This is a genomic window from Gottschalkia acidurici 9a, assembly GCF_000299355.1.
Lineage (GTDB): Bacteria > Bacillota > Clostridia > Tissierellales > Gottschalkiaceae > Gottschalkia > Gottschalkia acidurici.
This window is the reverse complement of record NC_018664.1, coordinates 1,095,758-1,211,100: the sequence shown is the minus strand read 5'-3', so window position 1 is coordinate 1,211,100 and position 115,343 is coordinate 1,095,758. Positions and strand designations below refer to the sequence as shown.

Genomic DNA, 115,343 nt, shown 5'->3' with positions numbered 1-115,343 from the left:
AGAAAATTATGTACTGTCTTTAAATGATGAAGATAATTACACTTTCCTTGGTCTAATATCTATGATTGATCCACCAAGAGAAGAGTCTGCAAAAGCTGTTAGCGACTGTATAGGTGCTGGTATCAAACCTGTAATGATAACAGGTGACCATAAAATAACAGCTTCTGCTATAGCTACTCAAATAGGTATATTAAAGCCTGGAGATGAAGCTCTTAATGGTGTTGATTTAGATAAATTAAGCGATGAAGAACTAAAGGAAAAAGTTGATAAAGTTTCTGTTTATGCAAGAGTTTCACCAGAGCATAAAATAAGAATAGTAAAGGCTTGGCAAGAAAAAGGAAATATAGTTGCTATGACAGGTGACGGTGTAAATGATGCTCCTGCACTTAAACAAGCTGATATAGGAATTGCTATGGGTATAACTGGTACAGAAGTTTCTAAGGATGCTGCTTCTATGATTTTAACTGATGATAATTTTGCTACAATAGTTAAATCAGTTGCTAATGGTAGAAATGTATATACTAATATTAAAAACTCTATCAAATTCCTACTTTCAGGAAATACTGCTGGTATATTTTCAGTTTTATATACTTCATTATTAGCACTACCAATGCCTTTTGCACCAGTTCATTTACTATTTATAAACTTGCTTACAGACAGCTTACCTGCTATTGCCATAGGTGTTGAAAGTCCAAAAGGAGATTTATTAAAGCAAAAACCAAGAAACAGTAAAGCTCCTATTGTTTCAAAAGACTTTTTAGGTGAAATAGTTTTTGAAGGTATTTTAATAACAATATTTACTTTGATAGCTTATCATATAGGATTGAGAAGTGGTGGAGATGCTGTAGCTAGCACAATGGCCTTTGCTACACTATGTCTAGCTAGACTGTTTCACGGTTTCAACTGTAGGGGAGATAAATCTTTATTCCAAATAGGTCTATTCTCTAATAAATTCAGTTGGATTGCATTCTTTTTAGGCTTAGGACTTCTTACTCTTGTTCTGACTGTAGGACCATTAAAAGAGCTATTTGAAGTTAGCAACCTTAATAGTGCACAACTTGAATCGATATATTTACTAGCATTTTTACCTACTGTTCTAATTCAGTTATCTAAAGTTATACTTGTAGATAGGGTAAAAAAATAGTTGTTCAAATACAAATAAAGCTGTTTAAAAGATATTCTATCTTTTAAACAGCTTTTATTTTTCTACAAACAAGTTCTTTATATATCTACTTATATTCATTAAAAATCCTTAGTCTGTACGAGTTAATAGCTATCTCTCCAAGCTTATCCATAAGCTGATAGTTTGCATATGCACCTACTACACTTCCTATACCCGGTAGCAACTGTAACATTTTTGCTAGATCTATATAGTCCCTGTACTCTTGTTGAAACTCTCTCCAATCAAATAAATTAATATCTTCCGGAAAGTTTTTTGAATAATTGTCCCAGTCTAACATCTGGCTATATACTTCTACACGCTTCTTTTGACTAGAAAAAGCTAGTTCAAATATGTGTATTATATATATTCTTTCTTTGTAGTCTTTTACATCGAATCCATAAATACTAGCAACATCAAATAAAAACTTCATCTTCAAACTTAATAAAATAGGAAAATCCGCTAGTCCCAACAATATACCTCCAGCACCCGTTCCTGCACCACTAACACTTGCTGTTTTTTTATAAAAACTTAATTTTTCATTTACCAACTTTTCTCTCTCTTCTAAGGAAGCAATCTTTAGAGGCTCTTTTGTAATGTATTTGGACCCTACTAATACTGCCTTTATCATATTTTTAATCGTTTCTGTAATAACAATATGAACTTTTTCAGGTATTAAGTTGTTTCCCTTTGTTTGTATTCCCTTAGCTAAACGGTTCATTATAGATGGCTTTCTACTCATTTCTTTCTGCCATTTTCTTAATTCATATATTGCCTGCTTTTCATATTCTATCATTCGTATACCTCTCATCTTAGATAATTATATTAATATGCTTATAGTGTATCTAATTTAAGTACAAAAAATGTTCCTAGTAATACTTTATTATAATTTAATCTAAAAATCTAATAAAATATATCACCAGAAACATTTTATTTATATTGCTTATTTTCTTCTGATACTTATATCTACCATATTTTACACTATTCTATTACTTATCTAGGTATTAAAAATAACATAGTAAAGAAGTGACAAACACTTCCTCCAAGTACAAACATATGCCATATAGCATGATTGTATTTTAATTTAGCCCAACTATAAAATATAGTTCCTATAGTGTATAATACTCCCCCCACTACTAAAAAAACTATACTTTTTGTATTTAATGCTAGGAATAAAGGCTTAATTGCAACTACAACTAACCATCCCATAAGTATATAAAGTATTGTTGAAAGTGTCTTGAACTTCTTTACGAAAAACACCTTAAATACTATACCTGCGATAGCTATAAACCATACTATACCAAATAAACTCCATCCTAATTTCCCTCTTAACGTAATCAACGTTAATGGCGTATAGCTTCCCGCTATTAGTAGAAATATAGCTGAATGGTCAAATATCTTCAGTATACTTTTAGCTTTGCCTTCAGGAGCACTGTGATATAGTGTAGAAGCTAGATATAGCATTATTGAAGTAGCACCATATATGCTAAAACTTACTACATACCATGCATCTCCAAACATACTAGCTAGAACCACTAAAACTACAAGTCCAGCTATTGATAGTCCAATTCCAATACCATGAGATACAGCATTTGTAATTTCTTCTGTGTTTATAGATTTTTTTATACTCTCCAAGTGTACCACCCCTTACATTATAGTTTTTTTATATAAGTATTTACGTTTATGTTTATATATATTATATACTTATTTTGCCCTAAATTGCTAATAATAATCTAAAAAAATAAAAGCATAAGTTTTACATCATATTTTATAGTAAACCTATGCCTTAATTTAATAATTATTTTATTTCCATTGTTCCAGCTCTTTTTTACTATATTTTTTTAGCATATTTGTATAGTCTTCTTTGTCACTTTCACTTGCAAATGCTTCTTTAGGTACAACATATGCTGAATTTTCTGTATTATAAACGAATAGGTATTCTTGTGTTTCTACTAACTTTTCTATATTTTTCCACTTCGTTTCATTTACTCTAGTATTTGATTCTTCTATAACTCCGCTCTCTTCCAATCTCAATGTACAATTGCCTACTACTTCTTGATCACTAGCCTTATTCATATCTTTTTGTATATTTTTTTTAACAGCTTTCATATACCACATAGGATAAATTATTACCCATGAGATGTATAGTGCTCCAAATACAATTAACCATTTTGTCAGCTCATTTGAGCTTTTTCCTATAATAAAACAAATTATAAAAAATATAAGTGGAGTAAGAAATCTTTGTATATTTATTATACGTTTAATTTCCTTCGAGTTTTTTATATTGTACATACTGAAGTCTACGAGATGAGTTTTTCTTACTTCATAACTTGCTTCCATCCTATCCATTTCCCCTTTCTCTAATTTTTTATCACTTTATGTTTAAATAGTAAATAGTACTTCATTAGTTTCTTCTACAGTTTCATCCGTTAAGTCTCTTAGCAGTATCTGAGTATCATTAATTTGATTTAGAGCTGCTTCTATTTTATCTGAAACATTTACAGCAATCATTCTAAATTGTTTTTCCTCTTTTTGATTATTAAAATACGCTATAAATTCTTCATCTAAAGGAGCCTCTCCGTCAGTAATAAATACAATATCAGCATACTTATATTTAGAATTATTTATTAATTTAAGAGATTCAGTTAATGGTTCTATAAAGTTAGTACCACTACCGTAAAAAGATGTAGCCAAACTATATATCTTACTTGGTTCAACCTTATTTTTATTAAATTCTATTATTTCTCCAACTTTATATGAAAAAAGTATGGCAACAAAATCTCTTTTTTGCTTATAAGCTATATCTAAAAGTGCCATAGCTACAGATTTTGACCATATTTCAAGTTCACCTTCCATAGAACTTGAGGTATCTATACAGCATATGATAGGACCTTTAGATCTTATTCTATTATTTTTATATTTATATGAAAGTAGTTCTTTTTGATAGTATTTTTTATAAAAACTTTTTTTAGTTTTCTCATTAGCTAAAAGTAGTTTTTCAGAAGGAAGTACTTTATGAATTTCATTTCCTAACTGAACTCCACAAATTTCTTGACCTTCTTCTTTAGTTTTTCTTTTTTGGAGATTACTAGCTGAGGCTCTAAATCTACCAACCATTTCAGATAGCTGTTTAATCTTCTTAAAAGTTCTTAGCTTCGATGCTACTGCTACCTTCTCATCATAAGAAGTTGGATTCAATTTACCATCATCAAGTCCCCAAAATTTTACTGTATTAAATATAGTCAAAAATTCTTTATATGAAAAAGAAACACTTTTATAAATTAAGTTACTATTTGACATCATCTTTTCTAAATTTTCTATATTCGTATCTATATTATTTTCTATTTCTTTTAGTTTATCAGATGACTTCTCTAACGATATATATGTTTTAATATTCTCTCTATATTTTTTTATTTCAGCAATAAAGTCTTTGTCTGTGTCTAATAGCTTCTTATAGTTATTTATTATTTCTTGACCCAGTATTTCTGTAGCTAATATAGAGTTGAAATAGTTTACCGAACTATTTTTTCTTAGAGGCTCAAGTTCATCTGTATCAAGTAAATTTTTTATTATCATATTATTAAATCTATATTTTACATTCATCAATTGTCTATCTTTAATTATCGGTTCTGCCTTGAATAGAGATAAATATATATCTTCACTTAATTTATCAAAAGTACTAAGAAGTTCTTTATTTTCTTGTACACTTTTTTTAAGTCGAGGAGACTTTTTAAATATATTGTTGTAAATATCTAAATCTAATTCAAAGCATTCTATATTATTAAATTCACTACTAACTGACCATTCATTGAATATTAGATTTTCCACAACTACACTCCTTCTTTAAAAAAACATATCTTCGTCATCGTCTCCTACTTGTTTTGAGATTACTTCTAAATATTCTGATATTTCTTTTTCAAGAGATATAAATTTATTTTTAATCTTTTCTTCCATTAGCTCAGATTCTTTTAGAATTCTCTTAGTTTTATCATGAATGTACTCTATAGATCCTTTTATCTCTACTAACATTCTAGTATCTGTTATATTTTCTGTAGTTGTAACTATTTCTTTATAACGCTTTTTAGTAAGAGCATACTCTTTTTCATAAGACGTAAGTGAAGATTCTTTTAATATCTCTTCTATCTTTTCAATTTCTTCTAGATCATTCCAAAGTACATCTTTAAGACATGTAAAGTCTGTTTCATCAACTCTATCTCTATTATTTAATAATGCATTAACTCTTAAAACTTTTAAACATTCATTTTGTCTTCTGTCAGATACTACTATTCCTTCTCTTAATAGTGCATTCATTAGAGCTATATACTCTTTTAACATAGAGTCATCTATTTTAATCTGATTTAACGCTTTTCTTAATATTTTTAATTCATCTAAAGTTACAGTTGTAACTTCATTATTATTATTGTTATCTAAAAATCCTCTAAACATTTTTAATTTATTTTGAACATCACCTATATAGTCAACATACATTCTAAATATCATTCTATCATATAGCGCAACTAAAGAGTCTTCCTCTGGAAACTCATTTGATGCAGCAAATAAAGTTATCAGTGGAACATTTATTGGCTGTCCATCATTGTAGAATATCTTTTCATTTATTATAGGTAAAAGTACATTTAAAGTAGGTTCGTTACACTTAAAAATCTCATCTAAAAATACTATTTCAGCTTCTGGTAATTTATTTGTAGTAACTCTTAAGAATTTATCTTTTTCCATTCCTTTGATACTAAACGGTCCTAATATTTCTGATGGATCTGAAGTTCTATTTAATAACCAAGAAAAGTATCTTCCATTATCTATTCTTTTGCATAATTCATTAGTTAGTGCACTTTTTGCAGTTCCTGGTGGTCCTATCAGTAGAACAGTTTGTCCCGTTATTAGCGCCTTTATACTATTATCTATAACTTCTTCTCTCTCAACAAATATCTCTTTTAATTCTTCAGATATATTTTGCAATTTTTTAACTATTGATTCAACTTCTTTTGAATTTATTTCTAATATTTCATCATTAATGTTTATATTGTTTTCTCCCATGTCCATACCTCCTAGTACATAAATTATATTATACCTTATTTGTTATTTTATCAATAGCTTTTAAGGCAAGAAATATCTCATAATATCCTTCTTAAATAAATTAATAAATTTTTTCTTCTTGCATTACATATGTATTTTCTGGTAGAATGATATTGATAATCCTTATCATTATTGTTCTATATATTCTATTTTATGGAGGTGATTAATATATACTTGAAAAAACGTTCTAGTGTTCAATTATTTTTCTTTGTTTTACTTGCTATAGTAGCTGTATCTAAAAACTTTAACCTAAACATTTTACCTAACATGCTAAATGTATTAAATACTATATCCCCTATTGGAGGAGTAGTTAATACTGTTGACTTCTTTACAGGTGGAGCTAGTTTAGTTAAAGAAGATGGACTAATAGTACTAGGAAGCTTGTTTTTTGCTCTTATTATAGGTCCTATATTTTGTGGATGGCTGTGTCCTTTTGGTGCTTTTCAAGAATTTATACATAAACTATCAGAGAAAAGATTTTTGAAGTTGAGAAAAAAACTTAATGCAAATAAGAGTCTATTACAAAAGTTATCTGTATTAAGGTATATATCTCTTTTATTTGTGATTATTCTAACTTTAAATGGTTTTCATCTGATACTTTCTAACATTGATCCTACATACTCATTGTTCTACATTCCACTAGGAAACTTTAATATATTAGGAGCACTAATACTTATTTTATTAATATTTATAGGATTGTTTATAGAAAGGTTTTGGTGTAGATACCTGTGTCCATATGGTGCTTTACTAGGTATTCTAAATAAAGTAAAGATATTTAAAATAACTAGAAAGGATCAAATCTGTACGGAATGTAAAAGGTGTACCAAAAGTTGTCCTATGGGAATTGAGATTACATCATATGAAGGAGTTAATAACTTAAGCTGTATTTCATGCATGGACTGTATAGATACTAATGTTTGTCCACGTGAAAACACACTATTATTACAATCATCTATAAAAGGAAAAGAAGCCTATAAGTTTATAGTAAGTGAGTTTTTAGTAATATGGTTTGCTATAGTATTTATTATTCCTTTTTACTATAAGGTCTCTAGTTTTACTTATGCGCAAGAAGTGGGTTCAACAGTTGTTAATAGTAGCAGCATTAGCTTAGACTCTGGCAATTTTAAGGATGGTATATATGTAGGAGAGGGAACGGGATATAAAAGTATAATCCAGGTCGAATTAAAAATTAAAAATGGAAAAATGGAATATGTAAAAGTTATTTCACATGATGAAACAAATTCATATGCTAAAATACCAACTGAAGTTATTCCAAGCAGAATCTTAGATAATCAGTCCACGAATGTAGATGTAATAACAGGGGCAACTTGGACTAGTAATGGAATAATAGATTCAGTTAATAATGCTTTAAGTAAATCTAGATATTAAAATTTTAATATCTATTAGATTTAAAATTTATATACTTTCAAAAGGGGATGAAAATTATGAAAAATAATTTAAGAAATATTTTAAGTTTTATTGTAATTGTAATTTTAATTGGTAACCTTTATTTTATTTACAATCTAAAAAGCTATATAGTTTCTCTTGATTTAAAAGAAGTTAAAAATAAAGTTGAGAATCTTGAAAAAGAGAATAAACAATTATATGAAACGGTAGTATCTCTAGAATCATATATTAATCCTAACAATAAGACATATGATGATGGTGAATATGTTGGAGAGGCAAAGGGTTATAAAAGTAATATTAAGGTTAGTGTAAGCGTCAAAGATAATAAGATAAGTGATGTAAAAGTTATATCTCATGATGATACTCCATCTTTCACTGATAAGACTATCGAAGTTATTCCAAAGGAAATAGTAAATAAGCAATCTACCGACATAGATGTTGTATCAGGTGCAACATTAACAAGTAAAGGGATTTTGGATGCAGTAAATAATGCACTTAAGTAAAATTATAAAATAAAGAGTCTGTCCAAAGAGTATATATTTACCTTTATCTCTAGGACAGACTCTCATTCTTTACAATAGCTCTAACATCACAGGGCAATGATCACTTCCCATTATATTAGAGTGGATTTGAGCATCTTTTATTTTATCTTTCATTTTTTCAGATACTATAAAGTAGTCAATTCTCCAACCAGAATTATTTTCTCTTGCTTTTCTCATATACGACCACCAACTATATGAACCTTCTTTTTCTGGATATAAGTATCTAAAGGAATCTGTAAATCCTGATTCTAATAATTCCGTCATTTTATTTCTCTCTTCATCTGTAAAACCTGCATTTTTTCTATTAGTCTTTGGATTCTTTAAGTCTATTTCCTTATGAGCTACATTTAAGTCTCCACAAAGTATAACAGGCTTTATATTATCTAAATCTTTTAAATATTCTCTAAAAATATCTTCCCACTTCATTCTATAGTCAAGTCTTGCTAACTCACTTTGAGAGTTTGGAGTATAAACATTTACTAGATAAAAATCTTCAAACTCTAAAGTAATTACTCGACCCTCTTGATCATGTTCTTCTATTCCTAGTCCATATTTAACTTCTATAGGCTTTTGTTTTGTAAATATAGCTGTTCCAGAGTAGCCCTTTTTAACAGCATAATTCCAGTATTGCTCATATCCTTCTAGTTCTAGGTTTATTTGCCCTTCCTGTAACTTTGTTTCTTGAAGACAAAATATATCTGCATCGATATCTGTAAAGTAGTCTAAAAATCCTTTCTTTACACAGGCTCTAATACCATTTACGTTCCAAGAAATTAGTTTCATAATTAATTACCTCCATTCCATGTTCATTACAATGATAAGTTACTAAATTTAAATAGTTATTATAAGTTCACTACTTAGCCATATATGTTCATAACAACAGTATATCATAAATATATATTTACTTAAGATATTCGTTTATTATCTACTTTCATATTTTTATAGATATATATCTGAGAACTCAATATTTACTTTCTCTACATATTTATTTAAACTGTCATTTAATTGACTCAAACGTTTTTCTTGTTTCAGTAAATTTTCTTCTTTAATAACTTTAACAGGTAACCTTATTATAAATTTACTTCCTTGTCCATTTTCGCTTTTAGCTTCTATATTACCTTCATGCATCTCTACAAAGGATTTTACTAGAGATAGTCCTATACCACTACCTTCACGATTTCTTACAAAAGACTTATTTACTTGTCCAAAACGTTCAAATATAAATTTTAACTTTTCCCTCTCAATACCAACTCCGTCATCTTGAACGGAAATTTCTATGTATTTTACTTTATCCTTTATAGATACTTTAATGTTTCCATCTTGCTCTGTAAATTTAACTGCATTAGAAATTAAATTTAAAATAATTCTTTCAATTTTATCTGGGTCACATGCCATTATTTTCTCTTCTATATCTGTGTCAAATATTAAGTTTATTCCTTTTCCCTCTATATATTCTGCAACTGATAGTGTGATATCTTCTATAATCTGTACTATATTATAATTTTGTAGACTCAAATTATAAAAATTAGAATCTATCGTAGTTGTATCTATAAAGTTATTAATTAGTCTTATTGTTCTATAGCAATTCTGTCTCATTGTATCTAAGTGATTTCCTATATTACTTAAATTGCCTGATGATTGATCCTTTTTTAAGTACATGTTTAAAAGCTGTATTGTACTTAAAATTATATTTATAGGTGTTCTAACTTCATGAGATATATTAGCAAAGAACTCTGTTTTCAGCTTATCGTATTTTAGAGCTTCTTTTGCCTGCTTTACATTAGTCACGTCTTGTATCTGAGCTATAAAGTATAAAGGATTTCCGCTCTGATCTCTTACTAATGAAATACTTATAATAACCCATATAATATATCCTTGCTTATGAATATATCGCTTTTCTATATCATAAGACTGTATTTTATTAGCTATTAGATCATTAGACTTTTCCATATCTGTGCTTACATCCTCATGATGAGTTATATCTTGATATTTCTTTTTAAGCAGTTCTGCTTCTGAATATCCTGTCATTTTACACATAGACTTATTAACTTTTATCAATTTACCATCAAGGCTTGTAAGTGACATCCCTATAGCAGCATTTTCGAAAGCACCCCTAAAGCATTCTTCACTTTCTTTAAGACTTTGTTTCATATGCACTCTTTTCGTCACATCGTGTATAACAACTATTCTATTCATCACACCATCATCCATAAATGATATACCAGCAGCCTCACCATATACTATCGTTCCATCTTTTCTTATAAACTTTTGCTCCATATAGGGTAACTTTGTTTCTTTACTACGAAGTAGGTTTATTCTCTCTTTTATTATATCTATATAATCAGGATGAGACATTGCTACTGGATTCATTGTTGTTCCTATTATTTCATCAGGTTTCTCTATACCTAGAAACTTAGCTCCTGCCTCATTTACATAAAATAACTTATCTTTTTTATAAAAATATATAGAAACAGGTGATAATTCAACAACTTTTTGAAATAAGTATTCACTTTTTCGCAATTCATTCTCTTTTTTTTCTAGTTTTCTCTCTAGTTCCCTAATGTGCTCTTTTAGATAGTTTACTTCCTCAACGTTTTGCATCGTAGTTGTTTTCTCCTTTCAATGTCAATGTCATAGCAAAACCAAGTCTATTATAAATTATTGTATTATATTTTCCTAATAGTAGCAGACTTGAACAGCTTATAAACTTTTTTCCACATTCCACATATATATATCGTCCTAATTACTTCTTATACTCAGTTTTTTCAATTATTGTAAAAGCACTTTCCCAATTCTCTATTTTTATTGGATCTTCTATATAATTTGAATAAGATGTATTGCCATCATCTAGAAAAGATTTTATTTCAATTGTTTTATAATAAAAGTCTAATTCTTTAAGTATATTTAGAATTTTATAAGCTTCTTTGCTAAAAGATTCTTTAGAGTCATAAAATGAATTTACTCCATTAGGCTTTATTGTAAGTCCAATGGAAATAGGTTCATTACCAGAATAAATATCTGTCTTGGAGTATTTATTCTTAGGAAGATTTATATCTACCCATAAACTAATATCTTGCTCAGAAATACTTGTATTCTTGTTGATAATCATTTTTAACATTGATTCTACCATTTCAGCTTGGTTTCTTTCAATTCTGAAATGATAGTCATCACTTATATTTGCTCCCCTTGAATAATAAATGCTTCCTTTCTCCCTTGAATCATTTTTACTTTTGACGTCAATAATATAGTCCGTCATCTTGGAGTTATGACGAACCCCTGTTATTTCTAGTTTACCGTTATAAGTCTTGTTAATGTAATTCATTACATTAACCTTAGCCTCAAAATAGCCTAAAGACGTCCCATAAATTTGCATGTGAACTATAATTATAAGCACTGTAAATATAATGCTGAATGTGCCTAATATAATATACTTAGCTTGTCTCCAATCACTATTAAGTTTTTTAATATATGTAGCTAGCAAAAAACCTGTACCTATTTCTACAGTACTGTTTATTAGTGTTAATATACTTAACCATGTATCAATTGCAACTCCCAATATAATATGCATAATAAAAGCAGTAGCAAGCATATACCAAATCTTGTAGTTAAAAAAAGACAGACAAAACGCTAATACTATTATAATAGGTAAGGTAGCTAAAAAACCTTTATTTAGCATTGTAATGCTAATACAGATGATAGTTAGTAGTGTTCCAAGTATATCTATCATCTGATTTACCCAATCTTTCAGCTTCATATTTAATCCCCCTGTTTAGTATTTAACTTATTACTAATTTAACCACATATTAGTCCCAAATCTACCCCTTTCTATTCTTAATATAGCAAAACTTAAGCTTTTAAGTATTATTTTTATTAAAAATAAGTTGATAAATTATTTCCCCTCAATAACTTTTGGTTTATTCCAAGTTAATGTCGGAAAATATTTTCGACATTAATTTAAGTATTTTTTCTAAAATATGCGTTATTTCTAACTTTCTCATCAAAATTACCTAATATTAATGTAGTTTTATGGACTTATTATAACATATATTTTCCAATCATTGTGTATAACTTATGTAATAATTACATTTTAGGGATATATGGTAAGTGATTAGTAAAAAAATAGGGTAAATTATAGATAATATCTATAATTTACCCTAAGTATTTAAGAAATTGATATGAAAAGAGTGAAATCGATACCCAAAAATAAATAAAAAAAGGCACTCTATGAAAGAGTGCCTAATACAGGGAGCATATCTCACTATACCTATATAATCCTATCCCTGCAGCTCCATTATATAGCTTATAACATAATTATTACAATGCTAAATTTGTGGACTATTTTCCATCTATATACTTAACTTTAAAATATCACTTAACAAGTATATTTATGCAATAAACGCTAATCATATTATATTTATTTTGATACATATAAATATAAGGAGCTCTTTATAGACTTTCTATGAAGAGCTCCTTAATAAATCATAAACTTTATATAATCTTTTATAACTAATTATTTCTTATAACTTCAACCCTATATCCATCCGGATCAGTTACAAAGTAATATCCAGGTGCTTCCCCTGGCAATCCCATTAGATCTGTAACTGTATAACCCATCTCTATATGTCTTTCTCTAGATCCTTCTAGGTCATCTACTGAAACAGCTGTATGGCTAAATCCATTTCCTATTTCATAAGGAGTTTCTTGATCATAGTTATAAGTTAACTCTAGATCATAACTTCCTACCTCATCACTTAAATAAACTAATGTAAATTTATAATCAGGATGATCTATCCTCTTCTTCTCTATTAAACCTATTGCTTCTTTATAGAATTTCAGTGATTCTTCTAAATCTTTTACCCTTATACATGTATGTAACATTTTGTATTTCATAAGCTAATCGCTCCTTTGTTTATTAATATTCTTTATATAATTCGATTGTATCTTTACCTAAATTATACAGAATATAATTTATTATTTCAAATATGAATCATTATTACTCTATATTATTACCACAGATTAATAACTACTTTATGGTCAATATGTAAGTTACCTATAAAGAATCGAAAAAATTCTATCTTCTTTATAAGGTTTTATATAGCCCTAGAATATGCTAACTTATCTTGACTTCATAGTTTCTATCAGTAATAGGTTAACATAAGTGCTAGAGTTTTATCCATATCAAAGTTAACTTAGATAAAAATGTCTTAATTATTTGATCCCTTAGTATTTTTCTCCATATGATCCCTTCCCCACTTATTCATCGCTTCTAGCACTGATCCTAGTGACTCTCCAAGCTCTGTGAGTGAATATTCAACTTTTGGTGGAACTTCAGGATAAACTTTTCTATTAATAAGTCCATCTGCCTCTAATTGACGAAGTTGTTGTGTTAACATCTTCTGGGTTATACCTTTAATGCCTTTACTAAATTGACTAAATCTTTGTACTCCTTCATTGTGTAAATTCCTTAGTATAAGAACCTTCCATTTATGTCCTATAAGATTTACCGTATGTTCAATAGGACATGATTTATCACATGACATTCTAATCTCTCCCATCTACTTAATACTTACCATTTGGTCAGTATATTACAAAATAGTGCCTTATTGCGAAAAGTTAGTAACGGTTATATAGTAAGTATAAATCAATTTGATTTACAAGTAAAGGAAGTTTCATGTAAGTCTGGTTAACTAGAGTTAATTTTAAAAGAAACTTTTTATAATATTAATCCCAACTATGTATTAAGGAGTGTTATATATGGAACAAATTAAAGTTTTAGATGATTTATATCAATTTACTACAGAGAACAAAATAATTCCTTTAACCTTTAATCAATATTTGTTAATAGGAGATGAGCCGCTGCTTGTTCATACTGGGAGTCTACAACAGACAAAAGAGTTAGTTCCTAAAATAAAAGCTTTGCTTGACGGCAAAGATTTAAAATATGTATTTATTTCTCACTTTGAATATGATGAATGTGGTGGACTTGACTATTTATTAGATCATTTTCCTAATGTTAAGACGATCTGTTCAAACATCACACTAAGACAACTGAGTGGCTTTGGATTCACAAATGAGGTTATCATAAAAAAACCAAATGAAGTTTTAGAAACTAAAAGTTTTAAGTTGAAATTTATTGCGTATCCTTCCGAAGCCCACTTATGGGAAGGTCTATTAGCTATTGATTTGGATCGAAAAATCTTCTTTGGTAGTGATCTTTTCATAAAAGCAAATAATATGTTTGAAAAAGAATCTAGTTCAAGTTGGAAGAATGAAGTTGATAATTTAAATGAACAAAATATACCTTCTGTTTTTGAACTTGAAATATTAAAGAACAACTTAAGAAATCTTGATGTTGAATATATAGCAACAGGACATGGGCCATTTCTAAAACTATACTAATAAATATATTTATAAAATATAAAGAATCAATTTAAGGAGGAAAAACATAATGGAAAAAATTAATATTGAAAGTATACTTGAATTTGCATCTGATAAGAGTACACGCAAAGCTATCTTTAAAGAAAATCAACTTGAAATAGGTCTTCTTCTATATGCGCCTAACCAAACTACACCCGATCATACACACTCTGATATTGACGAAGTTTTTTATGTAATATCAGGTGAGGGTACAATTACAATAAATAATGAAAAAATACTATTAAAAGAAAAAGATATTATATTTTCTCCAAAAGGTGAAACTCATGGATTTTATAATACAAGCTCCTCTAATTGGGTTGTATTACAAGTAAAAATTACTGCAAATAAAGATATATAGTTACTCAATTAAATAATCTTTAAAACATTTTAACTTAAAAAAGGATAAGATTATTATCCTTTTTTAAGGAATAGAGTCTTTTTAATATTTTAATTTGATATTCATATTTTTTATAATAAAAAGACACTTTTGACTTTTGCCAAAGTGTCTTTTTACTATTTAATCCCTTCTGCTATTAAAATCTTATTTCTAAGAAGCTTTATAGAATCATTGATACTTGGTTCTTTGCTATTCATTTCAAAGTAATATTTTTGATATCTTTGAATAGCTTTTAAATCTAAAGAATAATTTATTAAATTATTAAGTGCTTTCTTTAGTGATCCTACTTCTCCATCACCTACACATTCCTCAGTATTTCCCCAACGGTAATACGGCTCTACATCATAAGTTCTATGCCCATCATGGTCATCTGATCCAACAAAATTATAAGTTCCCATGTTTTCCTTATTAGTAACTAAGTTGTTATCTTTATCATAAATACTCTCAAAGTGTCCACCTTTTTTAGATACAAACTTTAAGTTCAATATACCATCTATCCCATGCATATGATAAGCAGATTTGTGGGGTGGTACTAAAATCCAATTTTCTTTTTCTTTCAACAATTCCTCAAGTGTTTTTGGTGCTTTATTTATCTTATTTCTAAAGTAGTGAATTTTCTTAGTCATTACAACTTTTCTAACTAATTCATTTATTTTTTTACAAAACCTATAGAAGTCAGTAAATAAATTATATTTGAGGTCTTCTATTTCATACCTATCGTAAGTATTAAAGTCATCTATTAATTGCTCTAATGCTATTCCAGATCCATATATAGCTTCTATTCTGTTAATTTTATCAATATATGCAGGTGTTCCTAAATTACACTTCCATCCTAATAAATTATGTGGATATTCAAACATGTTTGTTAGATAATTATCTCCATAAGTATAACCACTTCTCCAGTATTGGTAACCATAGCAATTACATATATTCAAGTATGAATCATCTTTACTAAAAGATGTCTGAAACAATAGATTTCACCACCTTTATCGATATATCTTCATTTTTAGAATATAGCCATTATTCCATATATTTCAGATATAAATTTACTTATATTATATTACTCTGAATAGACTTTGATAGTTCATATTTTTGTTATGTACTAGATGGATATAATCTTCTAATTCAATGATATTCTTTATATTATATTTATCATACCAATTAATACTTTATGTAGTTATTATGTAATCAATAAATCTTATAAGTTTATTATAAAATACTCATTTTAATAGACTAATAAGTATATAAAAAACACCTATTTTTAGGTGTTTAAGTATTATTATTATATTTTTTATTGGATATAAACTATATAGTTCGCGGATTAGAATATACATATCAAATTACAAATATGATATATAATTTTTTTCATAACAAATATTGAAAGTATAAACCTGAGTGCTATCTTTAATATAATAATTTACGAAATCTAGTATTTATATATTTTTTAAATCACCCTAGTCTTTTTTAAATTCTATATATTTTCTATCTCTTTTTATCTGATATGATATGATTATTCCAATTATAAATGAAAATATCGCAAAAATATAGTATAGTTCGCTTATATCAATAATTAAAATCAAAGTAATTATAATAGTTTGTATAATAGCTATTTTAAAACGCCTTGCGTACAAATTCAAGGCTACGAAAAATACTATATATTTATGCATATCGTAGATTAAAAAAGAAGTAAAGAAAAAAGTAAGTGTTAAGTAAAATAATAAATTTATATTATGACTATCATATGATCTTGAAAGTATGTTCCAAGTAGCTTTTATAGTGCTTTCATTCTTTTTAGCTGCTTCTGCTTTCCCTATTTGATATAATGCAGTAAATAAGTTAACAATAAAAGTCCCTAAAATTATAAAAAGTAACTTTTCTATTTCTAATAAACTTTTTCCAAGAAATAATTTCAAAGCAATAAATGATAAAATAACCAACATTATAGTCCGAATAAAAAAAATTTTATATAGTTTATTTGTCACCTTATAATTACTATATTCTTTTTCATTATTAGCTAAAAAAACAGCAAACTCACTTATAGCATATACTAGCTGAACTACTACTTTTCCTTTTACATTCATATCTTTATCTATAAACATAATTAAGTAAAGTACAAAGGCCATTCTGATAGCTGCAAAACATGCTTTTTTTATTTTAACACTCTTTGTAAGAGTACTTTCTCTAAAGATTAATAACTCCATGATAAATAATATGCCAGGTATTATTGCCATCTTCACTTATAGCATCCCCCCTTACTTTAAATATTTCTTTGTCATTAAAATTATACTTATATATTAATATTTATCTCATAATTGTGCAATTATTTTATTCATAACAAGTTTCTATAAATCTAAATGTAGTATGTTTAATTTTAATTCTTATTAGGGAAGTTATGATATTAATCTAAATAAAAAATAGGCTATACTATTATATTATAATTCTATGGCCTATACTGTTAATATATCTTCTATTTAAGGAACTACTATATCTAATTTATTTTGTTTATTTCCTAATATCTTTTCCTTGTACACATATACCTAAAGAACATCATCCCTACTAAAACTTTAGACGTGTTTATTAATATTAGTACTGCAGTATAAAGCTTTAAATTATAATACTCATATCCGAATAAAAAATGATCATAATTATTTATAGTGAAAAATTATATTAATGGCTAATTCTAATATTAATTTGTACGATAACATAGCTGATTTCAATAATACACTTAATCTATTTATATATTTAATATATACAACATACTATTCTTAAACAAATATTTTTTCTAAAGCCTTTATCAATATATATCCTGCATATAAAAAATCTTTTTTTATTAGAAAATTGCCTTATATGATCAGTTGAATCTATATATTTTAGAAAAGTCCACATATAAAAAACACCTATACTTTAGGTGTTTTTATCTTATTTTAGGCTAGACTAAAACAAGTTATATAAAGTGAAATAAATAATAAATTATAGCAAGACTATATACTTAGTAAATACTGTTACAAATTTAATCTGTTATTATACTCCTATATCTAAAACCTTAAGTACTTTTAACCAGTTTATATATAATAAGAAATATCCGATTAAGTTAAGATATATTGAGAACAATTTACTTAGCGAATCTTTTCGATCATTTGTAATTTATTTTTCAGTTCCTCTAATTTTATTTGAAATTCTTTTTCTATCCTTTCTATTTCATGCTTAACCCCACCTTTATTATCTTGTTTACATGTTTCAAGTGCTACTATAAACGTTAAAATAGAACCTCCAATCCAAAATAAAGAAGCTAGTATTCTTAAGCTATCTATCCTCAAACTCTAACCCGCACTCGATTGCATCCATCTCCCTCCTTATTAATTTAGTTCATTTTATTATTCTAATTCATTGTGTTTCATCTTATGATTTTGGAAAGCTTCAAGTTACATAATATCGTCTATTTCACAATTTTATATCCTTAAAAAACTCATATTTCTCTTTTTTTATTAAATAAATTCTTTCTCGAAAACATAGAGTTTGCCATTTTCAGGAACCTTGAACTTAGGTCCTTTGAACCCTCTTTTTAGAAGTTCTTTCTTTAGATATATCATTAAAGCACCATGAATCACAATTAGAATATCTTCATTATTATGTAGGAGCTTTTCATCCAAAAGAGTCTCTATCTGTTCTTTTACATCTCTTATATAATTACTAGGTATAAGAAAGCCTAATTTAATTAAAATAGCCCAAAATAAAAATGGAAGTTTTATATCTTTTCTCAAAGGTAAATTTAATTGTATCTCTCTTAATTCTTTCTTTACAATAATGTTTCCGTTATAAATACTCTCTGCAGTTCTTTTAGCTCTTGGTAGATCACTTGAGAAGCATCTTTTCCATCTAATCTCATTAAGATTAACTTCACTCTCCTCTATTTCCGCTACATCATATTCATCAAACCATTTCTTAAGTTCTGTCGATTTTATAAGTATATTTTTTGGTAGTTATTTTTTTACTTTGAAGTGTCTAACTAAGCCAACTTTCATTTTATTCCCTCTCTCATTAAATGCTTTACTATTTATTTTCTACTATATTCATATTGAATGCTAATAAGTTTTTTAAAATATAAACTTACCTTGACATTAATTTTTTTCTTATTTTTCACCATAGGTTTATAAAATTTTTTATGAATTGCATATCTAAATACCCTGAAAGTTCCATATAAATTTTCATGAATACTATAGTCATAAACAAAGCAACTAAAAAGCTAAATATAAAATGAATGTAGTCCATAATTTCATTCCAATATTTTTTCTATATGTATTGTAATTTTAATACGTATTATTTGACTTTTATATCATAAAATCATTTATTAGTGATAAGATTACTAAATATTAAGAATTCTTTTTAATATATATATTTAGTGCTTTTATAACTAATATCATTGTGTATATACCAAGCCCTATTAGAGCTAAATATATTATAATAGGTATTAAAGCTATCCATTGTAATGACATAATATTTAAATCATCCTTTCTTATATATTAGCTTTACATAAATATAGTAACTAAGACATCAGTATAAATATACCTTTAGAATAAAGTATTTAATAAGGTCTAGCTAACTGGATTTATTATACCATATAGCTTTTAATTATTGGATATTATTTATATATAAGTATTAAGTATCTATGTTATATAACTGATATTTAACCATAAAAAATCAGGCTGGAATATAGAATTCTTCTATAACATGGAATTACATTTCTTCAATTCTTTCTTATCTTATATATTAAAAAGAACATGTTACTTTATAAATAGATTGATTCTGTTACAAAGTTGATGTAACAGAATTTTTTATGTTCTTATTCTTATATTTAACCGTTTTTTAAATTTGATTTAGTCTAACCCTTCTAATAATTATTAGGAAGTTAATCTTAATATAATGCAGTTTGCTTATTATTCAGTAATATTTTATTGAATAACGATAATTTATTATTGACTTAAAGTTAATCTAAAGTTATAATATCTTTAGCTAGTTAAAAGGAGGACTTTTTATTATACAGAAATAATCGTCAGTATAATTAAAACCTATAGTTGTTTTTTACAGCATTTTGACTTATTTTCATTTTTTATTTAATCTAAAAACAAACTATTTGCATAAAGGAGAGTATATAATGAAAAATAAATATTTATTAGCTTCTACACCAATATTCTTAGGACTCATTTGCATTATTACTTCTACCATAATTGGTTCAAGATTAGAACCTGATGGTACTTTAGTTGAGCCTTTTTTTCTGATTCCATTAACTTATATTTTTGTTTTTATTGGAATTATCTCATTATCATCTGTAGCCATCTTCTCAGCAGTCAAAAAAAGAAAACATAATTAGTAAATAAACTAAAAAAGCCAACTTCCTTAACATACAGGAAGTTGGCTTTTTTATATCAAGTTTACTCACAAGTTTATGTAATCTTGCTTAAAAGTGACACAAGTTTCACTTAAAATAAATATATAAAGATACAAAGTAAAATCCTGAATGTTTTTTTGATCATTTAGGCTTATGTAACTAAGTTAATCGTACATTATATACATATAATTTCTTTATGGTAGAGGCAGATTATCAGGCAAAATCCACAATAGATATATCGGAGATTCCTGATGCTCCTCTCTTTTAATGCCTTAGCGGGAAAAATGGCGTATGTACTTGCGCCGCAAGGACTGTGACAACGAGATGAATGTTAGGAATTGTCGTGTTATGAGATGTTAATTTTCTTTCTGTTTATGATTATAATCTCCAGTTCAACATTAAGTCATTTTACTTTCATAACTTCTATATATCAAATTCCTCACTTAATGATTTTGCAAAACCATCTATACCAGGAAACAAAGTTTCGTTAGTAATATTCATTAATTTCAAATCTCTTCGTATTTCATTATGAAATTTCTGGGGAATTTTCACCTTGAGCAAAGCACATTCTTCATTCAACATATCAATTAAGTCATTGTAGTCATCAATCTTTTTACTTTTTGGTAACGCTTTCTGATATCTATTTACTGTTAAAGAGAGATTATACTCAAACGACTGCTGTCCCTCAAAAGGTACTGCAAACAAACCTTGTTGTCTAGATAATCGTTCATGTAAATTAAAAGGTTCTATCAACATAACCAGCGGACTTCTGACTTGATCCTTTAAAACTTGATTACAGTATTCCTTAGTGCCGTAGATGTTTTTATTTTTTAAGCCTCTCCATATCTCAGTTTCAAGTCCTTTATCATAAATTAACTCTTTATTAAGACAATAAACAGCAGATTCTTGCAATGCATTATCCGTTGAAAAAAATAATGCTACATAATACGAATATGAAAAATCCAACAACCTCGTTGATCCTCCGTGATGTTGAAGCAATGATAACCATTCAATTACATCATCTTTTTCTGGCACTTTTTCAATATATTGAAAAGCTCTTCTCTGAAACTTAGAAATTATGTTTTTTTCTATTATTGGTATTTTTCTCATATCAGAATTATTGGCTAAAGATCCTCTCTCCAATGTAGTTTGAAGAGACCAAGAGCTATTTGATTGTCCTCTAAAAACCCAATTTTTAATATATTCAAATAAATTTCTACAATCATTCCATGACTTTATCGTATATTCACAAAAAATATTTTCTTGGTGATTTTCAATTTTCATTATTGCATCTCCCTATTTTTATTATCCTTATTTTAAAAATTATTAGAAAATTAATTTCTCATAACGTCTTGTGTTCCTGATGTTTCTCAATCTTAGGTTGAGGAATATTAGGAACACACTGTTAGGTGTAGTTGTCAACTCAATCTTTAATCCATTACAATATTAAATCTTTTAATTAGTTTTAGAAACTCTTCTACATACGTCTGTTGTAAAATTTTACTGTCTTTGTTTACACTATAATCAATACTAAGAATATTTTTATACCCTCATATTTTTCACTATTATACTCTTCATCTTTTAGTGTTGCAGTTAAAATAACTTGCTTATCAAGTTCTATGTAGTTTTCAAGCATTATCTGTTCCTTTTTAGATGATAATTCACCACCTCTAAAGGCATCTATAATTATCGGATATTGATGCTTAAAATAACTGTTTATTGCCATTAACCTTGCATAATAATATTCTTGTTCTTCACTACCTGAATAAGTTTCATCTTTTTTAGTGAAAAGCTCGTCAAAATATAAATTACCATTAGGATCTACCTTGCTATAATAAGAATTCATTTTCTTAATTATCGTTTCTAACATTTTCTTATTTTTATCCTTTGACTTTTTATCCATATCCATCTCATATACCTTACGGTTTTCTAACTCTACCAATTCTCTCTGTATTTCAGATAATCTTATATCATAGTCTTTATCTTCTAATATCTCTTCTGAACACAATAGAATTTCCCATACTTCTGTAGGTAGACTTCTCATTGTTTCCTTCAATCTGTTCTGGTCACTGTTAATATACTCTGAGTATTCATCTATAATCTCACTTTTAATTTTTATCTCTTCAGTAATTGATTGTAATATTTGATTCCGTACTGTTTTATTACTTATTTCAAAATTTATATCTTTATTAGAATAAATAATTTGTTTACTTCCACACTCCCCACAAATAACTTTTCCTTGCTTTATTTCTCTATTTAAAGAATTTAACTCCTTAACTAAATTCTCCAACTTAATTTTTCTGTTAAATTCACGAGCCCTACTATTTTTATATTTTGTTATGCTATCTCTAATATCTTGAATCTTTTTTGCCTGCTTTTTATATTCTTCAAGGTCATTTGTTTTATTTGTAAGCTGAGCTACTCTAGAATTCTTCTTCTTTAACTTCATTAACTTTTTAATATTCTTCATCTCTGTTTTTAAATCATTAATTTTCTCTTTATCTTCTTCTTCTGAAATAGTTCTATCTATTACTTGGCAACCATTTAGGCTATACAGCATATTAATAAAGTCTTCTTTGTTATATCTTCCATTGTTAATAGTATTAGACGTATTTCTTTTGTCTTGTCCAATGAAAAATAGTTGATAAAATAACGACATATCTACTAACTGTTCTTCATCTTTTTTTCGTATTACAGGTAATTCAAATAAATTTCTATTTAAAAAATACTTGAGTTCTGAAATACTTTCACAAATTCTAAATAAAGCTTCTCCCTTCACGATAACTGTATTTCTTTTCCTCAAGAATTCATATCTTTTATCTTTAATTCTTATACTAGTGTAAAAATAATAGTCATTATAATTAAAACCACTTGGGAAAATTGGTGAATTACCTAGTGCAAACATCATTCCTTGCATTAATAAAGTTTTTCCTTTATTATTATCATCACTATAGATTACATTAACTCCTTTTCTTAAGCGATTTTCCACAAAGGCTTCATTTTCATTACCAAAACCAACCTTCTCAATTATCACAATAATCCCTCCTGAACAAGTGAGATGAAATAAATACAACTTATTTCATCTAGTGTATGCACCCGCTTTATTACTTTTCGTGGTATCATATTGAATAACTTTCTACTACTTTTCTTAGGATTATCTTTAACTACCTTAACCACCTTCTCCATAAAAGTCCAAAATTCTTCCTTACTATCCTTATTGAATAGTGTCCGACTCAAAGATTCATTACAATCTTGAATAATATCTTTTACGTCATCTTTATTTAATTCTTTTATTTCACACAAAAACTCAAAAGGTATATTATTTTTATTAAATATATCAATACCGATTAACCTATTTATTGTCACAACCTCTAAATCATTTTTCTTAATTACTCTATTGAAGTTTAAAACATCTTTTACTGATGAAATTGTTATTCCTTCAATGCAATTATTTTTTAAAGCTGTTTGCATATCCCTTATCTCGTCAAAAAGCTCTATAAAGAATTTCTTACTTTTTATATCTTTATTTTTGAAATTCACAATGTTTTTTGTATAATTTTCTTTTTCTGTATCTGCAACAACAAACGTTACTTTACTAAGAAAATCTTCTATTTCAACAATCTTTAAATCATCATCTTTGTTTCTTTTTATAAACTCAGTACATAATCCTTCCTTAATTTTGAATACACATTCATCTTTGAAATTATTTATCGAATATGTTGTTAAGCTTTCATCATTGAGATAACCTTCTCTTAACTTTGGTATAAATAATATGTAATGATTAAATTCTATTTGGGAAAAATAATTTTTAAATAAAGTAACTAGTGCAACCCCAACGGTCTTTGGTCTTAATGATTTTACTCCTTTAGATTGTACATCCCAAAGCGCATCTAATGAATCATTACCTCCAGTAACATCGTTAAAACAATCTATCATTAATACATCAATATCTTTGCTATCTTTACGCATACATAAAAGATACAGTAATGATTTTGTTTCATATTCAGATGCTTTTTGATTGTTTTGTTCTGTATTTTTAAATGTATACATTAATAATACCTCCCTTATATGTTGATATTTATAAGTGAATATTAACTCTGATATGAGTTGACAATTTCAACTAACGTCTTCATATTCCTGATGTTTCTCAAACTTAGATAATTATTATCTTAGTTTGGGAAATGTCAGGAATACTTTGTTAAGTGATATTTCTGAATCAACCTTATACTAACTAAATTATTTTTATCGAATAATTTTTACCATTCTACTACAATATCTTTGAATATGACTTTCTTTCACTATTTTATATTAAACTCTATGTATATTTTTGATAACTCACAAATCATTAAATGTTCATTTACCTACAGCTTATCTTTTCTAACCAAGCTTTTATTTCCAATTTAGCAGTATGCTTCATTTCCATATTTATATAAGTAATACCTTTTAAGTCAGAAGCTATCTTAGGGTTTCCCTTAGTACAAAATATTACTTTGCTTCTATCTAGTGCTCCTGTAAAAAGTCCATACTCTATTAATACATTATCTCGAGCTTGGTTTAGCATATCTCCTCTATACCATACTTCGTCATCTTCATTAAATATAAATATAGCAGCATCAACACTTTTACTGATATCTATCAAACTATCATACAAATAGTTTCCTGCTATAAATGTGCCTGGTTGATTCCAAGGTAAAGCATCATGTTTATACGACTCAATTATTACAGCAATTTCATCCATAACTTCCTCTGCTTCTTTAGAACTTCCTAAAAAAATCTTCATTTTTTTTCCTCTCTTTCTTTCACTTATATTAACTATCTTAGTTTTTTTATCATTCTTCAACGCATCCACTATCAATGTTTTTTCTTGATTACCATTTTTACTATCTTGTCTTATAAAATCTAATGGATTAACCTTTTTAGCCCTGATATTTTTAACATTCATAGTACTTTTATTTTCATATATATTTAAAGAATATATAATATCTTTCCATCTTACATCGTTAATATTGCAATAGAACCCACATTCTGGACACTCAATTTCTTCTTTAGTCTTATCATATATAATACAAATTTCTTCCATACACTGTAGACAATCAATTTTTATTTTAGTTCTTAAAATATTTAATTTACTTAATTCATAAAAAAATGTTACAGAAGTATTTTCATCTTTATCCATACTTTCAGCAAAACCATAAGGTGATAGATTGTCTTTATATTTTGTTGGAAGCTTTTCTATCCACTGTTTGAAGGCTATCCAGTAAGCTGGATTCAAACTCTTTATATCTGTCAAGTGCATAATAAAACTCTCCTTCATCGTATTTAGTATAAAACTGCATTTTTAAAAGTTCTACATCACCAGTGTCATATGTCACCTTCCAAGGTGAGTTACTTATATTCCAAATCAATGTTAGCTTGTTTAAACTTCCTTTATTCTCCATCGACTTTCTCAAACCCATGAATGCATCTGAAATAAATACGGACTTATAAGAATTCTCTCCTTTAACCACCGCATTAACTGTTCCATCGTTAAACTTAATATATGTAACTAATCCATTAAATTTTGAAATCTCTTCATCCAATTTAAAGTGATAAAAAAAATTTGAAACCAATATATGTTGTATCATCTTATTTATGCTACTCTTTATATCAAATATATTGTTTTGTTGTATTTTTACTTTTATATCACTAATGTTAATAGCATCTTCAAGTGTTCTAGAACACTCTTCAATAGCATCATCTACTCTACTTTCTTTATCTCCTGAGATTTTTTCGAATACCTCATCAACTAAACTCTTACACATGAAATAAATAGCTCTTCGGTGGTCTTTTCCGAATATTTCCGTGCTAATATTTAATACATTCTTTATTTTATTAGTAAAATAAAGAATAAGCGAATTATATCTGAACTTTTCATCTAAAACATTATATTTGCGATATGCTTTTGTTATAATCATTTTTTTATCTAAGTTTATTTCTATAGGTATATAACTTTGTGTCTCTAAAGGTGATCCACCAGAAATAGTAATTATCTCTGTAGCAAATATAATTCTCACTTTGACAATTCTCTGTTCCACTTTATATATTTTAATAGCAACCATCTTTTCTTTTTTTTCTTCAGACTTACTGAAGAAAGTAGACGATATCTCATTGTGATTTAAACCAGATATATCATAGTTTTCTTTTAGGATTTGCTCTAAAATCTCTTCATTATCAACAATATTTCCTACATCTGCTATATTCCAGATAAATATTTCTTTATGATATCCATAAAACAATGCATCAAATAAAAAATCATTAAGATTGTTTATATCAAGCGCTCCCTTGTTAAGCATATCTGATATAAAATAACTAATCTCTTGGCCTTGTTCTTCATATTTAGACATAACTCCTTCCTTACGAAAAAAGTCATGAAAAGAAGTATTATGTATGTTACTGCATATGGATTTTGAAAATAAAAATATGAATTCTCCATAAATTACTCTCCCTCTCTATCGTTATAAATTTTATGCTTCAACTTATAATGTTTACTGTAAGTATATTATGATTGTTTTTTTGCTTTTCCAAATCTATATATGTCACTTAACTAAAGTATTCACGACACTAATGTCATAGTATATGCAAATCCTATGGTATTGCCGACATTGGTATCGGGAATACTTGCTATAGACATTAAACTATATCAATCTTGATTTTCTTGTAAATCTTCTGGCTTGTCTACTGAACCTTGTATGTTAGACAATTTTTTTGTAATATGTGTATATATTTCAGTAGTTTTCGAACTTGAATGACCTAAAAGTTCTTGTATATATCTTAAATCTGTTCAACTTTTTAGCATATGTGTTGTGAAAGAACGCGTAAGAGTATGGACTAATATATCCTTATTTATTTTTGCTAGTAAGCAAAGATTCTTGAAAACTCTTTTAACACTTCTTTCAGCAATAAACTCTTCTTTGTTTTGTCCTAGAAACAACCATACTTCTGGTTTATATATACTATAGTATTTTCTTAATTGCTTAAGTTCAGTTTCTTATGAAAGGGTATATCTATACTTTCATCCTTTACCTTGAACTACAAAATAAATATTTTTTGACTATCAACGCCCCTTACATCATCACAAATATATTCCATTTAACCCAATATATCATATATAATTTAAGCCATCAACATAATCTGTGTATTTATTACAAAATCTTCATTTAAGTGCCGCAACATAAAAAAAACCTCTATAGTAAAGTTTTACCTATGAAAAGTTCTCTAGTTTACTATTTATTTATAGAGTTAATTTTTCATAATTACTTTTTAATATTTTAGACATAAAAAACACCTTTATCTAAGGTGTTTGTATTCATATAATTTAATTGTGACTTTTTGGTGGAGGCGGTGGGAGTCGAACCCACGTCCGAAAGCACTTTACTAAGAGCCTCTACGAGCGTATCTGCCGTATTTAAAATTTCGCCTCATAGAACGCCCAACAGAAGGCTCCCTAATCAGCTATTCCCAATTAGTCTACTGTAGGTCGGGAAGTCCCCTATAGTAGTTCCCTGCTATAAGTTGACACTTACTTCTAGTGGGCAGGACCACTAGGGTAAGTGAGCGCCTTAAATTAGGCAGCTAATGCGTAATTATCGTTTGCGTTTATATTTAGTTGCCACTTTTTACGTTGTTTGGCGACAACGACCCGCTACTCTTAGCTCCACACCCCCGTCGAAACCATTTTCGCCCCCAGGATGTTTTTAGTATTTTTCACTTAAATGCTGCTTCATTCTTCTTTCAGCATCTTTTTTAGCTATGTCTTGTCTCTTATCATACAATTTCTTACCAACTGCTATTGCTAGTTCTATCTTAACTTTACCATCTTTTAAATATGCACTTAATGGTATTAGTGAATATCCTTTTTGAGCTATAAATCCAATAAGCTTGGATATTTCTCTTTTATGAAGTAATAATTTTCTCTTTCTTAAAGGGTCAGTGTTGTATATATTTCCTTGTTCATAAGGACTAATATGCATATTCAATACAAAAACTTCTCCATCTTCTACTAAAGCATAACTGTCTTTTAAGTTAATTTTACCTTGTCTTATAGACTTAACTTCTGTTCCAGTTAATACTATTCCCGCTTCTATAGTATCTTCTATGGAATAGTCATGTCTTGCTTTTCTATTAGTTGCTATTATTTTTCCTGTATTTTTTTTCATCTTAATCACCAACCATTTTTTAAGTCCAGAACTAATTGTAACAAATTATAGGTTATATGTCAACTAGCTCAAAATATTTTTTGCATATTTTGTAATTAATGTAATCAGACTTAGCCAACAATTTTGGCTGACTAAGTCTAATATTTTTTACTCTTCTTCTTCTGAAGATTCCCTAACTAATGCAAATTCTACTCTTTTATTTGCAATATTAGCTTTTAATACTTTTATCTTTACTCTATCCCCTAGTTTATATATTTGCTTCGTTCTTTCACCCATGAATCCGTATATCTGTTCATTATAGTTATAATAATCATCTATAAGTGAACTTATATGAACAAATCCTTCTACAGTATTGTCTAATTCAACGAAAAATCCTGAAGGTACTGCTCCAGATACAAATCCTTCATATTCCTCTCCTATTTTATCCATCATGAATTCTACTTTCTTTAAATCATCAGTATCTCTTTCTGCCTCATCTGCTCTTCTTTCCATTTTAGACGTTATATCCGCCACTTCTGGTAAAATCTTTTTCAGTGTAGAAATTCTTTTATCTGTAATTTTACCATTTATAAATTCTTTTATAATTCTGTGTATCTGTAAATCTGGATATCTTCTTATAGGTGCTGTGAAGTGACTATAATACTCAGCTGCAAGTCCAAAGTGCCCATCAATATCAGCACTATATCTTGCCTTTTTAAGAGATCTTAACATTAGAGTACTTATAACAATTTCCTCTGGTTTTCCTTTTATTTTATTAACTAATGATTGAAGTTCCTTAGGATGAACTTCCTGAGTACCTTTTAAGTGATAACCAAAGTTACTAATGAACTTGTTGAACTCATTTATTCTATCCATATCTGGATCCTCATGTACCCTATATAGGAATGGTATCTCTGTCCAGTACATATATTCTGCTATTGTTTCGTTACTTATTAGCATAAATTCTTCTATTATTCTATTTGATATTCTTCTATCATATTTAGTAATATCTATTGGTTTTCCTTTTTCATCTAGTATTATTCTACTCTCCGGAAAATCAAAATCTATACTTCCTCTAGATTTTCTTTTATTAATCAATATTTCACATAGATCTTCCATATGCTTTAAGTCCGTAAGTATATGTTTATACTTTTCTTTAAGCTCAACATCATCCTTTTCTAATATATCTGATACGTCATCGTATATTAGTCTCTCACTACTACTTATAACTGTTTCAGCTATTTTCTGATCTACTACTTTACCTCTGCTATCCACTTCCATAATTACACTTAGTGTAAGTCTATCTTCATTTGGTCTTAAACTACATACCCCATTAGATATTTTTTCGGGAAGCATAGGTATAACTCTATCTACCAGGTATACACTTGTTCCTCTGGTTAATGCTTCTTTATCTAAAGCTGATCTTTCCCTTACATAGTAAGTTACATCCGCTATATGAACTCCTAGCTTATAGTTTCCATTCTCTAGTTTTTCAATAGATACCGCATCATCAAAGTCTTTTGCATCTGGTCCATCTATTGTAAATGTTCTTTCTTTTCTCAAGTCTAATCTTCTTGCTATTTCTTTTTCTGGTATCTCTTCAACTATCTCATCTGATTCCATCATAACTTCGTATGGAAATTCTTCTGGAAGTCCATGTTGCTTTATAATAGTCAATATATCTGTTCCTGCATCATCTTTATGTCCTATTATATTTATTATTCTACCTTCTGGATTACGTCTTTTTTCTGGCCATTTTGTAATTTCTACTTCTACTATTTCACCAGTTTTAGCTCCATTAGTTTCTGTCTTTGATATAAATATATCCATATTGATTCTGTTATCTGAAGGAACCACAAATCCAAAGTTTCTACTGCTCTCATATGTTCCCACAATAGTCTCATTCACTCTTTCCAGAATTCTTATAACTTCTCCTTCTTTACTCTTTGCATCTGGTCCCTGCATAGTTACTCTTACTATTATCTTATCTCCATGAAGTGCCCCATTTAAGTCTTGTGCTGATATAAATACATCATCTATTTCTTTATTATCTGGTATTAAGAATCCATATCCTCTACGATTACCTTGAAGTGTTCCTACTATTAAATTCATTCTTTCAGGTATTCCATATACATTTGTTTTAGTTCTTAATATACTTCCTTCCTTCTCCATTTGCTCAAGAACTTTATAGAAATCTTTACGCTGCTCTCTATCTATATCAAATTTATGTGCTAATTCTTCTCTAGACATAGGTTTATAAGCCACTTCTCTCATAAATTCCAGTATTTTATCTTTTATAATCATTTTATACCTCCAAAGTCTATACTTCTATTATATATTTAATTTTCCTCATTTACACTATTACTATACTATTAATTTCTTCTTCATAAATATATATCCTTCTATTTGCTTTAAAATCATCTTTTTTAAAGTTTTCATAAAAATAAAAATAAGGCTGACTATTATGCCAGCCTATAAAGTACAACAAGTAGTTATATTAAATTTTACTAGTTTTACTTCCTCCACCAAGTTGCACTTTATCAAATAAGTCTACATCATAAGAATACATACTTTCGTTCTTATCTTTTTGAACTACTATAGCTATCTCTATTAATTGATCTAATAATTGGCCAAATGATATTCCCATAGCATCCCATAAATAATATCCTATTGATCCAGGTTGAGTATTTATTTCATTTACATATATATTTTCATCTTTATCCATAAGGAAGTCTATTCTTGCAGTTCCTTTACAGTCTATAGCCATAAATGCTTTTTTAGCTGTTTCTTGTATTTCTTTAGCTTTTTCTTCTGATATATCAGCTGGTATGTTTCTTCCGCCACCTTTAGCACCTTTAGAGTTACTATGAACATACTTATCTTCATAAGTTAAAAGGTCAGTCCATCCTAGAGGTTCTTCACATAGTGAAGCTTTTACATTATCATCATATCCTATTACAGCACAGTTTAATTCTCTTGGATTTTCTACTCCCTCTTCTATTATTATCTTTCTATCGTATCTTATAGCTACCTCTATAGCTTCTTCAAGACTTTTTTTATCTTTTGCCTTAGATATACCTACGCTTGAACCTAAGTTAGCTGGTTTTACAAATAAAGGATATGTCAACTTTTCCTCTACCTCTTTTAATACGCCTTCTTTATCATCATTCCATTTCTTTCTAAAGAACCATGTGTAATTAACTATTGGAAGTCCATAAGACTTGTATACATCTTTCATAAGTATTTTATCCATACCTACTGATGACGCTAATACTCCACCACTAGTATATGGTATGTTCAAAGTTTCGAATAAACCTTGTATAGTTCCATCTTCTCCATAAGTACCATGTAATGCTACAAAAACTGCATCTATTTCTATAGTTTGTTTTTTTCCAAAGAATCCTATATTATCTGGATGAGAATATAACTTTCTATCATTACATTTTGATGTAAGTATAACTTCTTTTAAACTCTTTAAATTATCATTTTTAAAATTTTCAAACTTGAATAACTCATCTCCAGTAAGCCATCTTCCTTCTTTATCTATAAATATAGGTACAACTTCGTATTTTGATTTATCTAAGTTTTCTACGACTTGCATTCCTGTTATAACAGAAACTTCATGTTCAACACTTCTTCCACCGAAAACTACACCTATTCTTTTTTCATAATAAAATACTCCTTCCAAAATAAAAATATTATTCTATAATAAGTACGATAAAATTGTTCAAATCTATTTTATAATCCTGATAAAAGCAAAAGCATATATTTGGTATTATACTGACATTAGAATAAGTGATCTAGTTAACTCTATAGTTAAAACTAGTCACTTGGTTCTTAATCATATAATTAAAATGATAAAACCTTATACTATAATAATATAGGTAATATAATCAAATATTCTATTCATTATAGTTATCAGGTAAATCATTCTCAAATAATACTATGTCTTTAGGTCTTACTATCTTCTGTAGTGTTTGTGTTGCTTCATCTAAACTACCTACTATAAATAAGCTTTCATTTTCAAAACCTTCTTCTTTTATGCCTTCTTGTATTGGTCTTGTTCTATTTTTTCCTACTAGTATTGCATAATCACAAGTTTTAGCTATATTTTTACCAAATTCTTTATTCTCTTTAAATTCATCGTCCCCTAGTTCAATCATCCCAGGTGTTATTATTATTTTTCTACCTTCTTTGAATTGACTTAAAACTTCTAGAGCCGCTTTTGAACTTATTGGATTAGAATTAAATGCATCATCTATTACTATTACTCCAGTAGCAGGATTTACTATAAGTTGAAGTCTATGAGGCACCGGTTCTACTTTACTTATTCCAGCACTTATCTCTTCTAGAGTAAGTCCTAACGCTTTACCTAATGCTGCACCTGCCAAAATATTAGATATATTGTGATGTCCTAATAATTTAGTTGTGCATTTAACTTTATTTCCTTCCTTGTCTCCAAGTATAAACGTAGAACCCAATTCTGAAACTTCTATATCAGTTGCATAAAGATCCAACTTATCGATATCTTCCATACCGTAAAGTATCTTTTCTTTAAAAGTCTTGTCTGCCAATTTTTTTATGTGTTTATTGTCATAGTTGAATATTGCTATACCGTCTGAAGGTAAACCTTCTATAAGCTCATACTTTGTTTTCATTATGTTTTCTATATTCTTAAAAGTTTCTAAATGTGTAGGCCCTATTGATGTAAGTATTCCTATTTTAGGTCCTGCAAGCTCTGCCATTTCTTTTATATCTCCTATATTTCTAGCTCCCATCTCTACAATAAAAACTTCATGTTCACTATTTAGTTCACCATTTGCTACTTTACTTACTCCCATAGGAGTATTATAGCTTTCTGGAGTTTTTAGAACATTAAATTTTTCTTCTAGTATTGTAGATGTAACGAATTTAACACTAGTCTTTCCGTAACTTCCTGTTATTCCTACTACTTTTAAGTCCTTGAAACTTCTTATTTTATCTTTAGCCATATTAAAGTAGTATTCATTTACTTTTTTCTCAACAGGAGCTACTGCTATATTTCCTAGGCAAAGTATATAGGGCTCTAAATAATATATACAAGTTGCTATAAGTAATATAACTGAGTATGCAATCAATGTATCTTTTATTGTAAGTACACATATAGCAACAGCTACTAATAGTAAAATTATATTCACTATTATACTTGATATCATTAATCTTTTAGCTCTTTGAGTATAGTTTAGCTCTATTTTTGCTTTTTCTTTTTTGAAATTAACACTAAGCAACATAAGTAAAGACCAAATTATAGGATAAGTATCTAGTGCACTAGTCAATGTAATACGTGCAGCTGTTATTAAAACTATAATTGCAAATGCAAGATTTATTTTTTTATAAAAAACTCTATGTTTAAATTCTTTTATCCAATTTAAATAATTACTATTTTTATATCCTTCTAACTGCATCATATGTAGGAGAAATCTACTTCTAAAGTAAATAGCAACTCCCCACACTACAGTAGTTAAAATTACCATAGGTATAAAAAGACTTTCCATTATCTTCACTCCTTAATTTAATCTTTTAAAAAACTATCTATTACTAGTTTAAATCTATGGAACTGATCTAAGTACGAGTAGTGTCCTGCATTCTCTAATACCACTAGTCCACTGCCTTTAATTTCCTTCTCCATTATTTCTCCCATATAAACAGGAGTGTCCATATCTTCTCTTCCCCAAACTAAAAGTGTTGAAGCCTTTATATCTTTTAACAGTGGTCTTAAATTTTGATTTACTACTTTCACCAAAACTTTTCTCATAACACCTTGCGCCGCTTGATAGTCTGTTGAACCAAACTTTTTATAGAATTTTTCTAGTCTCTTCTCCTTATCTATCCAGAAAAACAAAGTATTATATACTGTTCTCAATGATTTAAATGTGTAAACTTTTGTATAATATTTTAATGTTCTTTTTGGTATAATTCCAGCACTATCTATTAATATCATCTTCTTAACTAGCTCAGGGTAAGTACTACTTAGTATTATGGAGACTCTTCCGCCATGTGAATGTCCAATCAGAATAACTTCTTCCATACCTAGCTTATCTATAAATTTTTTAACTATATCGGCATACTCATATGTTCCCCATACGTCTTTCGGTTCGTCACTTTCACCAAAACCAGGAAGATCTAGTGTATGAACCCTAAATCTATCTTTTAAATGATTATGTATACATAACATAGTTTGAATATTTGCTCCCCATCCATGAAGTATTACTACGTTTTTTCCTTCACCCTCGCATATATAGTTTATATCTAGCCCATCTATATTTATTTTCATAAAAAATCTCCCCACAAATATTTTATAATTCTTATTCCTATATGATTATATCAAAGTATCTTATTTTATACCATAACTTAATTTTGTTCACTAGTTGTTTAGTTTTCTATATCTTAATATATTATATATTTATGAGATTTGTGATTGTTGAAATTTTAAAAACGACTCTATTTAAGAGTCGTTTTTTCATCCTGTTTAAATAAAGAAACCTCTTCATCATAATTTTGACAAAGAGGTATTTCTATTCATACTACTTTTGTAAAGCTGATAATGCTACCGATGATATTAATACTATTACTCCACCGAATATTATTGCTTTATCTAATAATGCTTCATAACTTCTTCCCTTACCTTGAGACCAAGCACTTTCTGAAGCTCCACCTGATATAGCTCCTGATAGCCCTCCACTTTTACTTTGTTGGGCGCAAACACATGCTATAACAATTATGCTTGATAACAGTATAAGTACCGTAAATAGGGTAGACATATACCCACCTCCTGATATTAATAAACAAGACTATTTTATCATAGAGAGTTCTAAAAATCAAACTATATATTGTAGAATACAGATTTACCGTTATATTTGCTTGAGCCTCTTAACTCATCTTCTATTCTTAATAATTGGTTATACTTAGCAACTCTGTCTGATCTTGAAGGTGCTCCTGTTTTTATTTGTCCTGCGTTTACTGCCACTACTAAGTCTGCTATAGTTGAATCTTCTGTTTCTCCTGATCTATGAGAAACTACAGCAGTATATCCTGCTCTTTTAGCCATCTCTATAGCATCTAATGTTTCTGTGATAGTTCCTATTTGATTAAGCTTTATAAGTATTGAGTTTGCAACTCCTGCTTTTATACCTTTTTCTAAACGCTCAGTATTTGTAACAAATAAGTCATCTCCTACTAATTGAACTTTACTTCCAAGTTCCTCAGTTAGTAGTTTCCAACCTTCCCAGTCCTCTTCATCTAATCCATCTTCTATTGATATAACAGGATATTTCTCTACTAAGTTTTTGTAGAACTCTACAAATTCTTTAGAAGTAAACTCTTTTCCTTCTCCTGATAATTTATATGTCTTTGATTCTTTATCATAAAGTTCTGTTGCAGCAACATCTAGTGCAAGTAGAATATCTTTTCCTGGCTCATATCCAGCTTGTTTTATAGCCTCTACTATAGTAGCTAGAGCTTCTTCATTTGACGATAAGTTTGGAGCGAATCCACCTTCATCACCTACTGCAGTATTTAAGCCTTTTCCTTGTAATACCTTTTTAAGACTATGGAAAACTTCTGCACCCATTCTTAAAGCCTCTTTAAATGAACTAGCACCTACAGGCATAACCATGAATTCTTGGATATCTACGTTATTATCTGCATGTTCTCCACCATTAAGTATATTCATCATAGGCACTGGTAATGTTTTTGCATTTACCCCACCTAAATATTGGTATAATGAAACTCCTATAACATCAGAAGCAGCTCTTGCTACAGCCATAGAAACACCTAGTATAGCATTAGCTCCTAGTTTTCCTTTATTGTCTGTACCATCTAGTTCTATCATAGCTTCATCTATAAGAACTTGATCTAAAGCATCCATACCTATGATTTCTGGTGCTATTATTTCATTTACGTTATCTACTGCTTTCGATACTCCTTTTCCTAAATATCTGTCTTTTTCTCCATCTCTTAATTCAACAGCCTCAAATGCTCCAGTTGATGCTCCAGATGGAACTGCAGCTCTACCATATCCGCCACCTTCTGTCCATACCTCAACCTCTACTGTTGGATTTCCTCTTGAATCAAGTATTTCCCTAGCATAAATATCCATTATCGTTGACATAACTTTCTACCTCCTGTTTTTACCTATACTTCTTATCTAATAATTAATGAGCTACCTGTCATTTCACTAGGAGCTTGTTCTCCCATCATATCTAATAGAGTAGGAGCTATATCTGCTAAATTTCCTTCTCTTAACTTAATATCTCCTTCACCAACTATTATACATGGTACTTTGTTAGTTGTGTGCGCTGTAAAGTTTCCACCAGTATCAACGTCTACCATCTCTTCTGCATTACCATGGTCTGCAGTTATTAACAGTTTTCCGTCTACATTTATTACTTCTTTTACAACCTCACCCAGGCATATATCTACTGCCTCTATTGCTTTTATGGCAGCTTCTAAATCTCCCGTATGACCTACCATATCAGAGTTAGCAAAGTTTATAATTATCAAGTCATATTCTTTGCTTTTAATCCTTTTTATGACCTCATCTTTTACTTCAAAAGCACTCATTTCCGGCTTTAAGTCATAAGTTGCAACTTTAGGCGATGGTATTAGTACCCTATCTTCCTGAGCATTAGGTTCCTCTACCCCACCATTAAAGAAGAAAGTAACATGTGCATACTTTTCAGTTTCTGCTATTCTAAGTTGTTTTAGTCCAAGAGAACTCACATATTCTCCCAATGTGTTTTCATAGCTCTCAGGTTTATAAGCAACCTCTACATTTTCTATGCTTACATCATACATAGTCATACATACAAAGTGAGTTTTTACTTCCTTCTTTCTTTCAAACCCATCAAAACTTTGATCTACGATTGCTCTAGTTATTTCTCTAGCTCTATCTGGTCTAAAGTTAAAGAATATAACAGAGTCGTTATCATCTATAGTAGCAACTGGTTTATTATCATCTACTATTACAGTAGGAATAACAAACTCATCCGTTGTATTTTCAGCATAAGACTTCTCTATACACTCTTGACTACTACTAGCTTTTTGTCCTTCTCCTAGTATTAATGCATTATAGGCTTTTTCTACTCTATCCCATCTTTTGTCTCTATCCATAGAGTAATATCTACCTGATATCGTAGCTATCTTACCTACTCCTATATCTTTTATCTTTTTTTCTAAGTTCTCAAGATAAATCTTAGCACTTTGTGGTGGTGTGTCTCTTCCATCTAAGAAACAGTGAACATAGACTTCTTTTAATCCCTGTTGTTTTGCAAGCTCTAGCAGTGCATATAAATGACTATTATGACTATGAACCCCACCATCTGAAAGTAATCCCATAAGATGTAGCTTCGATTTATTATTTTTACAATTTTCTATAGCTTGTAAAAACTCTACTTTTTCAAAAAACTCTTTTTCCTGTATACTTTTAGTTATTCTAGTAAGTTCTTGATAAACCACTCTTCCTGCACCTATATTTAAGTGACCTACTTCAGAATTTCCCATCTGTCCCGATGGAAGTCCTACTGCAAAACCACTAGCTTCTAACCTTGTATTAGGATATTTCTCTGAGATCATTCTATAATTATCAGCTTTAGCTCTTAAGATAGCATTTCCTTCATAATCTTTTCCGATACCCCAACCATCAAGTATTACGAGAGTTACCAGTTTTCTAGTCATATTTACATCTCCTTTAAAACTGAACAAGTGCTAAGAAATCATCAGACTTTAAGCTAGCTCCACCTACTAATGCACCATCTATATCTGATTGACTCATTATTTCACTTACATTGTCTGGCTTAACACTTCCACCATATTGTATTCTAACTTTTTGAGAAACTTCTGAGTCATATTTTTCTTTTAATGTTTCTCTAATGAATGAAATCATACTATTTGCATCTTCCTTAGACGCTGTTTTTCCTGTTCCTATAGCCCATATTGGCTCATAAGCTATAACTATTCTTTCTAAATCTTCACTAGATATATCTTCTAATCCTTTTATTACTTGGCCTTTAATTATTTCTCTATCAATGCCAGATTCTCTTTGTTCTAGTGTCTCTCCTACACAGAATATAGGATTTATATTATATTCTAGCGCTTTTTTTATTTTCTTATTTACTGTTTCATCTGTTTCTCCGAAATACTGTCTTCTTTCAGAGTGGCCTAGAATAACATAGTCTACACCTATTTCCTTTAACATAGCTCCTGATACTTCTCCTGTAAATGCACCACTTTCTTCCCAATGCATATTTTGAGCACCAAGCTTTATATTTGTCTCTTGTATTTCTTTTTTCACTTCATTTAAAGAAGTAAATGGAACACAAACTGCTACTTCAACATCAGAGTCTTTTATTTTAGCTTTTATTTCTCTAACTAATTCTACAGACTCATTTATTGTCTTGTGCATCTTCCAGTTACCTGCGATAAAAGGCTTTCTCAATGTAATTCCTCCTTACTTTTCGTCGATATCTTCTATTCCTGGTAGTACCTTACCTTCAAAGAACTCTAGTGATGCTCCTCCACCAGTAGATATATGTGTCATTTGCTTATCTAAACCTGTTTGTTCTACTGCAGCAGCACTATCTCCTCCACCTACTATAGTTACTCCTTCTGATTCTGCCATAGCTTTAGCTATTCCTTCTGTTCCTTTAGCAAAGTTAGACATCTCAAATACACCCATAGGTCCATTCCATAATACTGTCTTAGCTTCTTTTATAGTTTTTGAAAATAATTCGATACTTTTTTCTCCTATATCTAGTCCCATATAATCATCTGGTATACCATCTATGTCAACAGTCTTAAATTCCGTATCATTTTTGAATTCTTTACCTACTACTATATCTACTGGTAGTAAAAGATCTACATTTTTTGCTTTTGCTTTTTCAATTAATTCTTTAGCTAAGTCTATTTTATCTTCTTCTAAAAGAGATTTTCCGATTTCTAAACCTTGAGCTTTAAAGAAAGTAAAGACCATTCCTCCACCAACTATTATACTGTCTACTTTTTCTAGAAGATTTTCTATTACGCCTATTTTATCTGAAACTTTTGCTCCACCTAAAATAGCTACAAATGGTTTTTCTGGATCTAACATAGCTTTACCCATTATATCTATTTCTTTTTTCACTAGATATCCAACTGATGAAGGAAGATATTTACTTACTCCTACGTTAGAAGCATGAGCCCTATGTGCAGTACCGAAAGCGTCATTTACATATACATCTCCTAAAGAAGCTAATTCTTTTGCAAAATCGTCTCCGTTTTTTTCTTCTTCTTTTCTATATCTAGTATTTTGAAGTAATACTATGTCTCCATCTTTCATATTTGAAACTATTTCTTTAGTTTTTTCTCCTACTACAGTATCATCATCTGCAAAAACTACTTCTTTTTCTATTAACTTTGAAAGTCTTTCTGCTACTGGTTTTAAGCTGTATTTAGAATTAGGTTCTCCCTTTGGTCTTCCAAAGTGAGACATAACTACTGCTTTTCCACCGTTCTCTATTATGTATTTAATAGTAGGAAGTGCACTGGCTATTCTTATGTCATCAGTAATTTCGCCCTTATCATTCATAGGAACATTAAAGTCACATCTTACTAAAACTCTTTTTCCCTTTATATCTAAATCTTCTATACTCTTTTTATTAAGCATATAAACATAACCCCCTAGATTTTGTGTTTGTCCTTATACATAAGAGAAGGTTTAATAGTAATACTATTAAACCGCTCTTTGTAAATTTAATTTCTTTTACTTTTTTAATCACTTTTTAAATCTATTATAACTTATAAATTAGATTCCTTTACTAGTGATGTATCTTGCAAGGTCTAATACTCTTGATGAGTATCCCCACTCGTTATCATACCATGATACTACTTTAACCATGTTATCTATTACCATAGTTGATAGTCCGTCTACTATTGATGAATGAGGATCTTTTTTATAGTCTATTGATACTAATGGCTCATCTGAAAATCCTAATATTCCTTTTAATTCACCTTCAGCGGCTTCTTTAAGAGCTGCGTTTACTTCTTCAGCTGTAGTAGCTTTTTCTACTTCAAATACAACATCTACTACTGAAACTGTAGGAGTAGGTACTCTCATTGCAAATCCATTTAATTTTCCTTTTAACTCTGGTATAACTAATGCAACTGCTTTAGCAGCTCCTGTTGTTGTAGGTATTATTGACTCTGCTGCTGCTCTTGCTCTTCTAGGGTCTGAGTGAGCATTATCTAATACGTTTTGGTCATTTGTATACGCGTGAACTGTAGTCATAAGACCTTTTTTAACTCCAAACTTTTCTAAAATTATTTTAGTAAATGGAGCTAAACAGTTTGTAGTACATGATGCATTTGAAACTATATTATGTTCATCTTTATTATATTCGTTCTCATTAACTCCCATAACTATAGTTTTAACATCGTCACCTTTAGCTGGTGCTGTTAATATAACTTTCTTAGCTCCACCTTGTAGGTGTCTTTCTAATCCTGCTTTATCTCTGAATGCTCCTGTAGCATCTATAACTATTTCTACTCCTAATTGCTTCCAAGGTATATTTTCTGGACTTCTTTCTCTTATTACTGCTAATTCTTTTCCATTTATTTTGATTTTATCGTCAGACACTACTTCAATGTCTCCATCAAATCTTCCGTATAATGAGTCATATTTAAATAAGTGTGCTAAATCTTTTGCACTACCTGATCCATTATTTATTGCTACTATTTCTACGTCTGTAGCACCACTTTCAAAATAAGCTCTTAATATATCTCTTCCTATTCTACCAAAACCACTAATTCCAATTTTTACAGCCATTAAAAATTCCTCCTCTAATTTTATAGTTTATTTTTATAGTTGTCTGTCTCTAAAAAAACATGTCTTTAAGTGTTTATACCCTTTTTTACAATATCCATTCTATATATTGTAAAATAATTAATATGTATTATTTTCTCAATATATTCATTTCGTTATACGCTCTTTCATTTTTTAGGGCAAACTATCATATTTAAGTATAGTCTAATCACTTGTAAACTTCAAGGTTTTGATAAAAAAAACTTAGATTTATTTATAAAATAAATCTAAGCTTTTTTGTCAATACATTATATCTTTCTCAGTTACCATTCTTTACATAAGTTTTTTCATTCTTAATAAAGTCATATGAATAGAGCTGTCAATACTAAAGATATTGTATCTCTACTTATAGTAATGATATTACTTTTATGAAATATAGCTTATAATTAACTCTCAAATTCATCATGTATATACTTCTCTGCATAAATAGATGCTATGGCACCATCTGCTGAAGCTGTTATAACCTGTCTTAGAGGTGTATTTCTACAATCTCCTGCTGCAAATACTCCTAGAAGACTAGTTTTCATATATTCGTCTGTCTTTATATATCCTCTATCTAATTCTATCTGATCTTTGAATACTTCTGTCTGTGGATCATATCCCACGAATATAAACACTCCGAAAGTTCCAAATTCATCATCTGCTATAATTTCTCTCTTTTCTCCAGTTTTTAAATTCTCCAATACTAGCGAATTTACTATTCCTTCTCCTTTTATTTCTTTAACCTCTGAGTCCCATATATAATCTATCTTTTCATTTTTGAATGCTCTATCTTGTAAAGATTTCGCAGCTTTCAACTCACTTCTTCTGTGAATTATAGTAACTTTTTTTGCAAACTTAGTTAAGTGAAGAGCTTCTTGAACAGCAGAGTCTCCTCCTCCTACAACATATACATCTAGACCAGTAAAAAAGTCCCCGTCACAAGTAGAACAATATGAAACTCCTCTTCCTATAAAGTCTTTCTCACCAGGGCATCCTAATAATTTAGGTTTAGCTCCAGTTGCTATTATAACTGATTTTGATTTATATTCTCCTTTATCGCTCTTTACTACCTTTATCTTATCCTTTAAATTAACTTCTCTTACTTCATCTGTTACTCTTTCTGTACCAAATTGATCTGATTGTTCTACCATTCTTTCTATTAAAGATGGACCTGTCGCATCTTTAATAGAGCCTGGATAGTTTGCAACCTCATTTGTTGAAGCTATCTGTCCTCCTGGCTTTTCTTTTTCTATTATTAATGCTCTTAATTTTGCTCTACCTGAATATAATCCAGCAGAAAGACCAGCCGGTCCTGATCCTATTATGATTAAATCATATATATCATTCATTCTTTATCGCTCCTTTTCTCCATTTCATTCATTGTTATATAAGTATTACAGTTCCTATAGAGTAATAACTCTAATTACATAATTACTATATGTTTTACCCTCCTTTTATATTTCTATTCAATGATTATATATAAAAAAACAGAATGTAGTTTCAATAACTCATTCTGTTTTTTCACTATATATATTAAATTATTCTACCGCATCTAGTACATACTGTGCTATATTTGCTGAATGATCTGCTACTCTTTCTAAGTTGCTTATTATGTCTAGATATACTATTCCTGAACCTAATCTACAACTTTTACCGTTAAGTCTTTCTATATGATTTATTCTATATTTTTTCTCCATAATATCTATTTCATCTTCTTCTATTATAACTTTTCTAGCTATATCTGCATCAGCTGTTTTAAATGCTAGAATAGCATTCTGATAAAGTTCATGAACCCTATCAAACATTATATGAAGTTCCGCAATAGCGTCGTCTGTAAACCAAAGATCATCATCTATTCTGTATTGTGTAAGTTCAGCTACATTTTCTGAGTGATCTGAAATACGTTCAATATCGTTTATAGCATGGAATAAAGTTGTAACCATATTATGTTGTTCATCTGTTAGCGGTGCGTTTGAAAGTTGAACTAAATATTCTGTTATTCCTTGCTCTAGTTCATTTACTTTTTTCTCTCCATCAAATACCTTGTTTATTAGCTTATCATCTTTACTATAAAATGCTTCTGATGCTGTTTTTAAGTTATCTTCAGCCATTTTACTCATTCTTAAAACTTCCTTAGAAACTTGACCTAGTGCTACTGAAGGAGTTTCTATAATTCTGCTGTCTATATATTTTAATAATTGATTTTCATCTTCTTTATCACCTTTTATTACTCTTTCAGCCGCTTTAACTAGTAAACCTGCAAATGGGAATTGTATAATTACATTTGTTAAGTTAAATAGTGTATGTGCATTTGCAATTTGTCTTTGTACATCTGATGGTGAAAAGCTATAAACTATGCTTTGTATAGGCTTTCTAAGTACTATCATAAAGAGTATAGTTCCTGTTACGTTAAATAGGAAGTGAATAAATGCAGCTTTTTTCGCAGTTTTATTAGCCCCTATACTTGATATTAAAGCCGTAGTAGTAGTTCCAATATTATCTCCAAATAGTATTGGTAAAGCCATATCTATATTTATAAAACCTTCCATAGCTAACGCTAATAATAACCCTATAGATGCACTACTACTTTGTAACATAGTAGTTAATCCAAATCCTACTAGTATTCCTATAAAAGGATTGTTAAGGCTCATTAGTAAACCTCTAAAAGTTTCTGATTTACTTAAAGGCTTAAGAGAGCTTGACATTAAGTCCATTCCTACAAAAAGAATACCAAAACCAATTAATATTTCTGCAAATTCTTTATGTTTCTTGTTTGATGAGAATAAAAGGATTGCAACCCCTATACCTATAGCTACTGGAGCAATTTGAGAAAAATTAAATGCTATAAGCTGAGCTGTAACTGTTGTACCTACATTAGCTCCCATTATAACTCCTACAGCTTGGGTCAATGTCATTATGCCTGCATTGACAAAACCAACTACCATTACTGTAGTTGCACTACTACTTTGAATTACCATTGTCACAAGTGCACCAACTAGTACCCCCATGAATCTATTATTAGTTAATATTTCTATAAGTCTTTTTAGTTTCTCTCCTGCTGCTTTTTGTAGTCCCGTTCCCATAATATTCATTCCATATAGAAACATTCCAAGACCACCGATAACACCGAATGCTATTTCCATTTATACCCTCCTAATTTTATATTATTATTTTATATGGCTTGTACCATTAAAATAATAATATATTTAGGTAAAAGTTTTGTTAAATCTATGTTAACTTTGTTAACTAATTTTATATAAGATTTAAGAAGCCTTGTTGTCTAAGTGCCTCATATAGGACTATAGCTACTGAATTTGACAGGTTTAAAGATCTTGCTTTTTCGACATTAACCATAGGAATTCGCATAGTTTTTTCTCTATATTTTTCTAATATTTCTTTTGGTAATCCAGCTGTTTCCTTTCCAAAAATTATAAATGAATTCTCTTCAAATGCAAAATCAGAATAATTCTTAACGCCTTTAGTCGTAGAAAAGTAAAAACTTCCACTAGAGTTTTTTTCAAAGAACTCATCTATATTTTCATACACATGTAAATCTAATAAGCTCCAATAGTCTAGTCCTGCTCTTTTTAGGTGCTTATCATCTATTGAAAAGCCTAGAGGTTTTATAAGATGAAGAGAAGCTCCTGTAGCTGCACAACTTCTAGCTATGTTTCCTGTGTTCTGTGGTATTTCTGGTTGATATAGTACAATATTTACTGTCATAATTTCATCCTCCTTAGATACTTTTAATCATTAATTAGTCTTATATAATTATACATTTTATTTGCATTTATAAGTTGTTTTTTTCTATAAATAATAATAGACTCTAAGAATAATCTTAAAGTCTATTATTACATAAGAAAGTATTTGTATTTATAAGCATGATTGATATTGAATTATAGTCATAATTATTTTATTATAAGTTTTTTAAATTGACAAACTTAAGTTATCTTTCACCTGTATATTCTTTGTCTTTATAATTCCAGAATTTATATCTCCAGTATATATTAAAATATTACCTTCACAAGATAATGAAGATATGTTAATTTTAATTTTATTTTCTTCCTCACTCTTAATCACAATCCAATATGTATCTTCAAACAGTTTTTTTATTATCACTTCATTTGATTTATAGTCTCTACAACTACTTATGCTTTTTTCTTTACCATCTATGTTTATCTTTATGTCTTTTACATCATTAGCTAATATACTATGTATTTTTTTATAAACCTTACGCCTACTTGTGCTTATCTTTTGTGGAATAGGAATTTGTAAAATTGAAGATAATGCGTATTTGCTATCAGCTAGTATATCTGTATGATTGCTATCTATATATATTGATCTTCCTTCTATTACAGCAGAGCTATCACATATAACTGTTCCATCTCCTAATTTTGTTTTTATATTATCCACTGGTCTACCATCTTCCCACTGACCTGTATTTTTGCTATACGCTCTTACAGTTATTTCTTTATTCGTCTCTATATTTGTTCCTATTATCAAGTATACTTTTATTCTGCGTTTCTTTAGTATACCGCTATTTTTATTAAGTTCATTAAGAAGTGTATTTCTGACTTGCATATTTTCTATGGGTATATATTCTCTTTCTTCGCTATCATTTAGTAATAAATAATTTCCATAATCATAATTAGGTAATAGCTCCTGTACTGATGGGAATTTTTTTCTTATGAGATCCATATTCATTTTTTCTTTGTATTTAATTTGAAAGCTCCATAAGAATCCTTTCTTAATTATCTTATAAAGTATGTTGTTCTCTATTTTTTCATATGGAATTTCCCCACCACTCCAGAAATAATATGCTCCTATGGCACCTGCATTTGGTGTTCCTATCATTATAAATTTATCTATATCATTCTGATATAGGTTACTTTGTGCATAAGCTCTACCAACTATTCCTCCCATGCTATGACTTATTATATCAACTTTACGACACCCTGTTACTTCTTTTGCTTTTTGTATAGTAGGTATTAAGTAATTCTTCGCAGAGTATACATTGCTTTTAGTCCAATCATAGTATGCTATAAATAAATTTTTACCTTCCTCATAGCCCATTTCATTAAGCGTATTTATTATTGGTCTATATGCAAATTCTGCTATCCCAAAGTCTAAATCGCCAGTACCAGGTATTATGCTATCTCCTATAGATCCAAATATTCCATGAAGAAAAATTATAGGATTTCTTCTCTTTTTAGATCTTATTTTTTTAAAAATCATCATTTTTTTCACCACCTTTAGTTTTTTATATAAGTATATGTTAGCATCATATATTTTAGTGTTCTTAACACATACTTATGGTCTCTTATTTAGAGAATAGTTTTTTACACTAATTATAGTATATGAATCATTTTTACAAAAAATAAAAGAAAAGATGTAAATATAATTTTATTTACATCTTTCTTTTATACTTATATATTACTTAGCTGATTCTGGAGCGTTCTTTTGTTCTCCTCTTTTTGCTTCATTTATCTTCATAAGAACTTTTTCAGGAGTCATTGGTAATTCAACATCTGACATCCATGCACCTGTAGCATTGTATATAGCATCAAGTATAGATGGTACAGAGCAGTTTATAACAACCTCTCCTATTGACTTAGCTCCATAAGGTCCTGTTGGATCATAAGTTTCAACAAAGTCAACTATTATATTCGTTTTCATATCGTCTCTACTTGGAATCTTATACTCCATTAAAGTATCAGACATTTGTCTACCACGTGAGTCGTATTTTACATCTTCGCATAGTGCAAGACCTATACCTTGAACTATACCACCCTCAGCTTGTATTTTCGCTAATTTAGGATTTATTGGAGTACCACAGTCAAACATACCAACAAAGTTCAATACATCAACTTCACCAGTCTCTGTGTCTACTTCTACTTCTGCAAATCCTGCCATGTATGGAGGAGCTGCTCTTTGAGGTACCCAGTTACCTGTACCAGTAATTATTTGGTTGAATCCAGCATATGTTATTTTAGTTCCAAACTCTTCTAGAGTAACTGTTTGTGAACCATCTTTAGTAGAGAATGCATCTCCATCAAAATCTAATTCATCTACTGATACATTAAAGTATTCAGCTACTTTTTCAAAAAGATTCTTTCTTAGGTTTTCTCCTGCCATTTTTATAGCATTTCCTGAAACATAAGTTGTACTTGAAGCGTACGCTCCAACGTCAAATGGAGTTAAATCCGTATCTGATGAAATTACCTCTATTCTATCCTCGTGAATACCTATAGCATCTGCAGCTATTTGCTTTAATATAGTATCACTTCCCGTACCTATATCAGTTGCTCCTGTTAAAAGAGTAAAGAATCCTTGATCTTGGAATCTAATTTCAGCAGTAGCAGAGTCAACTTTAGGAATACCAGATCCTTGTTGTGCTATACACATTCCCATTCCACGGAATTTATTTGGTCCAACTTGTTTTCCAGGATATTTTTCATCCCATCCTATTAATTCTTTACCTTTAGCTACCATATCATGTAAGCCACAACTTAATATCTTTTGAACTGGAGTATCATGCTCACCTAAAGTTGTTAAGTTAAATAGAATACAATCTTCGCCTTCTCTTGCCATATTTTTGTTTCTTAATTCAGTTGGATCCATTCCTAGTGTATGGGCTAATTTATTCATACCTGTTTCAACAGCATAAACCCCTTGAGTAACACCAAATCCTCTAAAAGCTCCCGCTGTTGGTTTGTTAGTATAAACTACTAGTCCATCAAAGTGTACGGCTTCACATTTATTGTACATAGTTAAAACTTTTGAACATACAGGTCCTACTGTTGTAGTAGTATGCTCACCATAAGCACCTTGATCTGAAAGCGCCCATAGCTTAACACCTTTTATTGTACCGTCTTTGTCCGCTCCTATTTTTACTCCAACCTTCATATTGTGTCTTGAAGTAGCATTGTTAAACGTTTCTACTCTATCATATTCTAGTATGGCTGGCTTCCCTGTTATCTTTGTAACTATAGCTGGATAGTATTCACTTGCACCAGTTTGTTTTCCACCGAAACCTCCACCTATACGAGGCTTGATTACTCTTATTTTGCTAGCAGGCATATCTATTGCTCTTCCCACTGTTCTTCTAATATGGAAAGGTATTTGTGTCGATGATACGATAACAAGTCTATTATGCATATCCATATACGTAAATGTCTTATATGGTTCCATCATAGCATGTGCTTGTGCTTGCATTCTTACTTCATCTTCTACTATTACTTCACATTTACTTAGAACATCATCAATATCACCATATTCATAGTGAGCTGTAGCAGCTATATTTTGTGAAAAGTCTACACCATTAGGAATATTCGCATGATAATTTTCAGTATCTGGATGTATTATAGATGGGTGACCTACAGCTGTTTCTGGATCTAAAACTGGCTCTAAAACTTCATAGTCTACCTTTATTGCCTTCATTGCTTTCATTGCTGATTCTTCATCTGCAGCTGCAACTATAGCAACTTCATCTCCGATATATCTTACATACTCATCAAGTATATATTTATCATAAGTTGACGGCTCTGGGAACGATTGCCCAGCTCTCGTAAAAGCTATTCTCGGAACATCTTTCCAAGTTAGTACACATTCAACGCCAGGAACTTTCATGGCTATAGATGTATTTATATTTTTAATTTTAGCAAACGCATGGGGACTTCTTAGTATCTTTACTACAAGACAATCTTTTGGAGCAAGGTCAGAAGTATATACTGGTTTCCCTGTAACTAAGTTTATTCCATCTATTTTGTTAATTGATTTTCTAACTGATTCAAATTTTTCAATTTCTTCTCTGTACATATCAGATGATTTCATTTAGTCCACCACCTTAAAATATTTTTTAAGTCCTCTCATATGTCCAGCATATCCTGTACATCTGCAAAGGTTGTTTGTTAAATAGTGTCTTATTTCATCTTCTGTAGGATTTGGGTTCTCATTTTCTAGTCCTATTGTTGCCATTACTAATCCTGGAGTACAGTATCCACATTGGTCAGCACCTTCGTCTACTATACATTGTCCTATAGCTTTGGCTCTATCCTGTACACCTTCTATTGTAGTTATTTTATGTCCTTCCGCTCTAGCAGCTAAATATCCACATGAAAGTATAGGACGATCATCTACAAGAATTGTACATACTCCACAGTTACCTGTTTCACATCCTCTTTTTACACCTAAATATCCTAGTTCTCTTAATACTTCTAATAAATAATCATGAGGTTTTATATTTACTTCTTTATTTGTTCCATTTATATTTAATTTTACTAGCATGATTCAACCTCCTTTAAAGCTCTTTTTACTAATACTTTACATATTTCTTTTCTATATTCTTTAGAACCTCTAGTATTAGTTCCGAAAGTAAGCTCTTCAGAAGCTATCTCACCAGCTCTGATAATGTTTTCCTCAGTTGCACCTGATTCATTTAAAAGCTTCATAGCATCATATGCTAAAGCTGCTTTTTGTGGTCTTGCTCCTACTGTTATTCTGTATCCATCTTTATCTTTTAATGCTGAAACTAATAATACTGCATAGTCACCTTTAGATATTCTTAATGATTGGTATGAAGCTTTTACTTCTCTTTTTGGTATTATTATTTTTTCTAATATATCTCTTCTCATGCCTTCTTCTTTTAGATAGTCTTCTAAAGATATTTCTCCTCCGTTAAAGAACACCACTCTTGCATCTAGTGCTAATAACGGAAGTATAAGGTCAGAGAATCCATGTTTTATATAAACTGTACCACCTATTGTTACTATGTTTCTAAACTGTACCCCTATAACGTCTCTTATAGAGTCTTGTATGTGCTCATCAAAGCATCTGTTTAAAATTTCACTTGTTTCCATTTCTCTGAAAGTAGTCATTGCACCTATCTCAACGCTATCTTCAGTTTCGTTAATATAACTTAATCCTGCATCACATAGGTCAACCAGAAGTCCTATTCTTCTAGTTCCCATTTTCATATACATTCCACCACCCATTACTCTGGCAGGCTTCTTAGTACTTATGATTTCGTATGCTTCTTCTATGCTTTTGGGTTTTATATAGTCTCCAAAAGTTATCATTGATTTAGTCACCCCTTGTTTATTATAAAGTATTTATTAATTAAACAAAATTTAAACTAATAATTTAATTTAGATTCTGTTTGAATCATAGATTGAAATAATCTAAAAATTTAAGAGCAGTTATAGATTATAGTGATATAAAATCTATATTCTATATATAAATTCTATATCACTAATTTATATTATACCATAAATTTAATAAATTCAAATTAAAAAACAAAATGGAACATTTTTTTAGCTTTTATTATAAAATTCGTCATTAGTTATTTCTATTTTCTTTTATAATTCCCCACTGCTCCCTAGATAGTTTTTCAATCTTAGGATTACTTTTTATATACGGATTAGATATTACTTTGCCCATCCAGTTAGTAGCTTGATCTATATCACCAATTCTCATATATAGATTTCCTATTAAATATATTAACGTCAATTCGTCCATGTTACTTTCCTCTTCACTGTACGACTTTTCGTAAAGCTCCACTGAAAGCTTAAGAAATCTTTTTTCATTTTCATCATTATTTATCCTATAAAGCCATGCTATTTTTAAGCATATACTTGCTAACTCTACTTTTTTTAATTGAAGTACTTCACCACAGTATAGTGCCAATTTATAGCACATTATAGCATCTTGCATAGTTCTTTCTTTTGTATAGTCTTTCTCTACCCACTTTTTAGTTATTTCATCTTTTATTATTTGCTTTTTTCTAGTATTCATATTATCAAAGCTATTTTCTACAGCTGAATAGCCACACTTAGGACAAACAAATACACTATATTTTAAAGGAATAGTTTCTCCTCTATAATGAGTTAAAAAATCCGAGTCAATTCTTTCCACTCTAAGCTTAGAATCCATCGATTTCATGCTCGTAAATTTGTTTCCACATACTGGGCATGTTAGTTTTTTACTATATATCATTTCTTCCAAAGTAATATGCCTCCTATAGTTGTTCCCAATACAAGCTTATCTATGCCTTATTTTTACCAAATAGTTTTATTATAAGTTGATTTCCAATTACATCTGCTTTTATATATATTGGGGCTTCAGAGCTATTTCTAAATTTTAAATCTAAGTATCCATATGCAACTGTAGCATCTCTTTCTTCTGGAACATATCCCACTGGCAAAGTATGTGGGTGTCTTTCTACTATATCCATCTTTGAATTCAACAAAGTATTGTAAAGTGTACTTGACACTTGACATACCCCTCCACCTTCACCTGGAACAAATTCTCCATTCATTATTACAGTTGCCTCTTTATAACCAGCACTCTTACTTCTAGGTCCTGTTGTTTCATTAAACGAAAAAACTTCTCCTGGTAGAACTACTCTCCCATCTATTGATTTAGCAGAAAGTTGCACATTGTGCACTCGATTTGAGTCTTCCAGACCAAAACTAGTAGAATATGAACCTATCTCACTACTTATTAGGCTAAGTAATTCTTTTGTCATTTTTGGTTTGTCTTCTGTTATAGGAATTTCTATAAATTCTCCAACCATTATGCTATCATTTATATTCTTTGTTAACTTTTTCTTATCTACTGCAATTCCTATAACCTCATCTGTTACTATAAATCTGCCTTCCGAGTACTTTATTGTGGCATCTTTTTTTTCTGATGATATTTCACTGTTTACTGTTTCGACTAAGCTTATAATTTTATTATCATCTTTTTTTATTTTCAACTCAATATTCTTTCCATTTAAGCTTACTGTAAAAATTTCTTTCATTCGAGCTAATATATTTCCTCTTCGGCCTATTTGATAAGCTTCTTCGACTGATTTCTGATACTCATGGTCTATACCTAAATCTTTATATTTTACTTCTTTAGTATAATTCCCATTGCCTAGAGTCATTTTTCTATTCTCTAGTCCATCTTTTAAAATGCTTTCCAGGTAATCTTTTGCTTCCTCTTTTTGAAATCCACCTACTTCAAGATCATCTATACTGACTCCATTATATATGGTATTGTTATTCAGTATATTGTAAGAAAAGCCTCCCACAGCAACTATTAATATAATAAAAACACTTATTAAAGCAATTTTAGCACCATTACTCATATATATGACCTCCTTACATTTATTAAGGCTTAACTTACTTAAGAGCTTATAATTCAACTGAATTCTAAGCTCTTAGATAAATTATAAAAATACTTTAATTATGTTAATTTTGCCAACACACTTTTATAATATCTCCATCTTTTAATTTTTGTTGATATTGTGCTTTGCCTCCATTTACCTCAAGTATTAAATTTCCTTTAGCTTTATTCATATCAAAATCTATATAGTTAAATATATCTATAAACTTAAAACAATCCTTATCATAATTTATTGACTTCGATTCACCATTTATGTTCAGATTTATAACTTTACTAGCCTTATTTGATTCATCCTTATTATTGTATTCTTTATTTGGCTCTGAATTACTATAAGTTATCATATCACCTTTATTTAAGATATAATCTCCATGGATCTCTTTTTTATCTTTATAACACTTAAAATGATTTATATCTAAATCTAAGTAATCAAAAAGTTCATAAAGTGTCTTAACCTCTGAAACGTCTATCTTATCTTCATTCTTTAGTTCGTGATTTTCACTTACTCTTTCTCCATTTAGTGATAAACTTAAAACTAAATCATGGGGCTTTCCATTTAAGTAGATCTTTTTATTTATATCTACTATGTCATAAATATTTGCCCTTCCTGATTTTCCTGATGTTGCCTCATCTAATATTATTATATCTTTATGCTTCAATTTATGTTCTAAATCTGTTAGTTTATTATTTACATATACTTTAGCAGGATCCCCAACTTGTCCTATTATGTTTTTCTCTACACCGTTCAAATAATATTTTAAATCTTCTCCTCTTTTTGCTATAAGTTTTCTAGGATTATAGTTAACTATTAATAATGCATCTGTAATTCTTGAATTTTCAGTGTTAAATAACTTTACTTTTTCTCCATTTATAGTGATTTCCATAAAATCTCTATAGCTATTTTCTGCTGATATCATAGCTATTCCTATTGGTGTTATAGCATCAGGACCCTTTATATGGTCGTTAATTCCAGTTATATTCTCAATTAAGTTTGTATCTTTAATAACCACTCTATCTTCGGGCATGTCCAATTCCTCTGATATGTATTTACTTAGTCTTGGAGTTTGACTACCTCCACCTATTAGAAATACTACACTAGGTGATCTTTCATTTAACTCTATTACTTTACTCGATATCTCTTTTGCTAATTGTCTTATAGATTCATCAATTCTATCTAAGATTTCTTCAGTAGTTAATCTGTGAATAGTCCCTACTATATCTTGAAATTCATGAGTTTTAGGTGTATTTAAATTGACTTTTAAATCTTCAGCGACATCATAGTCTAACAGATATTTAGTTACTAATTTTTCTGTTATTTCATCTCCTGCAGTTGATACCATTGCATAAGCATTTACTGTACCATCCTTAGTTATGGCTATATCTGAAGTTCCTGCTCCAACATCTATTAATGCTATATTTAAAAGTCTTAAGTTTTTCTTAACAGCTACATTTAATGCTGCTATTGGCTCTAATGTCATATTCGTAACTTCTAGACCCAATCTATCGACAACTGTAGTAAGACTATCTATTACTGTATGTGGTAAAAAGGTAGCTATAATCTCTACAGTTATGTTATCTCCTTTATGTCCTTCTAAATTTTCAATTAATATATCATCTAAAAAATAGCTTACTGCAGTATATCCTACACAATAATACTTACTATTTTCTAATTTAAGCTTATTTTTTAGATCATCCTGAGCTTTTTGCACTGCTTCTAATTCTGTACTTTTTATAATTTCATTATTTATTTCTCTAGTGAAGTCTATGTCCCTTTTAACCTTAGCTCTATTGGTTTCTAAAGCTCTTCCGGCAGCAGCTATAGAAACTTCTTTTAAGTTAAATCCTATCTGCGATTCTAAATCTTCTTTCACTTTGTTAGCTACTTTTACAACACTATTTATATCATGTATTTGTCCATCATGCATGGCTCTTTTTTCATGTTCTAAAATACTACTAGCTATGATATTTAACTTATCTTCTTTATATATTCCTACAATTCCTATTACCGTCCTAGTTCCTATATCTAAGGAAAATACTACATCTTCATCATTATTTAAAGAGTCTTTCATTACTCCCACCTCTTTCCTGAAAACAATAAGTGTATGTTTTTATTTTAAAAAGTAGTTTTTTGTCTTTATGTTTATATTATACTGTTTTTTTGTAATAAAAACAAACACCTCTTAATGGACATAATTCACACTGTGGGTTTCTAGCTTTACATATTCTTCGTCCATGAAAAATTAGTAAATGATGTGCTTTTGACCATTCATTCTCAGGAATATTTTTCATTAAATCCTCTTCTGTTTTATCTACATTTGAACTATTAGCAAGACCTATTCTATTAGATACTCTAAATACATGAGTATCTACAGCTATTGCTTCCTTTCCAAAAGCATTACTCATAACAACATTAGCTGTCTTTCTTCCTACTCCTGGTAGCTTCATAAGCTCTTCCCTAGTGTCTGGTACTTGCGAATTATATTTATCAACTAGTATTCTACTAGTACCTAATATGCTCTTGCTTTTATTTCTATAGAATCCAGTACTTTTTATTAATAGCTCCAATTCACCTTCTTTTAATTTTAGAAAATCTTCTGGAGTATTGTAGTCTTTGAATAGTTTCTCAGTAACTATATTAACTCTTTTATCTGTACATTGAGCCGATAATATGGTAGCTACTAATAATTCAAATGGTGTTGTAAAGTTTAATTCACATTCAGCATTAGGATATAGCTTTTCTAGTTCATCTATAACTTCTCTTATCTCTTGTTTTTTTAGTGTTTTCATCGTATCATATCTCCTTTTGGTAATTAAAGTATTTCTATCTCATGATTTGTCATCTCAACCCTAGTATCTCCCCCAATAAATTTTATAACATTGGAAATTATTTTATTAGCATGACTAGTATTATTTGTTACACATGCAAATCCTATTATTGAGCTTCTCCATACATCGTTTAGTCCTACTTCTGCTACAGATATGTTAAATCTAGACTGTAGCTTTCCTATAAGACTTTTTATTACATGCCTTTTGTCTTTTAAAGAATTAGCTTCATATATCATAAGCTCAACCGTACATGATCCTATAATCACTATAATCACCCCAAATTTTTAAAATAGTCTATAAGATTATTTATTTCTGATATTACGTCCCCATCTTTTTCATTCTTAATATGTTCTTCCAATATATTTAGTCCACTATTAAAGTCTATTTTTAATATAGACCATGCAGAATATTTTCTTATCATAGGACTATTATCTTTTAATGCAACCTTAAGTAATTTCATATAATCCTTATTCTTTAAGTTACCCATTTTTATTATAATATTTCTTTTAATTATATTTTTACCTCTCCAACTAAATGCCATATGTCCATATTTTTCTGTAAATTCTTTGTTAGTCATTTTAAACAGTTCCTCTAAATCTATATTCTTATATGCTCCTTCCCATTGAGAGGTTCTTTTTTCTATTATATCTTTATTTTTAGGACAAACTAACTGACAAGTATCACATCCGTATATTTTATTTTCCATCTTATCTCTTAATTCATAGGGAATTGTTTCTTTAGTTTGAGTTAAATATGATATGCAACGCTTAGCATTTAATTCATAATTTGGTTTGATTGCACCTACAGGACATGATCTTATACATAAATCACAGTCTTTACATTTAGATTCTACTTCTCTATCTTCTTCTAACTTTAAATTAGTAATTATATATCCGATAAAAATAAAAGATCCATATTCATCATTTATAATAGAGCAGTTTCGTCCAAACCACCCTATTCCTGACTTTTTAGCTAAATATCTATCTATCAGAGGTGTAGTATCTACACCTGAAAAATACTTGAAGTCTTTTTGGACTTTCTTTATTTCATCAATCAGTTTATTCATTTTCTCATTTAAAACTATATGATAATCTGTACCTACTGAAGATTTAGATATTCCTTCATACATAACACCGCTCTTATCATAGCTTACTCCTATTACTATAATTGTTTCTCCTTCCCCCATTATCTTTCTAGGAGATATTCTTTTTTCTATATCTTTTTCTTCAAATTCAGTCTCATAGTTCTTTTCTTTTCTATTTTTCAAAAATTCACTTAGTTCTGTAAATTCATTGGAGTTTGTAAATCCTATTATGTCTATACCTACCTCTTTACACTTATCTATAATATATTTTTTTATGTTCATATTAGCTCTTCCTTATAATCTAATATTTCTTAGTATTTCTATTTCTTCTTTATGTCCTTCTACTTCATTTGGAGTTTCTAATAAAAATGGTATCTCTTTTAGTTGCGGATGATTTATTATATTTTTAATAGCTTCAAGTCCTATAGTTCCTTCTCCTATTTTCGCATGTCTATCTTTTTTAGAGTTAAATTCTGTCATACTATCATTTAGATGAATTGCTTTTATCTTCTCTATTCCTATGACTTTATCAAACTCTTCTAAAACTCCATCTAAATCATTTACTATATCGTATCCTGCTGAATATAAATGGCAAGTATCTAAACATACTCCCATAATTTCTGAATATTTAACCTTATCTATTATTCTTTTAAGTTCTTCAAAATTACTTCCTATTTCCGTTCCTTTTCCGGACATAGTCTCTAAAAGTACCATAGTACTTTCATTTCCTGTTATTACTTCATTTAATATGGTTGTTATTCTTTCTATACCATACTCTACTCCTTTCCCTGTATGACTTCCCGGGTGAAAATTATATAATGAACAAGGTATTTCTTCTAACCTTTTCAAATCGTCTTTAAAAATTATTTTTGCAAAATCCCATACATTCTCTTTATATGATGCCATATTAAGTGTATATGGCGCATGAGCTAGTAATTTTCCGAAATCATTTTCTTTCATAAATAACTCTAAGTTGTTTATATCACTTCTGTCTAGTTCTTTTGCCTTGCCGCCTCTAGGATTTCTTGTGAAGAATTGAAACGTATTAGCTCCTATACTTTTAGCAACTTCTCCTGCACTAAGAAAACCTTTAGATATAGTTAAATGACAACCCAAGTACATGATTAATTCTCCTCATCTTTAATATTTTTATTATTTTGATACCATTTTATCATATTATTCAGTAAAGTTTTGTATCAATAGTCAAAGTCATGTCATACTATGTTTTATATGTTCGCTTTTATAGAGCCTTTTTATACTGGGGGGATTTAAGTGTTTTTCAAAAATAAGCATAGCATTAATAATATTCGAAATCACATAGTTGGAGTAGATACAAAGGTTCCTCTTGGAAACGGCAAAAAGAGTATATACATTAATTTTGATAATGCAGCAAGTACACCCTCTCTTTCACCAGTTTTAGATAAAGTTAATGAATTTTTAGAAGTATACTCTAGTATACACAGAGGAACTGGTTATAAATCCTTGTTATCTACCGATGCATATGAAGAATCTCGTGAAATAGTAGCTGACTTTGTTAATTGCGATAAAAGTAAAAATACAATTATATTCACTAAAAATACTACTGAGTCTATAAATAAGCTTTCATACAGATTAAATCTTTCTCCTAATGATATAGTTATAATAACTGAAATGGAACATCATTCAAATGACTTACCTTGGAGAAACAAAGCAAATGTAGTTACTGTAGATTTGCTAGATGATGGGACACTAAACTTAGATGATTTAGAACTAAAGTTAAAAGCATATAGAGGTCGTGTAAAGTTAGTAAGTGTAACAGGGTGCTCTAATGTTACTGGGTACATAAACGATATCCATTATATTTCTAGCTTAGCTCATAAGTATGGCGCTGAAATTCTTGTAGATGCAGCCCAGTTAATTCCTCACAGAAAAATAAATATGTCTGGATCTAAGAGTGATGATTTTATAGACTATTTAGCCTTCTCTTCTCATAAGATGTATGCCCCTTTTGGTACTGGTGTTCTAATAGGTCCAAAGTCTACATTTGAAAAAGGAGATCCTGAATATGTAGGTGGTGGAAACGTACTTGCAGTATCTCGAAATAGTGTATATTGGTCTGATCCACCTGAAAAAGATGAAGCTGGAACACCTAATGTTATTGGAGCAGTAGCACTAGCTGAAAGTATTAAGATTTTAAAAGAGGTCGGTCTAAATAATATAAAAAACCATGAAAAAGAACTTCTCAATCATATGTTTAAAAGTCTAGAGTCCATAAATGGACTGGATTTATATTCGTCTAAAAATAAAAAGGTTAGAGATAGTATGGTAGCTGTTATACCTTTCAACCTTAAAGGCTTTCATCATTCTTTCCTTGCCAATCTATTATCTTCTGAGGGGGGTATAGGAGTCAGAAATGGATGTTTTTGTGCCCACCCTTATGTTCATAGTTTACTTAAACTTACTCCTTCACAAATATCAGAACTACAAAGAGATATTCTGTTTGGTAGACTTCATAAGGTGCCTGGATTAGTTAGAGTTAGCTTCGGAATGTACAATACGAAAAAAGAAGTAAATAGTTTTATAAAGACATTAAAGCACATTACTGAAAATAAAAAAGAACTAGAAAGAGAGTATAAACATCTTAAAGAATTCCAATTAGTTTGATTTTTACTTTATTCGATATATTATTCTAGTATTTACTATTTTATTATTATGTATTGAAGATTTTAATAGCCGTTAGATTTATTACTTCACTTAAATAAATATTCTATCATAATGGAGTTTCACTTTATCCTAGCTCTATCTTATGTTATAATTTTATATATTATAATTAAGTGAAGTGAGGATATATATATGTCGAGTAATAAAAGACGTTTTTTGAAAAAATTTGATTTTGTTTTATTCTTTACAGTAATAATATTGAGTTTGTACGGAATTTTAATTATATCCAGTGCAGCTAAATCATCTCCCGCAGGCATTGACACCCATTCTTATGTGAAAACTCAGGCCGTTTCTACTGCGCTAGGTGTATTAATTATCTTATTTCTAATGAAAATGAATTATGAGGTTCTTGGTAAACTTTATTTGTTCATCTATGTAGCTTGTAATTTATTGTTATTATCAGTATTTTTATTTGGAACTGGTACTGAGGAGTGGGGAGCAAGAAGCTGGATTAGAGTAGGACCAATTGGTTTCCAACCTGCAGAAGTTGCTAAGATTGGAGTTATAATATGTATAGCAAAGTTTATTGAACAAAATCAAAGTAAGATAAATGAGCTTTTTACATTAGGTAAAATATTGTTATTCTCGTTTGTTCCTATAGCTCTTATACTAAAGCAACCTGACTTTGGTACTGCTATGGTTTATGTGTTTTTTATTGGAGTTATGATATTTGTTGCAGGTCTAGATCTAAGATACATTCTATATGCAGCTCTAGCAGGTATATTAAGCTTGCCTTTCGTATGGCTATCTTTAGGTGAATATCAGAGAGATAGGCTTTTTAACTTTTTAGATCCATCCAGAGACTCTATGGATTCAGGATATCAAGCTTTGCAATCTAAAATAGCGGTTGGATCTGGTAAAATTTTTGGTATGGGATTATATAACGGAAGCCAAACTCAATTTGGTTTTTTACCAGAAAAACAGACGGACTTTATATTTGCAGTTGTTGGAGAAGAGTTAGGTCTCATTGGTGCTCTTTTTCTTTTAATATTATATTTTATAATGATGTATAGGCTTGTTGACATAGCCAGACACTCAAGAGATACATTTGGAACTCTTATTGTAACAGGTATTTTTTCTATGATGTTCATTCATATATTTCAAAATATAGGAATGACCATGGGGCTTACTCCTATAACAGGAATTCCCCTTCCTTTTATGAGTTATGGTGGGACTTTTCAACTAACCAACCTTATAGCTATAGGATTAGCTCTAAATGTGAGTATAAAAAGAGATGGTCTTAGTTTCTAATAAAACATTAAAAGCCTACTAAATATTACTATGCTATAGTGATATTTAGTAGGCTTTTTCTATTGAGCTTTAATTATATTAGTTGTTACATCTTTCTTAGTGAAAGGTTCTGCTACTTCCATATGTCCCATTAAAGTATCTACTTTTTTACCATCTACTAAGAATTGTACTTTTTCTATGTTATCTAAGCTAGTTAGTGAAGAGACTATCGAATCAATTAAGAAAACTTCCTCTGTTGAACCTCCACTTAAATTTTCACTAGATATATCTACATTAGCTGTTTTATCTTTTACTGTAACACTTTTAATTTTAATTTTTTCATTTACAGCATTGAACAATTCAGGATCTTTTGAATCGTCTTTTAATTTTTCTATTACTACTTCTTCTAAAGGCTTATCTTTATCTAAAGTTACTTTAATTTCTTTTTCTACTAATTTTGTAGCCTGATTATCAGAGAAATAAACTTTAACTGTTTTTTCTTCTTTTTCTTCTTCTTTAGATTGACCATTATTTACTTTTTCTTCTTCTTTGCCTTCATCCGTATCTTTCTCTTTTTCAACTTGACTTACTTGTCCTTCTTTCGAAGTATCAGTTTTTTCTCCACTATCGCATCCTGCAAGAGAGAATATTAAAATTAATGCTAATACTAAGGTCCAAATTTTATTTTTCATAAAATCACTCCTCACAATAATTTTTATGTATTTATTAATATTATATCTTATTTTTTCTATTTGCAACCATTTTAATTAAATTGTAATATGGATATTTAATAAATATTGAAGATAGAGACCTTCTTATTCACTATCTTCAATATTTATTTTAACCTAGTAAGTTGTAAATGGTGTAGACTCAGATATGCTTGACAGGGCACTTCCTGCTTTATGTGAACACTTATTATCTACAGCTAGGTCTCCTAAAGATACTATTCCTACTAACTTTCCTTTTTCAACTACAGGAAGTCTTCTTATTTGATTTTGTGACATTAACTTTGCTGCTTCTGAAACCTCTGTATCTGGAGATACAGTTATAGGGTTTGCAGACATTATATCTTTTACAGAAGAGCTTAAGCTTTTTCCTTCTGATATAGCTCTTACTATTATATCTCTATCAGTTAATAATCCTACATTTTGCTTAGTTTTGCTGCACATAACTGGTATTACACCAACATCTAGCTCTTTCATTTCTCTTGCAGCATCCTGTATGCTAGAACTTGAGCTAATTGTAGAAACATTATGAGTCATTATATCTTTAATTTTCATTTTTTCTACCTCCTAGTATGTTTTTTCTCATACTTAGGTTATGTAGTTTTTTTATTTTAAACTAAAGAAATAAACTTTTCTCTATATTATTTAACTTCTTATCTATATCACAAATAAACTCTTTTTTATTTAAGTATGATAGTGACTCGTCTAATCCATTAAATAGTATTTTATATGCATGTAAATATTGATTGTCTAACTCATACTTTTCCCTAAAAAATTTATTCACTCTAGAATCTCCATATTTTAAATCTCCTATTATAGGATGATTTATGGAAGAAAGATGAGCCCTTATCTGGTGTGTTCTTCCTGTTATTAGATCTATCTCTAGTAATGAATAATCTTCACTGTTCTTTAATACTTTTATATCTGTAATTATTTCTTTAGAGTTATCCTTATTATCTTGAAGTATAGTAACTTTATTATTATTTTCATTTTTAACTAAAAATCCTCTTAAACTTTTACTATCTTTGATTTTACCCTTTACTATGCATTTATAATACTTTTTTACATCTCCACTTTTTATAGCTCTATTTATACATTGAAGAGTATTATAGTTTTTAGCTCCTATTATAATACCACTAGTATTTCTATCTAACCTATTACATATAGATGGAGTAAATGTTTTTTCTAGTCTTGGATTATAGTCTCCTTTACTATAAAGATATGATACAAGCTGATCTACAATATTTTTTTCTTTATAGTTTCCGTCTACAGCATGAGAAAGTATTCCTTTTGGTTTATTTATAAGAACTATATTATCATCCTCATAAACTATATTTAAATTGTGATCAGATTTTATCTCTTTTTCATCTTTAATAAATTTATCTATAGTTTCATCTGAAAGATATAATTGTATTTTATCACCTTCATTTATAATATCTTCAGGATTAACTTTAGCGTTATTTAATTTTATTCGCTTTTTTCTTAACATTTTATATATAAATCCCATATTAGCATTTGAAAAGTATTTCTTTAAAAATCTATCAACTCTTTGATTATGTTCATTTTTGTCTATTATTATTTCTTTCAAAACTTTCCACCTTCTAAGTTATATTTTTTTATATATTTTACCCTTACTTTGTTGAAAAAATCACTCAATATATGATATCATTTATTTATTATGTATTTCTTATGAGGTGATTTTTTGAATAAAGTAGTTGAGAGAGTAAAAGATTTGTTTTATGATGCAACAGACTATATTTTAGTACTTATCATCGTAGTCGTAGTATCTGGTATAATTGCTTGGAGACTCGATCTATTATTTGCTAAAAATAATGATGGTTCTTCATCAACTAATACAGCTACTAGTCAAAGCAGTAATGTGTCTTCTACTAATAAGAAAGATGCTTCAACAAATGACTTAATAGAAAAGGAAAAAACAGTAAAAAAGGTATAGTAAATGTATCTATTCCTGAAGGCTCTCTTCCTCCAACTATAGCCACTATACTTTTAGATCATGGGTTAATATCGGACAAGTATGAGTTTTTAAAAAAATCTCAGGAACTAGGACTAGACACTAAGTTAAGATCTGGAGAATATGAAATTGACAAAAGTAGTTCTATAGAGGACATTATAAGAATTATAGCTAGACAATAAAAGTGACTTATTCAGTCACTTTTATTTTTTATAATTTTAATATTTTTCATTTATATATTCATCAATTTTAGACTTTCTTTTCTTTTCTATAAATACTCTTTCTTCTCTTAATACTCTTAGTAACCATCTGCTTTTAGAATGAAATATAGCATACTCATAATCTTTTAAGACTATTTCATAAAGTTTATTATTTAGATATCTAGACTCCACTTTTATGAAGTAAGCCTCCATATTTTCAAATTTTAAAAATTTTAATAATTGCAAAGTAGATTGATCTTTTTTCGCATAATATTGATTAATCTTTTCTCTATATTCATTATATTTTCTTACAAGCTTATAATTTTCTTTTATTTCTCCTGCTAACATATTATAATACTTTGCTAGTACATTATAATATTGATAGTTATACATTCCCTTTTCATAGCTGTTTACATAAGCGAAAGGTTCTATATTCATTCTCTGAACAGAATTAAAGTTCTCTTGCAAAAGCTCTCTTTTGCTTATCTCACCATTTTCATATTGAATTATTAGTGAATCTCTATATTTAAAAAATGATTCAAAAATACTTTCAGTTTTGATTTCTTCCAAAATAAAACATCCTATCTACTCTTAATTTTTCCAAAAATTCAAATCTTTCAACACTATCTCTTTTTAAGTCTTATCTTTGTACTTATCATCGAATATGCTAAAAATAATGTTATAAATGCAGAAACGTAAGTATTCATGCTATATCTCATAGTATATAAAGAAATAATAGCAATTAATCCTCCTGCTATAGTAATAGGTATTCCCACATACACTCCTTGAAACTCCGTAACATTATATCTAGCCAGTCTATAAGCTCCACTAACTGCAAAAAGTATAGTTATTATACTCCCTATGCTACCTAAGTCAATGAGTTTTATGTTCCATATAAGTATAGCAGGAGCTATTCCAAAAGATATAAGGTCACATAATGAATCTAGCTCTTTTCCTATACTACTAGTAGCCTTAAGCTTTCTTGCTAATAATCCATCAAATCTATCTAAAAATCCAGCTATTAGTATTAGAAGAGCTGCCATATAATAATCCTCACTAAACATATGAATTATAGCTAGTACTCCTAATGAAAGATTTGATAGTGTGAATAAATTTGGTATGTTTCTCTTGATCTCCATATTTTTTACCTCGCATAATCTAACTTTTTATAAATCCGTTCGATACCATTATATAGCATGTGTTTTCTAATATCAAACTTTTATATTACTTCACTGATTCTTTTAATTCATTTAATTCACTTTCAGTTAGTTCTCTATACTCTCCCAGTTCTAAATCTTCATCTAACTTTAATGTCCCCATACTTATTCTCTGTAGATATATTACCTTTTTTTCTACTGCTTCAAACATTCTTTTTACTTGATGAAATTTTCCTTCTACAATAGTCAAGTTTATCTTTGATATTTGATCTGACTCTATTATTTCGAGCTTTGCTGGAAGAGTTTTATAATCATCCTCGATATATACACCTTCACTGAATTTTCGCCCATCTTCTTCAGTTACGACACCTTGTATTTCCGCATAGTAAGTTTTCTCCACGTGTTTTTTAGGAGATAGTAATTGATGTGCCAACTTTCCATCATTTGAAATCAAAAGCAAGCCTTCAGTATCTTTATCTAACCTTCCCACGGGAAATGGATCAAATATTTTATATTCATCATCTATTATATCTATTACAGTTTCACTTCTATTATCATAAGTAGCTGAAATTACATCTTGAGGTTTGTTCATCATTAAATATATATACTCTCTATAAATTACTTCTTCATCTTCTAATTCTATTTTACTTTTAAATGGGTTGAATTTATAAGATCTATCTTTTATTACTTCTCCATCTATTTTAACTAGACCCTTTCTACACAGTTCTTTCACATCTTTTCTACTTCCATATCCCATATTAGATAATACCTTATCTAGTCGTTCTTTTTTTTCCATAATGTTCTCCTTATTTTTAATTCATTCTCCATTCTTGACAATAATTATTTTTCAACACTCCATCTACCAATTTCGCCCATCCAACGGGGAAATTATCTATACATATTAATTTCCAACCTTTTTCGCCATCAATAATTATAGTTTCGCCTTTTAAATATTTCTTTGCCTCTATACTATTAACGTCAAAGCTTATGGTATTTTTAAACTCATCTTTTTTTATACTCATAGCAAATGCTTCACTTGGTTCAAATCTTGTCTTCACTATCTTTCCTAAGTATACACCTATATTTACAACTTTTATACCTGATGTATCAGGAGCCTCATCTGGTATCATATATACTTTATCTTGCTTCCTATGAACATTTATAGTATATCTTTTATCTAGTTTTTCCATATAGAAGTTTTCATTTATAAACTTTAAATACTCTTCTATTTCGTTGTTTTCATACTTAAACTTAGTATCAGTTCCTTCTTTCGGACATCCTTCTTTTTTAGTCAAGCAAACTATAAAGTGTCCTTCCCCTTTTGTCTTGTGTGGCCATAGTCTTCTAGCTTTAACCAAATCTTGTCTTGCGTCTATCCACTCTGGTCTTCCACTCTCTAATTCTTGTATATTTTTTATTTCTTCTACTTCAAATTCAGGAAACTTATTTAAAAACCATTCTATAGTTCCTTCATTCTCTTCTGGTGAAAAAGTACAAGTTGAATAAACTAGCCTTCCACCTGGTTTAAGCATATTAGCCACAAATTCCAATATCTCTTTTTGTAATCCGCAGCATTTTTCTATTGAAAAATCACTCCAACTTTTAGTAGATTTAGGATCTCTCCTAAACATACCTTCACCAGAACAAGGTGCATCTACAAGTATTTTATCAAAGTAAGAGTTAAATTTATTAGAAAGTTTTTCAGGGCTTTCATTCGTTATTATAGCATTTTTTATACCACACAGTTCTATATTTTTATATAGTGCCTTGATCCTTTTAGGACTAATATCGTTTGCAACTAACAAACCAGTTCCATTTAATTTTGAAGCTATCTGAGTACTTTTTCCTCCTGGTGCAGCACTAATATCTAGAACTTTATCATTAGGTTTAACATCTAGTACTTCTACTGGTATCATAGCACTTGGTTCTTGCAAGTAATAAAGTCCACAATGGTAATGAGGGTGCTTTCCAGGTCTAAGCTCATCTTCTTCTATATAAAATCCTTCTTTTATCCACGGAACTTGTTCTAATTTAAATGGAGACATAGATAAATAATCTTCCACAGATATCTTGAGTGTATTTATTCTTAATCCTTTAAGATGATTTTGTTGGTATGTTTCTAAAAAAGATTTGTATTCATCCTGTAGTAAATTCTCCATTCTACTTAAAAATAAATCTGGTAACTTCATCGTACACCGCCTAGTTTTTAGAGTTTTATATATTTAGTATTGTTTTAAATTCCTTAAATATAATACATTTTTATAAAAACTTTTTCAATAAAAATAATTTAAAGCTTTTAAACTAAATATTTTTTACCTAGGTCAATGAACTTCTCTTCATATTCTGTTTTAGTAGTTTCAATTTCCTTATCCCTGTATAGATCTAAGTATATATCCTTTAACTTTAGATTTGAATCACTTATCTCATTTAAGCTAAATTCGAACAACTCTTCATTGTCTGTCTTAAAATGAATTTCTCCATCACTTTTTAGTATCTCTTTATATTTTTCTAAAAAACTTCTATGAGTTAATCTTCTTCTTGAATGTCTAGTTTTAGGCCAAGGATCACAAAAGTTTATATATATTCTGTCAATTTCATTTGTATCAAATATTTCGTCAATATTGTTAATATCTGTCCACATAAATTTTAAATTTTTCAAACTGTTATTGTGTGCCTTTTCTACTGCATTTAAAAGAACTTCTTCCTTAATCTCTATACCTATATGAAATATCTCTCCATTTTGTTCCGCAAGAGAATTTATAAACTTACCCCTTCCCGTTCCAAGCTCTATGTGTATCTTTTCAGTGCCTAAATATTCTTTCCATTTTCCTTTATTCTCTTGTGGATTAGTTATAACTAACTCCTTATATCCTAATAATTTTTCTTTTGATCCTGGTTTTTTCTTCGTCTCATACTTCATCTCCTTTATTTAAACTTCTTCAATGCTTTGCCATTTAAATAGTTAAATTTTTTACCTTGGTATCTATTTTCTTTTTCCATTTTTTCTAATATCTCATCTTTTATTTTCCACCAGCTAGTGTTCCAGTTTACAAAAAGAGTATTTTCTTCTGGTGCTCTTCCTATTAGTCTTTGAATTACTATATTTTTTTCAAGATACTCTAGAAAAGTTATAACTCTTTCTATATATTCTTCTTTTGAAATCATTTCAAATTCATTTCTTTTATACAGATCAGATATCTTAGTACCTTCAACTATATAAAGTGAATGAAGCTTTATTTGATTTATACCAAGTGAAGATATTATTTTAGCACTTTCTATAACATCTATCGTATCATCCCATGGAAGGTTTAATATTAAGTGGGTACAAATTTCAAATCCAAACTTTTTTATTCTTAATGAGCTATCAATAAACTCTGCTAATGTATGTCCTCTGTTTATTTTTTCTAATGTATGATAATTAACAGTTTGAAGTCCCAATTCTATACTTATATTTACTCTATACTTTTCTGATATTTCTTTTAAACATTCCAAGTATGCATCTGATATACAGTCTGGTCTGGTGGATATAGATATCTCAACCACATCCTCCACTACAGACTCTTCTATATATTCTTTAAACTTATCTATTGGATGATAAGTATTGGTGAAATTTTGAAAATACGCTATAAATTTTTTTGCTTTATATCTTTTCTTTATATAATCCATATTACTATTTATCTGTTCACCTATAGATAGGTTATTTGAAAGATTTTCAAAACTTCCACCTTCTTCTCCACAAAATATGCACCCTCCTGTTCCCACACATCCATCTCTATTAGGGCATGTTCCTGGAAGATTTAATGGTAGCTTATATACTTTTTCCTTATACTTTTCTTTTAAATATTCTGAGTATACATTATAAAAGTTTTTTTCCTTCATTTTATTCCTCTTTCTAATATCAATACAAAACCCCCTAATTTAAGGGGGTTTTATATTTATTCTTCTTTAGATTTATCTTCTTTTTTACTTTGAGATTCATTCGAAGGCTTTTTAACCTCTCTTACTGACCATATCTCCATGTTGAATCTAGTTTTATCTGCTCCTACTTCTATAGATATTTCTTTATCTTTTACTTTCACTACTCTTCCTATTATACCACCTATTGTAACTATTTCATCGCCCACTTTAAGGCTATTTCTCATACTAGTAACTTCTCTTTCTTGCCTTTTTTGAGGTCTTATGATTATGAAATAAAAAATACCGATAAATAGTACCATAGGTGCAAATGCTGCTATTAATCCATTTCCATTCATTTAAATCTCTCCTTTTAGTTAGTTTTAAAATCCAGGCTATTCATATATTTAGGATAGCCGTACTTTTCATAAAATTCTCTTCTAAATTCTAATAACCTATCATCCTTTATAGATTCTCTTACATTTTCCATAAGCTTAAGCAAGAAATATAGGTTATGAATAGTCGTAAGTCTTGCCCCTAATATCTCATCTACATTAAATAGATGTCTAATATATGCCTTACTATAATTTTTACAAGTATAGCAATCACACTCTGGATCTAGAGGTGTAAAGTCTCTTGAATATTTAGCATTTCTAATTACAACCTTACCCCTAGTAGTTAAAGCAGTTCCATTTCTTGCTATTCTAGTAGGAAGCACACAGTCTGCCATATCTACTCCTCTTATTGCTAATTCTATAAGATAGTCGGGACTTCCTGCCCCCATAAAGTATCTTGGCTTGTCTTTAGGCATGAACGGCATTGTATAATCTAGAGCCTCAAGCAACACATCTCCTGGCTCACCTACACTTAGACCTCCTATTGCATATCCTGGAAAATCTAAATCTATTATTTCTTTTGCACTTTGCTCTCTTAGATCTTTATACATTCCACCTTGAATTATTCCAAATATACCTTGTCTATCTGGATTTTTATTTGCATCTTTACATCTCTTCGCCCATCTTGTAGTTCTTTCTAATGAAGCTTTTGTATAATGCCAATCACTTGGATAAGGTACACATTCATCAAACGCCATCATTATATCAGAACCTAATGAGTTTTGTATTTCTATAGATTTCTCTGGTGTAATAAGGTGTTTAGAGCCATCTATATGAGATCTAAATTCTACACCTTGCTCTTTTATGCTTCTTAATCCACCTAAACTAAATACTTGAAATCCTCCACTATCAGTTAGAATTGGTCTATCCCAGTTCATAAACTTATGAAGTCCACCAGCTTCTTCTATTAACTCATGACCTGGTCTTAAGTAAAGGTGGTATGTGTTACCTAAAATTATTTGTGAACCTATATCTTTTAATTCTTCTGGCGTCATAGCCTTTACAGTAGCTTTTGTTCCTACAGGCATAAACATAGGCGTATCAAAACTTCCATGTGGAGTGTGTATCTTTCCTAGCCTAGCCTTAGTCTGACTACATTCTTTTATTAACTCGTACTTTATAACTGTCATTAGTAACTCCTTTCTAGTTCAACTACCTATTCATCTTGTGTTACACTTTGATCTTTATGTGCTATACTCTGATCTTTCGGTATTAAATGATTTTTTATTATAAACAATCCCGCAATTGCTATTACTCCAAGTACAATCTGAACCATAGAATTGCTCGTTTTAGGTATTAATAGCATTTTTCTTGCTATGGCATATAGTAGTGCTTCTATAACACTCCCTGGAGTGTGTGTTACAAGCATTATTATTAGCTCTAATCCAACTACTAAAAGTAACGCTTGGCCTAAAAATGCCTCAAACTGGATATATGTTACTGGTTGGTTAACCTTTATTATATATTCTATATATATCCCTCTCAAAAGTTCAAATGTTCCTAATAATACTTGTACCGCTATAAGTATACTTATCACTATTTCAAGAAAATAAGTAAGTGTTAAAAAGTGGCGTTTCATTCTCGTCAACTCTATCACATCCTTTTTTCTAATATATGAACATAGCATCTCCAAAGCTAAAAAACCTATATTTCAATTTTACTGCTTCTTCATAAGCTCTCAGAGTATTTTCTCTACTAGCTAATGCACTTACTAGCATTATAAGTGTAGATTCTGGTAAATGAAAATTTGTAATAAGCCTATCTACTACTTTAAACTCATACCCAGGATAAATAAATATATCTGTCCATCCACTTCCAGATTTGACCATGCTATTTTCATCTACACTAGATTCTAAAGTTCTTATAGAAGTGGTTCCTACGGCTATAACCTTTTTTCCTTTTTTCTTAGTGTCATTAACCAACTTAGCAACGCTTTCTTCTATCTCAAAGTACTCTGAATGCATACTATGATCATGTATATTCTCAACTTTAACTGGTCTGAATGTTCCTAAACCAACATGAAGTGTTACATATCCTATATTAACACCTTTTGCATCTATCTTGTCAAGAAGTTCTTGTGTAAAATGAAGCCCTGCTGTAGGTGCTGCTGCTGAACCTTCCTTTTTAGAATATACAGTTTGATATCTTTCTCTGTCTTCTAATTTTTGAGTAATATATGGTGGAAGTGGCATTTCTCCTAGTATATCTAATATTTCCTGGAAAATCCCTTCATATATAAACTTTATTATTCTAGTTCCATCCTCAGCTATATCTATTATTTCTCCTCTTAACTCACCATTTCCAAATACTACTTTTGTTCCTATTCTGGCTTTCTTCCCTGGCTTTACTAGTGTTTCCCAAGTATCGCCTTCAATTCTTTTTAAGAGTAAAAATTCTATATTAGCTCCAGTGTCTTCTCTTTTTCCGAATAATCTAGCAGGTATTACTCTAGTATTATTTAGTATAATACAGTCACCTTTCTCTAAATAATCTATGATATCTTCAAATATCTTATGCTCTATTTTTCCTGTTTTTTTTTCTAAAAATAGTAATTTAGACTTTTCTCTGTTTTTTAGTGGATATTGTGCTATTAGCTCTTCTGGTAAGTCAAAATAAAAATCATGTGTGTTCATAATTTACCTTCCTCTACTCAACTTTTGCTCCTGTATAGTAAAATTCTAATATATCAGTATATAAATATCCTGCTTTAGCCATATTTAATGCTCCATATTGGCTCATTCCTATTCCATGACCCCATCCTTTTCCGTTAAAAGTTATCTTATCTCCTACTATACTTGTACTATTATTTGTTGTTCCACTATTGCTACTATTATTATTCGTATTATATGCTATAGTATTATAACTTTTTCCGTCTGAAACTACTATATTCATTGAATTTGAATTTATTTTTTCAGTAGTATATCTTGAAATTAAGCTTAGATTATCTATATTACTTTTTGTGGGATATACACTACCTTGTGATAATATATATATTTCTCCATTACTAGATGGATCTACAGTTTGACCAGGATCCACTGGTGTTGTACTTCCACTATCGTCTATTACATAGTTTGTACTTTTAACATTGTTATATCCAAATATTGCTCTAACTTTTTCTTTTGAAACAGTTTTAGATCCTTTTGTTCCAGTTACTATAAAGTCTACAACTCTTACTCCATGAGAATCTCTTCTCGTTTCTATAGATATAATCTCACCTACATCAAATCCATTAGATCTTAGTGCTTGACTAGCATCTTGTTTAGTTATAGTATATAACCAGTTCGAGTGAGGTGTATTTGTAGAAAAGATATCCTCTTTAGCTCTTAAATATGGTATCGGTGTTCCACTCCAAACATCTTCATTATTAGCTGTATAACCACCGCTACAAGAGTAGTAGAAAGTACTTGCTATTTCTCCATTATATTTTAATACTTTATCTCTTGTTTCATCAACTGCTCTATTACTATTAGGATGTTCTACATTATATCCTCCATATACTTGACAATGTGTAGTATCACAAATGTCGAAACCTAAGTCTTTATGTTTATTTAAACTAAGTAAAGTAAAGTTTCTAGCAGAAACAGCCTGAGCTTTTAGTGCCTCTAACTCCCAGCTACCTGACATTTCCCTAGGCACTACTCCTTTTAAATAACTTCCTAACTCTATATAATTTATAGTTATTAATTTACCGTTATTATTTACAAAAGTTATGTAGTCTCTATATTTTTTGCTTTCTACACTGATAATATTGTCTGTAGACTTTATACATATATTTTGATTTTTATCAAATGATATAATCTTTCTTCCATTAGTTTCTTCAATTGATACTATAGAGTCATTTTTACTAACTTCCATATAATCTGAGGTTAACCCTACTATGCTATTCATAAATGTACTAGCAGATGACTCATCTGAAAATTCTCCTATCCACACTCTAAAGCCATTATCATAAGCTACACTAGCATCTATTCCTAAGTTTTTAAGTTCATTTGCTTTGCTTAAAGCAGAATCATAGCTATAATAATTATCAGATAATTGTATATGATAGCCAAAGTTCTTTGATTTTGCAACTATCTTTCCAGTGTTTATTTCTAGTAATTCTCTAAAGCTATTATCTCCTTTTACTACTGAAAAACTATTTCCACTTAAATTTATAGTAGATTTTGATGATAATTCACTTGTTAACCCTACTTTTATATACTTTGAGTCATAATTTTCCCCATATGCTTTAATCTCAACTGGAATTAATACATTTAACAATATAAGCGAAAGTGCTATTAGTAAAGACATGCCTTTTCTATAACGCATAATTATTTCTCCCCCTATTTTTCCTCTTCAAACGGAATTTTAAAATAATCATAGCAATGTTTAGTTGCTACTCTTCCCCTTGGAGTTCTACTTAAAAAACCCAATTGTAATAAATATGGCTCGTAAACATCCTCTATAGTAGTTCTTTCTTCTCCTGTAGATGCTGCTAAAGTATCTAATCCTACAGGTCCTCCACCAAATTTATTTATTATAGTCATTATTACTTTTCTATCCGTACTATCTAAACCAAGTTCATCTACTTCTAAAAGATTTAATGCATTTTTAGCTACTTCTTTAGTTATTACTCCATCTTCCACTACCTGAGCATAGTCTCTTACTCTTTTTAAAAATCTATTTGCTATACGAGGAGTCCCTCTAGATCTTTTTGCTATCTCTAGTGCACCTTCTTCTTCCAGCTCAACCCCTAGTATTTTTGCTGATCTTAAGACTATTTCTTTTAAACTATCTTCATCATACATTTCTAATCTACACATTACACCAAATCTATCTCTTAGTGGAGATGTTAGAAGTCCAGCTCTAGTAGTAGCTCCTATAAGAGTAAACTTTGATAAGTCTAGTCTAATTGATCTAGCGCTAGGTCCTTTTCCTATAATAATATCTAGCGAATAGTCTTCCATAGCAGGATACAGTATTTCCTCTACACTTCTGTTTAATCTATGTATCTCATCTATAAACAAAACATCATTCTCAGCTAAATTTGTAAGTATTGCCGCTAGGTCACCTGGTCTTTCTATAGCTGGACCTGAGGTTATTCTTATATCTGATCCCATTTCATTAGAAATTATACTAGCAAGTGTAGTTTTTCCAAGTCCAGGAGGTCCATATAGTAATACATGATCTAACGCTTCATCTCTTCCCCTTGCAGCTTTTATAAATATATCTAGCTTTTCTTTTACTTTATCTTGACCTATATATTCATTTATACTTTTAGGTCTTAGAGAGGTTTCTATATCTAGATCCTCATATCTTGCCTGTCCATTAACTATCCTGTTGTCCATATCCTCCATTTTTCTCTACCCTTTCTACTATTTTGACAACTCTCTTAAAGTAAGTTTAATCAGTTCTTCTGTACTCTTTTCAAAGTCATTCACTTTAGAGAGTGCACCAAGCACTTCACTTTTTGTATATCCTAGTGACATTAGTGCTTCAGTCACTTCATCTTCTGAGTTATCCGAGTTAAAGCTCATTTCTAGAGGAAGTTTATTTTGTGCACTAATGTTTTTATCTATATGAATTTTATCTTTTAATTCTAAAATTATTCTTTCCGCTGTTTTCTTTCCTACTCCTGGAGATTTTGATAACGATACTGCATCATCATTTACTATAGCTAATTTTATATCTAATGTAGTCATAGTAGAAAGTACCCCTAGTGCAACTTTAGGTCCTATCTTAGATACAGTCTGGAGAAGCCTAAACATATCTATTTCGTCTTTAGAAGTAAATCCGTATAAGCTTATATCATCTTCCCTAACATTTAAATGTGTATATATAGTTTTATCTTGATAATCTTGTCCTATATCTATTGCAGAAGCCTTAGATGTGTTTACCCTATATCCTATTCCGTTATTTTCTAATACCAAGTAATCTATACCTACTTCTATTATATTACCTTTAATATACTCAAACAATTCTACACCCCTCCATTACCTTACTTTAAACATATTTTTAAAGTTTCCTGAATGTGCGTGACATATAGCTACTGCTAGTGCATCTGCAACATCATCAGGTTTAGGCACTTTGCTTAGTCCTAGGATGAGCTTTACCATTTCTTGGACTTGCCTTTTCTCAGCTCTACCGTATCCTACTACTCCTTGCTTCACCTGTAATGGAGTGTATTCATATATTGGCAATCCTTTATTTATAGCTGCTAAAAGTTGTACACCTCTAGCTTGTCCTACACTTATAGCTGTTTTAGCATTTTTATTAAAAAATAATTCTTCTATAGCTACTGAATCTGGATTGTATTTATCTAATAGAAAAGTAAGTTCATCATATACCATCTTAAGCCTTTCAGGAAATGTATTTTTTGGTTCTGTAGTTATAGCCCCATAGTCTATTACTTTGAATTTATTTCCTTTATACTCTACTACACCGTATCCCACTATAGCTATTCCAGGGTCTATACCAAATATAATCATTGAATCACTCCTAATAATATGTATAAATTTATTTAAAACATAATACAAACATATATTCGATATATTATTATATAAACCCTTTATTAACAAGCATTTTTTTAGTACAATACTATTCTAACATTTTACAGCTTTACTTACATCTATTTATTTAATATTTAATAAAAAAAGTTGACAACTTTTTCTCGCTATATTGTCAACTTTTAAATATTTTTATCTTATTTTTAAGTAATAAAGTTTTCTAGTATCTGAATTGCATCTTCTTCGGTATCTACAACTATTCCTTTTTTAATTTTTTCTCTATTTTCTTCTCTTAGTGTAGATATTGTTGTATCTTTAAATATCTTATGTACAACTCGTTCACCATCTTCATTGATTTTAAATATAACTATTTTTCCATTCATTTCTCCTACTACAAAGTGATTTGGACAAAGAGTACTTTTTTCACTCATTAACGTTATTTCTTCTCTCGAAAATGATGATATCTGCCAGTCAATGAAGTTATCTTCAACATACTTTTCAAATTCTTTTCTATTTAAACCTATCATATCGTCACCAGGTTTTTCATTTTTTACGACTTCATGACCGCACTCTTTATATTTAACTTTATATATAATATTCGTAGACACAACTATAGCATTACCATCCACTAAACTTGTTTTTACTTTATTTCTATCATTATTGTTCTCATCATTATAGTTTATTGCATTATTTTTTATTTTTGATTCTTTTCTCATTTTTTGGTCAGAGCCATCTATGCCTAGTATGTATCCTCCAACTACTCCAAATACTATTAAAGCTATGCATAATAATATGGGAAACATTATGGGGTTTTTCTTAAACATTTTCATCCCTCCTACACTATACTGAATATTCTTTCCAGAACTTATCAGTTTATACATGTATTTTTACATAGTGTAGGTATTTATATTAGGAATATCTCATCAATACTCTGTCGTTAATCGCAATCCAAAATGCTTCTTTATAAGTCTTCTTTAAATGTTTTTTTAGTACTCTAAGTATTAATTTATATAGCTTGTATACTTCTTTTTCAGACAAACTATAGTCTACTTCTCCTATACTAAAATTATACATATCAAAATTTATTTTTAATTGTCTTTCAACATAATTTCCTAGATTGGATATTTTCTTTTTTATTACTTTATTAGCAAACGTACTTATAAGCTCGTCTAGGTATGTTGATTTCTCTTTTTCTATATTTCTGAAACAATTATATTTAAATTCCCTTATACTTTCATTTTTTATATTGAAGTGAAAGAGATATTGTCTTTCATAAATATCTTCTATATTCATAAGATTTAAAGACTTGTCCTCTAAAAGATTTATGTACTTTGGGCTATTAAATCCATTTTTATATCCTTCTAAGTAGAAGCATAGTTCTAATTTATTTATATCTTCGTTAATTATAATGCTTAAGTTTTGTGATATCACTTCTGCATCTTCTCTATCTTTTATAATATTTTTTATTCTATATCTTATATCTCTCGAACATGTATATATAGGGCATACATTACTTATATTCTCCTCTATATCATAGAGTGCTAAAAGCATATATATAGAATTTAAATCATCATTATATAAAAATTTATCCGTTAAGCCCTGATATATATCTCTAGTTTTAGCTGCTGAACTCATATATTCGCCCCCTTACTTAGAAGTCTTACCATATAAATGGCATTTATAACCTAGATTTAAATAATTTTAATTTAATTTATTTTTTCTTAGCACAGTTTTTATAGCTTGCGCAAGTATTTCATCAGGTAGTCTTGATATTTGGATGTTCTTGTGTGTCTTTTTTTCTCTTATTTCTTTTACTTCTTTATGTTTTTCATTATGTACATCCCTTTTTTGAGAAGTTAAATCTTCTTTACTCATTTGAGTTACCTCCCTATAATCAGTAAAAGTAAAATCACACGAATATCATTATACAATATTTTTTCATATTTTAAAATCAATAAATTTATAATTTTATAATTTTATTTTTTATTGACTTTAAAAGCCCTCTTGGTTATACTTTTTATTGTATTTCGATTATTAAAACAAGGAGTGATTTTATGAATCTATTTAAAAGAAGCAATGTATTTAAAACTTTTACACTTGCTTTAGTTTTATCATTATTTCTAGTAGGATGTGGGGATAAGAAATCTAATGAAACAGATAAAAACCCTGTAGAAAGTAGCGAAAATGAAAACAAGGAAAATACTAAAAAAACTGAGTCTTTAATGGTTTATTGTGCAGGTGGTTTAAAGGCTCCTATGGAAGATTTAGCTAAGGAGTATGAAGCAAAAACTGGTGTAAAGATAGAAACTACATACGCTCATACTGGACAACTTATAGCTCAAGCTGAAACTTCTAAAAAAGGTGATGCTATAGTGTTAGCTTCAGATGAAGATTACACTTCTGCTAATGAAAAAGGATTAGTTAATGAAAGACATAATCTAGCTTATAACATTCCCGTTATAGCAGTACCAAAAGGAAATCCTAAAGGAATAAAAGAACTAAAAGATTTAGCCCAACCAGGAGTAAAGGTACTATCGGGGGACTTAAGAAATGCACCTATTGGGAAAATATCTGTTAAATTTTTCGAAAAACTTGGCTTAGATGATGAGTTCAAGAAAAACATAGTTTCAACTTTTCCAACTATAAATGAAACTGTTCTACACTTAGGTGAAAAGAATGGTGATGCTGCTATCATATGGGAAAGTAATGCTCTTCAATCAGAAGACAAAATAGACTTTATATCTATACCTGAAGATCAAAATTTAATTAAGTTAGCTTCAATAACTTCTTTAAAAAGCGCCAAAGACTCACAAGCTGCTGAGGACTTTGTAAACTTTGTTGCAAATGAAGGTAAAGAAATTCTTAAAAAGCATAAGATGAAAATAGCAGACGATAAGTAATGGTTTTGATATTATGAAAAGCAATCTAAAGTATAAGAACCTATTTTTTACACTCATGATTTTTTTATTTATGTTTTTATTTTTTTCATTTATTTCATTAGTAATTATAAATTTATTTAGAGAAGGATTACCTAATTTTTTTGCTAATGTATATGATGAAGAAATATTATTTGCTATAAGACTTAGTTTAGTGACCTCTACTATATCTACTCTTATATGTATGGCATTTGCATTACCTATATCTTATGCACTTGCTAGATATGAATTTCCTTTTAAAAGTTTAGTTATGTCCATAATGCAAATACCTATGTCTTTGCCACCCCTAGCTTCAGGGTTGGCTTTACTTTTGTTTTTCAGTTTAGATAATATAAGAAATTTTTTAGACAAATATGATATTAGTCCTGTTTTCTCAGTTAAAGGAATAATAGTAGCTCACTTTTTTATTAATACACCCTATATGATAAGAATTTTAAAAGCTACTATCGAAAATATCGATCCTAAGTTAGAGTTTGTATCTAGAACTTTAGGATATAGTAAGCTTAAAACTTTTTTTAAAATAACTTTGCCTCTATCTAAGAAAGGGTTATTTGCAAGCACAGTGATTACATGGTCAAAAGCTATGGGTGAGTTTGGTACAGTACTTCTACTTGCAGGAGCTACAAGAATGAAAACTGAGACTCTCCCAGTAACAATTTATCTAAATGTTTCTGTAGGTTCTTTAGATAAAGCCTTAACATCTGCTATAGTTCTTATAGTTATATCCTCTATATCATTACTTATCTTTAGCAGATTTGAAGATTCTAAATTTTAATTAGGTTGTGAATTATTTATGATTAGATTAGAAAATGTTAATAAATCACTTGGAGACTTTAAGTTAAAAAACGTAAATATAAGTCTTAAAGATGGTGAATACTTTGTAATATTAGGGCCAACAGGTACAGGAAAAACTGTAATACTCGAAACTATAGCTGGTATGTACGTTCCTGATAGCGGATCTATATATTTTAATGATACTTTGATTAACAATGTTTTACCTGAAGATAGATCTGTAGGATTTGTTTATCAGGACTATGGTCTTTTTCCTCATCTTTCTGCAAAAGAAAATATAGTATATGGATTAAATTCTAGAAAGTTTTCTAAAGAATATAGGCTCAGCTTTTTAGAAAGTATAAGTAAAACATTAAAGATATCTCATCTTTTAGAAAAGGATATATCAACTTTAAGTGGTGGAGAAAAGCAAAGAATTGCATTTGCAAGAGCTATTGCTATAAAACCCAATATACTTCTATTAGACGAGCCTATGAGTGCTCTAGATCCTAATACTAAAGAGGAACTAATGTATGAGTTAAAAGAAATTCACAAGAATTTAGGTACTACTAGTATTCATGTGACTCATGATTTTAGAGAAGCTCTCTATCTAGCCGATAGGATAGGAGTCTTGTTTTCTGGAGAGTTTATTCAAATAGGTACTCCTGAAGAAATATTTTTCAAACCTAGTTCACTAAAGGTCTCTAATTTTATTGGGCTTGAAAATATATTTCCTTGTGATATTAAAGATAACATAGCTTACTTAAGTAATGACTTATCTTTACAAATCAATTATAGTAAGAGTATAAACTGTCATATAACGGTATTCCCAAATGATATAAGTATTTCTAAAAATATTATAGAAAATAGAGATAATGTGTTTAAAGGATATATAAAAGAAATTATAGCTAATCCTTTTTACCTTAAAGTTTATGTAGATATAGGAATAGATATTTGCATAGTTTGCTTAAATGATAATTATAACAATTTAAATTTCTGTAGAAATGATGAAGTCTGGGTAGGATTTGATAAATCAGCTATTAATATTCTAACTTAAAAATATAAAAGTAAAACCTAAGCTTGAGCTTAGGCTTTACTTTTCATCTCTATTGCACCCATTGGGCACATTTTCGAACAATAGCTACATCCTACGCATAGTTCTGTTTTAACTCTATGTGTCTCTTCTCTATAGCCTTCAATAGCAACTACTGGACAGACCCTTTCACATATTGTACAACCTATACATTTCTCCTCAGAAATTTCTGCTACCTTCTTCCCTTCAAGTTTAGCAGTTATAGCTTTCGTAGGACATTTTTCTGCACAGATTTTACAATTTGTACATTTGTCATAGTTTATATATGCTAAGTTGTTATCGAATTCCATAGCCCAGAATGGACATGCTTTGACACATATCTTACAGCCGATACATCCAACTTTACATTTTTCTTTTACTGGTTTACCCATTTCTTTGTTGTTACAGTCAACTACAACTTCTTGATCAATAGGAACCATAACTATTACTTCTTTTGGACAGACTTTAACACACTTTCTACATCCTTTGCATTTATCTTTGTTTATATTAGCTACTCCGTCTACTATTTCTATAGCATCAAATGGACAGACTTCTTTACAAGATCCATATCCAAGACATCCATAAGAACATGATTTGCTTTCACCATCTACCATCATTTCAGCTGCAGCACTACAGTCTGTTACTCCTTCTAAGATAACCTTTTCACTAACATTACAGCTTGTCCCTTTGCATTTAACTCTTGCAATTAATCTTTTTTTAGGTACTTTAGTTTTTTGCATTGTCATTTCATTACCCTCCTACGTTATACTAATTCTCGCATATTGCATCTCAGTTCTATTATACATACTATACCGTTTTAGCGCTACCCATTTTCGCATTAATTAGACAATATTCTCTACAAATAACTTTAGCTAAAGTATATTAAGCATAAAAAATACCCCCGAATTTCTATCTATGAAAACTAAACATAAATTGAAAATCAGAGGTAATATATGCTATAACTTAAACTATGTAATAAATTCATTGTTTAAAGATTATAACTTATATCTAACTTGAACACTAATTCAGCAACCAAATGTATAAATTAATTTTACCTATTATTCAACTATTCCTCTATATCCGTATCTTCACGAGTTGCACTTACTAAGTCTTCAGCAAACCCTTCCTTACTAGGAAAATCTATTTTCTTACTAACTTTGTCGTCAACTTTATCATTTCTATCTGCCACTGACTTAAGTACCTCTGTAACATCCACACCTGTTAGTTGCTTTAACGTTTCAAAACCACTAGTAGCAACCTCAGAAACTATTTTAGCTACCTTACTTGCTCCTCCTGCTCCGTCATTACCATTATCTATGATAGTAATCTTATCTATTTTTTCTAATGGCTTAGCAACTTGCTCCATTATTTCCGGTAGCTTTGCTATAATAAGTTCTGTTACAGCAGCCTCACCGTACTTAGCCATAGCCTCTGCTAATTTATCCTTTGCTTCTGCTTCTGCTAATCCTTTTGATCTAATCGCTTCTGCTTCTGCCTGTCCTCTTAGTTTTATAGCTTCTGCTTCTGCCTGTGCAGATATTTTTCTCGCTTCTGCCTCTGCCTGAGCTTTAAGTTTCAATGCTTCCGCTTCTGCCTCTGCTTGTTTTATAGCTTGTATTTTAGCTGCTTCTGCATTTACCTCTGATGCTTTTTTACTTGCTTCAGCAGGTTTCTGAACTTCTACTACCAACTGCTTTTCTTTTATAACAGCTTTCTTTTCTTCTAATTTTGCTTGCTCTTCTGCTTGTTTAGCCTTATTCTGAATATCCTGAATTTCATAAGCTATATCAGCAGTTGCCTTTGCTTGCTCTCTTTCTGCTCTATATGCTTCTATTTTTATTTGCTTATCTCTTTCTGACTCTGCTATTGCTGTTTCAGCTTCAAGTTTTGCCCTCTGTCCTTCTCTCTGTGCCTCTGCTGTTTTTATTTGAGTATCTCTTTGTCTATCTGCCTCAGCTATGTCTGCATCAGCTTGTGCTTGTGCGATTTGTGGTTTTGCTTTATTTTCTAAATATCCACCTTGAGTAGATATTCTAAGAATACTAAAACTTGATAATATTAGTCCCATTGTGCCTAATTCTTTAACTATAGCATTTTCTAATTTTGTTTCTAGTCCTGCTCTATCAGCATTTAATTCTTCTACAGTCATAGTAGAAACTATTCCTCTTAATTGACCCTCTATTATTTGATCTACTATACTTTTAATTACATCTACTGTCTTTGAAGCTCCACCATTGTGAAATCTTTCAACTGCATTAAATACACTTTCTTCTTCATTTTTGACTTTCACTACTGCAGTACCTTCTATATTTACAAAGATACCTTGTTTAGATGGCGCATCACTTACATTAGTTTTCATAGAGATGTCTTCTAGTGATATAGTACATGAGGTTTCTAGTATTGGTAACATTAAACCTCCTTTACCAGATAACATTCTCTTTTTAAGACCTGTTATTACCATAGCCTTGTCAGCAGGTACCTTTTTCCAAAATGATAGTATAATTACTAGTGCTACGACTATAGGTACTCCAAATTTCAATAGTATTTCAGGCATGTTTCTCTCCCCCTTTATGTAATATTTTATTTATATCTAATTATTATTATAATATTTTTTTATTAGAACTCTAAACCTCTCAGTTTCTTTTCATTTCTTTCTTATAATCTATCTGGATATTTTTCTTTCAAGTCATTGTATATAAACCTTGTGTTCATTATATTACATTGACAAAACATCCAATTATCCTCCTAGTTAAATTAACTATCTAAGACTTTCTACTCTTTTTATCATAATCTTGCTCTATATCTAAACTTCTAAGTAGTCCTTCTCTTTTAGGGTTGATATTTCACCCTATTATATCATGTATTTACATATAATTCTATATTAATCATAAATCTATAAAAAAATTATATGCATAGTAAAAGCATTGAGCATCGATCATTTGTATCTTGTTAAATAAACTCCTATAACTTTACACTCAAGTGTTAAATTTATATAACATAAAAACACCCTTGGCTTTATTCATGAGTTGTGTACAAATTAAAGCTCAAAGGCGTTTTTAATCATTAAATCTTATAGTCTTTTTAAATTATCTATAGTTCCCTTTTCAATTACTAAGTAAACTTATTTTTCAACTTTCTCCACAGTACAAATTTATATACACTATAGCTTATTATACCTTTTAAAATGCTTGATATAGCTATACTCCACCATATTCCATTAACTCCTACTAGTTTAGAAAGTATTAGTGCTAATGGAAGTCTTATAATTGTCAGACTGATACTTATTAATGCCGCATACCTTGTCGCTCCAAGTCCTATAAATGTTCCATTTGTTATCATCTCAACTGCAGCAAATATCTGTGATATTCCGATTATCCTTAAATAATCAGATGTAATTCTTATGGTCTCTTGCTCTTTTACAAATATACTTGCTAATAACTCTGGGATAGTCAAAAGAATTACAGTTATAATAGAGGTGTATATGACTCCCATGAGAATAGATATATTGTAACCTTTGCTTATTCTATCTAACCTTTTAGCCCCATAATTTTGACCAATAAAACTTGCTGTAGCACCATTGAATCCTCCAATTATAATAAACGTTATAGATTCTATTTGAAGTCCTATTTTTTGTGCAGCTAAAGCATCTGCACCATAAATTGCTATTATCTTAGCTATTAATATGTTAATTATAGTAAAAATAACTCTTTGAATTGAACTAGGTAATCCTAATGAAATAATTTCTTTAAGCATATTGAAATCAAAATACTTTCTAAAGTTTAATTCATATAGCTTCTTAGAAACTCTTATAGACATTATTAAAACTATAGTATTTGCAATAACTGTTGCTATAGCAGCACCATTTACGCCAAGATTTAAAGTATATATAAATATAGGATCCAGTATGATATTTATAATAAGCCCTATAGAACTTATTATAAGAGATACTTTGTTATTTCCAAAGCTTGAGAAAATTCTTATATATAATGTATTAAAAAATACTATTATCATAGCTGATCCACTAATTAAAAGGTAAGATAATGAATCTTTTTCAACATTTAAGTTCTCTATTCCCAAGAAATTAATAAAAGTTTTACCGAATATTAATATAATAGTTGAAAAAATAATACCTACAAAAAGATTTAATATAAATGCTGTATTTATATATCTATTAGTTCCTTCATCATCCTTACTTCCCACAGCATGTGATACCTTAACTCCAGCTCCGACAACAACCATTGTACTAATTGCATATCCAATGTTGACATATAAGCTTGAACTACCTACACTTGCAACTGCATTACTTCCAAGACCTCCTACCCATATCATGTCAATAAAGTTATACATAAATTGCAATAATGAACTCGTCACTAATGGAATAGTCAGTGCAAATATCACCCTCGAGACTTTTCCTTTTGTTAAATCTACTTTCTGCATATTATTACCCTCACTCATAAACTCCTACAAAACAACATATGTTGGAGTTAAAAATAATCATTTCACTCATAGAGATTACTGTTTAAATAATTAATTTCAATCTTTACAAAAAGATTTCTTTTCTTTAAATATACAATTCTCAGTATCAGTTATAGTGTTCATCAGAAACAATACCAATCTATTTGCATTAACACTATCTAATGCATAATAATTCCATGTTCCTTCCTTCCTACTTTTAACCAAGCCACAGTCAATTAATACTTTCATATGATGAGATAGCGTAGGCTGAGTAAATTCAAAAAATTCTAGTAGTTCACATGCACATCTTTCACCACATGAAAGCATATCGATAATTCTAAGCCTGTTAGGATCACTTAAGGCTTTAAATATTTTTGAATTTATATCGTATTTATTTTTCATATCTCCTCCGTATATAAATAGTTATTTATAATTATAATATAGATAGTTATCTATGTATAGTCAATATAATTATTGTTTTTTAACACCTAAAACTCCATAACATTGAATAGTATCTATATGTTTTATGATTTATCTTAAAGTTATTTTAAATATTTAAAATAACTTCGTCACAGCTCAAAATCAAAATTACCAAAATTAATCAGATCGTTTAGTATAATTGTATTTATAAATAAATATTCTAGCAACACAAAAACACCTCTGAATTTCATCTGTAGAATACATACAAATTGAAACTCAAAGGTGCTTAATACAATAAGCTATATATAAACTCTTAAAATTAACCTTTACAAACTCCACAGTTCTTGAAACAATTAGTATAGATGCTAATTAGACTATATATCTAAATCGTCTGGTATCTCCCAGTTATGTGATACCTTTTGAACATCATCATTGTCCTCAAGCATTTCTAACATTTTTATCATGTTTTTAATATCTTTTTCATCTTCTAAGGCACTAGTATTCTGAGGAATATACTCAAGATCCGCTGAAGAAAATTTATATCCTGCTTCTTGTAAAGCATCTCTTACAGCTGAAAAATCCTCTACACTAGTTAATATTTCATAAACATCATCTTCAGGACTGAAATCTTCTGCTCCTGCTTCTATAGACTGCATCATTAATTCTTCTTCATCAATATCATCACTTTTTTCTATAACTAATAATCCTTTTCTATCAAACATCCAGCCAACACAACCTGTTGAGCCTAAGTTTCCACCAAATTTATCAAAAGCGTGTCTTACATCTGATGCTGTACGATTTCTATTATCAGTTAAGCAGTCTACGAAAACTGCAACTCCTGATGGTCCGTATCCTTCATAAGTAATTTCTTCGTAGTTAGCACCTTCTAAATCACCCGTACCCTTTTTTATAGCTCTTTCTATATTATCATTAGGCATATTTTCTGCTTTAGCTTTCTCTATTGCACTCTTAAGTGCAGCATTGTACTCAGGATCATCTCCACCTTCTCTAGCTGCTACCGTTATATATCTACCTAATTTTGTAAACATTTTACCCCTTTGTGCATCCATTTTACCTTTTTTATTCTTTATATTATTCCACTTTGAATGTCCTGCCACGATTTTTCCCTCCTTGCAATTTACAATTTATATTTTAACATAAAGCTATGTCGTCTTCTAGTTGATTTCTAAAAATAAGTATTTTTTACTATCTTGTGAACATTGGTGGGAATTTTCTTTTATGTTCACTTATCTTGTTCATTCTGTCTATCTTTTCTACTATCTCTTTTTTACCTTCTCCAGTTTTAATATAATGATCTAAGTCCTTGTATCCAAATCCCATCTCATCTTCATCAGTTTGATTTTCCCAAAGTCCTGCTGATGGTGCTTTATTTATAATTTCACTATTTACACCTAAGTACTTAGCCAGTTCAAATATTTCCTCTTTCACAAAATCAGCTATTGGAAATATATCTACTGCGCTGTCGCCATGTTTAGTGAAGTATCCAGTTGTAAATTCACTCTTATTACTTGGCCCTGCAACTAAATAATTATTCAGTTGTGCAAAATAGTATAATGTAGTCATTCTAAGTCTAGGCTTTATATTCGAAGTTGCGAGTTTATTAGATTCATTGTCTTTCACTTCACTAGTAAGAGTATCAAAAGTATCTGTTAAATCCACCTTTAGTACTTTTAAGTTCAGTGTATCTGCTAATAATCTTGCATGCTCTTCGTCTTGTGGATTGCTATGGCAAGGCATTATAACACCTAATGATGTATCTGGAAATGCTCTTTTAGCTAGGGCTGCCACTACTGCAGAGTCTATACCACCACTAAGGCCAAATACTACTCCTTTGCTACCCGCATCATTCACTTTTTCTTTTAACCAGTTTATTAGATCATCACATACTTTCTCTATACTTTCCATTGTTATTCCTCCAAATACTTTAATCTATTTAAAATGTTATAAATATTTATATTCTAATTATATCACCATTATATTATAGCATCTGTTAGTAATGTTTCTACATTAAAAACTATCACTAGTATTTAGTGTATGTAAAATACTTTAGTATATAAATATTTTTCTAGGGAAAAATGATTTTACTAGTAAATAAAAGCAAATTAAAAACTATTTTTTCATATGAAAAGGTGATTCTATGTCAAATATTATGTCTAGTGATAAATTAAAAATTCTTTTTATTGGTTTAATAACTGGTATTGTAAACGGTCTTTTTGGATCTGGTGGTGGAACTATAGTAGTTCCTGCCCTTGTCTTTCTATTACACATTGAAGACCATAAATCTCACGCTACTGCTATAAGTATAATTTTACCTTTAACTATTATAAGTACTTTCATTTATTTTAGAAATGGGATTATTGACTTCAAAGTGGCTCTTATTATAGCTTCTGGAGGTATTATTGGCGGATATATCGGTGCTAAGCTATTAAATAAGGTTCCTAGAAGTATGCTTAGAAAAATCTTCGGGCTATTTATGATAATAGCTGGGCTAAGGATGGTGTTTTAAGTTGATTCTCTTTTTTATTGGTCTTATATCTGGAATAGTTAGTGGAATGGGTATTGGTGGAGGTACTATTCTTATCCCTGCCCTAATTTTCTTTACAAATTTAAGTCAAAAGCAAGCTCAAGGAATAAATCTAATAGTATTTATTCCAACAGCTATTGTTGCTCTTATTACTCATTTCGCTAATAAAAATATAAAATTTAAAGTTGCTATACCGATAATTATAACTGGACTTATTGGAGCTGTTATAGGGTCTTCCCTTGCTGTATTTTTGTCTGGAAACTTGCTTAGAAAAATGTTCGGTGGATTTTTATTACTTATGGGACTTTATGAAATGTTTAGTAAAGTGAAAAAGTAGTATCTTTTCACATATTTCTTTGTTCATAATGTTAGTTGTGGTACAATGTCTTTAACTACTAATAAACTATTTTACATAATTTTTACTTTCATTGATTTTATACTATGATAAGGAAGGTGATATTATGATTTATGTTATTTTATCTATATCTATTATTATCCTTAGTTTTTTTCTTATTTATAAAAAGTTTCAAAGTATAAAACGTAAAAAACTACATGACGAACTACTTACTAACTGGGGTAAAACTCCCAATGTTAAATACAAGGATAACGACTTCAAATATATATCTAGTTACTTTAAAAGTAAACTTAATAACAATGACTTTTATATAGATGATATAACATGGAATGATATAGGTATGGATGATGTTTTTAAAAGAATTAATAATACAAGCTCTTTTGTAGGTGAAAACTACTTATATTACATCCTTAGAAAACCAGATTTTAATGACAGTTTACTAAAAAATAGATGCATTTTCATCGACTTGTTTTCTAAAGATGAGGATTTAAGAATTAACTTACAGAAATCTTTAAGAAAACTTGGTAAAGACAGACTTATCAGCATACTTGATTACGTTTTTTCAAAAGAAAAGCATATTCTTTGGCAATCTATATTGTACAGAGTTTTATCTCTATTTGCTATATTCGCTTTAATAGTAACTGCATATGATTGGACTATAGGTGTCAAACTATTAGTTCTCGCTTTTATAGTAAACTCAATGGTATATTATATAGTTATGAGTAAAATAGGACATGATTTAAAAATTATAAACAGCATAATTAAGTTAATAAATTGTTCTAGAGAAATTTATAGTATTAAGGATACTCGTATAAAAAAATATGCTGATAAACTATCAAATTTATACGAGAAAGTTAAAAGCATAAACAATGCAACGCTAAATGTATCTTATAATAATCAAAATGAGCTTTCACAATATATTAAAATTCTACTTTTAAGTGAAATTGTAAATTACAATAAAGTATCTAAAGCTATATCTAAGTTTAAAGAAGAGATCATAGAAGTGTATAGTATCATAGGAGAATTAGATGCTCTTATTTCTATAGCTTCTTATAAAGATAGTCTAAGTTATTATTCTATACCTAAACTATCTAACTCTATTAACCCTCACTTAAATATAAAAGACATTTATCATCCGCTAATAGATAATCCAGTTTCAAATTCAATAGATACTTTAAACTCTGTTTTAATTACTGGATCAAACGCTTCTGGAAAGTCTACTTTTCTAAAAACAGTAGCTATAAACTCTATATTAGCACAAACAATAAATATTAGCTTATCTAGGAAGCATGAATCAAATTACTTTAAAACACTGACTTCTATGGCCTTATCTGATAATATTCTTAAAGGTGAAAGTTATTATATAGTTGAAATTAAATCTATAAAAAGAATTATAGATAATTTAAATGATGATATACCTACATTGTGTTTTGTTGATGAAGTACTAAGAGGAACTAATACTATAGAGAGAATAGCAGCTTCTTCTAAAATATTAGAATATTTAAGTAAAAATAATGCTCTATGCTTTGCAGCAACTCATGACATTGAATTGGCTAGTATATTAAAAAACGAGTTTAATAACTATCATTTTAGAGAAGAATTTATAGATAATCATATAGCCTTTGACTACAAACTATATCATGGAAAATCACAGACCAAAAATGCTATAAAATTGTTAAGTGTTATAGGTTTTAACGATGATATTATAGAAAATGCAGAAGCAACAGCAAAAAACTATGAATTAACAGGAAGTTGGTAAAGAAAGAGCTTTCATACACAAATTTATGTATGAAAGCTCTTATTTATCTAATTAACTTACCTTCCTTAACTGAATAAAAATCCTCGTCTCCTTCTTCATGAGTCATATTAGCGCTAGTTATCTCTGTCATCAAACTCATAAGATTATCTACGTTACTTGCTTCACATAATACTACTATATTAACCGCATCATCATATATTACATCTTCTATTATATACTCTTGTCTTAACAGCTCATTTTCCGCTCTTCCATAAAGAGTATAGTCTATTCTTATTTTAATTTTTTTAAAGAGTACTTTCTCCACTATATTTCCAGCTTCAATTCCTATCTTCGCGCCCTTAGTATATGCTCTTACTAGTCCACCAGCACCTAGTTTTGTACCACCATAATATCTAGTTACTACCACCACTACATTTCTTAAATCCTCTTTTTTTATAACTTCTAAAACTGGTATACCTGCTGTTCCACTTGGCTCCCCATCATCGCTATATCTTTGTATATTGCTATTTTCTCCAACCACATATGCATATACATTGTGTGTTGCATCTCTATGCTTACTCTTTATTTCTTCTATAAATGATATTGCCTCATCTTCATTCTCAATAGGTTTTGCATATCCTATAAATCTAGACTTACTTATTATAATTTCGTCTTCTCCGTACTCATGTATAGTCTTATATGTACTTTTCAAATTTATCACCTTCGTTAATTATAGTTAAACTAACTTAATTATATCATAAAATTACTCTCAGTTTTTAGAAGTTATAATTTAGCTTTGTTTAGAGCAAAATATATTTAGTATTTTTTATGAGGTGAGATTATGTATGTAGTTTATAATTGTGTTGGTGGAACTCATTCTTCAGCTATAGCTGCAGCTATTCATCTAGGCATTTTATCTCCTGATATAACTCCTACTAAAGAAGAAGTTATAGATGTACCTTATTTTGATACTTTAGAAAAAAAAGATCAAGGTAAGATAATATTTAGAGGCATAGATGAAAATCATAATAAAGTATTTACTCTAAGCAGACAGTTTGTTCCGGAGTTAGTAATTCCGGCTGTAGAAGATGCATTTCAGTTAGGTGGTGGACTTAGGAAAGATTTATTACTTGTTGATACCATGCCTTCCGTTAACCTTCTTATGAAGATTGGTGGATTTTCTTCAAGAAGACTACACTGGGTATCATTTGGTAGACCTATAGTTGCTTTAGGAGTCGTTAAAAACTATCATGAGATGGTTAAAATAGTAAAGAAAACACTAAACTCTCTATAAATTATAATCATATAGAGAGTTTTATGTTTTAACTTAATATTCTATTCATTTTTATCAACTATATACTCTTTACATCTATTATAGTCAGCTTGATCTAAGGTAACTGTAACTAAAGTTCCCTCTGCTGTATGCTCTTGACTCTCTACTTTGGTATTATCAAATATATATGAAAGTAAATCTCCTTTAGAAAAAGGAATAAGTAGGTCAACATTATAATAACTTTGTGGTAGATTATCTTCTATCATCTTTAATAATAGTTCTAAGTTATGTCCAGTCTTAGCTGATATAAATATCTTAGGTTCTGGTACTTTATATGCTATATCTTCTATATTACCTTCGTCTACCTTATTAAATACAGTTATTATAGGCTTATCTATTACATCTAAATCTTTTATTATTTTCATTGTAGTAACCATTTGTATTTCTAGATCTTCATTAGTTATATCTACCACATGAAGTAATAAATCTGCAAACTGAACTTCCTCCAAGGTTCCTTTAAAAGCTTCTACCAAGTGTGTAGGTAATTTGCTTACAAATCCTACTGTGTCTGTTATTAAGAAATCACGTCCATTAGGTAAAGTTGCTTTTCTTAAATTAGTTTCTAAAGTTGCAAACAGCATATCTTTTACAAAAACTTCTTTTTCTTCCTTATAATCTTCATCAAGTCTTATTAGACTATTTAATAGCGTTGACTTTCCAGCGTTAGTATATCCCACAAGCGCTACTATAGGTATATCATTGCTTCTTCTCTGCTTTCTCTTTACCATTCTAACTTTATCTAGTTCTTTTAATTGTCTTTGTATATCATTTATTCTGCCTAGTATATGTCTTCTGTCCAACTCTAATTTTTGCTCTCCAGGTCCTTTTGTTCCTATTCCTCCACCTGTTCGAGATAAGTAATTTCTAAATCCTATTAGTCTAGGTAATCTATATTTTAGTTGAGCAAGTTCTACTTGGAGCTTTCCTTCTTTACTAGTAGCTCTTTTAGCAAATATATCTAGTATTAAACTTGTTCTATCTATAATTTTTCTTTCTATTATATTCTCTAGGTTTCTTATTTGAGCTCCTGAAAGTTCATCATTAAATACAACTGTATCTATATCTAGCTCTTCACAAGCAACAGCTATCTCCTCTGCTTTCCCCTTCCCTATATGATATGCAGAGTCTATATGCTCTCTATTTTGAACTACTCTTCCTTCTACTATTCCATCTGCAGCTTTCACAAGTTCTGCAAGTTCATCCATTGAACTTTCTACAGTTATCTCGCCTCTTTTGTTTCTATCTACTCCTACTATTATAATCTTTTCTAGCTTATCATCTTCTATTTCGTACATAGTATCACCTCTACATTTTTTATTATCTTATAATATTTAAAATATTTTCTTCTGGAACTGTGATATAACTTTCTGGAACGTCTCCAACTATAACTGTCTCAGCTATTGGTATGTTTGCACTAACTGTTACAGTGTCCGATACTAATGGAAAAATAATCTTAACATCTGTAATTATAGTTAAGTATACCCTATGTATGGTTTGATTTATACCCGATTCCACAAACTCAGTACCGAAATCTACTGTAACACTTCCGTGTGGTTCAAGATCTAGTTTAATTCTAGGACCTGGTATTAATTGACTGTTCAATATATTTCCAATTGGTATTTTTATTGTCCCTCCTGGTATTTGCCTTATTTTTTCTTGAACTTCTAAGGCAACATCAGAAGCTATCCCATTCATAAGTCCTGTATTCGCTTGCATCATAGTTATTTTTCCTGAGTTATCTTGCTTAACAAATATGAGGTCTTTATACTTTACATTATCTTTTATCGTACTTTTAATAGCATCATTTATAGCTTGAGTAGCTATTTTTTTTGCTTGTATTTCACACATCGCTAATATAGTAGGTCTTACATTCCTGTTAATTATATTATATACATATATCCCTAAAACAACAGTAAAAACTATTATTAAATAAATTTTTATTTTTTTACTTCTGTTTCTTGATCTCATTTTCTAAAACCTCCTTGTTATTAATATATGCACATTCACAAGAAAGTTTAATTAATATTTAAAAACTATATCTTGTTTAACAAATAAATATTTATGTGATATAATTGTGAATGTATTTCTAAATATGTTACCTTCACATTTTAAAGGAGGATTGTTATGACTCAAGAAAATAATAATGATGATTTGAGTAGGAATAATCGAAAAAATCCTAAGGGCAAGAAATTAGGTTTTTTCAAAATATTTATGATAGTTGTATTGATGTCAACACTTATACTAACTGGCATTGTAGGGGGATTAGTTTTTGGCGCTATTAAGGATACACCTAAAATAGATGTCTCAAACATCGATGACCTACTAAATCAAAATTCATTTATTTTAGATCAACAAGGTAATGTTATAGAGAAAGTTTTAGCAGAAGAAAATAGAACTGCTGAGTCTATAAGTAATATGCCTGATCATCTTCAAAAAGCTTTTATTTCTATAGAAGATGAAAGATTTTATGATCACTTTGGTATAGATATTAGAGGTATTGCTGCAGCCTTAGTAGAAGATATAAAAGCTGGTGCAAAGGTTAGAGGTGCAAGTACTATCACTCAACAACTTGCAAGAAATCTTTACTTGTCAAATGAAAAAAAACTTACTAGAAAAATTAGAGAAGCTTATATAGCTATTCAACTTGATAGAAAACTTAGTAAGGAACAAATATTAGAAGCATATTTAAATAAAATTTATTTAGGTCAAGGTGCATATGGTGTAAAAGAAGCAGCTCATACTTATTTTTCTAAGGATGATCTTAAGGATTTAACTATAGCAGAAAGTGCTTTAATTGCTGGGATAACTCAAAGTCCTAATAACCTTTCTCCATATCTAACAGTTAAACCGCAAGATGTTCCACCGGATAGTACAGTGGTAGGTAATATAGATATTTTAGGAGAAAAATATGTAGCTATTTTTAATGAAAAAGCTGTTAAGCGTCAAAGAATTATTCTAGGTAAAATGAAGGAACTAGAACATATTTCAGAATCTGAGTATCAGGAAGCTTTAAATGAAAATATGATTGAAGCTATAAAGCCTGGTAAGAAGAAGTTTACAGATATCTCTTCTTATTTCGTTGATTATGTAAAAGAACAAGTTGTAGATGACTTAGTGGAAAAAACTAAGATAAGTAGAGAAGAAGCTCATAGAGAACTTTTAACTGGTGGATTAAGAATATATTCTACAGTAGATGTAAATTTACAACGCGATATTGAAGATCTTTATACTAACTTTTCTAAAGTAGTGTTTGGGGGAAAAAGAGGTAGTTCTTGGAGTTCAGATGGTTATGGTAATATATTAGATTCATATAAGAATATATTATTTTACAAGAAATCAAATATATTAAACGAAAATAATGACTTAGTAATAGAGAATGGAAGCTATACTTTGAGTGAAAAAGGGCTAAGTATAAATAGTTCTAAGTTGAATATATATCCTAAAACTATAGATATAAATGACTTTTATACGATAGATAATAATACTTTAGTAACCCATGGCGTAGGTTCTCTGAATTTCAGCGAAGATGATTATTATGTTGTTGATAATAAAGAATTAGTTATTAGATCTTCGTTTTTAAACAAATCTAAAGACTTTTATAGAATTGATGAAAGAAAAAATTTAATAATAAGTTCAAATTATTTCCCTGTTGATAATACTGGTGTAGTTCAACCTCAATCTTCAACAGTTATAATGGATCACGCTACCGGTCAAATTAAAGCTCTTGTTGGTGGTAGAAATTTTGAAGGTAGTAAAATTCTTAATAGAGCTTTAACGCCTAGACAGCCTGGATCTGCTATAAAACCTTTAGCTGCGTTTCTACCAGCTCTAGATAATGGATATACAGCTGCTACACCTATAGATGATGTACCTTTACCTGCATATAGTGAGGGGAAACCTGGACCTAGAAACTCTTATAGTGGATATAAAGGAGTAATTCCAGTTAGAGAAGCTATTAAGATATCATCTAATGCGGTTTCTGTTAAGGTTGTAGATGATATTGGGGTTAAGCTTTCTAAAGAATATCTTCAAAAATTAGGCATAATTAAAGCAAATGGAAAGGATAGCTTTGTTACAAGATTAGAAAATAAAGCTACGAATGACGAAAATCTTTCTGCTCTTGGACTAGGTGGTATGGCAAAAGGAATTAGTCCCCTAGATATGACTGGAGCGTTTGCAGCTATAGCTAATGAAGGTACTTATATTAAGCCTATAGCTTATACTAAAGTAGAGGATAGATATGGAAATATTATACTAGAAAACAAGCCTAGCAAGACTAAAGTTGTATCTCCTCAAACAGCATATGTAATGACTGATATGCTTCAGGATGTTGTAACTTCTGGTACAGGAGGTAGAGCTAGAGTACCTGGTGTTCAAGTAGCTGGTAAAACAGGTACTACTAGTGATTATACTGATGCATGGTTTGTTGGATATACTCCTCAGTATACTGCTAGTGTATGGATTGGTAATGACTCTCCAGCTATAAAATTACCTAATGGTAGTGCTCTTGCATCTGGATTATGGTCTAATGTTATGAAGAGAGTACATCAAAATGTGCCTGCAAAATCTTTTCAGGCTCCAGATGGTATAATTAAGCAATCTGTATGTACAATATCTGGTAAATTACCTACATCACTTTGTAAAGGTGATCCAAGACATGTAGTTAAAACAGAAATTTTTGCTAAAGGTACTGAACCTAAAGAATATTGTGATGTTCATGTAAGTGTAAAAGTTGATGTTACTACTGGAAAACTCGCTTCAAGCAATTGCCCTGATAGCGTAATTGGATACAAAGTATTTATGAAAGTAAATCCGCCATATATACCTTCTAAAGCTGGTGGGATTATACCTCTAGACTATAATTATAGAGTTCCTACACAATATTGTAATCACTCATATATACCTATTAAAGACCCTGACGAGGATGATATTGAGGATGATAATGATGATAGTACTGACGGTATAAGCACTGATGAGAGTAGTGAAGGTGGAAATAAAATAGACAACATACTAGATAATATTCTAAATCCGAATAAAGATAAAAACAATAATAACCAGAATGGTAATGGAAACGGAAATCCAGAAGGTAATAATCAATAAAAAATAAAAGAGACTACTTTAAGTAGTCTCTTTTATTTTTTACTCTTTAGTTTTAGGATTGAATATAACAGACATTAAGTAACCAAAAAACGTTGCAGCAGCAACTCCTCCTGCAGCTGCTTTTATGCCTCCTGTAAATGCTCCTAATATACCACTTTCTTTCGCACCCTCTATTGCTCCTTTAGCTAGTGTATAACCAAACCCAGGTAAAGGTACTGTTGCTCCAGCACCACCAATTTTAGTAAGAGGCTCATAGATACCTATTGCTCCTAATAAAACTCCTGAAGTAAGAAATATAACTAATATATGTGCTGGGTTTAACTTCGTAGTGTCCATTAATATCTGTCCTATAACACATATTAAGCCACCAACAATAAATGCACTAACATAGTCCATATTAAAAATCCTCCTATTTAGTATTACTCAAAGTAACAGCATGTGCTATACCAGGTATAGTTGCACCCTGATTTATCACTACTGGTGAATGTAATGCTCCTGTAGAGACTAATAAAACTTTATTGAAGTTTCTACTTTTCATTTCCTTAAATATATAGCCGGCAAATACAGTAGCTGAACATCCACATCCACTTCCTCCTAGACCTGTTTCCTGACTTTCATTATCAAAAATTTTCACTCCGCAATCTGTAAAATTATCTGATATATCGTAACCTTCTTTTTCTATCAACTCTTGAGCTATTTCCATTCCAAGCTCTCCTAAGTCACCAGTTATTATTAAGTCATAGTCCTTTGGTCTAAACCCAGTATCTTTAAAATGCTGTATTATTGTATCCGCTGCTGCTGGCGCCATAGCTGGTCCCATATTGTTTGCATCTATTAGTCCTGGATCTATTACTCTTCCTGTTGTTACATGTGTTATAAAAGGACCCTTTTCACTTTTTCCTAGTACTGCAGCACCTGATCCTGTAACTGTCCATTGTGAAGTCGGTGGACGTTGATTTCCATGCTCTAATGGATATCTGAATTGTCTTTCAGCGGTACTAAAGTGGCTAGAGGTTGCACACGAAACATACTCTGCGTACCCTCCATCTATTGACATAGCTCCTAGACTTAAAGATTGTGCCATTGTAGAACAAGCACCATATAAACCAAAGAAAGGTATTTGAAGATCTCTAGCCGAATATGATGACGATGATATTTGATTTAGTAAATCTCCTGCAAACAAATAATCTACATCTTCAGGAACTATTTTTGCACCTGAAATAGAACTTGTTATAGCTTGCTTTTGAATTTTAGATTCGCTATTTTCCCAATTTTCTTCTCCCCATAGATCATCTTCTAGTATTATGTCAAAATAATCTTTTAAAGGCCCTTCTCCTTCCTTAACTCCTACTATGGAATAAGTAGATAATATGGCTGGTGGATCTTGTAATTGAATTGTTTGTTTACCTAATTTTTTTTGTGACAAAATCGCTGCCTCCTTTTTTACTTATTTACCAATAAATATATTATTCCTACAATTATAGAGCTTCCAAATCCATACACTAGTACTGGACCTGCTATTGTAAACATCTTAGCAGCAACTCCTAAGACATATCCTTCACATTTGTATTCCATCGCTGGTGATACTATAGAGTTAGAAAATCCAGTTATAGGTATGATTGATCCAGCTCCCGCTTTTTTTCCTATCTTGTCATACACTCCAATTCCAGTTAATAATGCTCCTAAAAATATCATTATTATGGATGTTGCTGTTGAAACATCATCTTTACTTAATCCACGAGCTGTTAAATAGTTGACTATAACCTGACCTATAGTACAAATTAACCCTCCTACCACAAATGCCCATAATATATTTTTCATATACTTAGGCTTAGGCATCTTCTCTTCAACATATCTCTGGTAGTCTCTATTATTAAGATTATCCATATCAACAATCCTTTCTAAAAGTTATTTTTCTCAAAGTATTTTTGTTTTACTTTATTATGTGACATTTATTGATTTTTTAATACAAAAAAAGATGTGAAATTTTTTAGCTTCACACCTTTTGTAATATATTTTTCATACTTTCTAAAACCTTTTTTTCTATTCTGGATACTTGTACTTGGGATATGCCCAATATTTCTCCTATTTCCGTTTGTGTCTTATCATTAAAATATCTCAATACTATTATCTGTCTTTCTCTTGGTTTAAGCTTACCTAAAACCTCTTTTAAAGCAATTTTATTTAATATATCTGTATTTTCATCTTCTGTACCCATAACTTTATCTATTAAATGTATCGGAGATCCATCACTTTCATGTATAACTTCATATAAATAATCTGGTCTAGTATTTGCATCCAGTGCCATTACTATATCCTCTTTATCTACATCAATGGCTTCAGATAATTCCTGTATTGTTGGTTCTCTTCCTAACTCTTTTGTTAATCTTTCTTTTGCCATATTTGCATTTGTAGCGGTTTGTTTTAATGATCTACTTACTTTTATAATACCATCATCTCTTAAAAATCTTCTAATCTCACCCATAATCATAGGAACGGCATAAGTTGAAAATCGCACATCAAAGCTTGTATCAAATTTTTGTATTCCTTTTAAAAGTCCTATACATCCTATTTGATAAAGATCTTCTAATTCATAGCCCCTATTTGCAAATCTTTTTAATACACTTTTTACTAACCCTAAGTTATGGTTTATGAGTTTAGTTTTAGCCTCTTCATCACCGTTTTGGGCTTTTTTTATTAATCTCATAGTCTCTTCATGATCTAATAATTCATAAGTGCCTTGTTCTAATGTGCTAGTTTCCATAAGTCTCTACTCCTTAGTCGGAACACTTTTAAACTCTTTTATCATTTTTACTTTTGTGCCTACTCCCGCTTCTGATTTAACCTCAACTAAATCCATAAAAGTTTCCATAACGGTAAATCCCATACCTGATCTTTCTAAATGTGGTTTGGAAGTATAAAGAGGTTCCATGGCTTTATTTATATCATTTATTCCATTTCCATTGTCTTCTATTATAATTTCTATTTTATTTTCTTTTATATTACATTCTATCTTTACTACGCCAGATGAATTTTCATATCCATGTATAATAGCATTAGTAACTGCTTCTGAAACTGCTGTCTTTATATCAGTTAGTTCCTCTATAGTTGGATCTAGCTGAGAAGCGAATGCTGCTACAGTTACCCTAGCAAAAGCTTCATTTTGTGACTTGCTAGGGAATTCTAGCTTCATATTATTTTCTATCATTATCTAATCACTCCCTTAAAAATTTATCTGCTTGGTCTGTATCTAGTATATTAACTATCTTCAATATCCCAGACATCTTTAGTATCTTTTCCACCCTAGGACTAACATTTATAATAGACAGATTTCCACCCTTTTGAGTTACTATTTTATATCTCCCCATAAGAAGTCCTATGCCAGAACTATCCATGAAATTTAGGTTATTTAAATCAATAACTATATTGTTTGTATTATGGTCTGCATAGGCCTCATCAATTTTATCCCTAACATATTTAGCAGTATGATGATCAAGTTCTCCATTGAAGTTTACTAATAAGCTCTCATTCTTTACTTTAAAATCTAGTTGCAAATTTTATCCCCCCCTGTTTTTCTTTAAATCTCTACTGTCTACTTTATTCTTTAAGCTGATTATAATAACCTTCAATGAAATTTGTCTTTTCATGTAATTCATCCGATAAAATATTACTTTTTATGACTTAATTTAAAAAATTAAGCATGGAATTTAAATATAGATTTCTCTAATTTTAATTTCCATGCTTTTCTATTTGATCTCTTAACTTTAACAATTTTATGTACTTTTCTAGCTCTCTCTTACTATCATTACTTAAGCCTTCTATATCTTTTATTAGAGACCCATTTATATTGTTGTCTACATTATTTTCCTTATATTTAGTATCTTTATTACAATTCTCATAATTGTGGTTTTCAGATTCTATTGAATTTCTACTATAGTAATTTATGGCGTCACTTTCTTCTTTGATAATAAACCTTACGTTAGTTCTTCCTAGTATATAGTCGACTGATACATCGAAGAAATCACCAAGTTTTTCTAATATATCTGGTGGTGGCGTTCTTTTTTCTGTTTCATAATATCCTACTGCTCTATCTGTTATTCCTAATACCTTTGAAAGTTGCTTTTGTGTAAGTCCAGCTTCATCTCTAAGTTTTCTTAGTCTCTTTCCAAGCATATTATCACCAACTTCTTCAACTTATTATTATTTTGGTACTATTCTAGCTCTATTATATAACAGAAAGTTCTACTTTTATATGTTCCCAACTAAAAGTTCTTGAATTTGAACCATTAGTTCTGTAAAATGTATATAATGCTATATATTTTTATATTCTACCAATTTATTGCAAGTCTCAACAATAAGTTTACTTTTTAATATGCTAAGGTGGTGATCCTATGAATAAAGTAAAGATCTATCGAAAAAAATATAAATTGACTCAAACTGAATTAGGTAAGGCCATAGGAGTCTCTAAAGATTACATTTCTCAGATAGAAAGAGGTCGAATCCCTGGTATAGAAACTGCAAGGAAAATCGCAGAAACTTTTAACACTACTATAGATGATATCTTCTTTAGTAAATAACATTAAGGGGTGAAATTAGTGATTAAAAGGCAGTTAGAATCTCATATTGGGGAGATAGACCTAAAAACTTTAAAATTAATATCAGATATGGCTACAGCAGATATAATGTTCAATCGATTTAACTTTGGCAAAAAGACTTCTTTAGATATAACAATTGATTTATTAATTAAGTGCTATAATGTATACGTAAGATGTCAGCTATATTAAAATAGAAAGAAAGAGAATTTTAATTCTCTTTCTTTCTATTTTCAAATCTCATGTAAAAACTTTTAACTTTCCATTTATAACTTGTAGTTTATCAATAGTTCTTCTAATAGATCTTATTGTAAAATAAAATATATATATTCATTGATAACTATTTCTATCTATGTCTTATAACCTCGAATCTTTCTAATGTGTATTTGTCACTTTTAGATATTCCTGCTTTTTGTAATGATATGTCTACTTGCTCTGCAGAAGTATCTACACCTTCTAAATCAGGCAATAATAGACCTGTGCGCATTCCACTTCTAACTATAACACCATATCTTTTAGGATCTAATGAATCAAATGTGGCAGGCTCTGGTTCCATAATTTCGTCTACAGACACTTCTAGGTAATCTAATTCGTCATTGTCTATAGGGAAAAATCTTGGATCCTTAGTTCCAGCTTCAACTGAGTTTTTTATTATTTCAAAAACAACATTATTTGTTGTTGGTAATATTGTTCCTATACATCCTCTAAGTTCTCCTTCTTTTTTAAAAGATACAAATACACCCCTTTTTATATTTAGTAAGTCCTCAGGTATATTTTCAGGTATAGGCATGTACTCTTCATTTTCTAAGTAATAATTTAAACTTTCTCTAGCAAGTTTTACATATATATCTTCGCTTCTTAACTTTCTGATTATATCTTCTTTGTTGATTTCTATTATTTTTTCTAAGTAACTTTCTTTTTCTCCATCTTTAGTTATAAATTTTAAAACTCCATATCCTACTCCAAAAGTTCCTTCGTAAGATAAAAGTTCTCCCTTAATTTCATCTGTATCCATTATTCCAAGTAATATGTAAAATGACCTAAGTCCACACTCTCCAGCTTCTTCTATTAAGTCTTTATCCATTGTAAACACACCTAGTGTGTCTCCACTTTCTAATAGTGTCAATAGCTGTTTATCAAATTTAGAACCATTAGGACTGTATTCATAAGGCCCACTATTACTTAGTCTGTGAGATAAATCTCCACTCGCAATAATAACAGCACTTTTATCCTCATCTAAAATAGCTTGCTTTATAATCATTCCAAATTTATAGAGTTCGTCTTTGGAAAGTATTCCGTAAGTTATATGTACTATTCTATAATCTTTATACTCTCTATTTATATAATAAAGCGGAACCATACTTCCATGATCCAATTCACAAACTATACCATACTCTTTTTCAGAGTTATTAGTTATAGAAGCTATAGATATATCTTCTTCAAGAGTATAGTTTATAATCCTTTTAGTTAATGAAACATCTATATTATTTTCTAGTTTGACATCTGGCTGTTCGAATATGCCAAACGTACCTTTTATATTTTCTATGTCTGATATAGCTATTGCATCCCTAAACATCGGACCGTGTGGTGTAATTATAACTATAGTATCTGGTTGTAGCTCTCTGATATCTTTAGCTATCTTTTTCATGGAGTTCACAGTATTTATTACTTTATCTTCTTCACCCATTCCTATCTCTGGTATTATGATTGGTGGGTGAGGTGTTATAAAATGGCCTAATATTTTGCCCATTAAAATACCTCCTTTGTTATTTGCAATAAAATCACTATCATTATTATTTTTTAAATAATATTGATAGTGATTTTATTATTATCATATTCTATATATATAAAACCTCTTTTTTTAACTTTTGTTGTAATTCATCCATTACTTCATCTAAACCGCTTCCTGAGCTTTCTGATATTAAGTCATAATTATCTACCGTCATATCTATTATTTTGTTGATCCAGTTCATTATTGTTTCTTCTCCCACAACATCAGTACTATACTTTATAAATATATTCCCTTTATCATAATCAAGTTTTGATTCACTAATACCATCTAATAGATTTATGGCATTTTCTAAATATCCATCATATGCTTTTAGCTCGTTAAAAAGCTGTGGTGAAACTTTAGCTCTTAGTGTTAATTCACCTGATTTGTTATCAACTATTCTAAATTTAAATAAATTTCTCATTATATACTTTTTACCATGTAACAATATTATCACTCCTATTACTTGATCTATAGAATAGTCCAATATTACTTTAAATAGGCTATTCTCTTTTCTAGTATACTTATTAGAATGTGATACTGTTACAGGCATTTCTTATTAATCTCTTATTCGTCTATACATTTTGGTAAGAGAATATATTTTTTCTGCTAAATCACTTGTCAGTTGTTCCTTTTTCAATCTCCATTGCCAATTGCCATCAACTTTAGATGGTATATTCATTCTTCCTTTACTATCTATAGATAAAAAATCTTGTAGCTGAGCTATTGATAAGTTTGCAATTGAAGCCCAAGTACCTCTTATCATTCCCCAGTTATAACCTTCCTCTTGATTTAGTCCTAAATATTTACTACAAAACTCTAATACTCTTCTATCAGTGTTATCAAGCCATCCTATTACTGTATTATTATCATGTGTTCCCGTATATGCTACACAGTTTCTATCATAGTTGTGTGGTAAGTAGTCATTGTTTTCATCTGAATCAAATGCAAACTGTAGGATCTTCATACCTGGATATCCTAATTTGTCCCTCAATTCTAGTACTTCTTTAGTTAAATATCCTAAATCCTCTACTATAATTGGAATATTTCCTAAGCAATTATAGACAGTTTTAAAAAACCTTATATTTGGTCCCTTAACCCATTCTCCATTTACTGCTGTTCTTTCTCCGTATTTAACTTGCCAATAAGACTCAAACCCTCTAAAGTGATCTATTCTTATTACATCATATAGATTAAGATTCATAGTAAGTCTCTCTATCCACCAATCAAAATTTCTTTCTTCTAATAAGTCCCAATTATATATTGGATTACCCCATAATTGTCCATCAGAACTAAATCCATCTGGCGGGACTCCTGATACAACTATGGGAACTCTGTTATCATCTAATAAAAAAATTTCGCTATTTGCCCAAGTGTCTGCACTGTCTTCTGCTACATATATTGGTACATCTCCTATTATCTTTATTCTTTTTCTATTGGCATAGTCTTTTAAGTTGTTCCATTGTTTAAAAAATAAAAACTGAATAAATATCCAGTAATCTATCTCTTCTTTAAGTTTCTTTTTATAATAATTCACTTTCTCTTTTTCTCTTATCTTTATATCTTTATCCCAGTCTTGCCACGATTTTAAATCAAACTTATATTTAAGTGCCATGTAAAGTGCATAGTCTTCTACCCAGTATTGATTTTCTTTTCTAAACTTTTTTATATCTTCATCTTCTATTTCATCTTTATTTGTAAAAGCTATTCTTAAAACTTTCATCTTATTTTTAAATATCTTTTCATAATCAATTCTTTCTTCGTCACATCCAAAATCAATAAACTCATAGTCACTTTTCTTTAATAAATTGTCCCTCTCTAAGAGTTCAAAATCTATAAAATATGGATTCCCAGCAAAAGCTGAAGGACTCTGATATGGTGAGTCACCAAAGCTAGTTGGATTCAGTGGTAATACTTGCCAATAAGATTGACCACTTTTATTTAAAAAATCTACAAATTCGTAGGCTTCTTTTCCAAAAGTTCCTATCCCGTATGCATTTGGTAATGATGTTATACTCATAAGTATACCACTACTTCTTTTCAATATATAACTCACCTCAATTTATTTAGATTTAGCATAATATTTATCATTAACTTTATCTTGAAGATATACATTTGTAAAGTTATCTAATAAAGTATCTTTATATAGTTTATATCCCTTATCTAAGCAGCTTGAGCATGCATCTCTAGGTATAGTTATTGCAAGTATGTGAAATCTAGTACTACTAGTAGAGTTTATTGTATTTAATCCACTACATTTATTGCATGTAAAAAATACTTGTTTTTGATTTTCTGTTATTCCATCAGTATCGTAATATATTTGTCTAGATTGCTCTATATACTCTCTACCTTCATATTTCTCTTTTCTAAGTTTGTCACGATTTTTCCACTTGCTATAGACTTCTTCAGAAACTCGCTCTATATATTTTGTTATATCTCTACTCTGCTTTAATTTTTCTTTATCATAATCATGTTCATGTACTTGTGAATAGTCAAGTCCAGCCATGGCTAAAATTATTCCTAAATTAACATAGGGAAGGGCTCCTTCTATTGAATATCCTCCTTCAAGAACTGCTATATCAGGATTTAACTTACGACTTAACTCAGCATATCCTTGAGCTGTAAAGTTCATATTTGTTATTGGATCTGTATAGTGATTATCTTGTCCAGCTGAATTTATAATTATATCTGGTTTATACTCATCTAATATAGGTAAGACTACGTTGTCTAGTACATATGCAAATCCTTCTTCTCCTGTTTCTGGAGGTAAGGGAATATTTACATTATATCCATATGCCGAGGGTCCTCCAAATTCATCTATAGATCCTGTACCAGGATATAATGTTCTTCCATCTTGATGAAATGAAATAAATAAAGTATTTTTATCATTCCAGTATATATCTTGAGTCCCATCTCCGTGATGACAATCACTGTCTACTATTGCAATCCTTAAATCTGGATTATTTTTTCTCATATTTTCAATCATTATTGCTTCCATATTTACTATACAGAAACCTCTATCTCCATAAACTACTCTATGTGCATGATGTCCTGGAGGTCTTATAAGTGCAAATGACTTATCAACTTCACCATTCATCACTGCTTGAGCAGCTCTAATAGCTCCCCCCACAGATACTAGATGGGACTTTGTAAGTCTTTCTTCTACATCTGGTACACAGAAGTGAACCCTTTCTATATCTTTTTTTTCTGCTATAACTGGATTGAAGAATTTAATGCCCTCAATATCCTCAATTCCTTCTTCAAATATTTGATCTTGTGTATATAAAAGCCTTTCTTCTCTTTCTGGATGACTTGGACTAATAGCCCAGTCAAAAGCAGGAAAGAAAACTATTCCTAGTTTATTTTTAGCTTTAATCATTTTTATTTTCACTCCTTAGTCTATATATAAGTCCTGGTTTAATCTGTGCCTGTACTCTTATATTTTCTCCAGTCTTATAATATCCTTCTATCATATTAAAGCTACTTTCTTCAGTTATTTCTATATCTTTATCACTCATATTTTCACTTGTACCATCACTTAACTCTACACTGTTTTTTAATAATTCCACAGCTTGTTTTTTAGCTAGTTTTAAGTTGTATTTAGTATTTATCTGCTTATATATATCTAGCTCTGGAATAGATAGTGTTTTTCTTTCTGTATCTGCTAAGATAGTTATATCTTTAGTAGTTCCTGCTAAAGCAGCTCCTACAGCATTAGCTATATGATAATTTTCAGGATAATTACATGGTATATTAAATCTTTTTTCTAATACTCCAACTAAACTTTTAGCAGGTCCGCCTATTATATTTATAAGCTTTGGCTCTATTTTTCTACCATAAAGAACCTCTTTAACTGTATAAACTGGTTTGCTATTTATTTCTTCTAGAAGTTCATCTACTTTACTTTTTATGATATCTGCCATAGTGTCTAGTATTAACCTTGCAGTATCTTCTCCTGATATTGCCAGCTCACTTCCAAGATTATTCATAATATCTTTTGCTTTATGTTTATCCCCATCATTTATGAGTCCTAAATATATCATAGCGTCTGTTGGTGTAGGGTTATTTCCTCCTAAAGAATAAGGTATAGCTTCTTTTTTAGGTCCTATTTTCAGCTTACCATCTTCCGCATTTATACTGCTATCTCCACCTAATCCTATAGATACGCTATATATACTTCTTACTAAAGTATTATATTTATCTATTTTTATACCTAATGGTTCAAATAAAGGAACTCCATCAGCTAGAAAAAATATATCTGTAGTGGTTCCCCCTATATCTAGAAATATACTATCAACGTCCGTAGGAAGCAAAGCACTTATTCCCATAAAGCTAGCTGCTGGACCCGATAATATAGTTTCAACTGGCTTTTTCTCAGCATATTTAATATCCATTGTTCCTCCGTCAGCCTTTAGTATATATACTGGTGCATTTATATTTTGTTTTCTTAAGGATTCTATTATCTTATTAGAAAAGTCATTAAATGTTTTATGTACCGCTGAATTTAAATAGGTTGTATATACTCTACGTGGAAAATTAAGTTTTCCTGACATACTATGTCCCGTTGTTGTGAATCTAAAATATCTATCTGTAATATCTTTAATTTCTGTTTCTAAACTTGGATTTCTAGTAGAGAATTTAGTGACTACTCCACAAGCTTCTATATTATTTTTCTTAAATAGGTTTATACCTTCCTCTATTTCTTCCATATCTAAATCTTTTACTAATCTTCCCCTATGATCTATAGATCCTTTTAGAAATTTGTTTTCTTGTCCACAAGCTAGAAAATCTACTAAGAGTCCTGGGCCACTTTGAATAAACATACCTACAGATGATATTTCATTTTTTACTATAGCATTTGTGCATACTGTAGTACTCAAGTTTACTCTTTCTATTTTTGATTTATCATGATCTAACAAAAGCTCGTCTAGTGTCTCTAAGATAGACTGTAACAAATCATTATTATATAACGGCTTTTTTACTTTATTTATAATTTCCTTATTATATATTATAACTGCATCTATATTGGTTCCACCAACATCTAATCCTATTATCAATTCTATATTCCCCTTTCTCTTTATAGTCTAACATTATCAACTCCATATTATTCCTATAAGTTTCTTAACGACTTACTCAATGTTCATATCCACTTTATTAACTATTTATTTGTAAAACTCTATTTAAATAAAATATCATCTCATCTCTATAAGCCTAAAAGATTCAACTAAAACGATCTTATTCAGAAAATCTTATATAAATAAAGCCCTCTTAATTGAAATATAGAAGGCCATTTTTATTTATTACTTTATTCAGTTATTAGTTCTACTATGAATGTAAACAACGGTATTCCCATTATCAGACCCCATGTTCCCATTAAATGCTCAGAAATAACTAAAATTAAAAAGACCAAAAATATTGGTAGTTTCATTTTAGTAGACATTATCTTAGGATTTAAGAAATAACTTTCAAATGCATGTAAAATCAGTATCATAACTATGACTAGTATAACTTTAGATAAGCCACCTAGTTGAAATGCAATTATACATAAAGGTATTGTTGATAGTATCACACCAGCAACAGGAATTAGACCTAATATAAATATCATAAAACCTAAGCTCATTACATCTGGAAAACCGAAAAATGTAAGTATTATTATCGATAGCAATGCATTTACAAGAGCTATTATTAACTGAGCCTCTATTACTTTTACGAAAGAATTAGAAAACTTTTCAGACAAACTTTTATAAAAATTATAGTAATAGCTGTATTTACAGTTTTCAAACTTTCTTAAAAAAGTCTTTATTGAGTTATTATCAGAAATAAAAACAAATGATAGTACTATAGATAAAAATGCATTATAACTTATTTTTTGTATTTGAGATAACATTTTTACTATCATATTTTGAATATTCTGAAACTGACTAGTTATCATGTCTATTGTAATGAAATTTATATTATATTTTTTTAAAAATAACTCTATATTTTCAACATCACTGAAATTAATTCTCTTAACTATAGGTATAACTTGATTTATTATACTAGGTACAAACGACATTAAAAATAGTATAGCTATACCTAGTAGCAATATGAACGAGAAAATATTTATTGTTCTTTTGTTCTTAAACTTATTTTTGAATATTTTTGAAATGAACTCTGATAATTTTAGTACTAATACAATTTCTATCATAGTAAGCAGGATAAGACCTATAAATCCTTTAATGAGGAATAGGACTGCAATTAAAATAAGAGTTGCTATTACCTTTTTAAAAAAATCACTTTCTATTATCTTTGGCATTTTCTGAGGCCCCTGTCTATTAAATATTTTGTTATAAATCCTTGAATATGTATTTTTGTATACTATAATTATAATACATTTTGAGGCCTATTTGCTAATAGTTTGTATAGATAAAGCTAGAATTTACTTAAGTAATTATATACGTTTCTCTGAGTTTCTTCCCTATATAGAATAATCTTTGATTACAAGTTCGTCAATGAAGTGCATTTTTAACTGAGTTCTCTTATTGTTTGAATTTATTATAAGCATAGATAACGTCTAATAAAGTTTGATGCAGTATGTATTCAACACAAAAACCCGTAAATACTTTTTGTTTTACAAGAAAGTTCACGGGTTTTTGTTACTTTGTCTTCACACTAAATGTCTAATATATTAGGTGTTTTCTGTATTCTTACTTATTTTAAGTCTTCAATAGAATTAATTTCTACATATGTTGGAACTGCTAAACCAATTTTTGCACCTTCTAAATTTGGTCCTAAGTCTTCTATTTGATCCTTGTAGTCTATCATATACTTCTTATGTGTTCCTGGCAGCCATGCTGCAACAATAGCATCAGAATCTCCAGTAGCTACAGAAGCCCACATAGGCCCTACTTCAACTTGTGTTAGAGTAACATCATGTCCCATATCTTCTAATACTTTACCAATAACATTAGTAGATGCAATCTCAGAGTCCCAGGCAACATAAGCTAATTTAACCTTTTTCCCATCTACTTTTTCTACTCCCTTTGTCCATTCACTTACTTTATCTTTATTATTGTTCACCCAATCTGATACAGCTTTATCTATATCCTTTCCATCGTTTATTTCTAACATAACAGATTCCATATCTTCAGCTTTCCAATAAAACTGATCTAATATCTTATAAGCCTCTGGATTCTTTTCTTTTAATTTTGAATTAGCAATTGTATGAATCTTTTCCTCTCCACCAAAAGATCCCTTTGGATCTTCCAAGTATTTTAAGTCGTATTTAGCGAATTTCCAATGAGGTGTCCAAGCAGTAACTATTATAGGTTTCTTATTTTCAATTGCATCCCCTAGTGCTTGTGTCATAACAGCTCCTGAACTAGTTTGTGCCTTAAAGTCTAATCCATAATCTTCAATACACTTTTCAGTAGCTTCCATTATCCCTGCACCTGCATCAATACCTGTAATCTTATAGTCTAATTCCTCTGCTAATGATTTTTCCTTATTATTTTCTAAGTTCCCTTCTGATGATCCTTTATTTGCATCATTTTTGCTACATCCAGCTACAGCTAAGGTTAGGAATATACAAACTAGGATTCCTATATTTCTTAAATTCTTTTTAAACATATATTTTCCCCCTAATTAATTTTAATAGTTTTTCTCTTTAGTTAGTGATTGAGTAATTCGATCTAGTATTATGGCAAGTATCACCATAGATAATCCCGAAGCAAATCCTTGTCCAGCTTCATTTCTTGTAACAGCTCTAAACACTTCTACTCCTAGACCTTCTGCACCTATCATAGATGCAACTACAACCATAGATAGTGCTAGCATAATAGTTTGATTAATTCCTGCCATAATAGTACTTTTTGCCATTGGTAATTGTACCTTAAATAATTTTTGTATATTAGTAGATCCAAAAGCATCTGCTGCCTCTATCAAGTCTTCAGACACCTCACGAATTCCAAGATTAGTTAATCTTACGACAGGAGGCATTGAAAATATCACTGATGCGATAACACCAGGTACCATTCCAATTCCAAAAAATGATACAGCAGGTATTAAGTAAACAAATGCTGGCATAGTTTGCATAAAGTCTAGCACTGGAGTAATAACAGACTCTACAATATTATTCTTTGACATCCATATTCCAAGAGGTACACCTATTATAATGGAGATTAAACTTGATGTTAGAATTAGTGAAAGTGTAATCATAGTGTCTTCCCAGTAATCAAGATTTTTTATCAATAGTAATCCAAGTAAAACAAAAATAGGTAAGCCCCACTTTTTCTTATTAACGTATATAGCAAATAGTACTATTATAATAATGAATACGAATGGTGGTATGAGTATTAAGGCTTCACTTAAAGTATTAACAATACTATTAAGAGTATTTTTTATAGGTTCAAAAAACCATTGTGCATTTTTTCTTAACCATAGTACAATAAAGTCTATCCATTTAACCAAAGGGATTTGAGGAATATTACTCATCAACTCTCACCCCATTTCCATTTCCAGAAAGAGCTGCTAAAACAGAACCTCTAATAATTATTCCTTTTAAAATCTTATCTTGAACTACTGATATAGGCACAGGTGTATTATAAATCAATTCAAATAAATCACTCAAAGCTAGGTCTGGATCAACTTTAGGCGCATTTCTATCTATAATATCATGAATATCTTTAACACCTTGTTTAATAGCCTCAGAAGCTGCTTCTGCTGTTACAACTCCAAAAAATTCATTTCGCTTATTAACTACATGAATACTTGAAATACCCATTTGTTTCATACGCTGCAGTGCAACGCGTGGACCATGTCTTTCTATATCTATAGTTTCTGCACGTATCATAACATTTTGAGCTGAAAGGATTTTAGATCTATCAACATCTTCAACAAATTTTTTAACGTAAGCATTAGCCGGACTTGTCATTATCTCTTCTGGAGTTCCAACTTGAACAATTTCTCCATCCTTCATTAAGGCTATTCTGTCACCTATCTTTAAAGCTTCATCTAAGTCATGAGTTATAAATATAATAGTTTTTTGCATAGTAGATTGAAGATCTATAAGTTCATCTTGCATTTCTTTTCTAATTAAAGGATCTAATGCAGAAAATGCTTCATCCATTAGCAGTATATCTGGATCATTTGCTAAAGCTCTTGCAAGACCTACCCTTTGTTGCATACCTCCAGACAATTGTTGTGGATATTGTTCCTCATATCCCTCTAGTCCTACTAATTTTAATGAACTTATAGCATTATCCCTTATATCTTTCTTATTGATTCCTTGTACCTCTAATCCATATCCTACATTCTCTAAAACAGTACGATGAGGAAATAAAGCAAATTTCTGAAATACCATACTAAGTTTTTTTCTTCTTGTACTTCTTAGCTCATTCTTATTCATTTTAGCTAAATCTTTACCATCTATCAGAATATTTCCTGTAGTAGGTTCTATTAAGCGATTTATCAATCTTATAAGAGTTGATTTTCCACTTCCTGATAATCCCATAATCACAAAAATCTCTCCACTATATATATCGAAACAAGCTTGATTTACACCTAAAGTCATTTGTGTTTCTTTTAGAATTTCTTTTTTTGTCTTTCCTTCTTCTAAAAGTTTTAGTGCTTGTTTTGGGTTTTTTCCAAATATCTTAGTTAGATTTTTAACTTGAACTTTAATCATATGTTCACCTCTCACTTTATCGTTATATATATCATACTAAGTTTTTATCCCCGACCTCAAACTTTAAATATGTATGTATTACTTTATGTACATGTCTGACTTATTCTGTATACAAAATTACTAGTATTTTCTTATTAATCCTCTGAATAACTCTGGCAAAATCTGTTTATATCGATCTCTCCATTTTTTTAAAGTCATTTTATTGCATTATATTCCTTTATAAGGTTTCCGTTTTTTATTATACAATCTGTATTAGTTTGCAAAATTATTATATTTTTCATAATATTTATTGCATATATCTAAAAGTTATTTATTTTATTTAGTGTCTTTTTAATAAAAATATATTCTCAAAATAAAATTAAAAGGAGTAGACTTTAGATTAATTTTCAAAGTCTACTCCTTTTAATTTTATTTCTATATATTTGAGTTTGTTATAACAGCAGTTTTAGTTTCTCCATGCCATTCTACTTTGTAGTTAAGTGCTTCAAATACATATCTTAAAGGCACATAAGTTCTATTATCTTTTATAATAGCTTTAGTATCCATATTTATTATTCTGCCATTTACCTTAATATAATCTTCATTTATTGGAACTTCTACAAGTAAACTATCTTTTTTAGCTATGGCTTTATTTCTTTTGGCATCGAATTCAACTTCTGCGTTAATCATTTCAAGAGGCTTTCTTATTGGTACCATTATCCTATTGTTTTTATCCGTGAAAGGCATTCCCATACTATCGTCTGTAAACTTTAGTTCATGTCCATCTATAGTAAAATATATTTTATTATCAATTTCTTCTTGTGTCTGACTTCTAAACTCTTTTATAGTATCATCTATAGCACTTACAATACTTGTATCATCATGAGTATCTTCATTAATATCAAATAACATAACCCCACCAGCTGTTTTAAGTGCAAGTCTAGTTTTTCTTTTATTGTGTTTATTCCATTGTAGTGTGAATCTAATGGATCACCTTTTACATAGTCTTTATATGCATTTTCTCTATTTTCTTCTACTAGATGCCTATATTGTTTCCAACTAGGTAAAGCGTATAATGGCATTCCTATAGCTATTTTTCTTTTTGGAACATTTCTATTTAACCAGTATTGTATGGAAGTGTTAGCAAACCAAACTGGACTATGTTGCTCATTATTCATGTCATAAGCCATAACACTAATCCAGTCAAACTTTTCTAAGCATTTGGCAGATATAGCTTTAGATGCCTCTGGTCCTTCAGTATTAGACCAAGCTCCATTAAGTGCAGCAGTTAGAGATTTTCCTTTTTCTTTTAATCTATCACTCATTTCCACTACTAAGCTTTCATAGTTTTGAGCAGACTGCCCTAAAGTTGGATGTTCCCAATCAATCTCAACTCCATCAACATTATATTCATCTATGAAGTCCATTAAATTATCTATGAAAACTTTTCTTGATTCATATGTGGACGCCATTTTTTCAAAGTTGGGTGCTAGCGGCATATTCTGATATAACCATCCACCTACTGCTATTATTATTTTAACATTATTTTCATGACCTTTTTCTACTAGCTCTTTTAATTTTTCAGGTTTCTCAAGTTCAACTAAAGATCCATCTTCCCTAGGAATTAAGAATGCATAAATAATATGAGTTAATTTATCAAATTGAATATTACCTTCTATAGGATCATCAAATATTTCTGAATAATATCCAATCACCTTAAATTCTTCATCACTTTTTGAAAGTGCATAAGTGAAATTAGTTGCTAAGGACATTACGCATATAAGTGCTAGTGCTATGCAGTAAAACTTTTTATTCTTGAACATAGAATTTTCCTCCTTCTATTGATGTTTTATTTATTGTATCACATTTTTCTCAATTTCTATATTTTGTTACTTAATTGTAATATACACTATAAAATATCAAATAAAGCAAAAACTCTTTTCTGTTATAAATATAACAGAAAAGAGTTTTTGCTTTATTTCTTAAATTATTGTTCTCCACCATTTTCAACATCTTTAGAGAGCTCTTTTACTTTAGATGGAAGTAAAGCTTTATTATTAAAATGCTGTTCTCTAAGAATTTTTATAAATTCATTATTTGCTGCAGCATTTTGTTCACTTTCTAAAAGATTCTTATATCTAAAAAATATACTTCCTTTTACTTCGTCATACATACTATTGAACTTAAGTTGATTCGATATTTCTTTAGGATTATTCCAGCTTACATCCTTATTATTTTTATCAGCTTTTTTATATGAAGCATGTCCAATATATAAGTTCACATCAGTATCTTTTACAACATCAGCCCACCAATGTACTAATTCTCCATAAGGTGCTGCTTTTGTGTCAAATGTCCAATATATCTGTGGTGCGATATAATCTATCCAGTTATTTTTTACCCATTTTCTTGTATCTGCAAATAAATTATCGTAAGAAGCTTGAGATGAAGTTGGAGTTAATGATCCAGTACCTTCTTTACTTCCTTCTGGATGAGTTTCTTTATGTCCCCATATTCCAAAAGGACTAATTCCAAATTGAACATCTTTATTATTCTCTTTATTATAAGATGATATCGAGTTATGTAGATTAAGTATTAAGTTATCTACATTATTTCTTCTCCACTCTGATACACTACTGAAGCCCTGTCCATATTTTTCAAATGTTATTTTTTCTTCTTCAGCATACCAATTATCTTTGACACCTCCATAAGGATAAAAATAATCGTCAAAATGAACAGCATCTATATCATAATTTTGAACCACTTCCATTACACTATCATTTATATGCTTTACTACTTCAGGCTCTCCCGGATTTAAGTATAGCTTATCTTGAAAACTAAATACAGTATGAGGATTTTGTCTTGCCCAGTTATTAGGTGATAGTTCTGTTAACTTTTCTTTACCTGTAGTTACTCTATAAGGATTAAACCAAGCATGAAACTCCATGTTTCTTTTGTGAGTCTCTTCTATCATCCATTTAAGTGGATCCCAATTAGGGCTTGTCCCTTGAGTTCCAGTAAGATATTCTGACCAAGGATTAATATTTGATGGATAAAATGCATCCGATTTACTTCTAACTTGAAATATCACAGCGTTCATATTTAAACTTTCTAAGTTATCTAAAAGCTTTATGTACTCATCTTTATATTCTTTTTCACTCATTCGTTTCTTTGAAGGGAAGTCTAAATTAAATACAGTCGATACCCAAACTCCTCTAAATTGTTCATTTTGTTGTTTAACTTCTTTAGGTATTTGTACTGGTTCTCCTCTTACCGAAATTATTTCGTTAGTTTGATATTTTTTTAAATACTCCATTTCTGCATAGCTAGAACTTGTATTAATAGCACTACT

Annotated in this window: 112 protein-coding genes and 1 other RNA gene (2 of these 113 running past the window's edge); 19 read left to right on the top strand and 94 right to left on the bottom strand. The window is 29.7% G+C overall.

The genetic code is table 11. The annotated features are described in order from the left end of the window. Positions 1-1,144, top strand: the 3' end of a protein-coding gene (locus tag CURI_RS05675; protein ID WP_014967273.1) for a cation-translocating P-type ATPase. The gene continues 1,469 nt to the left of window position 1, outside the view; 1,144 of the gene's 2,613 nt are visible here — the last part of the coding sequence; its start codon lies off the left edge, out of view; its stop codon occupies positions 1,142-1,144. An 85-nt stretch (positions 1,145-1,229) separates the two neighbouring features. Here CURI_RS05675 and CURI_RS05670 read toward each other — a convergent pair whose 3' ends face one another. The 5 genes from CURI_RS05670 to CURI_RS05650 form a co-directional block, all read right to left on the bottom strand. Next, positions 1,230-1,955 carry an EcsC family protein gene (locus tag CURI_RS05670; RefSeq protein WP_014967272.1) on the bottom strand — a complete coding sequence of 242 codons (726 nt, stop codon included), beginning with the start codon at positions 1,953-1,955 and terminating at the stop codon, positions 1,230-1,232. A 197-nt stretch (positions 1,956-2,152) separates the two neighbouring features. Beyond that, on the bottom strand, positions 2,153-2,803 hold the full coding sequence (trhA, locus tag CURI_RS05665) for a PAQR family membrane homeostasis protein TrhA (protein WP_420805144.1): 651 nt from the start codon (positions 2,801-2,803) through the stop codon (positions 2,153-2,155). Between the two features lie 159 nt (positions 2,804-2,962). Continuing rightward, positions 2,963-3,499 (bottom strand): YcxB family protein, encoded by a 537-nt coding sequence (locus tag CURI_RS05660; RefSeq protein WP_041701573.1) that lies wholly within the window; start codon positions 3,497-3,499, stop codon positions 2,963-2,965. Between the two features lie 42 nt (positions 3,500-3,541). After that, positions 3,542-4,987: a vWA domain-containing protein gene (locus CURI_RS05655; protein WP_014967269.1), complete on the bottom strand. Its 1,446-nt coding sequence runs from the start codon at positions 4,985-4,987 to the stop codon at positions 3,542-3,544. Positions 4,988-5,002: 15 nt separating this feature from the next. Further along, positions 5,003-6,211, bottom strand: coding sequence for an AAA family ATPase (locus CURI_RS05650; protein WP_051003971.1), 1,209 nt, complete (start codon positions 6,209-6,211; stop codon positions 5,003-5,005). 213 nt (positions 6,212-6,424) lie between these two features. On the opposite strand from CURI_RS05650, the gene CURI_RS05645 reads away from it, so the two are divergent. Further along, a complete protein-coding gene (locus tag CURI_RS05645; protein ID WP_014967267.1) occupies positions 6,425-7,639 on the top strand; it encodes a 4Fe-4S binding protein in 1,215 nt (404 codons plus the stop codon). 56 nt (positions 7,640-7,695) lie between these two features. Then, positions 7,696-8,160, top strand: a complete 465-nt coding sequence (locus CURI_RS05640; protein WP_014967266.1) for an FMN-binding protein — start codon at positions 7,696-7,698, stop codon at positions 8,158-8,160. A 69-nt stretch (positions 8,161-8,229) separates the two neighbouring features. Here CURI_RS05640 and CURI_RS05635 read toward each other — a convergent pair whose 3' ends face one another. The 5 genes from CURI_RS05635 to CURI_RS05615 form a co-directional block, all read right to left on the bottom strand. Continuing rightward, positions 8,230-8,982: an exodeoxyribonuclease III gene (locus CURI_RS05635; RefSeq protein ID WP_014967265.1), complete on the bottom strand. Its 753-nt coding sequence runs from the start codon at positions 8,980-8,982 to the stop codon at positions 8,230-8,232. Between the two features lie 156 nt (positions 8,983-9,138). Further along, a complete protein-coding gene (locus CURI_RS05630; RefSeq protein ID WP_014967264.1) occupies positions 9,139-10,800 on the bottom strand; it encodes a sensor histidine kinase in 1,662 nt (553 codons plus the stop codon). Between the two features lie 142 nt (positions 10,801-10,942). Beyond that, positions 10,943-11,953 (bottom strand): hypothetical protein, encoded by a 1,011-nt coding sequence (locus CURI_RS05625; protein ID WP_014967263.1) that lies wholly within the window; start codon positions 11,951-11,953, stop codon positions 10,943-10,945. 752 nt (positions 11,954-12,705) lie between these two features. Further along, entirely contained in the window at positions 12,706-13,089 is a 384-nt protein-coding gene (gloA, locus tag CURI_RS05620; RefSeq protein WP_014967262.1) for a lactoylglutathione lyase, read from the bottom strand. A 314-nt stretch (positions 13,090-13,403) separates the two neighbouring features. Further along, positions 13,404-13,739 (bottom strand): winged helix-turn-helix transcriptional regulator, encoded by a 336-nt coding sequence (locus CURI_RS05615; RefSeq protein WP_014967261.1) that lies wholly within the window; start codon positions 13,737-13,739, stop codon positions 13,404-13,406. Between the two features lie 214 nt (positions 13,740-13,953). On the opposite strand from CURI_RS05615, the gene CURI_RS05610 reads away from it, so the two are divergent. Together CURI_RS05610 and CURI_RS05605 are read left to right on the top strand one after the other, a co-directional pair. Next, positions 13,954-14,598: an oxygen-binding di-iron domain-containing protein gene (locus tag CURI_RS05610; RefSeq protein ID WP_014967260.1), complete on the top strand. Its 645-nt coding sequence runs from the start codon at positions 13,954-13,956 to the stop codon at positions 14,596-14,598. A gap of 49 nt (positions 14,599-14,647) precedes the next feature. After that, positions 14,648-14,974, top strand: coding sequence for a cupin domain-containing protein (locus tag CURI_RS05605; protein WP_014967259.1), 327 nt, complete (start codon positions 14,648-14,650; stop codon positions 14,972-14,974). A gap of 155 nt (positions 14,975-15,129) precedes the next feature. Here CURI_RS05605 and CURI_RS05600 read toward each other — a convergent pair whose 3' ends face one another. The 5 genes from CURI_RS05600 to CURI_RS16325 form a co-directional block, all read right to left on the bottom strand. Continuing rightward, complete coding sequence (locus CURI_RS05600; protein ID WP_014967258.1) at positions 15,130-15,984, bottom strand: hypothetical protein; 855 nt, start codon at positions 15,982-15,984, stop codon at positions 15,130-15,132. Positions 15,985-16,467: 483 nt separating this feature from the next. Next, positions 16,468-17,250, bottom strand: a complete 783-nt coding sequence (locus CURI_RS05595) for a hypothetical protein (protein WP_014967257.1) — start codon at positions 17,248-17,250, stop codon at positions 16,468-16,470. An 879-nt stretch (positions 17,251-18,129) separates the two neighbouring features. Further along, positions 18,130-18,330, bottom strand: coding sequence for a hypothetical protein (locus CURI_RS05590; RefSeq protein ID WP_014967256.1), 201 nt, complete (start codon positions 18,328-18,330; stop codon positions 18,130-18,132). Positions 18,331-18,498: 168 nt separating this feature from the next. After that, positions 18,499-18,774: a hypothetical protein gene (locus CURI_RS16075; protein ID WP_014967255.1), complete on the bottom strand. Its 276-nt coding sequence runs from the start codon at positions 18,772-18,774 to the stop codon at positions 18,499-18,501. Between the two features lie 609 nt (positions 18,775-19,383). Next, positions 19,384-19,506: a hypothetical protein gene (locus tag CURI_RS16325; protein WP_266353907.1), complete on the bottom strand. Its 123-nt coding sequence runs from the start codon at positions 19,504-19,506 to the stop codon at positions 19,384-19,386. A gap of 659 nt (positions 19,507-20,165) precedes the next feature. On the opposite strand from CURI_RS16325, the gene CURI_RS05580 reads away from it, so the two are divergent. After that, positions 20,166-20,381, top strand: coding sequence for a DUF3955 domain-containing protein (locus CURI_RS05580; RefSeq protein ID WP_014967254.1), 216 nt, complete (start codon positions 20,166-20,168; stop codon positions 20,379-20,381). A 441-nt stretch (positions 20,382-20,822) separates the two neighbouring features. Here the strand turns inward: CURI_RS05580 and CURI_RS05575 are convergent, their stop codons facing one another. From CURI_RS05575 to CURI_RS05430, 31 genes are all read right to left on the bottom strand, one after another. Then, positions 20,823-21,683 carry an FRG domain-containing protein gene (locus CURI_RS05575; protein WP_014967253.1) on the bottom strand — a complete coding sequence of 287 codons (861 nt, stop codon included), beginning with the start codon at positions 21,681-21,683 and terminating at the stop codon, positions 20,823-20,825. 229 nt (positions 21,684-21,912) lie between these two features. After that, a complete protein-coding gene (locus tag CURI_RS05570; RefSeq protein ID WP_014967252.1) occupies positions 21,913-23,433 on the bottom strand; it encodes a hypothetical protein in 1,521 nt (506 codons plus the stop codon). Further along, entirely contained in the window at positions 23,430-24,449 is a 1,020-nt protein-coding gene (locus CURI_RS05565) for a hypothetical protein (RefSeq protein WP_014967251.1), read from the bottom strand. The genes CURI_RS05570 and CURI_RS05565 overlap by 4 nt, the downstream gene beginning before the upstream one ends. Before the next feature lie 307 nt (positions 24,450-24,756). Next, a complete protein-coding gene (locus CURI_RS14985) occupies positions 24,757-25,695 on the bottom strand; it encodes a TIR domain-containing protein (RefSeq protein WP_051003970.1) in 939 nt (312 codons plus the stop codon). Then, positions 25,610-26,782, bottom strand: a complete 1,173-nt coding sequence (locus CURI_RS05555; RefSeq protein WP_014967249.1) for a hypothetical protein — start codon at positions 26,780-26,782, stop codon at positions 25,610-25,612. The genes CURI_RS14985 and CURI_RS05555 overlap by 86 nt, the downstream gene beginning before the upstream one ends. A 986-nt stretch (positions 26,783-27,768) precedes the next feature. Beyond that, positions 27,769-28,123, bottom strand: a transfer-messenger RNA (tmRNA) gene (gene ssrA / locus CURI_RS15285). A gap of 9 nt (positions 28,124-28,132) precedes the next feature. After that, entirely contained in the window at positions 28,133-28,594 is a 462-nt protein-coding gene (gene smpB / locus CURI_RS05550; protein ID WP_014967248.1) for an SsrA-binding protein SmpB, read from the bottom strand. A gap of 147 nt (positions 28,595-28,741) precedes the next feature. Next, entirely contained in the window at positions 28,742-30,877 is a 2,136-nt protein-coding gene (gene rnr / locus CURI_RS05545; protein ID WP_014967247.1) for a ribonuclease R, read from the bottom strand. 193 nt (positions 30,878-31,070) lie between these two features. Further along, positions 31,071-32,261, bottom strand: a complete 1,191-nt coding sequence (locus tag CURI_RS05540; RefSeq protein WP_014967246.1) for a D-alanine--D-alanine ligase family protein — start codon at positions 32,259-32,261, stop codon at positions 31,071-31,073. 214 nt (positions 32,262-32,475) lie between these two features. Beyond that, positions 32,476-34,107 (bottom strand): UDP-N-acetylmuramoyl-tripeptide--D-alanyl-D-alanine ligase, encoded by a 1,632-nt coding sequence (locus CURI_RS05535; RefSeq protein WP_014967245.1) that lies wholly within the window; start codon positions 34,105-34,107, stop codon positions 32,476-32,478. 17 nt (positions 34,108-34,124) lie between these two features. Further along, positions 34,125-34,886: an alpha/beta fold hydrolase gene (locus CURI_RS05530; RefSeq protein ID WP_014967244.1), complete on the bottom strand. Its 762-nt coding sequence runs from the start codon at positions 34,884-34,886 to the stop codon at positions 34,125-34,127. Positions 34,887-35,136: 250 nt separating this feature from the next. Continuing rightward, positions 35,137-35,373, bottom strand: a complete 237-nt coding sequence (secG, locus tag CURI_RS05525; RefSeq protein WP_041701569.1) for a preprotein translocase subunit SecG — start codon at positions 35,371-35,373, stop codon at positions 35,137-35,139. Between the two features lie 62 nt (positions 35,374-35,435). Further along, complete coding sequence (eno, locus tag CURI_RS05520; RefSeq protein WP_014967243.1) at positions 35,436-36,722, bottom strand: phosphopyruvate hydratase; 1,287 nt, start codon at positions 36,720-36,722, stop codon at positions 35,436-35,438. A 32-nt stretch (positions 36,723-36,754) separates the two neighbouring features. Continuing rightward, positions 36,755-38,287, bottom strand: a complete 1,533-nt coding sequence (gene gpmI, locus CURI_RS05515) for a 2,3-bisphosphoglycerate-independent phosphoglycerate mutase (RefSeq protein WP_014967242.1) — start codon at positions 38,285-38,287, stop codon at positions 36,755-36,757. A gap of 13 nt (positions 38,288-38,300) precedes the next feature. Beyond that, positions 38,301-39,047, bottom strand: coding sequence for a triose-phosphate isomerase (gene tpiA / locus CURI_RS05510; RefSeq protein WP_014967241.1), 747 nt, complete (start codon positions 39,045-39,047; stop codon positions 38,301-38,303). Positions 39,048-39,059: 12 nt separating this feature from the next. Beyond that, positions 39,060-40,253 carry a phosphoglycerate kinase gene (locus CURI_RS05505; protein ID WP_014967240.1) on the bottom strand — a complete coding sequence of 398 codons (1,194 nt, stop codon included), beginning with the start codon at positions 40,251-40,253 and terminating at the stop codon, positions 39,060-39,062. A gap of 138 nt (positions 40,254-40,391) precedes the next feature. Next, on the bottom strand, positions 40,392-41,411 hold the full coding sequence (gene gap / locus CURI_RS05500) for a type I glyceraldehyde-3-phosphate dehydrogenase (RefSeq protein ID WP_014967239.1): 1,020 nt from the start codon (positions 41,409-41,411) through the stop codon (positions 40,392-40,394). Positions 41,412-41,833: 422 nt separating this feature from the next. After that, entirely contained in the window at positions 41,834-42,778 is a 945-nt protein-coding gene (gene trxB, locus CURI_RS05495) for a thioredoxin-disulfide reductase (RefSeq protein WP_014967238.1), read from the bottom strand. Positions 42,779-42,967: 189 nt separating this feature from the next. Continuing rightward, the gene (locus CURI_RS05490; RefSeq protein ID WP_014967237.1) at positions 42,968-44,572 is read right to left on the bottom strand and encodes a Na/Pi cotransporter family protein; all 1,605 of its coding nucleotides are present in this window, start codon (positions 44,570-44,572) and stop codon (positions 42,968-42,970) included. Between the two features lie 109 nt (positions 44,573-44,681). After that, a complete protein-coding gene (gene trmL, locus CURI_RS05485) occupies positions 44,682-45,152 on the bottom strand; it encodes a tRNA (uridine(34)/cytosine(34)/5-carboxymethylaminomethyluridine(34)-2'-O)-methyltransferase TrmL (RefSeq protein WP_014967236.1) in 471 nt (156 codons plus the stop codon). A 204-nt stretch (positions 45,153-45,356) separates the two neighbouring features. Next, positions 45,357-46,667 (bottom strand): lipase family alpha/beta hydrolase, encoded by a 1,311-nt coding sequence (locus CURI_RS05480; protein ID WP_041701566.1) that lies wholly within the window; start codon positions 46,665-46,667, stop codon positions 45,357-45,359. A gap of 195 nt (positions 46,668-46,862) precedes the next feature. Further along, positions 46,863-49,262 carry a xanthine dehydrogenase family protein molybdopterin-binding subunit gene (locus CURI_RS05475; RefSeq protein WP_014967234.1) on the bottom strand — a complete coding sequence of 800 codons (2,400 nt, stop codon included), beginning with the start codon at positions 49,260-49,262 and terminating at the stop codon, positions 46,863-46,865. Next, complete coding sequence (locus CURI_RS05470) at positions 49,263-49,715, bottom strand: (2Fe-2S)-binding protein (RefSeq protein ID WP_014967233.1); 453 nt, start codon at positions 49,713-49,715, stop codon at positions 49,263-49,265. It abuts the gene before it with no gap. After that, positions 49,709-50,506, bottom strand: a complete 798-nt coding sequence (locus CURI_RS05465) for an FAD binding domain-containing protein (protein ID WP_014967232.1) — start codon at positions 50,504-50,506, stop codon at positions 49,709-49,711. The genes CURI_RS05470 and CURI_RS05465 overlap by 7 nt, the downstream gene beginning before the upstream one ends. 259 nt (positions 50,507-50,765) lie before the next feature. Further along, entirely contained in the window at positions 50,766-51,422 is a 657-nt protein-coding gene (locus tag CURI_RS05460; protein ID WP_041701974.1) for a DUF2225 domain-containing protein, read from the bottom strand. 49 nt (positions 51,423-51,471) lie between these two features. Further along, a complete protein-coding gene (locus CURI_RS05455) occupies positions 51,472-52,560 on the bottom strand; it encodes a VanW family protein (protein ID WP_014967230.1) in 1,089 nt (362 codons plus the stop codon). Positions 52,561-52,663: 103 nt separating this feature from the next. Continuing rightward, positions 52,664-54,664, bottom strand: coding sequence for a cell division protein FtsA (locus CURI_RS05450; RefSeq protein WP_014967229.1), 2,001 nt, complete (start codon positions 54,662-54,664; stop codon positions 52,664-52,666). A 76-nt stretch (positions 54,665-54,740) separates the two neighbouring features. Further along, on the bottom strand, positions 54,741-55,382 hold the full coding sequence (nth, locus tag CURI_RS05445) for an endonuclease III (RefSeq protein WP_014967228.1): 642 nt from the start codon (positions 55,380-55,382) through the stop codon (positions 54,741-54,743). A 23-nt stretch (positions 55,383-55,405) separates the two neighbouring features. Continuing rightward, positions 55,406-55,687: a DUF503 domain-containing protein gene (locus tag CURI_RS05440; protein ID WP_014967227.1), complete on the bottom strand. Its 282-nt coding sequence runs from the start codon at positions 55,685-55,687 to the stop codon at positions 55,406-55,408. 5 nt (positions 55,688-55,692) lie between these two features. Then, the gene (gene queG, locus CURI_RS05435; protein ID WP_014967226.1) at positions 55,693-56,787 is read right to left on the bottom strand and encodes a tRNA epoxyqueuosine(34) reductase QueG; all 1,095 of its coding nucleotides are present in this window, start codon (positions 56,785-56,787) and stop codon (positions 55,693-55,695) included. Positions 56,788-56,799: 12 nt separating this feature from the next. Beyond that, positions 56,800-57,627 carry a deoxyribonuclease IV gene (locus CURI_RS05430; protein ID WP_014967225.1) on the bottom strand — a complete coding sequence of 276 codons (828 nt, stop codon included), beginning with the start codon at positions 57,625-57,627 and terminating at the stop codon, positions 56,800-56,802. Between the two features lie 150 nt (positions 57,628-57,777). On the opposite strand from CURI_RS05430, the gene CURI_RS05425 reads away from it, so the two are divergent. Continuing rightward, on the top strand, positions 57,778-59,148 hold the full coding sequence (locus CURI_RS05425; protein ID WP_014967224.1) for an aminotransferase class V-fold PLP-dependent enzyme: 1,371 nt from the start codon (positions 57,778-57,780) through the stop codon (positions 59,146-59,148). 189 nt (positions 59,149-59,337) lie between these two features. Next, entirely contained in the window at positions 59,338-60,456 is a 1,119-nt protein-coding gene (gene rodA, locus CURI_RS05420) for a rod shape-determining protein RodA (protein WP_014967223.1), read from the top strand. Positions 60,457-60,515: 59 nt separating this feature from the next. On the opposite strand, the gene CURI_RS05415 is transcribed toward rodA, so the two are convergent. The 3 genes from CURI_RS05415 to CURI_RS05405 all read right to left on the bottom strand — a co-directional run bounded on the left by CURI_RS05415 (position 60,516) and on the right by CURI_RS05405 (position 62,748). After that, positions 60,516-61,127 carry a GerMN domain-containing protein gene (locus CURI_RS05415; RefSeq protein ID WP_014967222.1) on the bottom strand — a complete coding sequence of 204 codons (612 nt, stop codon included), beginning with the start codon at positions 61,125-61,127 and terminating at the stop codon, positions 60,516-60,518. Between the two features lie 153 nt (positions 61,128-61,280). Continuing rightward, positions 61,281-61,715 carry a CBS domain-containing protein gene (locus CURI_RS05410; protein WP_014967221.1) on the bottom strand — a complete coding sequence of 145 codons (435 nt, stop codon included), beginning with the start codon at positions 61,713-61,715 and terminating at the stop codon, positions 61,281-61,283. A 61-nt stretch (positions 61,716-61,776) separates the two neighbouring features. Next, positions 61,777-62,748 carry an RluA family pseudouridine synthase gene (locus tag CURI_RS05405; protein WP_014967220.1) on the bottom strand — a complete coding sequence of 324 codons (972 nt, stop codon included), beginning with the start codon at positions 62,746-62,748 and terminating at the stop codon, positions 61,777-61,779. A gap of 114 nt (positions 62,749-62,862) precedes the next feature. Between CURI_RS05405 and CURI_RS05400 the strand changes: the two genes are divergently transcribed. Further along, positions 62,863-63,114 carry a hypothetical protein gene (locus CURI_RS05400; RefSeq protein WP_041701560.1) on the top strand — a complete coding sequence of 84 codons (252 nt, stop codon included), beginning with the start codon at positions 62,863-62,865 and terminating at the stop codon, positions 63,112-63,114. A gap of 236 nt (positions 63,115-63,350) precedes the next feature. Here the strand turns inward: CURI_RS05400 and CURI_RS05395 are convergent, their stop codons facing one another. The 17 genes from CURI_RS05395 to CURI_RS15770 form a co-directional block, all read right to left on the bottom strand. After that, positions 63,351-63,902, bottom strand: a complete 552-nt coding sequence (locus tag CURI_RS05395; RefSeq protein WP_014967219.1) for a DUF6648 family protein — start codon at positions 63,900-63,902, stop codon at positions 63,351-63,353. Between the two features lie 53 nt (positions 63,903-63,955). Continuing rightward, positions 63,956-64,471, bottom strand: a complete 516-nt coding sequence (gene pssA / locus CURI_RS05390) for a CDP-diacylglycerol--serine O-phosphatidyltransferase (RefSeq protein ID WP_014967218.1) — start codon at positions 64,469-64,471, stop codon at positions 63,956-63,958. An 85-nt stretch (positions 64,472-64,556) separates the two neighbouring features. Continuing rightward, positions 64,557-65,285, bottom strand: coding sequence for a pseudouridine synthase (locus tag CURI_RS05385; protein ID WP_014967217.1), 729 nt, complete (start codon positions 65,283-65,285; stop codon positions 64,557-64,559). A 16-nt stretch (positions 65,286-65,301) separates the two neighbouring features. Then, positions 65,302-66,678 carry an RsmF rRNA methyltransferase first C-terminal domain-containing protein gene (locus tag CURI_RS05380; RefSeq protein WP_014967216.1) on the bottom strand — a complete coding sequence of 459 codons (1,377 nt, stop codon included), beginning with the start codon at positions 66,676-66,678 and terminating at the stop codon, positions 65,302-65,304. A 107-nt stretch (positions 66,679-66,785) separates the two neighbouring features. After that, the gene (gene trmB / locus CURI_RS05375; protein ID WP_014967215.1) at positions 66,786-67,409 is read right to left on the bottom strand and encodes a tRNA (guanosine(46)-N7)-methyltransferase TrmB; all 624 of its coding nucleotides are present in this window, start codon (positions 67,407-67,409) and stop codon (positions 66,786-66,788) included. A 5-nt stretch (positions 67,410-67,414) separates the two neighbouring features. Further along, complete coding sequence (gene mnmL, locus CURI_RS05370; protein ID WP_014967214.1) at positions 67,415-68,368, bottom strand: tRNA modification radical SAM protein MnmL/YtqA; 954 nt, start codon at positions 68,366-68,368, stop codon at positions 67,415-67,417. Positions 68,369-68,424: 56 nt separating this feature from the next. Further along, the gene (yajC, locus tag CURI_RS05365) at positions 68,425-68,742 is read right to left on the bottom strand and encodes a preprotein translocase subunit YajC (protein WP_014967213.1); all 318 of its coding nucleotides are present in this window, start codon (positions 68,740-68,742) and stop codon (positions 68,425-68,427) included. 14 nt (positions 68,743-68,756) lie between these two features. Then, the gene (gene tgt / locus CURI_RS05360; RefSeq protein WP_014967212.1) at positions 68,757-69,908 is read right to left on the bottom strand and encodes a tRNA guanosine(34) transglycosylase Tgt; all 1,152 of its coding nucleotides are present in this window, start codon (positions 69,906-69,908) and stop codon (positions 68,757-68,759) included. A 26-nt stretch (positions 69,909-69,934) separates the two neighbouring features. Next, positions 69,935-70,357: a hypothetical protein gene (locus CURI_RS05355; protein WP_041701971.1), complete on the bottom strand. Its 423-nt coding sequence runs from the start codon at positions 70,355-70,357 to the stop codon at positions 69,935-69,937. Between the two features lie 28 nt (positions 70,358-70,385). Beyond that, positions 70,386-71,411 carry a tRNA preQ1(34) S-adenosylmethionine ribosyltransferase-isomerase QueA gene (gene queA / locus CURI_RS05350; RefSeq protein WP_014967210.1) on the bottom strand — a complete coding sequence of 342 codons (1,026 nt, stop codon included), beginning with the start codon at positions 71,409-71,411 and terminating at the stop codon, positions 70,386-70,388. 13 nt (positions 71,412-71,424) lie between these two features. Beyond that, positions 71,425-73,086: a SpoIID/LytB domain-containing protein gene (locus tag CURI_RS05345; protein WP_014967209.1), complete on the bottom strand. Its 1,662-nt coding sequence runs from the start codon at positions 73,084-73,086 to the stop codon at positions 71,425-71,427. Positions 73,087-73,100: 14 nt separating this feature from the next. Then, positions 73,101-74,114 carry a Holliday junction branch migration DNA helicase RuvB gene (gene ruvB / locus CURI_RS05340; protein WP_041701558.1) on the bottom strand — a complete coding sequence of 338 codons (1,014 nt, stop codon included), beginning with the start codon at positions 74,112-74,114 and terminating at the stop codon, positions 73,101-73,103. A gap of 18 nt (positions 74,115-74,132) precedes the next feature. After that, positions 74,133-74,735 (bottom strand): Holliday junction branch migration protein RuvA, encoded by a 603-nt coding sequence (ruvA, locus tag CURI_RS05335; RefSeq protein WP_014967207.1) that lies wholly within the window; start codon positions 74,733-74,735, stop codon positions 74,133-74,135. Positions 74,736-74,750: 15 nt separating this feature from the next. Continuing rightward, positions 74,751-75,245 (bottom strand): crossover junction endodeoxyribonuclease RuvC, encoded by a 495-nt coding sequence (ruvC, locus tag CURI_RS05330; protein ID WP_014967206.1) that lies wholly within the window; start codon positions 75,243-75,245, stop codon positions 74,751-74,753. 221 nt (positions 75,246-75,466) lie between these two features. Beyond that, positions 75,467-76,087 (bottom strand): BofC C-terminal domain-containing protein, encoded by a 621-nt coding sequence (locus tag CURI_RS05325; RefSeq protein WP_041701557.1) that lies wholly within the window; start codon positions 76,085-76,087, stop codon positions 75,467-75,469. A gap of 85 nt (positions 76,088-76,172) precedes the next feature. Further along, positions 76,173-76,898: a hypothetical protein gene (locus tag CURI_RS05320; RefSeq protein ID WP_014967204.1), complete on the bottom strand. Its 726-nt coding sequence runs from the start codon at positions 76,896-76,898 to the stop codon at positions 76,173-76,175. A gap of 66 nt (positions 76,899-76,964) precedes the next feature. Continuing rightward, positions 76,965-77,138: a hypothetical protein gene (locus CURI_RS15770; protein ID WP_014967203.1), complete on the bottom strand. Its 174-nt coding sequence runs from the start codon at positions 77,136-77,138 to the stop codon at positions 76,965-76,967. A 179-nt stretch (positions 77,139-77,317) separates the two neighbouring features. Between CURI_RS15770 and modA the strand changes: the two genes are divergently transcribed. The 3 genes from modA (at position 77,318) to CURI_RS05305 (ending at position 80,027) form a co-directional block, all read left to right on the top strand. Further along, the gene (gene modA / locus CURI_RS05315) at positions 77,318-78,163 is read left to right on the top strand and encodes a molybdate ABC transporter substrate-binding protein (RefSeq protein WP_014967202.1); all 846 of its coding nucleotides are present in this window, start codon (positions 77,318-77,320) and stop codon (positions 78,161-78,163) included. 70 nt (positions 78,164-78,233) lie between these two features. Continuing rightward, the gene (locus CURI_RS05310) at positions 78,234-78,974 is read left to right on the top strand and encodes an ABC transporter permease (protein WP_228370459.1); all 741 of its coding nucleotides are present in this window, start codon (positions 78,234-78,236) and stop codon (positions 78,972-78,974) included. Between the two features lie 18 nt (positions 78,975-78,992). Beyond that, positions 78,993-80,027, top strand: coding sequence for an ABC transporter ATP-binding protein (locus CURI_RS05305; RefSeq protein WP_014967200.1), 1,035 nt, complete (start codon positions 78,993-78,995; stop codon positions 80,025-80,027). A 29-nt stretch (positions 80,028-80,056) separates the two neighbouring features. Here the strand turns inward: CURI_RS05305 and CURI_RS05300 are convergent, their stop codons facing one another. The 6 genes from CURI_RS05300 to nadE form a co-directional block, all read right to left on the bottom strand. Then, a complete protein-coding gene (locus CURI_RS05300; protein ID WP_014967199.1) occupies positions 80,057-80,788 on the bottom strand; it encodes a 4Fe-4S binding protein in 732 nt (243 codons plus the stop codon). 320 nt (positions 80,789-81,108) lie between these two features. Continuing rightward, on the bottom strand, positions 81,109-82,596 hold the full coding sequence (locus CURI_RS05295; RefSeq protein WP_014967198.1) for a flotillin family protein: 1,488 nt from the start codon (positions 82,594-82,596) through the stop codon (positions 81,109-81,111). Positions 82,597-83,153: 557 nt separating this feature from the next. Continuing rightward, the gene (locus tag CURI_RS05290; RefSeq protein ID WP_014967197.1) at positions 83,154-84,479 is read right to left on the bottom strand and encodes an MATE family efflux transporter; all 1,326 of its coding nucleotides are present in this window, start codon (positions 84,477-84,479) and stop codon (positions 83,154-83,156) included. A 96-nt stretch (positions 84,480-84,575) separates the two neighbouring features. Continuing rightward, positions 84,576-84,899 (bottom strand): ArsR/SmtB family transcription factor, encoded by a 324-nt coding sequence (locus CURI_RS05285; protein ID WP_014967196.1) that lies wholly within the window; start codon positions 84,897-84,899, stop codon positions 84,576-84,578. A 392-nt stretch (positions 84,900-85,291) separates the two neighbouring features. Beyond that, complete coding sequence (locus tag CURI_RS05280; RefSeq protein WP_014967195.1) at positions 85,292-86,035, bottom strand: YebC/PmpR family DNA-binding transcriptional regulator; 744 nt, start codon at positions 86,033-86,035, stop codon at positions 85,292-85,294. 88 nt (positions 86,036-86,123) lie between these two features. Then, the gene (gene nadE / locus CURI_RS05275; RefSeq protein WP_014967194.1) at positions 86,124-86,843 is read right to left on the bottom strand and encodes an NAD(+) synthase; all 720 of its coding nucleotides are present in this window, start codon (positions 86,841-86,843) and stop codon (positions 86,124-86,126) included. A gap of 232 nt (positions 86,844-87,075) precedes the next feature. Here nadE and CURI_RS05270 point away from each other — a divergent pair, with 232 nt between their 5' ends. From CURI_RS05270 to CURI_RS05260, 3 genes are all read left to right on the top strand, one after another. After that, positions 87,076-87,444: a sulfite exporter TauE/SafE family protein gene (locus CURI_RS05270; protein WP_014967193.1), complete on the top strand. Its 369-nt coding sequence runs from the start codon at positions 87,076-87,078 to the stop codon at positions 87,442-87,444. Position 87,445: 1 nt separating this feature from the next. Further along, positions 87,446-87,799, top strand: coding sequence for a sulfite exporter TauE/SafE family protein (locus CURI_RS05265; RefSeq protein WP_014967192.1), 354 nt, complete (start codon positions 87,446-87,448; stop codon positions 87,797-87,799). Between the two features lie 124 nt (positions 87,800-87,923). Beyond that, positions 87,924-89,576 (top strand): MutS-related protein, encoded by a 1,653-nt coding sequence (locus CURI_RS05260; protein WP_014967191.1) that lies wholly within the window; start codon positions 87,924-87,926, stop codon positions 89,574-89,576. A 43-nt stretch (positions 89,577-89,619) separates the two neighbouring features. Here the strand turns inward: CURI_RS05260 and CURI_RS05255 are convergent, their stop codons facing one another. Further along, the gene (locus CURI_RS05255) at positions 89,620-90,276 is read right to left on the bottom strand and encodes a YigZ family protein (RefSeq protein WP_228370458.1); all 657 of its coding nucleotides are present in this window, start codon (positions 90,274-90,276) and stop codon (positions 89,620-89,622) included. Positions 90,277-90,396: 120 nt separating this feature from the next. On the opposite strand from CURI_RS05255, the gene CURI_RS05250 reads away from it, so the two are divergent. Continuing rightward, the gene (locus CURI_RS05250) at positions 90,397-90,849 is read left to right on the top strand and encodes a DUF3189 family protein (RefSeq protein ID WP_014967189.1); all 453 of its coding nucleotides are present in this window, start codon (positions 90,397-90,399) and stop codon (positions 90,847-90,849) included. A 41-nt stretch (positions 90,850-90,890) separates the two neighbouring features. On the opposite strand, the gene hflX is transcribed toward CURI_RS05250, so the two are convergent. Both hflX and yunB read right to left on the bottom strand, forming a co-directional pair. Next, the gene (hflX, locus tag CURI_RS05245) at positions 90,891-92,183 is read right to left on the bottom strand and encodes a GTPase HflX (protein WP_014967188.1); all 1,293 of its coding nucleotides are present in this window, start codon (positions 92,181-92,183) and stop codon (positions 90,891-90,893) included. A 22-nt stretch (positions 92,184-92,205) separates the two neighbouring features. Next, positions 92,206-92,856, bottom strand: coding sequence for a sporulation protein YunB (gene yunB / locus CURI_RS05240; RefSeq protein ID WP_014967187.1), 651 nt, complete (start codon positions 92,854-92,856; stop codon positions 92,206-92,208). 156 nt (positions 92,857-93,012) lie between these two features. Between yunB and CURI_RS05235 the strand changes: the two genes are divergently transcribed. Further along, positions 93,013-95,988 carry a penicillin-binding protein 1A gene (locus CURI_RS05235; protein WP_014967186.1) on the top strand — a complete coding sequence of 992 codons (2,976 nt, stop codon included), beginning with the start codon at positions 93,013-93,015 and terminating at the stop codon, positions 95,986-95,988. 39 nt (positions 95,989-96,027) lie between these two features. On the opposite strand, the gene spoVAE is transcribed toward CURI_RS05235, so the two are convergent. The 7 genes from spoVAE to CURI_RS14980 form a co-directional block, all read right to left on the bottom strand. Then, positions 96,028-96,384, bottom strand: a complete 357-nt coding sequence (gene spoVAE / locus CURI_RS05230) for a stage V sporulation protein AE (RefSeq protein ID WP_014967185.1) — start codon at positions 96,382-96,384, stop codon at positions 96,028-96,030. Positions 96,385-96,397: 13 nt separating this feature from the next. Further along, entirely contained in the window at positions 96,398-97,414 is a 1,017-nt protein-coding gene (gene spoVAD / locus CURI_RS05225) for a stage V sporulation protein AD (protein WP_014967184.1), read from the bottom strand. Between the two features lie 17 nt (positions 97,415-97,431). After that, on the bottom strand, positions 97,432-97,875 hold the full coding sequence (gene spoVAC, locus CURI_RS05220) for a stage V sporulation protein AC (protein ID WP_014967183.1): 444 nt from the start codon (positions 97,873-97,875) through the stop codon (positions 97,432-97,434). A 109-nt stretch (positions 97,876-97,984) separates the two neighbouring features. Beyond that, positions 97,985-98,752 carry an RNA polymerase sporulation sigma factor SigF gene (gene sigF, locus CURI_RS05215; protein ID WP_014967182.1) on the bottom strand — a complete coding sequence of 256 codons (768 nt, stop codon included), beginning with the start codon at positions 98,750-98,752 and terminating at the stop codon, positions 97,985-97,987. Between the two features lie 6 nt (positions 98,753-98,758). Then, a complete protein-coding gene (gene spoIIAB / locus CURI_RS05210; RefSeq protein ID WP_014967181.1) occupies positions 98,759-99,196 on the bottom strand; it encodes an anti-sigma F factor in 438 nt (145 codons plus the stop codon). Positions 99,197-99,203: 7 nt separating this feature from the next. Then, positions 99,204-99,542 (bottom strand): anti-sigma F factor antagonist, encoded by a 339-nt coding sequence (spoIIAA, locus tag CURI_RS05205; RefSeq protein WP_014967180.1) that lies wholly within the window; start codon positions 99,540-99,542, stop codon positions 99,204-99,206. 175 nt (positions 99,543-99,717) lie between these two features. Further along, positions 99,718-100,161, bottom strand: coding sequence for a helix-turn-helix domain-containing protein (locus CURI_RS14980; protein WP_014967179.1), 444 nt, complete (start codon positions 100,159-100,161; stop codon positions 99,718-99,720). A 218-nt stretch (positions 100,162-100,379) separates the two neighbouring features. Between CURI_RS14980 and CURI_RS05195 the strand changes: the two genes are divergently transcribed. Both CURI_RS05195 and CURI_RS05190 read left to right on the top strand, forming a co-directional pair. After that, on the top strand, positions 100,380-100,565 hold the full coding sequence (locus CURI_RS05195) for a helix-turn-helix transcriptional regulator (protein WP_014967178.1): 186 nt from the start codon (positions 100,380-100,382) through the stop codon (positions 100,563-100,565). A gap of 18 nt (positions 100,566-100,583) precedes the next feature. After that, the gene (locus CURI_RS05190; protein WP_041701555.1) at positions 100,584-100,772 is read left to right on the top strand and encodes a hypothetical protein; all 189 of its coding nucleotides are present in this window, start codon (positions 100,584-100,586) and stop codon (positions 100,770-100,772) included. A 154-nt stretch (positions 100,773-100,926) separates the two neighbouring features. Here the strand turns inward: CURI_RS05190 and amrA are convergent, their stop codons facing one another. The 12 genes from amrA to CURI_RS05130 all read right to left on the bottom strand — a co-directional run. Then, a complete protein-coding gene (gene amrA / locus CURI_RS05185) occupies positions 100,927-102,330 on the bottom strand; it encodes an AmmeMemoRadiSam system protein A (protein ID WP_014967177.1) in 1,404 nt (467 codons plus the stop codon). An 88-nt stretch (positions 102,331-102,418) separates the two neighbouring features. Then, entirely contained in the window at positions 102,419-102,904 is a 486-nt protein-coding gene (locus CURI_RS05180; protein ID WP_014967176.1) for a hypothetical protein, read from the bottom strand. Between the two features lie 6 nt (positions 102,905-102,910). Continuing rightward, positions 102,911-104,395, bottom strand: a complete 1,485-nt coding sequence (gene malQ, locus CURI_RS05175) for a 4-alpha-glucanotransferase (RefSeq protein ID WP_014967175.1) — start codon at positions 104,393-104,395, stop codon at positions 102,911-102,913. 18 nt (positions 104,396-104,413) lie between these two features. Next, positions 104,414-105,730, bottom strand: a complete 1,317-nt coding sequence (locus CURI_RS05170; protein WP_014967174.1) for a histone deacetylase family protein — start codon at positions 105,728-105,730, stop codon at positions 104,414-104,416. Then, on the bottom strand, positions 105,723-107,408 hold the full coding sequence (locus CURI_RS05165; RefSeq protein ID WP_014967173.1) for a hydantoinase/oxoprolinase family protein: 1,686 nt from the start codon (positions 107,406-107,408) through the stop codon (positions 105,723-105,725). The genes CURI_RS05170 and CURI_RS05165 overlap by 8 nt, the downstream gene beginning before the upstream one ends. Positions 107,409-107,656: 248 nt before the next feature. Then, the gene (locus CURI_RS05160; RefSeq protein WP_014967172.1) at positions 107,657-108,646 is read right to left on the bottom strand and encodes an AI-2E family transporter; all 990 of its coding nucleotides are present in this window, start codon (positions 108,644-108,646) and stop codon (positions 107,657-107,659) included. Between the two features lie 395 nt (positions 108,647-109,041). Beyond that, on the bottom strand, positions 109,042-109,959 hold the full coding sequence (locus CURI_RS05155; protein ID WP_014967171.1) for a glycine betaine ABC transporter substrate-binding protein: 918 nt from the start codon (positions 109,957-109,959) through the stop codon (positions 109,042-109,044). Positions 109,960-109,980: 21 nt separating this feature from the next. Beyond that, entirely contained in the window at positions 109,981-110,823 is an 843-nt protein-coding gene (locus CURI_RS05150) for an ABC transporter permease (protein ID WP_014967170.1), read from the bottom strand. Then, positions 110,816-112,015, bottom strand: coding sequence for a quaternary amine ABC transporter ATP-binding protein (locus tag CURI_RS05145; protein ID WP_014967169.1), 1,200 nt, complete (start codon positions 112,013-112,015; stop codon positions 110,816-110,818). The genes CURI_RS05150 and CURI_RS05145 overlap by 8 nt, the downstream gene beginning before the upstream one ends. Positions 112,016-112,429: 414 nt before the next feature. Further along, positions 112,430-112,906 carry a copper amine oxidase N-terminal domain-containing protein gene (locus tag CURI_RS14975; RefSeq protein WP_014967168.1) on the bottom strand — a complete coding sequence of 159 codons (477 nt, stop codon included), beginning with the start codon at positions 112,904-112,906 and terminating at the stop codon, positions 112,430-112,432. Next, positions 112,858-113,817: a glycosyl hydrolase family 18 protein gene (locus CURI_RS05135; RefSeq protein ID WP_014967167.1), complete on the bottom strand. Its 960-nt coding sequence runs from the start codon at positions 113,815-113,817 to the stop codon at positions 112,858-112,860. The genes CURI_RS14975 and CURI_RS05135 overlap by 49 nt, the downstream gene beginning before the upstream one ends. A 164-nt stretch (positions 113,818-113,981) precedes the next feature. Beyond that, positions 113,982-115,343: the 3' portion of a glycoside hydrolase family 10-like protein gene (locus CURI_RS05130; protein ID WP_014967166.1), read on the bottom strand. Its footprint extends 60 nt past the window's final position; the window shows 1,362 of its 1,422 coding nt (coding positions 61-1,422); its start codon lies beyond the right edge, outside the window; it ends in the stop codon at positions 113,982-113,984.

What these genes read in the sequence shown, in the direction of transcription:
- hflX (WP_014967188.1), bottom strand. Translation starts at nt 92,183, where the DNA reads ATGTACGAAATAGAAGATGATAAGCTAGAAAAGATTATAATAGTAGGA.
- CURI_RS05430 (WP_014967225.1), bottom strand. Translation starts at nt 57,627, where the DNA reads ATGTACTTGGGTTGTCATTTAACTATATCTAAAGGTTTTCTTAGTGCA.
- mnmL (WP_014967214.1), bottom strand. Translation starts at nt 68,368, where the DNA reads ATGAAGGAAAAAAACTTTTATAATGTATACTCAGAATATTTAAAAGAA.
- CURI_RS14980 (WP_014967179.1), bottom strand. Translation starts at nt 100,161, where the DNA reads ATGCTTGGAAAGAGACTAAGAAAACTTAGAGATGAAGCTGGACTTACA.
- yunB (WP_014967187.1), bottom strand. Translation starts at nt 92,856, where the DNA reads ATGAGATCAAGAAACAGAAGTAAAAAAATAAAAATTTATTTAATAATA.
- secG (WP_041701569.1), bottom strand. Translation starts at nt 35,373, where the DNA reads ATGTCTACCCTATTTACGGTACTTATACTGTTATCAAGCATAATTGTT.
- spoIIAB (WP_014967181.1), bottom strand. Translation starts at nt 99,196, where the DNA reads ATGATAGAAAATAATATGAAGCTAGAATTCCCTAGCAAGTCACAAAAT.
- gap (WP_014967239.1), bottom strand. Translation starts at nt 41,411, where the DNA reads ATGGCTGTAAAAATTGGAATTAGTGGTTTTGGTAGAATAGGAAGAGAT.
- CURI_RS05635 (WP_014967265.1), bottom strand. Translation starts at nt 8,982, where the DNA reads ATGAAACTAATTTCTTGGAACGTAAATGGTATTAGAGCCTGTGTAAAG.
- rnr (WP_014967247.1), bottom strand. Translation starts at nt 30,877, where the DNA reads ATGATTATAAAAGATAAAATACTGGAATTTATGAGAGAAGTGGCTTAT.
- CURI_RS05295 (WP_014967198.1), bottom strand. Translation starts at nt 82,596, where the DNA reads ATGCCTGAAATACTATTGAAATTTGGAGTACCTATAGTCGTAGCACTA.
- CURI_RS05155 (WP_014967171.1), bottom strand. Translation starts at nt 109,959, where the DNA reads ATGTTTAAAAAGAATTTAAGAAATATAGGAATCCTAGTTTGTATATTC.
- CURI_RS05470 (WP_014967233.1), bottom strand. Translation starts at nt 49,715, where the DNA reads ATGCTAGTAAAATTAAATATAAATGGAACAAATAAAGAAGTAAATATA.
- CURI_RS05195 (WP_014967178.1), top strand. Translation starts at nt 100,380, where the DNA reads ATGAATAAAGTAAAGATCTATCGAAAAAAATATAAATTGACTCAAACT.
- CURI_RS05260 (WP_014967191.1), top strand. Translation starts at nt 87,924, where the DNA reads ATGATTTATGTTATTTTATCTATATCTATTATTATCCTTAGTTTTTTT.
- gloA (WP_014967262.1), bottom strand. Translation starts at nt 13,089, where the DNA reads ATGAAATACAAAATGTTACATACATGTATAAGGGTAAAAGATTTAGAA.
- CURI_RS05605 (WP_014967259.1), top strand. Translation starts at nt 14,648, where the DNA reads ATGGAAAAAATTAATATTGAAAGTATACTTGAATTTGCATCTGATAAG.
- CURI_RS05310 (WP_228370459.1), top strand. Translation starts at nt 78,234, where the DNA reads ATGTTTTTATTTTTTTCATTTATTTCATTAGTAATTATAAATTTATTT.
- CURI_RS14985 (WP_051003970.1), bottom strand. Translation starts at nt 25,695, where the DNA reads ATGCACTTGACAGATATAAAGAGTTTGAATCCAGCTTACTGGATAGCC.
- CURI_RS05490 (WP_014967237.1), bottom strand. Translation starts at nt 44,572, where the DNA reads ATGGAAATAGCATTCGGTGTTATCGGTGGTCTTGGAATGTTTCTATAT.
- CURI_RS14975 (WP_014967168.1), bottom strand. Translation starts at nt 112,906, where the DNA reads ATGTTATTTGATATTAATGAAGATACTCATGATGATACAAGTATTGTA.
- pssA (WP_014967218.1), bottom strand. Translation starts at nt 64,471, where the DNA reads ATGGAGATCAAGAGAAACATACCAAATTTATTCACACTATCAAATCTT.
- CURI_RS05290 (WP_014967197.1), bottom strand. Translation starts at nt 84,479, where the DNA reads ATGCAGAAAGTAGATTTAACAAAAGGAAAAGTCTCGAGGGTGATATTT.
- ruvB (WP_041701558.1), bottom strand. Translation starts at nt 74,114, where the DNA reads ATGGAGGATATGGACAACAGGATAGTTAATGGACAGGCAAGATATGAG.
- CURI_RS05475 (WP_014967234.1), bottom strand. Translation starts at nt 49,262, where the DNA reads ATGAAATCATCTGATATGTACAGAGAAGAAATTGAAAAATTTGAATCA.
- CURI_RS05300 (WP_014967199.1), bottom strand. Translation starts at nt 80,788, where the DNA reads ATGACAATGCAAAAAACTAAAGTACCTAAAAAAAGATTAATTGCAAGA.
- CURI_RS05180 (WP_014967176.1), bottom strand. Translation starts at nt 102,904, where the DNA reads ATGCCTGTAACAGTATCACATTCTAATAAGTATACTAGAAAAGAGAAT.
- CURI_RS05410 (WP_014967221.1), bottom strand. Translation starts at nt 61,715, where the DNA reads ATGAAAATTAAAGATATAATGACTCATAATGTTTCTACAATTAGCTCA.
- ruvC (WP_014967206.1), bottom strand. Translation starts at nt 75,245, where the DNA reads ATGATTATATTTGGTATAGACCCTGGAATAGCTATAGTGGGATACGGT.
- CURI_RS05150 (WP_014967170.1), bottom strand. Translation starts at nt 110,823, where the DNA reads ATGAGTAATATTCCTCAAATCCCTTTGGTTAAATGGATAGACTTTATT.
- CURI_RS05160 (WP_014967172.1), bottom strand. Translation starts at nt 108,646, where the DNA reads ATGCCAAAGATAATAGAAAGTGATTTTTTTAAAAAGGTAATAGCAACT.
- CURI_RS05285 (WP_014967196.1), bottom strand. Translation starts at nt 84,899, where the DNA reads ATGAAAAATAAATACGATATAAATTCAAAAATATTTAAAGCCTTAAGT.
- CURI_RS05630 (WP_014967264.1), bottom strand. Translation starts at nt 10,800, where the DNA reads ATGCAAAACGTTGAGGAAGTAAACTATCTAAAAGAGCACATTAGGGAA.
- eno (WP_014967243.1), bottom strand. Translation starts at nt 36,722, where the DNA reads ATGTCAACGATAATGGATATTTATGCTAGGGAAATACTTGATTCAAGA.
- CURI_RS05380 (WP_014967216.1), bottom strand. Translation starts at nt 66,678, where the DNA reads ATGAAGTTACCAGATTTATTTTTAAGTAGAATGGAGAATTTACTACAG.
- sigF (WP_014967182.1), bottom strand. Translation starts at nt 98,752, where the DNA reads ATGGAAACTAGCACATTAGAACAAGGCACTTATGAATTATTAGATCAT.
- CURI_RS15770 (WP_014967203.1), bottom strand. Translation starts at nt 77,138, where the DNA reads ATGAGTAAAGAAGATTTAACTTCTCAAAAAAGGGATGTACATAATGAA.
- CURI_RS05555 (WP_014967249.1), bottom strand. Translation starts at nt 26,782, where the DNA reads ATGTCTAAATATGAAGAACAAGGCCAAGAGATTAGTTATTTTATATCA.
- CURI_RS05465 (WP_014967232.1), bottom strand. Translation starts at nt 50,506, where the DNA reads ATGATAACTTTTGGAGACTATATAAAACCCAAAAGCATAGAAGAAGCA.
- nth (WP_014967228.1), bottom strand. Translation starts at nt 55,382, where the DNA reads ATGAAAACACTAAAAAAACAAGAGATAAGAGAAGTTATAGATGAACTA.
- CURI_RS05250 (WP_014967189.1), top strand. Translation starts at nt 90,397, where the DNA reads ATGTATGTAGTTTATAATTGTGTTGGTGGAACTCATTCTTCAGCTATA.
- queA (WP_014967210.1), bottom strand. Translation starts at nt 71,411, where the DNA reads ATGAACACACATGATTTTTATTTTGACTTACCAGAAGAGCTAATAGCA.
- CURI_RS05580 (WP_014967254.1), top strand. Translation starts at nt 20,166, where the DNA reads ATGAAAAATAAATATTTATTAGCTTCTACACCAATATTCTTAGGACTC.
- rodA (WP_014967223.1), top strand. Translation starts at nt 59,338, where the DNA reads ATGTCGAGTAATAAAAGACGTTTTTTGAAAAAATTTGATTTTGTTTTA.
- CURI_RS05450 (WP_014967229.1), bottom strand. Translation starts at nt 54,664, where the DNA reads ATGAAAGACTCTTTAAATAATGATGAAGATGTAGTATTTTCCTTAGAT.
- CURI_RS05535 (WP_014967245.1), bottom strand. Translation starts at nt 34,107, where the DNA reads ATGGAAAGTCTTTTTATACCTATGGTAATTTTAACTACTGTAGTGTGG.
- spoVAC (WP_014967183.1), bottom strand. Translation starts at nt 97,875, where the DNA reads ATGGATAATCTTAATAATAGAGACTACCAGAGATATGTTGAAGAGAAG.
- CURI_RS05270 (WP_014967193.1), top strand. Translation starts at nt 87,076, where the DNA reads ATGTCAAATATTATGTCTAGTGATAAATTAAAAATTCTTTTTATTGGT.
- CURI_RS05355 (WP_041701971.1), bottom strand. Translation starts at nt 70,357, where the DNA reads ATGAAACGCCACTTTTTAACACTTACTTATTTTCTTGAAATAGTGATA.
- nadE (WP_014967194.1), bottom strand. Translation starts at nt 86,843, where the DNA reads ATGGAAAGTATAGAGAAAGTATGTGATGATCTAATAAACTGGTTAAAA.
- amrA (WP_014967177.1), bottom strand. Translation starts at nt 102,330, where the DNA reads ATGGGCAAAATATTAGGCCATTTTATAACACCTCACCCACCAATCATA.
- CURI_RS05170 (WP_014967174.1), bottom strand. Translation starts at nt 105,730, where the DNA reads ATGATTAAAGCTAAAAATAAACTAGGAATAGTTTTCTTTCCTGCTTTT.
- CURI_RS05575 (WP_014967253.1), bottom strand. Translation starts at nt 21,683, where the DNA reads ATGAAAATTGAAAATCACCAAGAAAATATTTTTTGTGAATATACGATA.
- CURI_RS05415 (WP_014967222.1), bottom strand. Translation starts at nt 61,127, where the DNA reads ATGAAAAATAAAATTTGGACCTTAGTATTAGCATTAATTTTAATATTC.
- CURI_RS05505 (WP_014967240.1), bottom strand. Translation starts at nt 40,253, where the DNA reads ATGCTTAATAAAAAGAGTATAGAAGATTTAGATATAAAGGGAAAAAGA.
- spoVAE (WP_014967185.1), bottom strand. Translation starts at nt 96,384, where the DNA reads ATGGACTATGTTAGTGCATTTATTGTTGGTGGCTTAATATGTGTTATA.
- CURI_RS05235 (WP_014967186.1), top strand. Translation starts at nt 93,013, where the DNA reads ATGACTCAAGAAAATAATAATGATGATTTGAGTAGGAATAATCGAAAA.
- CURI_RS05530 (WP_014967244.1), bottom strand. Translation starts at nt 34,886, where the DNA reads ATGAAAATAAATATAGATGGGCTAGATATAAACTATATATGCGAGGGT.
- CURI_RS05385 (WP_014967217.1), bottom strand. Translation starts at nt 65,285, where the DNA reads ATGGAAAAAAAAGAACGACTAGATAAGGTATTATCTAATATGGGATAT.
- CURI_RS05320 (WP_014967204.1), bottom strand. Translation starts at nt 76,898, where the DNA reads ATGAGTTCAGCAGCTAAAACTAGAGATATATATCAGGGCTTAACGGAT.
- trxB (WP_014967238.1), bottom strand. Translation starts at nt 42,778, where the DNA reads ATGAATGATATATATGATTTAATCATAATAGGATCAGGACCGGCTGGT.
- yajC (WP_014967213.1), bottom strand. Translation starts at nt 68,742, where the DNA reads ATGAATGGAAATGGATTAATAGCAGCATTTGCACCTATGGTACTATTT.
- CURI_RS05625 (WP_014967263.1), bottom strand. Translation starts at nt 11,953, where the DNA reads ATGAAGCTGAAAGATTGGGTAAATCAGATGATAGATATACTTGGAACA.
- CURI_RS05640 (WP_014967266.1), top strand. Translation starts at nt 7,696, where the DNA reads ATGAAAAATAATTTAAGAAATATTTTAAGTTTTATTGTAATTGTAATT.
- gpmI (WP_014967242.1), bottom strand. Translation starts at nt 38,287, where the DNA reads ATGACTAGAAAACTGGTAACTCTCGTAATACTTGATGGTTGGGGTATC.
- CURI_RS05460 (WP_041701974.1), bottom strand. Translation starts at nt 51,422, where the DNA reads ATGATATATAGTAAAAAACTAACATGCCCAGTATGTGGAAACAAATTT.
- CURI_RS05145 (WP_014967169.1), bottom strand. Translation starts at nt 112,015, where the DNA reads ATGATTAAAGTTCAAGTTAAAAATCTAACTAAGATATTTGGAAAAAAC.
- CURI_RS05610 (WP_014967260.1), top strand. Translation starts at nt 13,954, where the DNA reads ATGGAACAAATTAAAGTTTTAGATGATTTATATCAATTTACTACAGAG.
- trmB (WP_014967215.1), bottom strand. Translation starts at nt 67,409, where the DNA reads ATGAAGTATGAGACGAAGAAAAAACCAGGATCAAAAGAAAAATTATTA.
- CURI_RS05650 (WP_051003971.1), bottom strand. Translation starts at nt 6,211, where the DNA reads ATGGGAGAAAACAATATAAACATTAATGATGAAATATTAGAAATAAAT.
- trmL (WP_014967236.1), bottom strand. Translation starts at nt 45,152, where the DNA reads ATGACAGTAAATATTGTACTATATCAACCAGAAATACCACAGAACACA.
- CURI_RS05345 (WP_014967209.1), bottom strand. Translation starts at nt 73,086, where the DNA reads ATGCGTTATAGAAAAGGCATGTCTTTACTAATAGCACTTTCGCTTATA.
- tgt (WP_014967212.1), bottom strand. Translation starts at nt 69,908, where the DNA reads ATGACAGTTATAAAGTACGAGTTAATAAAAGAATGTAGTCAGACTAAG.
- modA (WP_014967202.1), top strand. Translation starts at nt 77,318, where the DNA reads ATGAATCTATTTAAAAGAAGCAATGTATTTAAAACTTTTACACTTGCT.
- CURI_RS05670 (WP_014967272.1), bottom strand. Translation starts at nt 1,955, where the DNA reads ATGATAGAATATGAAAAGCAGGCAATATATGAATTAAGAAAATGGCAG.
- CURI_RS16325 (WP_266353907.1), bottom strand. Translation starts at nt 19,506, where the DNA reads ATGTCATTACAATGGATAGCTTTAATACCTATTATAATATATTTAGCT.
- CURI_RS05135 (WP_014967167.1), bottom strand. Translation starts at nt 113,817, where the DNA reads ATGTTCAAGAATAAAAAGTTTTACTGCATAGCACTAGCACTTATATGC.
- CURI_RS05480 (WP_041701566.1), bottom strand. Translation starts at nt 46,667, where the DNA reads ATGATGATTTTTAAAAAAATAAGATCTAAAAAGAGAAGAAATCCTATA.
- smpB (WP_014967248.1), bottom strand. Translation starts at nt 28,594, where the DNA reads ATGAAAAAAAATACAGGAAAAATAATAGCAACTAATAGAAAAGCAAGA.
- queG (WP_014967226.1), bottom strand. Translation starts at nt 56,787, where the DNA reads ATGAACATAAAAAAATATATTATAGATAAGTGTAAAGAGGTAGGTATA.
- CURI_RS05325 (WP_041701557.1), bottom strand. Translation starts at nt 76,087, where the DNA reads ATGTTTAAGAAAAACCCCATAATGTTTCCCATATTATTATGCATAGCT.
- CURI_RS05565 (WP_014967251.1), bottom strand. Translation starts at nt 24,449, where the DNA reads ATGTATACATTTAAAAATACAGAACAAAACAATCAAAAAGCATCTGAA.
- CURI_RS05455 (WP_014967230.1), bottom strand. Translation starts at nt 52,560, where the DNA reads ATGAGTAATGGTGCTAAAATTGCTTTAATAAGTGTTTTTATTATATTA.
- CURI_RS05615 (WP_014967261.1), bottom strand. Translation starts at nt 13,739, where the DNA reads ATGTCATGTGATAAATCATGTCCTATTGAACATACGGTAAATCTTATA.
- CURI_RS05305 (WP_014967200.1), top strand. Translation starts at nt 78,993, where the DNA reads ATGATTAGATTAGAAAATGTTAATAAATCACTTGGAGACTTTAAGTTA.
- CURI_RS05660 (WP_041701573.1), bottom strand. Translation starts at nt 3,499, where the DNA reads ATGGAAGCAAGTTATGAAGTAAGAAAAACTCATCTCGTAGACTTCAGT.